General features: G+C 68.3%; 123 protein-coding genes, 1 pseudogene and 3 riboswitches (2 of these 127 only partly in view). Of the genes and pseudogenes, 83 read left to right on the top strand and 41 right to left on the bottom strand.

All coding sequences use genetic code 11. The annotated features are described in order from the left end of the window. A protein-coding gene (locus BHE75_RS25390; RefSeq protein ID WP_139181782.1) for an aspartyl/asparaginyl beta-hydroxylase domain-containing protein crosses the window boundary here: on the top strand, window positions 1-1,053 show its 3' portion. The gene continues 240 nt to the left of window position 1, outside the view; the window shows 1,053 of its 1,293 coding nt (coding positions 241-1,293); its start codon lies beyond the left edge, outside the window; the stop codon is at window positions 1,051-1,053. Between the two features lie 49 nt (window positions 1,054-1,102). Here BHE75_RS25390 and clpB read toward each other — a convergent pair whose 3' ends face one another. Further along, window positions 1,103-3,679, bottom strand: coding sequence for an ATP-dependent chaperone ClpB (clpB, locus tag BHE75_RS19865; RefSeq protein WP_070934993.1), 2,577 nt, complete (start codon window positions 3,677-3,679; stop codon window positions 1,103-1,105). Window positions 3,680-3,878: 199 nt separating this feature from the next. Between clpB and BHE75_RS19860 the strand changes: the two genes are divergently transcribed. From BHE75_RS19860 to BHE75_RS19850, 3 genes are all read left to right on the top strand, one after another. Next, window positions 3,879-4,775: a LysR family transcriptional regulator gene (locus BHE75_RS19860; protein ID WP_070936177.1), complete on the top strand. Its 897-nt coding sequence runs from the start codon at window positions 3,879-3,881 to the stop codon at window positions 4,773-4,775. 141 nt (window positions 4,776-4,916) lie between these two features. Next, the gene (locus tag BHE75_RS19855) at window positions 4,917-5,339 is read left to right on the top strand and encodes a hypothetical protein (protein WP_139181781.1); all 423 of its coding nucleotides are present in this window, start codon (window positions 4,917-4,919) and stop codon (window positions 5,337-5,339) included. Continuing rightward, a complete protein-coding gene (locus tag BHE75_RS19850; protein ID WP_191225228.1) occupies window positions 5,339-5,704 on the top strand; it encodes a hypothetical protein in 366 nt (121 codons plus the stop codon). The genes BHE75_RS19855 and BHE75_RS19850 overlap by 1 nt, the downstream gene beginning before the upstream one ends. A 28-nt stretch (window positions 5,705-5,732) precedes the next feature. Here BHE75_RS19850 and BHE75_RS19845 read toward each other — a convergent pair whose 3' ends face one another. After that, window positions 5,733-6,200, bottom strand: a complete 468-nt coding sequence (locus BHE75_RS19845) for an Lrp/AsnC family transcriptional regulator (RefSeq protein ID WP_015458397.1) — start codon at window positions 6,198-6,200, stop codon at window positions 5,733-5,735. Window positions 6,201-6,310: 110 nt separating this feature from the next. On the opposite strand from BHE75_RS19845, the gene BHE75_RS19840 reads away from it, so the two are divergent. Further along, complete coding sequence (locus BHE75_RS19840) at window positions 6,311-7,105, top strand: tryptophan 2,3-dioxygenase family protein (protein ID WP_254684511.1); 795 nt, start codon at window positions 6,311-6,313, stop codon at window positions 7,103-7,105. After that, a complete protein-coding gene (locus tag BHE75_RS19835) occupies window positions 7,102-8,199 on the top strand; it encodes an aminotransferase class V-fold PLP-dependent enzyme (RefSeq protein WP_070934988.1) in 1,098 nt (365 codons plus the stop codon). The genes BHE75_RS19840 and BHE75_RS19835 overlap by 4 nt, the downstream gene beginning before the upstream one ends. A 35-nt stretch (window positions 8,200-8,234) precedes the next feature. Here BHE75_RS19835 and BHE75_RS19830 read toward each other — a convergent pair whose 3' ends face one another. Both BHE75_RS19830 and BHE75_RS19825 read right to left on the bottom strand, forming a co-directional pair. Then, window positions 8,235-9,173 (bottom strand): isoaspartyl peptidase/L-asparaginase family protein, encoded by a 939-nt coding sequence (locus BHE75_RS19830; RefSeq protein WP_070934986.1) that lies wholly within the window; start codon window positions 9,171-9,173, stop codon window positions 8,235-8,237. Beyond that, the gene (locus BHE75_RS19825; protein ID WP_245896991.1) at window positions 9,170-10,330 is read right to left on the bottom strand and encodes an acyltransferase family protein; all 1,161 of its coding nucleotides are present in this window, start codon (window positions 10,328-10,330) and stop codon (window positions 9,170-9,172) included. Before BHE75_RS19825 ends, BHE75_RS19830 begins: the two co-directional genes overlap by 4 nt. Window positions 10,331-10,432: 102 nt before the next feature. On the opposite strand from BHE75_RS19825, the gene ispG reads away from it, so the two are divergent. The 3 genes from ispG (at window position 10,433) to BHE75_RS19810 (ending at window position 13,071) form a co-directional block, all read left to right on the top strand. Beyond that, window positions 10,433-11,563, top strand: a complete 1,131-nt coding sequence (gene ispG, locus BHE75_RS19820) for a flavodoxin-dependent (E)-4-hydroxy-3-methylbut-2-enyl-diphosphate synthase (RefSeq protein WP_015458392.1) — start codon at window positions 10,433-10,435, stop codon at window positions 11,561-11,563. A gap of 135 nt (window positions 11,564-11,698) precedes the next feature. Beyond that, window positions 11,699-12,595, top strand: coding sequence for a DMT family transporter (locus BHE75_RS19815; RefSeq protein WP_070934982.1), 897 nt, complete (start codon window positions 11,699-11,701; stop codon window positions 12,593-12,595). Beyond that, complete coding sequence (locus BHE75_RS19810) at window positions 12,592-13,071, top strand: GNAT family N-acetyltransferase (RefSeq protein ID WP_070934980.1); 480 nt, start codon at window positions 12,592-12,594, stop codon at window positions 13,069-13,071. The genes BHE75_RS19815 and BHE75_RS19810 overlap by 4 nt, the downstream gene beginning before the upstream one ends. A 14-nt stretch (window positions 13,072-13,085) precedes the next feature. On the opposite strand, the gene BHE75_RS19805 is transcribed toward BHE75_RS19810, so the two are convergent. Continuing rightward, window positions 13,086-13,745 (bottom strand): DUF1345 domain-containing protein, encoded by a 660-nt coding sequence (locus tag BHE75_RS19805; protein ID WP_070934979.1) that lies wholly within the window; start codon window positions 13,743-13,745, stop codon window positions 13,086-13,088. Between the two features lie 46 nt (window positions 13,746-13,791). On the opposite strand from BHE75_RS19805, the gene BHE75_RS19800 reads away from it, so the two are divergent. Together BHE75_RS19800 and BHE75_RS19795 are read left to right on the top strand one after the other, a co-directional pair. After that, window positions 13,792-14,106, top strand: a complete 315-nt coding sequence (locus BHE75_RS19800) for a DMT family transporter (protein ID WP_015458388.1) — start codon at window positions 13,792-13,794, stop codon at window positions 14,104-14,106. A gap of 13 nt (window positions 14,107-14,119) precedes the next feature. After that, window positions 14,120-15,085, top strand: coding sequence for a threonine ammonia-lyase (locus BHE75_RS19795; RefSeq protein WP_015458387.1), 966 nt, complete (start codon window positions 14,120-14,122; stop codon window positions 15,083-15,085). 33 nt (window positions 15,086-15,118) lie between these two features. Here BHE75_RS19795 and BHE75_RS19790 read toward each other — a convergent pair whose 3' ends face one another. Further along, on the bottom strand, window positions 15,119-15,535 hold the full coding sequence (locus BHE75_RS19790) for a GtrA family protein (protein WP_015458386.1): 417 nt from the start codon (window positions 15,533-15,535) through the stop codon (window positions 15,119-15,121). A 50-nt stretch (window positions 15,536-15,585) separates the two neighbouring features. Here BHE75_RS19790 and BHE75_RS19785 point away from each other — a divergent pair, with 50 nt between their 5' ends. Then, window positions 15,586-17,358, top strand: coding sequence for a hypothetical protein (locus BHE75_RS19785; RefSeq protein WP_070934977.1), 1,773 nt, complete (start codon window positions 15,586-15,588; stop codon window positions 17,356-17,358). Between the two features lie 84 nt (window positions 17,359-17,442). Here BHE75_RS19785 and BHE75_RS19780 read toward each other — a convergent pair whose 3' ends face one another. The 7 genes from BHE75_RS19780 to BHE75_RS19750 form a co-directional block, all read right to left on the bottom strand. After that, window positions 17,443-18,066 (bottom strand): MarC family protein, encoded by a 624-nt coding sequence (locus BHE75_RS19780; RefSeq protein ID WP_070934975.1) that lies wholly within the window; start codon window positions 18,064-18,066, stop codon window positions 17,443-17,445. Next, on the bottom strand, window positions 18,063-18,809 hold the full coding sequence (locus BHE75_RS19775; protein WP_070934973.1) for a hypothetical protein: 747 nt from the start codon (window positions 18,807-18,809) through the stop codon (window positions 18,063-18,065). The genes BHE75_RS19780 and BHE75_RS19775 overlap by 4 nt, the downstream gene beginning before the upstream one ends. Then, a complete protein-coding gene (gene folD, locus BHE75_RS19770) occupies window positions 18,806-19,696 on the bottom strand; it encodes a bifunctional methylenetetrahydrofolate dehydrogenase/methenyltetrahydrofolate cyclohydrolase FolD (protein WP_015458382.1) in 891 nt (296 codons plus the stop codon). The genes BHE75_RS19775 and folD overlap by 4 nt, the downstream gene beginning before the upstream one ends. After that, window positions 19,693-19,977, bottom strand: a complete 285-nt coding sequence (locus tag BHE75_RS19765; RefSeq protein WP_015458381.1) for a DUF167 family protein — start codon at window positions 19,975-19,977, stop codon at window positions 19,693-19,695. Before BHE75_RS19765 ends, folD begins: the two co-directional genes overlap by 4 nt. A gap of 31 nt (window positions 19,978-20,008) precedes the next feature. Continuing rightward, window positions 20,009-20,314: a YggT family protein gene (locus BHE75_RS19760; RefSeq protein WP_070934971.1), complete on the bottom strand. Its 306-nt coding sequence runs from the start codon at window positions 20,312-20,314 to the stop codon at window positions 20,009-20,011. A gap of 174 nt (window positions 20,315-20,488) precedes the next feature. Next, window positions 20,489-21,391 (bottom strand): acetylglutamate kinase, encoded by a 903-nt coding sequence (gene argB / locus BHE75_RS19755; RefSeq protein ID WP_015458379.1) that lies wholly within the window; start codon window positions 21,389-21,391, stop codon window positions 20,489-20,491. Between the two features lie 70 nt (window positions 21,392-21,461). Continuing rightward, window positions 21,462-22,103, bottom strand: coding sequence for a queuosine precursor transporter (locus BHE75_RS19750; RefSeq protein WP_015458378.1), 642 nt, complete (start codon window positions 22,101-22,103; stop codon window positions 21,462-21,464). Window positions 22,104-22,516: 413 nt separating this feature from the next. Between BHE75_RS19750 and BHE75_RS19745 the strand changes: the two genes are divergently transcribed. Continuing rightward, window positions 22,517-23,752, top strand: coding sequence for a NupC/NupG family nucleoside CNT transporter (locus tag BHE75_RS19745; RefSeq protein WP_015458377.1), 1,236 nt, complete (start codon window positions 22,517-22,519; stop codon window positions 23,750-23,752). Between the two features lie 67 nt (window positions 23,753-23,819). Here BHE75_RS19745 and BHE75_RS19740 read toward each other — a convergent pair whose 3' ends face one another. Together BHE75_RS19740 and BHE75_RS19735 are read right to left on the bottom strand one after the other, a co-directional pair. Further along, complete coding sequence (locus BHE75_RS19740) at window positions 23,820-25,574, bottom strand: flotillin family protein (RefSeq protein WP_070934969.1); 1,755 nt, start codon at window positions 25,572-25,574, stop codon at window positions 23,820-23,822. Continuing rightward, window positions 25,575-26,189, bottom strand: coding sequence for a YqiJ family protein (locus BHE75_RS19735; RefSeq protein WP_070934967.1), 615 nt, complete (start codon window positions 26,187-26,189; stop codon window positions 25,575-25,577). A gap of 169 nt (window positions 26,190-26,358) precedes the next feature. On the opposite strand from BHE75_RS19735, the gene BHE75_RS19730 reads away from it, so the two are divergent. From BHE75_RS19730 to BHE75_RS19715, 4 genes are read left to right on the top strand one after another with little or no spacing between them, the layout of a single operon-like run. After that, a complete protein-coding gene (locus tag BHE75_RS19730; RefSeq protein WP_070934965.1) occupies window positions 26,359-27,174 on the top strand; it encodes a DUF4349 domain-containing protein in 816 nt (271 codons plus the stop codon). A 52-nt stretch (window positions 27,175-27,226) separates the two neighbouring features. Beyond that, window positions 27,227-27,898, top strand: a complete 672-nt coding sequence (locus tag BHE75_RS19725) for an RluA family pseudouridine synthase (protein WP_070934964.1) — start codon at window positions 27,227-27,229, stop codon at window positions 27,896-27,898. After that, complete coding sequence (arfB, locus tag BHE75_RS19720) at window positions 27,885-28,298, top strand: alternative ribosome rescue aminoacyl-tRNA hydrolase ArfB (protein ID WP_070936175.1); 414 nt, start codon at window positions 27,885-27,887, stop codon at window positions 28,296-28,298. Before BHE75_RS19725 ends, arfB begins: the two co-directional genes overlap by 14 nt. Window positions 28,299-28,309: 11 nt before the next feature. Further along, the gene (locus BHE75_RS19715) at window positions 28,310-28,798 is read left to right on the top strand and encodes a GAF domain-containing protein (protein WP_070936173.1); all 489 of its coding nucleotides are present in this window, start codon (window positions 28,310-28,312) and stop codon (window positions 28,796-28,798) included. A 9-nt stretch (window positions 28,799-28,807) separates the two neighbouring features. Here the strand turns inward: BHE75_RS19715 and BHE75_RS19710 are convergent, their stop codons facing one another. Next, complete coding sequence (locus BHE75_RS19710; RefSeq protein ID WP_015458370.1) at window positions 28,808-29,263, bottom strand: universal stress protein; 456 nt, start codon at window positions 29,261-29,263, stop codon at window positions 28,808-28,810. 147 nt (window positions 29,264-29,410) lie between these two features. On the opposite strand from BHE75_RS19710, the gene BHE75_RS19705 reads away from it, so the two are divergent. The 5 genes from BHE75_RS19705 to BHE75_RS19685 all read left to right on the top strand — a co-directional run bounded on the left by BHE75_RS19705 (window position 29,411) and on the right by BHE75_RS19685 (window position 34,519). Next, window positions 29,411-30,700 carry a pyruvate dehydrogenase complex dihydrolipoamide acetyltransferase gene (locus BHE75_RS19705; RefSeq protein WP_070934962.1) on the top strand — a complete coding sequence of 430 codons (1,290 nt, stop codon included), beginning with the start codon at window positions 29,411-29,413 and terminating at the stop codon, window positions 30,698-30,700. Window positions 30,701-30,753: 53 nt separating this feature from the next. Then, window positions 30,754-31,110, top strand: a complete 357-nt coding sequence (locus tag BHE75_RS19700) for an acyl-CoA thioesterase (RefSeq protein ID WP_413818452.1) — start codon at window positions 30,754-30,756, stop codon at window positions 31,108-31,110. Window positions 31,111-31,167: 57 nt separating this feature from the next. After that, window positions 31,168-32,562, top strand: coding sequence for a dihydrolipoyl dehydrogenase (gene lpdA / locus BHE75_RS19695; RefSeq protein ID WP_070934960.1), 1,395 nt, complete (start codon window positions 31,168-31,170; stop codon window positions 32,560-32,562). A 97-nt stretch (window positions 32,563-32,659) separates the two neighbouring features. Then, a complete protein-coding gene (locus BHE75_RS19690; protein WP_070934958.1) occupies window positions 32,660-33,169 on the top strand; it encodes a phosphatase PAP2 family protein in 510 nt (169 codons plus the stop codon). Between the two features lie 63 nt (window positions 33,170-33,232). Further along, window positions 33,233-34,519, top strand: a complete 1,287-nt coding sequence (locus BHE75_RS19685; RefSeq protein ID WP_070934956.1) for a Xaa-Pro dipeptidase — start codon at window positions 33,233-33,235, stop codon at window positions 34,517-34,519. Window positions 34,520-34,534: 15 nt separating this feature from the next. Here BHE75_RS19685 and BHE75_RS19680 read toward each other — a convergent pair whose 3' ends face one another. Then, entirely contained in the window at window positions 34,535-35,479 is a 945-nt protein-coding gene (locus BHE75_RS19680; RefSeq protein WP_070934955.1) for an FkbM family methyltransferase, read from the bottom strand. 429 nt (window positions 35,480-35,908) lie between these two features. On the opposite strand from BHE75_RS19680, the gene rpsL reads away from it, so the two are divergent. From rpsL to BHE75_RS19540, 28 genes are all read left to right on the top strand, one after another. After that, entirely contained in the window at window positions 35,909-36,280 is a 372-nt protein-coding gene (gene rpsL / locus BHE75_RS19675) for a 30S ribosomal protein S12 (RefSeq protein WP_010127208.1), read from the top strand. A gap of 74 nt (window positions 36,281-36,354) precedes the next feature. Further along, entirely contained in the window at window positions 36,355-36,825 is a 471-nt protein-coding gene (rpsG, locus tag BHE75_RS19670; protein ID WP_015458363.1) for a 30S ribosomal protein S7, read from the top strand. Between the two features lie 114 nt (window positions 36,826-36,939). After that, complete coding sequence (gene fusA / locus BHE75_RS19665) at window positions 36,940-39,012, top strand: elongation factor G (protein ID WP_015458362.1); 2,073 nt, start codon at window positions 36,940-36,942, stop codon at window positions 39,010-39,012. A gap of 77 nt (window positions 39,013-39,089) precedes the next feature. After that, a complete protein-coding gene (gene tuf, locus BHE75_RS19660) occupies window positions 39,090-40,280 on the top strand; it encodes an elongation factor Tu (protein WP_015458361.1) in 1,191 nt (396 codons plus the stop codon). Window positions 40,281-40,400: 120 nt separating this feature from the next. Then, the gene (rpsJ, locus tag BHE75_RS19655; protein WP_011952197.1) at window positions 40,401-40,712 is read left to right on the top strand and encodes a 30S ribosomal protein S10; all 312 of its coding nucleotides are present in this window, start codon (window positions 40,401-40,403) and stop codon (window positions 40,710-40,712) included. A gap of 297 nt (window positions 40,713-41,009) precedes the next feature. Beyond that, a complete protein-coding gene (rplC, locus tag BHE75_RS19650) occupies window positions 41,010-41,762 on the top strand; it encodes a 50S ribosomal protein L3 (protein WP_070934953.1) in 753 nt (250 codons plus the stop codon). A gap of 2 nt (window positions 41,763-41,764) precedes the next feature. Further along, window positions 41,765-42,391, top strand: coding sequence for a 50S ribosomal protein L4 (gene rplD, locus BHE75_RS19645; protein WP_070934951.1), 627 nt, complete (start codon window positions 41,765-41,767; stop codon window positions 42,389-42,391). Beyond that, window positions 42,384-42,698, top strand: a complete 315-nt coding sequence (locus tag BHE75_RS19640; RefSeq protein WP_015458357.1) for a 50S ribosomal protein L23 — start codon at window positions 42,384-42,386, stop codon at window positions 42,696-42,698. The genes rplD and BHE75_RS19640 overlap by 8 nt, the downstream gene beginning before the upstream one ends. A gap of 4 nt (window positions 42,699-42,702) precedes the next feature. Beyond that, entirely contained in the window at window positions 42,703-43,539 is an 837-nt protein-coding gene (gene rplB / locus BHE75_RS19635) for a 50S ribosomal protein L2 (protein WP_015458356.1), read from the top strand. 3 nt (window positions 43,540-43,542) lie between these two features. Then, a complete protein-coding gene (gene rpsS, locus BHE75_RS19630) occupies window positions 43,543-43,818 on the top strand; it encodes a 30S ribosomal protein S19 (protein WP_010127197.1) in 276 nt (91 codons plus the stop codon). Then, window positions 43,818-44,201, top strand: coding sequence for a 50S ribosomal protein L22 (rplV, locus tag BHE75_RS19625; protein ID WP_015458355.1), 384 nt, complete (start codon window positions 43,818-43,820; stop codon window positions 44,199-44,201). The genes rpsS and rplV overlap by 1 nt, the downstream gene beginning before the upstream one ends. A 1-nt stretch (window position 44,202) precedes the next feature. After that, entirely contained in the window at window positions 44,203-44,898 is a 696-nt protein-coding gene (gene rpsC / locus BHE75_RS19620; protein WP_015458354.1) for a 30S ribosomal protein S3, read from the top strand. Between the two features lie 64 nt (window positions 44,899-44,962). Next, window positions 44,963-45,394 carry a 50S ribosomal protein L16 gene (gene rplP / locus BHE75_RS19615; RefSeq protein WP_015458353.1) on the top strand — a complete coding sequence of 144 codons (432 nt, stop codon included), beginning with the start codon at window positions 44,963-44,965 and terminating at the stop codon, window positions 45,392-45,394. A 1-nt stretch (window position 45,395) separates the two neighbouring features. After that, window positions 45,396-45,599, top strand: a complete 204-nt coding sequence (rpmC, locus tag BHE75_RS19610) for a 50S ribosomal protein L29 (protein ID WP_015458352.1) — start codon at window positions 45,396-45,398, stop codon at window positions 45,597-45,599. 13 nt (window positions 45,600-45,612) lie between these two features. After that, a complete protein-coding gene (gene rpsQ / locus BHE75_RS19605) occupies window positions 45,613-45,873 on the top strand; it encodes a 30S ribosomal protein S17 (protein ID WP_015458351.1) in 261 nt (86 codons plus the stop codon). 13 nt (window positions 45,874-45,886) lie between these two features. After that, window positions 45,887-46,258 carry a 50S ribosomal protein L14 gene (gene rplN, locus BHE75_RS19600; RefSeq protein ID WP_015458350.1) on the top strand — a complete coding sequence of 124 codons (372 nt, stop codon included), beginning with the start codon at window positions 45,887-45,889 and terminating at the stop codon, window positions 46,256-46,258. After that, window positions 46,258-46,575, top strand: coding sequence for a 50S ribosomal protein L24 (rplX, locus tag BHE75_RS19595; protein ID WP_015458349.1), 318 nt, complete (start codon window positions 46,258-46,260; stop codon window positions 46,573-46,575). Before rplN ends, rplX begins: the two co-directional genes overlap by 1 nt. Further along, the gene (gene rplE, locus BHE75_RS19590; protein ID WP_015458348.1) at window positions 46,568-47,149 is read left to right on the top strand and encodes a 50S ribosomal protein L5; all 582 of its coding nucleotides are present in this window, start codon (window positions 46,568-46,570) and stop codon (window positions 47,147-47,149) included. Before rplX ends, rplE begins: the two co-directional genes overlap by 8 nt. Window positions 47,150-47,199: 50 nt before the next feature. Further along, entirely contained in the window at window positions 47,200-47,505 is a 306-nt protein-coding gene (gene rpsN / locus BHE75_RS19585) for a 30S ribosomal protein S14 (protein ID WP_015458347.1), read from the top strand. Window positions 47,506-47,515: 10 nt separating this feature from the next. Next, window positions 47,516-47,911: a 30S ribosomal protein S8 gene (gene rpsH, locus BHE75_RS19580; protein WP_015458346.1), complete on the top strand. Its 396-nt coding sequence runs from the start codon at window positions 47,516-47,518 to the stop codon at window positions 47,909-47,911. Then, window positions 47,911-48,444 (top strand): 50S ribosomal protein L6, encoded by a 534-nt coding sequence (gene rplF / locus BHE75_RS19575; protein ID WP_070934949.1) that lies wholly within the window; start codon window positions 47,911-47,913, stop codon window positions 48,442-48,444. Before rpsH ends, rplF begins: the two co-directional genes overlap by 1 nt. Continuing rightward, window positions 48,444-48,797, top strand: coding sequence for a 50S ribosomal protein L18 (rplR, locus tag BHE75_RS19570; RefSeq protein ID WP_015458344.1), 354 nt, complete (start codon window positions 48,444-48,446; stop codon window positions 48,795-48,797). Before rplF ends, rplR begins: the two co-directional genes overlap by 1 nt. Before the next feature lies 1 nt (window position 48,798). Next, window positions 48,799-49,530, top strand: coding sequence for a 30S ribosomal protein S5 (gene rpsE, locus BHE75_RS19565; protein ID WP_015458343.1), 732 nt, complete (start codon window positions 48,799-48,801; stop codon window positions 49,528-49,530). A 6-nt stretch (window positions 49,531-49,536) separates the two neighbouring features. Then, window positions 49,537-49,713 carry a 50S ribosomal protein L30 gene (rpmD, locus tag BHE75_RS19560; protein ID WP_015458342.1) on the top strand — a complete coding sequence of 59 codons (177 nt, stop codon included), beginning with the start codon at window positions 49,537-49,539 and terminating at the stop codon, window positions 49,711-49,713. A gap of 222 nt (window positions 49,714-49,935) precedes the next feature. Beyond that, window positions 49,936-50,466, top strand: a complete 531-nt coding sequence (gene rplO / locus BHE75_RS19555) for a 50S ribosomal protein L15 (RefSeq protein WP_070936171.1) — start codon at window positions 49,936-49,938, stop codon at window positions 50,464-50,466. A 128-nt stretch (window positions 50,467-50,594) separates the two neighbouring features. After that, a complete protein-coding gene (gene secY, locus BHE75_RS19550; protein WP_015458340.1) occupies window positions 50,595-51,962 on the top strand; it encodes a preprotein translocase subunit SecY in 1,368 nt (455 codons plus the stop codon). Between the two features lie 43 nt (window positions 51,963-52,005). Then, complete coding sequence (locus BHE75_RS19545) at window positions 52,006-52,656, top strand: adenylate kinase (protein ID WP_070934947.1); 651 nt, start codon at window positions 52,006-52,008, stop codon at window positions 52,654-52,656. A 76-nt stretch (window positions 52,657-52,732) separates the two neighbouring features. Then, window positions 52,733-53,278 (top strand): SRPBCC family protein, encoded by a 546-nt coding sequence (locus BHE75_RS19540; protein ID WP_070936168.1) that lies wholly within the window; start codon window positions 52,733-52,735, stop codon window positions 53,276-53,278. A 7-nt stretch (window positions 53,279-53,285) separates the two neighbouring features. Here BHE75_RS19540 and BHE75_RS19535 read toward each other — a convergent pair whose 3' ends face one another. Further along, window positions 53,286-53,795 carry a DUF6438 domain-containing protein gene (locus tag BHE75_RS19535; RefSeq protein ID WP_139181780.1) on the bottom strand — a complete coding sequence of 170 codons (510 nt, stop codon included), beginning with the start codon at window positions 53,793-53,795 and terminating at the stop codon, window positions 53,286-53,288. Between the two features lie 132 nt (window positions 53,796-53,927). On the opposite strand from BHE75_RS19535, the gene BHE75_RS19530 reads away from it, so the two are divergent. After that, entirely contained in the window at window positions 53,928-54,488 is a 561-nt protein-coding gene (locus BHE75_RS19530) for a beta/gamma crystallin-related protein (RefSeq protein ID WP_070934943.1), read from the top strand. A 21-nt stretch (window positions 54,489-54,509) separates the two neighbouring features. Here BHE75_RS19530 and BHE75_RS19525 read toward each other — a convergent pair whose 3' ends face one another. Continuing rightward, entirely contained in the window at window positions 54,510-55,040 is a 531-nt protein-coding gene (locus BHE75_RS19525) for a hypothetical protein (protein WP_070934941.1), read from the bottom strand. 132 nt (window positions 55,041-55,172) lie between these two features. Between BHE75_RS19525 and BHE75_RS19520 the strand changes: the two genes are divergently transcribed. Continuing rightward, the gene (locus BHE75_RS19520) at window positions 55,173-56,798 is read left to right on the top strand and encodes an NAD(P)/FAD-dependent oxidoreductase (protein ID WP_070934939.1); all 1,626 of its coding nucleotides are present in this window, start codon (window positions 55,173-55,175) and stop codon (window positions 56,796-56,798) included. A gap of 25 nt (window positions 56,799-56,823) precedes the next feature. On the opposite strand, the gene BHE75_RS19515 is transcribed toward BHE75_RS19520, so the two are convergent. The 4 genes from BHE75_RS19515 to BHE75_RS19500 are packed head-to-tail and all read right to left on the bottom strand — an operon-like array spanning window position 56,824 to window position 60,558. After that, window positions 56,824-58,095 (bottom strand): adenosylmethionine--8-amino-7-oxononanoate transaminase, encoded by a 1,272-nt coding sequence (locus BHE75_RS19515; RefSeq protein ID WP_070934938.1) that lies wholly within the window; start codon window positions 58,093-58,095, stop codon window positions 56,824-56,826. Then, a complete protein-coding gene (bioD, locus tag BHE75_RS19510; protein ID WP_070934936.1) occupies window positions 58,092-58,718 on the bottom strand; it encodes a dethiobiotin synthase in 627 nt (208 codons plus the stop codon). The genes BHE75_RS19515 and bioD overlap by 4 nt, the downstream gene beginning before the upstream one ends. Beyond that, on the bottom strand, window positions 58,715-59,452 hold the full coding sequence (locus BHE75_RS19505; protein WP_070934934.1) for a methyltransferase domain-containing protein: 738 nt from the start codon (window positions 59,450-59,452) through the stop codon (window positions 58,715-58,717). The genes bioD and BHE75_RS19505 overlap by 4 nt, the downstream gene beginning before the upstream one ends. Next, window positions 59,449-60,558 (bottom strand): 8-amino-7-oxononanoate synthase, encoded by a 1,110-nt coding sequence (locus tag BHE75_RS19500; RefSeq protein ID WP_070934932.1) that lies wholly within the window; start codon window positions 60,556-60,558, stop codon window positions 59,449-59,451. Before BHE75_RS19500 ends, BHE75_RS19505 begins: the two co-directional genes overlap by 4 nt. A gap of 237 nt (window positions 60,559-60,795) precedes the next feature. Between BHE75_RS19500 and rpsM the strand changes: the two genes are divergently transcribed. From rpsM to BHE75_RS19460, 8 genes are all read left to right on the top strand, one after another. Continuing rightward, window positions 60,796-61,164 carry a 30S ribosomal protein S13 gene (rpsM, locus tag BHE75_RS19495; protein ID WP_015458329.1) on the top strand — a complete coding sequence of 123 codons (369 nt, stop codon included), beginning with the start codon at window positions 60,796-60,798 and terminating at the stop codon, window positions 61,162-61,164. Window positions 61,165-61,272: 108 nt separating this feature from the next. Beyond that, the gene (gene rpsK, locus BHE75_RS19490) at window positions 61,273-61,662 is read left to right on the top strand and encodes a 30S ribosomal protein S11 (protein WP_010123860.1); all 390 of its coding nucleotides are present in this window, start codon (window positions 61,273-61,275) and stop codon (window positions 61,660-61,662) included. Between the two features lie 88 nt (window positions 61,663-61,750). After that, complete coding sequence (locus tag BHE75_RS19485; protein ID WP_015458328.1) at window positions 61,751-62,815, top strand: DNA-directed RNA polymerase subunit alpha; 1,065 nt, start codon at window positions 61,751-61,753, stop codon at window positions 62,813-62,815. Between the two features lie 194 nt (window positions 62,816-63,009). Next, entirely contained in the window at window positions 63,010-63,432 is a 423-nt protein-coding gene (rplQ, locus tag BHE75_RS19480; protein WP_015458327.1) for a 50S ribosomal protein L17, read from the top strand. Window positions 63,433-63,526: 94 nt separating this feature from the next. Next, window positions 63,527-65,638, top strand: a complete 2,112-nt coding sequence (locus BHE75_RS19475; RefSeq protein WP_070934930.1) for a prolyl oligopeptidase family serine peptidase — start codon at window positions 63,527-63,529, stop codon at window positions 65,636-65,638. A 36-nt stretch (window positions 65,639-65,674) separates the two neighbouring features. After that, the gene (locus BHE75_RS19470) at window positions 65,675-68,428 is read left to right on the top strand and encodes a [protein-PII] uridylyltransferase (protein WP_015458325.1); all 2,754 of its coding nucleotides are present in this window, start codon (window positions 65,675-65,677) and stop codon (window positions 68,426-68,428) included. 137 nt (window positions 68,429-68,565) lie between these two features. Further along, a complete protein-coding gene (locus BHE75_RS19465; RefSeq protein WP_084653553.1) occupies window positions 68,566-70,617 on the top strand; it encodes an elongation factor G in 2,052 nt (683 codons plus the stop codon). Between the two features lie 97 nt (window positions 70,618-70,714). Next, window positions 70,715-71,131 carry a hypothetical protein gene (locus tag BHE75_RS19460; RefSeq protein WP_139181779.1) on the top strand — a complete coding sequence of 139 codons (417 nt, stop codon included), beginning with the start codon at window positions 70,715-70,717 and terminating at the stop codon, window positions 71,129-71,131. Between the two features lie 6 nt (window positions 71,132-71,137). Here the strand turns inward: BHE75_RS19460 and BHE75_RS19455 are convergent, their stop codons facing one another. Next, complete coding sequence (locus BHE75_RS19455; protein WP_015458322.1) at window positions 71,138-71,914, bottom strand: helix-turn-helix domain-containing protein; 777 nt, start codon at window positions 71,912-71,914, stop codon at window positions 71,138-71,140. Between the two features lie 124 nt (window positions 71,915-72,038). Between BHE75_RS19455 and BHE75_RS19450 the strand changes: the two genes are divergently transcribed. The 5 genes from BHE75_RS19450 to BHE75_RS19430 all read left to right on the top strand — a co-directional run bounded on the left by BHE75_RS19450 (window position 72,039) and on the right by BHE75_RS19430 (window position 77,020). Then, the gene (locus BHE75_RS19450) at window positions 72,039-73,781 is read left to right on the top strand and encodes an N-acyl-D-amino-acid deacylase family protein (RefSeq protein WP_015458321.1); all 1,743 of its coding nucleotides are present in this window, start codon (window positions 72,039-72,041) and stop codon (window positions 73,779-73,781) included. A gap of 14 nt (window positions 73,782-73,795) precedes the next feature. Further along, the gene (locus BHE75_RS19445; protein WP_015458320.1) at window positions 73,796-74,671 is read left to right on the top strand and encodes a Coq4 family protein; all 876 of its coding nucleotides are present in this window, start codon (window positions 73,796-73,798) and stop codon (window positions 74,669-74,671) included. A 70-nt stretch (window positions 74,672-74,741) separates the two neighbouring features. Next, complete coding sequence (locus BHE75_RS19440; protein WP_070934926.1) at window positions 74,742-75,002, top strand: hypothetical protein; 261 nt, start codon at window positions 74,742-74,744, stop codon at window positions 75,000-75,002. Window positions 75,003-75,074: 72 nt separating this feature from the next. Next, entirely contained in the window at window positions 75,075-75,701 is a 627-nt protein-coding gene (locus BHE75_RS19435) for a LysE family translocator (RefSeq protein ID WP_070934924.1), read from the top strand. Between the two features lie 53 nt (window positions 75,702-75,754). Then, a complete protein-coding gene (locus BHE75_RS19430; protein ID WP_070934923.1) occupies window positions 75,755-77,020 on the top strand; it encodes an MFS transporter in 1,266 nt (421 codons plus the stop codon). Window positions 77,021-77,066: 46 nt separating this feature from the next. On the opposite strand, the gene BHE75_RS19425 is transcribed toward BHE75_RS19430, so the two are convergent. Next, window positions 77,067-77,939 (bottom strand): aldose 1-epimerase family protein, encoded by an 873-nt coding sequence (locus tag BHE75_RS19425; RefSeq protein ID WP_070934921.1) that lies wholly within the window; start codon window positions 77,937-77,939, stop codon window positions 77,067-77,069. Further along, window positions 77,936-78,391: a MarR family winged helix-turn-helix transcriptional regulator gene (locus tag BHE75_RS19420; protein ID WP_015458315.1), complete on the bottom strand. Its 456-nt coding sequence runs from the start codon at window positions 78,389-78,391 to the stop codon at window positions 77,936-77,938. The genes BHE75_RS19425 and BHE75_RS19420 overlap by 4 nt, the downstream gene beginning before the upstream one ends. A 166-nt stretch (window positions 78,392-78,557) precedes the next feature. Here BHE75_RS19420 and BHE75_RS19415 point away from each other — a divergent pair, with 166 nt between their 5' ends. Next, window positions 78,558-78,980: an organic hydroperoxide resistance protein gene (locus BHE75_RS19415; protein ID WP_015458314.1), complete on the top strand. Its 423-nt coding sequence runs from the start codon at window positions 78,558-78,560 to the stop codon at window positions 78,978-78,980. Between the two features lie 19 nt (window positions 78,981-78,999). On the opposite strand, the gene BHE75_RS19410 is transcribed toward BHE75_RS19415, so the two are convergent. Further along, window positions 79,000-81,321 carry a putative bifunctional diguanylate cyclase/phosphodiesterase gene (locus BHE75_RS19410; RefSeq protein ID WP_254684510.1) on the bottom strand — a complete coding sequence of 774 codons (2,322 nt, stop codon included), beginning with the start codon at window positions 81,319-81,321 and terminating at the stop codon, window positions 79,000-79,002. Window positions 81,322-81,375: 54 nt separating this feature from the next. Here BHE75_RS19410 and BHE75_RS19405 point away from each other — a divergent pair, with 54 nt between their 5' ends. Together BHE75_RS19405 and BHE75_RS24210 are read left to right on the top strand one after the other, a co-directional pair. Continuing rightward, window positions 81,376-82,335, top strand: a complete 960-nt coding sequence (locus BHE75_RS19405) for a Crp/Fnr family transcriptional regulator (protein WP_438830634.1) — start codon at window positions 81,376-81,378, stop codon at window positions 82,333-82,335. Between the two features lie 386 nt (window positions 82,336-82,721). Next, entirely contained in the window at window positions 82,722-83,261 is a 540-nt protein-coding gene (locus tag BHE75_RS24210) for a hypothetical protein (RefSeq protein WP_139181778.1), read from the top strand. 105 nt (window positions 83,262-83,366) lie between these two features. On the opposite strand, the gene BHE75_RS19400 is transcribed toward BHE75_RS24210, so the two are convergent. After that, a complete protein-coding gene (locus BHE75_RS19400; protein WP_070934915.1) occupies window positions 83,367-84,314 on the bottom strand; it encodes a haloalkane dehalogenase in 948 nt (315 codons plus the stop codon). 110 nt (window positions 84,315-84,424) lie between these two features. On the opposite strand from BHE75_RS19400, the gene BHE75_RS19395 reads away from it, so the two are divergent. Continuing rightward, complete coding sequence (locus BHE75_RS19395; RefSeq protein ID WP_015458310.1) at window positions 84,425-84,892, top strand: nuclear transport factor 2 family protein; 468 nt, start codon at window positions 84,425-84,427, stop codon at window positions 84,890-84,892. Window positions 84,893-85,029: 137 nt separating this feature from the next. Here BHE75_RS19395 and BHE75_RS19390 read toward each other — a convergent pair whose 3' ends face one another. Together BHE75_RS19390 and BHE75_RS19385 are read right to left on the bottom strand one after the other, a co-directional pair. Next, on the bottom strand, window positions 85,030-85,332 hold the full coding sequence (locus BHE75_RS19390; protein WP_070934913.1) for a glycine zipper 2TM domain-containing protein: 303 nt from the start codon (window positions 85,330-85,332) through the stop codon (window positions 85,030-85,032). 120 nt (window positions 85,333-85,452) lie between these two features. After that, window positions 85,453-86,643 carry a glycosyltransferase family 4 protein gene (locus BHE75_RS19385; protein ID WP_070934912.1) on the bottom strand — a complete coding sequence of 397 codons (1,191 nt, stop codon included), beginning with the start codon at window positions 86,641-86,643 and terminating at the stop codon, window positions 85,453-85,455. Between the two features lie 327 nt (window positions 86,644-86,970). On the opposite strand from BHE75_RS19385, the gene BHE75_RS25255 reads away from it, so the two are divergent. Both BHE75_RS25255 and BHE75_RS19380 read left to right on the top strand, forming a co-directional pair. Further along, a complete protein-coding gene (locus BHE75_RS25255; RefSeq protein WP_269078704.1) occupies window positions 86,971-87,105 on the top strand; it encodes a hypothetical protein in 135 nt (44 codons plus the stop codon). Window positions 87,106-87,137: 32 nt separating this feature from the next. Beyond that, window positions 87,138-87,332 (top strand): PspC domain-containing protein, encoded by a 195-nt coding sequence (locus tag BHE75_RS19380; protein WP_015458307.1) that lies wholly within the window; start codon window positions 87,138-87,140, stop codon window positions 87,330-87,332. Between the two features lie 32 nt (window positions 87,333-87,364). On the opposite strand, the gene BHE75_RS19375 is transcribed toward BHE75_RS19380, so the two are convergent. The 4 genes from BHE75_RS19375 to crtY are packed head-to-tail and all read right to left on the bottom strand — an operon-like array spanning window position 87,365 to window position 91,149. Further along, window positions 87,365-87,859 (bottom strand): hypothetical protein, encoded by a 495-nt coding sequence (locus tag BHE75_RS19375; RefSeq protein ID WP_070934911.1) that lies wholly within the window; start codon window positions 87,857-87,859, stop codon window positions 87,365-87,367. Further along, on the bottom strand, window positions 87,856-88,437 hold the full coding sequence (locus BHE75_RS19370) for a TIGR00730 family Rossman fold protein (RefSeq protein WP_015458305.1): 582 nt from the start codon (window positions 88,435-88,437) through the stop codon (window positions 87,856-87,858). Before BHE75_RS19370 ends, BHE75_RS19375 begins: the two co-directional genes overlap by 4 nt. A gap of 52 nt (window positions 88,438-88,489) precedes the next feature. Beyond that, window positions 88,490-89,968 (bottom strand): phytoene desaturase, encoded by a 1,479-nt coding sequence (locus BHE75_RS19365; RefSeq protein WP_070934909.1) that lies wholly within the window; start codon window positions 89,966-89,968, stop codon window positions 88,490-88,492. After that, window positions 89,965-91,149, bottom strand: coding sequence for a lycopene beta-cyclase CrtY (crtY, locus tag BHE75_RS19360; RefSeq protein ID WP_070934907.1), 1,185 nt, complete (start codon window positions 91,147-91,149; stop codon window positions 89,965-89,967). Before crtY ends, BHE75_RS19365 begins: the two co-directional genes overlap by 4 nt. Before the next feature lie 267 nt (window positions 91,150-91,416). Beyond that, window positions 91,417-91,507, top strand: a riboswitch (TPP riboswitch). 71 nt (window positions 91,508-91,578) lie between these two features. Between crtY and thiC the strand changes: the two genes are divergently transcribed. From thiC to BHE75_RS19345, 3 genes are all read left to right on the top strand, one after another. Continuing rightward, the gene (gene thiC, locus BHE75_RS19355; RefSeq protein ID WP_070934905.1) at window positions 91,579-93,444 is read left to right on the top strand and encodes a phosphomethylpyrimidine synthase ThiC; all 1,866 of its coding nucleotides are present in this window, start codon (window positions 91,579-91,581) and stop codon (window positions 93,442-93,444) included. Window positions 93,445-93,692: 248 nt separating this feature from the next. Then, on the top strand, window positions 93,693-94,418 hold the full coding sequence (locus BHE75_RS19350) for a hypothetical protein (protein WP_139181777.1): 726 nt from the start codon (window positions 93,693-93,695) through the stop codon (window positions 94,416-94,418). Window positions 94,419-94,421: 3 nt separating this feature from the next. After that, window positions 94,422-95,204, top strand: coding sequence for a metallophosphoesterase family protein (locus BHE75_RS19345; protein WP_070934901.1), 783 nt, complete (start codon window positions 94,422-94,424; stop codon window positions 95,202-95,204). A gap of 45 nt (window positions 95,205-95,249) precedes the next feature. Here the strand turns inward: BHE75_RS19345 and BHE75_RS19340 are convergent, their stop codons facing one another. Next, the gene (locus tag BHE75_RS19340) at window positions 95,250-95,795 is read right to left on the bottom strand and encodes a PEPxxWA-CTERM sorting domain-containing protein (RefSeq protein ID WP_015458282.1); all 546 of its coding nucleotides are present in this window, start codon (window positions 95,793-95,795) and stop codon (window positions 95,250-95,252) included. Between the two features lie 251 nt (window positions 95,796-96,046). Between BHE75_RS19340 and BHE75_RS19335 the strand changes: the two genes are divergently transcribed. Together BHE75_RS19335 and BHE75_RS19330 are read left to right on the top strand one after the other, a co-directional pair. After that, window positions 96,047-96,409, top strand: coding sequence for a hypothetical protein (locus BHE75_RS19335; RefSeq protein ID WP_015458281.1), 363 nt, complete (start codon window positions 96,047-96,049; stop codon window positions 96,407-96,409). Between the two features lie 115 nt (window positions 96,410-96,524). After that, complete coding sequence (locus tag BHE75_RS19330; RefSeq protein WP_070934899.1) at window positions 96,525-97,100, top strand: 2'-5' RNA ligase family protein; 576 nt, start codon at window positions 96,525-96,527, stop codon at window positions 97,098-97,100. 3 nt (window positions 97,101-97,103) lie between these two features. Here BHE75_RS19330 and BHE75_RS19325 read toward each other — a convergent pair whose 3' ends face one another. Then, a complete protein-coding gene (locus tag BHE75_RS19325; RefSeq protein WP_070934897.1) occupies window positions 97,104-97,529 on the bottom strand; it encodes a VOC family protein in 426 nt (141 codons plus the stop codon). Window positions 97,530-97,555: 26 nt separating this feature from the next. Next, window positions 97,556-97,864: an alkylphosphonate utilization protein gene (locus tag BHE75_RS19320; protein ID WP_070934895.1), complete on the bottom strand. Its 309-nt coding sequence runs from the start codon at window positions 97,862-97,864 to the stop codon at window positions 97,556-97,558. Window positions 97,865-98,048: 184 nt separating this feature from the next. Here BHE75_RS19320 and BHE75_RS19315 point away from each other — a divergent pair, with 184 nt between their 5' ends. Both BHE75_RS19315 and bluB read left to right on the top strand, forming a co-directional pair. Next, complete coding sequence (locus BHE75_RS19315) at window positions 98,049-98,402, top strand: DUF1428 domain-containing protein (RefSeq protein WP_070934893.1); 354 nt, start codon at window positions 98,049-98,051, stop codon at window positions 98,400-98,402. A gap of 45 nt (window positions 98,403-98,447) precedes the next feature. Continuing rightward, window positions 98,448-98,653, top strand: a riboswitch (cobalamin riboswitch). Between the two features lie 96 nt (window positions 98,654-98,749). Then, complete coding sequence (gene bluB / locus BHE75_RS19310; protein WP_084653370.1) at window positions 98,750-99,415, top strand: 5,6-dimethylbenzimidazole synthase; 666 nt, start codon at window positions 98,750-98,752, stop codon at window positions 99,413-99,415. A 10-nt stretch (window positions 99,416-99,425) separates the two neighbouring features. Here bluB and BHE75_RS23565 read toward each other — a convergent pair. Beyond that, window positions 99,426-100,247 (bottom strand): annotated as a pseudogene (locus tag BHE75_RS23565) (ABC transporter substrate-binding protein); the annotation flags it as partial. 80 nt (window positions 100,248-100,327) lie between these two features. Between BHE75_RS23565 and BHE75_RS19300 the strand changes: the two are divergent. From BHE75_RS19300 to BHE75_RS19285, 4 genes are all read left to right on the top strand, one after another. After that, a complete protein-coding gene (locus tag BHE75_RS19300) occupies window positions 100,328-101,314 on the top strand; it encodes a FecCD family ABC transporter permease (protein WP_015458274.1) in 987 nt (328 codons plus the stop codon). Further along, window positions 101,308-102,084, top strand: coding sequence for an ABC transporter ATP-binding protein (locus BHE75_RS19295; RefSeq protein ID WP_070934888.1), 777 nt, complete (start codon window positions 101,308-101,310; stop codon window positions 102,082-102,084). Before BHE75_RS19300 ends, BHE75_RS19295 begins: the two co-directional genes overlap by 7 nt. A gap of 21 nt (window positions 102,085-102,105) precedes the next feature. After that, window positions 102,106-102,297: riboswitch (cobalamin riboswitch) on the top strand. 134 nt (window positions 102,298-102,431) lie between these two features. After that, complete coding sequence (locus BHE75_RS19290) at window positions 102,432-104,390, top strand: TonB-dependent receptor plug domain-containing protein (RefSeq protein ID WP_070934886.1); 1,959 nt, start codon at window positions 102,432-102,434, stop codon at window positions 104,388-104,390. 14 nt (window positions 104,391-104,404) lie between these two features. Then, window positions 104,405-104,812 (top strand): DUF1636 domain-containing protein, encoded by a 408-nt coding sequence (locus tag BHE75_RS19285; protein ID WP_070934884.1) that lies wholly within the window; start codon window positions 104,405-104,407, stop codon window positions 104,810-104,812. A gap of 70 nt (window positions 104,813-104,882) precedes the next feature. On the opposite strand, the gene BHE75_RS19280 is transcribed toward BHE75_RS19285, so the two are convergent. Further along, window positions 104,883-105,452: a TMEM165/GDT1 family protein gene (locus BHE75_RS19280; protein WP_015458270.1), complete on the bottom strand. Its 570-nt coding sequence runs from the start codon at window positions 105,450-105,452 to the stop codon at window positions 104,883-104,885. 288 nt (window positions 105,453-105,740) lie between these two features. Here BHE75_RS19280 and BHE75_RS19275 point away from each other — a divergent pair, with 288 nt between their 5' ends. Next, window positions 105,741-106,400, top strand: a complete 660-nt coding sequence (locus tag BHE75_RS19275; RefSeq protein WP_070936164.1) for a hypothetical protein — start codon at window positions 105,741-105,743, stop codon at window positions 106,398-106,400. A 24-nt stretch (window positions 106,401-106,424) separates the two neighbouring features. On the opposite strand, the gene BHE75_RS19270 is transcribed toward BHE75_RS19275, so the two are convergent. Further along, the gene (locus tag BHE75_RS19270) at window positions 106,425-107,579 is read right to left on the bottom strand and encodes a PQQ-dependent sugar dehydrogenase (protein WP_070936162.1); all 1,155 of its coding nucleotides are present in this window, start codon (window positions 107,577-107,579) and stop codon (window positions 106,425-106,427) included. 92 nt (window positions 107,580-107,671) lie between these two features. Next, window positions 107,672-107,879, bottom strand: the end of a protein-coding gene (locus BHE75_RS19265; protein ID WP_070936160.1) for an SAM-dependent methyltransferase. It continues 1,025 nt past the right edge of the window; 208 of the gene's 1,233 nt are visible here — the last part of the coding sequence; its start codon lies beyond the right edge, outside the window; it ends in the stop codon at window positions 107,672-107,674.

Genomic DNA, 107,879 nt, shown 5'->3' with positions numbered 1-107,879 from the left:
AATCTGGCGCGGGCCCAGCGCGAGCAGGGTGATGCCGCGGGCGAACGCCAGAGCCTGGATCGTGTGTTCGCCATCGATCAGCGCCATTTCATGGGTCGGCTGCGAAGCGCGGAATTGCACGAGCGCCTTGGCGAGACGGCGCATGCGGTCGAGGCGTGGCAGGCGGTGCTCAGCCTCAGTGCCGGCCTCGATCCCGTGCCGCCGGCGCTCGTCGATGTGCTGGCGCATGCGCGCGCTTTCGTTGCGGAGCAGACGCAGGCCTTCGCCGAGGAGGTCGAGCAGGGCATGGCCGATGCGCGGGCGGATGTCCCGCCAGCGGCGCTGCGGCGCTTCGATGCCTGCCTCGACAACGCCTTCGGCCGCCGCCGGATCTACCGGAATGAATGCTCCGGCGTGCATTATCCCTTCCTGCCGGCCTACGAATTCTTCGACCGGGATCATTTCCCCTGGCTTGCCGAGCTGGAGGCCAATACCGAAACCATCCGAACCGAATTCGAGGCGCTGCTCGCCCGGTCGCAGCCGATGCGGCCCTATGTCGCGATGGACCGGGGCACGCCGGAGAATAAGTGGACCCCGCTCGACAACTCGCTCGACTGGAGCGCTTATTTCCTTTGGGAATATGGCGTTGCCAATGCGGAGGCGCATGCCCTGTGTCCCCGCACGGTGAAGGTGCTGGAGGCCATTCCCCGGGCCGAGATACCCGGCCGCGCGCCCACCGTCTTCTTCTCCATCCTGCGGCCCCATACCCGGATTCCGGCGCATACCGGCGTCACCAACACCCGCACGATCATTCATCTGCCGCTGATCGTGCCCGAAGGGTGCGGTTTCCGGGTCGGCGGGGAAACGCGGAGCTGGCGGGTCGGCGAGGCTTTTGCGTTCGACGATACGATCGAGCATGAGGCCTGGAACGACAGCGATCAGCTGCGCGCCGTGCTGATCTTCGACGTATGGAATCCATTCATCAGCCCGGCCGAGCGGGATTTGCTCTGCCGCTATTTCGCGCTCGCCGATGCCAGCAGCCGCAATCCGGCCCGCGAACGGGGCGGGATGTGATCGCGACATGAAAAGAGGCGGGTCCGTGTGAACCCGCCTCCCATGCCGCTCAGCCCGTCTTCAGCACCAGGGCGCCATCGCCCTCGTCGATGGTGACGAGCGATCCGTCGCGGATTTCGCCTTTCAGGATCGCGTCGGCCAGCGGGTCCTGCAGATATTTCTGCACCGCCCGCTTCAGCGGCCGGGCGCCATAGACCGGATCGTAGCCGACCCGGCCCAGCCAGGCGCGCGCCGCATCGGTGAGCGAGAGCGCGATCTTGCGGTCCTTCAGCAGCTTCTGGACGCGCGCGACCTGGATGTCGACGATCGGGCCCATATGCTCCTGGCCCAGCCGGTGGAACAGGATGATCTCGTCCAGCCGGTTCAGGAATTCCGGGCGGAAGTGCGCGCGCACCACGTCCATCACCTGCGGTTCCACCGATTCCACGTCCGCGCCATCGGGCAGGCTGGACAGGAACTGGCTGCCCAGGTTGGAGGTGAGGATGATGAGCGTGTTCGAGAAGTCGACCGTGCGGCCCTGGCCGTCGGTCAGCCGCCCGTCGTCGAGCACCTGGAGCAGCACGTTGAACACGTCGTTGTGCGCCTTCTCCACCTCGTCGAACAGCACCACCTGATAGGGGCGCCGGCGCACGGCCTCGGTCAGCACGCCGCCTTCCTCATAGCCGACATAGCCGGGAGGGGCGCCGATCAGGCGGGCGACCGAATGCTTCTCCATGAACTCGCTCATGTCGATGCGGACCATCGCCGAATCGTCGTCGAACAGGAAACCGGCCAGCGCCTTGGTCAGCTCCGTCTTGCCCACGCCCGTCGGGCCGAGGAACAGGAAGGAGCCGAGCGGCCGGTTCGGGTCCTGTAGCCCCGCGCGGCTGCGGCGCACGGCGCGGGCGACGGCGGAAACCGCGTCCTGCTGCCCGATCACGCGCCGGCCCAGCTCCTCCTCCATATGGAGCAGCTTCTCGCGCTCGCCCTCCAGCATCTTGTCGACCGGAATGCCCGTCCAGCGGCTGACGACCGAGGCGATGTCCTCGCTCGTCACCTCCTCGCGCAGCATCGCGCTCTCGGAAGCGGCCTGCGCCTCGCCTAGCTGCTTTTCGAGCTGGGGGATCACGCCGTAGCTGAGCTCGCCGGCTCGTGCGAGGTTGCCGCTGCGCTGCGCCTGGTCCAGCTCGATGCGCGCGGCATCGAGCTGTTCCTTGATCTTGGCCTCGGCGTGGATCTTCTCCTTCTCGGCCTGCCAGCGCGTCGTCAGCTCCGCGGATTGCTGCTCGAGCTGGGCGAGATCGTATTCGAGCGCGCCCAGGCGGTCCTTGGAGGCCTGGTCGGTCTCCTTCTTCAGCGCCTCGCGCTCGATCTTGAGCTGGATGATCCGGCGGTCGAGATTCTCGATCTCCTCGGGCTTCGACTCCACCTCCATGCGCAGGCGGCTGGCCGCCTCGTCCATCAGGTCGATCGCCTTGTCGGGCAGGAAGCGATCGGTGATGTAGCGGTTGGAGAGGGTGGCGGCCGATACCAGCGCGCCGTCGGTGATCCGCACGCCGTGGTGCAGCTCATATTTCTCCTTGAGGCCGCGCAGGATGGAGATGGTGTCCTCCACCGTCGGCTCGCCGACGAAGACGGGCTGGAACCGCCGCTGGAGCGCGGGGTCCTTCTCCACATATTTGCGATATTCGTCGAGCGTGGTGGCGCCGATGCAGTGCAGCTCGCCCCGCGCCAGGGCCGGCTTCAGCAGGTTGGAGGCATCCATCGCGCCCTCGGACTTGCCGGCGCCGATCAGCGTGTGCATCTCGTCGATGAACAGGATGATGTCGCCCTCGGCCTGCTTCACCTCGTCGAGCACGCCCTTGAGGCGCTCCTCGAACTCGCCGCGATATTTGGCGCCCGCGATCAGCGATCCCATGTCGAGCGCCATCAGCGTGCGGTCTTTCAGCGTATCGGGCACGTCGCCATTGGCGATGCGCAGCGCCAGCCCCTCTGCGATGGCGGTCTTGCCCACGCCGGGCTCGCCGATCAGCACCGGATTGTTCTTGGTGCGGCGAGCGAGGATCTGGATGGTGCGGCGGATCTCCTCATCGCGGCCGATGACCGGATCGAGCTTGCCGTCGCGCGCCGCCTCGGTGAGGTCGCGCGCGAACTTCTTGAGCGCGTCGTAACGGTCCTCGGCGCCGGCGGTGTCGGCGGTGCGGCCCTTGCGGAGCTGGTTGATCGCCTGGTTCAGGCTGTCGGCGTGCACGCCGGCCGCCGCCAGCGCCTTGCCGGCAGCGGTGCTGGAAAGGGCGAGGGCGAGCAGCAGGCGCTCGACGGTGACGAAGCTGTCGCCCGCCTTGGTCGCGATCTGCTCCGCCTGGTCGAGCACGCGGACGGCATCGTTGGTCAGGCCCGGCGTGGCCTGGGCGCCGCTGCCCGATACGGCGGGAATCCGGGCGAGCGCGGCATCGGTTTCGCGCATCGCGGTTTCGGGCTGGCCGCCGGCGGCGCGGATCAGCCCCGCGGCCATGCCTTGCTCATCCTCCAGCAGGGCCTTCAATATATGTTCGGGGGTGATCTGCTGGTGGTTGAGGCGGATCGCCACGGTCTGCGCCGATTGCAGGAAGCCTTTGGCGCGATCGGTGAATTTTTCGAGGTTCATGGTCCCTCCCTTTCGCCGGGCGATATGGTGTGGCTATTTTGCAACACAAGGGGTGCCGCCGCCGAAACGGATATGCCATTGCGGGGCCGCGCGGTTCAACCGGCGGCGGGGCCGAACGATCCCGCCGCGACGCTTTTTGGGGTGCGGCCGGGACAAGGCCGATTCCGCCGGCGGCGGAATTGGGATAGCCTGCCGCGCGATGCTCGATCAGCTCACCCTGGATCAGCTCCGCATCTTCGTGGCGATCGCCGATGCCGGCAGCTTCTCGGCCGCATCGCGCAAGCTGATGCGCGCGCAATCGGCGATCAGCCAGAGCGTGCGATCGCTGGAGGACGCGCTGGGCGTGGCCCTGTTCGACCGCGCCACCCGCATCCCGCAGATGACGGAAGCCGGCCGGTCGATCCTGATCGACGCGCGGCGGATCATCAATCTTGCCGATGCGCTCCGGGTCAGGACGCGGCGGATGGCGGAGGGGCTGGAGCCCGAGCTGGGGCTGGCGATCGATCCCCTGTTCCCGCCGGCGATCGCGATGGACTGCCTTGCCGCGTTCGAACGGCAGTTCCCGACCATCCCGATGACCGTGCTGACCGAAAGCATCGGCGGGCCGGAACGCCATCTGCGCAGCGGGGCGGTGCAGATGGCGATCTATGCGCTGGAGACCACGGGCGCGACCGATCTGCACGCCGATTTCCTGATGGATGTGGAGATGGTGCCGGTCGTCTCCGCCCGGCATCCGCTGGCGGCGCTACCCGAGCCGGTGGGGCGGGAGGATCTGGAGCAGTTCACCCAGATCGTGCTGACCAGCGGCAGCGGGCAGAGCGGCTGGACCCGCGGCGTGATCAGCCCGAGAATCTGGCGGGTGGCCGACCTGCGCACGCGGCTGGCCTTCCTGATCGCGGGCTTCGGCTGGAGCCACATGCCCGCGCACTTCGTGGCCGCGCCGCTGGCCGAAGGCACGCTGAAGCGGCTGCACCTCCATGGCATCCCCGATTTCTCGCTGCGCGTCTATCTGGTCCAGCAGTTCAGCCGCCCTCCCGGCATAGCCGCGCGCTGGCTGATCGAGCGGCTGAAGCAGGGGATTGCCGAACAGGCCTGATCCATCTGGTTTGCAGATGGGTAGTGTCACAATTACCTCAGTTTGAATGATCGTTTCGCCGACCTATATGGGCCGGTGAAATGCCCCGAGGCGGTGCGCGACGAAGGTCGCCGCGAACGCCCGGCGGCCTGGAGCCTTTCGATGAACGTCACATCCCTGTCGGACCATGCGGGCCGCGCCGTCGCGAGCCCGGCAGAGGGCGCATCCGTGCGCGGCCGGCTTTCCCAGACCCATTTGCGGGCGATCGCCATCGGCGTGCGCGATGCACGGATGCCCGGCGCGCGCCTCCTCCACCGGCTGGCGGCGATGCCGCGCCTCGCCCGGCTGGTGACGGCGGGGCTGGGCCTGCGCTCTCCCCACGCGCTCGCCAATGCCGATCTCGAACGGCTGCGCCGCGCCGCCTTCCTGTTCACTTTGGGCTATGCCGTGGCGGAAGTGCTGGCGGTGCTGAACGGCGGCGATCTTTCCGAAACGCAGATCGCCCAGGTGATCGCGGGCCTCGCCGGCCGGCCGGCTCTTGCGGTGACGCAGCCGGATATCGTCCTCATGATGGAAGCGGCATGATGGCCATGCCCGCCCTCCGTTCGCGGCGGACCGGAACCGCCATCCCCCATCCCGCGCCCGGCCGTCGCACGCGCCCGTCGATCGCCGACCGCCGCGTGCGCAGCGCCTGGGCGCGATCGACCGCCTTGCCGCCCATGGCGCCGGCCCGCACGGCCGTGCTGGCGCGCCCGGCGGCGGCATCCCGCCCGCGCTTCATGCCGGCGCCGGGCACCGTCGCCCTGCTGCTGATCGCCGCCTTGTTCGCGGCTGTCGCCGGCTGGGTGCATGCGGTGACGACCGACATCCTGATATCGCTGCTGATGGGCGTGCTCAGCACCTTGCCCGGCATGCTGGTGCTGCGCCCGCTCATCGAAAATCGGGGCTGACCGGCCGTCCTCCCCCTTTTTGGGGCGGCTAGAGCGTCGGCGTCTCAACGGCGCAGGCCGTGATCGATCCGGCGGCCTTGATCTCCCGCGTGGCGATGGTGGTGGTGAAGCGCTCCACCCCCGGCAGCCGCCAGAGCTGGCCGCGCAGGAAATCGTCGAGCGCGGCGAGATCGCGGGCCAGCACGTGCAGCAGATAATCCGTTTCGCCGACCGTGGCATGGCAGGCGAGGATCATGGGATGGCGGATCACCGCCGCCTCGAACGCGTCATGCCGGTCGAAGGCGACGATGACGCGCACGAAGGCGCTGGTGGCGAGGCCGAGCGCCGCCGGATCGATCGCCGCCCGATAGCCCCGGATCGCGCCGGCCTGCTCCAGCGCCTGCACCCGCTTCCAGCAGGGCGTCTTGGTAAGGCCGGTGCGTTCGGCGAGATCGGCGAAGGAAAGCCGGGCATCGGCTTCCAGCAGGGCGAGCAGTTGATGGTCGATGCGATCCATATGATCTCCGGTGATGCCGGATCGTAGCACGAATGGCCTGTATATCGGCAATCGGAAGGACGACTGCCGAGAATCCCGCTGCCCGACCCATCCTTCCCGAACAATGTTCCGTGGCCCCGCTGCTAGTCTGGCGGTTCGACAGGAACCCAGAGGATGCGATGGACCGGCAGGCTTTCTATGCGATGATGAGCGCTCCCCCCGCGCTCGATTACGAGCTCTATCTCGATACCGGCTCGCTGCTCGGCTGCCAGAAGGGGTTTGACGAATTCGTCAACCGCGACGAGCTTCAGTTCCAGATCGTCCACCAGGTCGAGGAGCTGTGGATGAAGCTGATCGCCTACACGTTGCTCGACGTCGACGATTATCTGCAGGCGCGCGACACCCATCGGGTGCTGACCCTGATGGGCCGCTGCCACCGCCTGCTCCGGTTGATGACGGCGCAGCTCGACCTGCTCGAAACCATGTCGCCCAAGGAATATCAGCAGATCCGCCTGCAGCTCGGCAATGGCAGCGGGCAGGAATCGCCGGGTTTCCGCACGCTTCTGAAAATGCCGCCGCATCTGTGGACCAGTTTCGTCAGCCATTATCTCACGCCCGAGGGGCGGACGGTGCGGTCGATCTACGACCAGGATTATGCCCATGACGCGGCCTATGCGGTGGCCGAGGCGCTGATCGAGTTCGACGAATTGTTCGGCAAGTTCCGCTGGCACCACCTTTTCCTGATCCACCGTTCGATCGGCATGGGATCGGCATCGCTGAAGGGGCGTTCCGTCGATCTGTTGCAGGCGGGGGCGAAGCATCGCTTCTTCCCCGAGCTTTGGGACGTGCGCGTGGCGATGACCGATGCCTGGGGTGGCGATTATGGCCGGGTGCGCGACAGCCTTTCCGCGGGCGCCGCCGCATGACGCCCTGGCGCGCCCTGTTCGACGTGCCGGAAGGCGGGCCTTACCTGCTCGCCCATTCGGCCGGCGCGCTGCCCCACGCCGCGCGATCGCGGATCGAGACGGCGGTGCTTCAGCCCTGGGCTAAGCAGGGCGCGGGCGCGTGGGACGACTGGCTGGGCGCGATCGACGAGTTCCGCATGGGGCTGGCGGGGCTGCTGGGCGGCGTGCCGGCCGAATATTGCCCGCAGGCCAATGTTTCGGGCGCGCTGTTCCGCCTGCTTTCCGCCATGCCGCGCGAGCCGGGGCGGGACATATTGCTGGCGTCGGAGCAGAGCTTCCCCTCGATCGGCTATGCGATGGCGGCGCTCGCCCCCTTGGGCTACCGGCTGGAGCTGCTGACCGGCGATCCCGCCGATGCGGCCAGCTGGGCGGCGGCGATCCATCCCGGCGTGGCGGCGGTCGTGCCGATGCATGTCCATTCCAATAGCGGCGCGGTGGCGCCCGTGGCGGAGATCGCCGCGCTGGCACGGGGCACCGGTGCGGCCTCCATCGTCGATGTCGCGCAATCGGCCGGCGTGGTGCCGATCGACATGCCGAGTTGGGGCGTCGACGCGGCGGTCGGTTCCTGCCTCAAATGGCTGTGCGGCGGGCCGGGCGCGGGCTGGCTGTGGGCGGATGCCGCCTTCACCGCACGGGCGCAGCCGCTGGAGGTGGGCTGGTTCAGCCATGCCGATCCCTTCACCTTCGACATACGCGATTTCCGTTATGCCACCGATGCCCGCCGCTTCTGGGGCGGCACGCCTTCGATCGCGCCCTTCGCGCTGGCGGCGGGCGGCATCGCCACCGTCGCCGGCATCGGCGTGCCGCAGATCTTCGCCCACAACCGCCGGCTCACCGCGCGGGTGGCGAACCGGGCGGGCGACCGCTGGTTCCCGGCCGATCGGCGGGGCTTCGGCGGCACGCTCTGCATCAGGGCCGATGGTGCGGCGGAGGCGGCGCTGGCGGCCGCCGGCTGCCGGTTCGACCGGCGCGGCGCGGTGCTGCGCCTGTCCTTCCATGCCTATAATGACGATGCCGAAGCGGACCTGGTGGGCGAGGTGCTGGCGGGGCTGTAGGGCGCCGCCCGGCCTGAAAGGCAGCGCAATCCGGCTTACTCGTCCCCGTAGATGGCGATTTCCGGCGGTGCGTCGTGGGTCGCCATGGCGCGATACATGCCCGGCGTGTTGAACGCCCAGCCGCCCGACCCGTCGGCGGAAACCACGATCACGCCGCCCTTGCCGCCCATCTCGGTCAACTCCGCGATCATACCGTCGGCTGCATCCTCGATCGTCTCGCCGGCCAGGCGCACGCGCGCGGTGATCTCGTGCGCCACGCCCAGGCGGATGAAATATTCGCCCGCCCCGGTGCAGGAAACCGCGCAGGCGCGATCGTCGGCATAGGTGCCGGCGCCGATCAGCGGGGAATCGCCCACCCGGCCCCATTTCTTGCCGGTCAGCCCGCCCGTCGAGGTGGCGGCGGCGACATGGCCGCGGGTGTCGAGCGCGACCGCGCCGACCGTGCCATATTTCATCGCCGAATCGAACGGCGCGTCGGGATCGGCGAGAATCTCGTCCAGCTGGCGGCGGCGCTCGGCCGTCTCGAACCATTCGGGCGGGGCGGATTCGATGTCCTGCGCGCGGGCGAAGCCGTCCGCGCCGGCGCCGGCCAGGAACACATGGCTGCTGCGCTCCATCACCGCGCGGGCCAGCGTGATCGGGTTGCGGGTGGCGCGCACGCCGGCCACCGCGCCGGCCGCCAGCGTCGCGCCGTCCATGATCGCGGCGTCGCATTCGATCCGGCCCTCGGCCGTGAACACCGATCCGCGGCCGGCGTTGAAATGGGGATCATCCTCCAGCACGCGGATCGCCGCCTCCACCGCATCGAGCGCGGGGCCGCCGGCGGCAAGGATCGCCGTGGCGGCGTCGATCGCGGCCTTCAGCCCGGCGCGGCCGCCGGCATCGTCCGCATCCGAAAGCACGCCGCGCCGCATCGATCCCGATCCGCCGTGGATGACGATGGTCCAGCGGGGCGTATCGGCGGCGGCGGTCATGTCGTGCTCCTGGCGGGTGGTGCCGGGCGCTCTACACCGGCGGGCCGCGCCTGGCGACGGGAAAGGCCGATCAGCGGCCGCAGCCAGCCGATCCGGCGGCCGGCCTCGTAAAAGGCCCAGCAGCCCGCCGCCGTGCCGAGGATCAGGATCAGGAATTCCACGCCCGCGCCCAGATTATGGCGGATCAGCCACCAGCCGATCGTCACGATCAGCGTCTGGTGGACGAGGTAGACGGGGAATACCGCCTCCGTCAGCGTCGCGCGCCAGCGATGGTCGCGGTTCCACCAGCGTTCGGCCCCGCCCAACAGCAGCAGGATCGCGCCCCAGCCCATCAGCGATGCCGGGCCGAGCTCCGCCTGATGCATCGGCTTCAGCCAGTCCATCCCCGGATTGCCCGCCATCCGCCAGAGCAGCAGGGCATAGCCCACGATCATCATCGCTAGCGCCGGGCGCCACTGGCGCAGGATATCCGGCCACATGCCTTCGGCGCGGGCCAGGCCGAACCCGAACAGGAAGGCGGGCAGGTAGATGAGGTGGCCGGGCAGGTCGGTGGCGACATGGTTGGTGGGGCTCGCCCCCGGCATCAGCAGGAAGCGGACGATTAGCAGCCAGGCGACCGGCACCACCACCAGCCGCCAGCCCGAAAGCGCGCGTTCGAACCAGCGCTGCGCCTTGCGCTGCGCGCCTTCGGGCAGCAGCGCGGCCGCGATCGCGACGACGAGGCAATAGACCCAGATATAGGCCACGAACCACAGGTGGAACAGGCCGAGCGTGTGATAGTCGCGCGGGCCGAAGCCGAAATAATCATGCAGCCAGAAATGGCCGAGGCCCTGCGCATAGCCCAGCTTCTGCCGCAGCTCGATCCAGGGCTGGGGCACCACGACGAAGCAGACGCCGAAGATCAGCGGCAGCAGCAGCCGGGCGCTGCGCGATCGCACGAAGGCGCGGATCGAAGGCGCGCGCGCCAGCACGGCGCGGGTGGCGTAACCGGATACGATGAACAGCAGCATCATCCGCCACGGGTTCATCGCCACCAGCACATAGACGATCCATTCCACCGGCTCCTCGCCGTTCACATGCCAGTCCCAGGGGGACAGCATCAGGCCGATATGGTAGACGATGAGGAGGACGAAGGCGGCGATGCGAAGCCAGTCCAAGCCATAATGCCGCCGGGGCGGCGGCGAAATCTTGCCAAAGGTTATGATCCTGCTCCCGGTCGTGTCTTTGAGTCGTCAACGCCAGAGGCTATAGACGGGTTCATGTCCATTCGCCCATGGCGCGATATCGCGCGCCGAAAATCCCGCCAGATCATGGTCGGCAAGGTGCCGGTGGGGGGCGATGCCCCCGTCACGGTCCAGACGATGACCAACACGCCGACCAGCGATGCCGGGGCGACGATCGATCAGATCCGCCGCTGCGAGGAAGCCGGCGCGGACATCATCCGCGTATCCTGCCCCGATGTCGAATCGACGACGGCCTTCCGCCAGATCGTGCGCGCGGCCCGCGTGCCGATCGTCGCCGACATCCATTTCCACTATAAGCGCGCGCTGGAGGCGGCGGATGCGGGGGCGGCGTGCCTGCGCATCAATCCCGGCAATATCGGATCGTCCGAGCGCGTGGCCGAGGTGGTGCGCGCCGCCAAGGCCAATGGCTGCGCGATCCGCATCGGCGTGAACGCCGGCAGCCTGGAGAAGGACCTCCTCGAAAAATATGGGGAGCCTTGCCCGGAAGCGCTGGTGGAAAGCGCGCTCGATCATATCAAGCTGCTGCAGGATCACGATTTCCACGAATATAAGGTGGCGGTCAAGGCGTCGGACGTGTTCCTCGCCGTCGCGGCCTATATGCAGCTTGCCGAAGCGGTGGATTGCCCGCTGCATCTGGGCATCACCGAAGCCGGCGGGCTGATCGGCGGCACGGTGAAATCGGCGATCGGCATCGGCAACCTGCTCTGGGCCGGCATCGGCGACACGATCCGCGTCTCGCTTTCGGCCGAGCCGGAAGAGGAAGTGCGCGTCGGCTACGAGATATTGAAGTCGCTGGGCATCCGCACGCGCGGCGTGCGCGTCGTATCCTGCCCGTCCTGCGCGCGGCAGGGCTTCGACGTGATCCGCACCGTGGAGAAGCTGGAGGAGCGGCTGAAGCATATCGCCACGCCGATGTCGCTTTCGGTGCTGGGCTGCGTGGTCAACGGCCCCGGCGAGGCGCGGGAAACCGATATCGGCATCACCGGCGGCGGCAACGGCCGGCACATGGTCTACCTTTCCGGCGTCACCGACCATCATGTCGAGGATGCCGACATGATCGAGCATATCGTGCGGCTGGTGGAGGCCAAGGCGGCCGAGATCGAGGCCGCCAATGCAGCGGCGGAGGCCAGCGAGGCGGCGGAATAGCATCCGCCGGCTTCGAGAGCGGCAGTCCCTGGATCAGATGCGGATGGCGTGTAGCGTCGATCCGCCCCGGCGTGGGGCGTGGCTTTCGTTGGGTGGTGAGCAGGGGAGGCGTTCATTCTTGGTGACCGGACCGGCATGAGCCGCCACACGCCGCCCGCCATCGCCTTCGCGGTGGCGATGGCCGGGATCGCCGTATTTTCCTGCATGGATGCGCTGATGAAGGGGCTCACCCTGGAAATCGGCACCTACAACACGTTGCTGTGGCGCTCCTTCGCGGGCGCCGCCATCGCCGCGATGCCCCATTTCCGCCGCCGGCCGGGTTGGCCCGCGGCCTCGGTGCTGGCCATCCATGTGCGACGGGGCGCGGTGGCGACGGTGATGGCGGTCACCTTCTTCTGGGGGCTGGCGCGGGTGCCGATGGCGCAGGCGGTGGCGCTCACCTTCATCGCGCCGCTGATTGCCTTGTTCCTGGCCGCATGGCTGCTGAAGGAGCGGATCGACCGCAGCGCCATCCTCGCCTCGCTGATCGCGCTGGCGGGCGTCGCCACCATCCTCGCCGGCCAGGCGCGGGCGGAGCTGGGGGAAGGGGCGCTGCTGGGCGCGATCTCCATTCTCTTTTCCGCCGTCTGCTATGCCTACAACATCATCCTGATGCGGCGGCAGGCGCTGGTGGCGGACGGGCGCGAGGTCGCCTTCTACCAGAATATCATGGTCGGCCTGTTCCTGGCGCTGGCGGCCCCATGGCTGGCGGTGGTGCCCGATGCGGTCCACCTGCCGGCGCTGGCGGGGGCGGCGCTGCTCGCCACCATATCGCTGTTCCTGCTCACCTGGGCTTATGGCCGGGCGGAGGCGAGCTATCTCGCGCCCGTGGAATATACCGCCTTCATCTGGGCGAGCATCCTCGGCTATCTCGTCTTCGGCGAGCATGTCGGCGCCTTCACCGTCGCCGGCGCGATGCTGATCGCGGGCGGCTGCCTGCTGGCCGCCCGCCGCAAGCCCGTGCCGATGGGCAATCTGGAAGGAGCCCAATGACCGTTACCGTCCGCCCTGCCGCACCCGCCGACGTCGGCGAGATTCTCCGCATGATCCGCGCGCTCGCCGCTTATGAGCGCCAGCCCGATGCCGTGCGGGCGACGGAGGATATGCTGGCCGACCGGCTGTTCGGCCCCGACCCGCAGGTCTTCGCGCTGATCGCGGAGCTGGCCGGCCGGCCGGTGGGGCTGGCGCTCTGGTTCCTCAATTTCTCGACCTGGACGGGCCGGCACGGCCTCTATCTGGAGGATCTGTTCGTCGATCCCGAGGCGCGCCGCGCCGGCATCGCCCGCGCCCTGTTCCGCGGGCTGGCGGAGGAGGCCCGCAAGCGCGATTGCGCGCGGATCGACTGGGCGGTGCTCGACTGGAACGAGGATGCCAAGCGCTTCTACCGCAGCATCGGCGGCTACCATTCCACCGGCTGGGAGCCGTGGCGGCTGGACGGCCCCGCTTTGGCCGCGATGCAGGAGGAATAGGGAGGGCTTGCCCCTTATCCCCCCAGCACGTTGATGGTGAAGGCCAGCACGCCGATGTTGAACACGAAGGCGGCGATGCTGTGCAGCAGCACGGTGCGCCGGATATCATGGTCGAAGATGTCGACGTCCGATGTCTGGAACGTCATTCCCAAAGTGAAGGAAAAATAGGCGAAATCCCAGTAGTCCGGCTCGCGCACATGGGGGAAGCCCAGGCCGCCGCTGTCGCCGCCCTCCGGCCCCTCGCTGTAGAAGAGATGGGCATAGTGCAGGGTATAGACCATGTTGCTGAACAGCCAGGCGATCACCAGCGTGGCGACGATCAGCATCGCGGCGCCGGCCGATTGCTGCCCCAGCCGCAATTCGGCACCGATGGCGACGAGGATCACCAGCATCACCACGCCGGTGATGACGAGCAGCCCGACGCGGTTTGCGTCATTGGCCTTGGCGGCGGCGCGCATCTCGCTCGCCTCATTGTCGAACAGCGATATGCAGGAGACGAGGAACACGATCGCGGCGGCATCGAAGCCCAGCAGGATCGCGAGCCGCCAGTCCCGGCTGGCGCCCCAGAAGATCGCGGAGGCGACGACCGCGATCACGCCGCCGGCGATGAAGCGCGGCGGCGCGATGCGATTGCCGATGCCCCCGGATTTGCCCTCGCGTCCGCGCTTTGCCATGGCGGGGAAGACTATCGCAGGTCGCGATGTGGGAGGAGTAAAATCGATGGCGTGGCTGTGGCTTGTGCTGGGTGGTTGTTTCGAGGTCGGCTTCACCACCTGCCTCCGCTTCGTCGACGGATTCCGCAACGTGCCGTGGACGTTCGGATTCCTGGTATCGGTCGGCCTGTCGATGGCGCTGCTGGAGATCGCCTCGCGTTCCATCCCGATGGGCACGGCCTATGCCGTGTGGGGCGGGATCGGCGCGCTCGGCACCGTGATCGTCGGCATCCTCTGGTTCGGCGAGCCGATCAACGCGGTGCGGCTGGCGCTGATCGTCGGCCTGGTCGGCTGCATCGCCGGCCTGAAGCTGGCCCATTGACGGAGCGCCTGCCATGACCGCCGATCTGCCGATCAGCTTTGCCGACGTCGCCGAGGCCGCGATCCGCATCGAAGGCCATGTCCACCATACGCCGGTGCTGCGGTCGCGCCGGCTGGACGATATCCTCGGCGCGCGGCTGGCCTTCAAGTGCGAGAATTTCCAGCGGATCGGCGCGTTCAAGGCACGCGGCGCGCATAATGCCGTGCTGGCGCTGGATGCGGCGGCGGCCGCGCGCGGCGTCGTCACCCATTCGTCGGGCAACCATGCCGCGGCGCTCAGCCTCGCGGCGGCGACGCGCGGCGTGCCGGCCTATATCGTGATGCCGGAAAATGCGCCGCGCGCGAAGGTCGATTCGGTGCTGCGTCTGGGCGGGCAGGTGGAATTCTGCGCGCCCACCATCGCCGCGCGCGAAGCGGCGGCGGCCGCGATCGTGGCGGCGCGCGGGGCCACCCTCGTCCATCCCTATGACGATCCGATGGTGATCGCGGGGCAGGGGACGGCGGCGATGGAATTGCTGGATGCGGCCGGCCCGCTGGATGCGATCCTGGCGCCGGTGGGCGGCGGAGGGCTGATGTCCGGCACGGCGGTCGCCGCGCGCACCCTGCAGCCGTCGATCCGCATCATCGCCACCGAACCCGCGCAGGCGGACGATGCCTGGCGATCGTGGAAGGCGGGCGAGCGCGTCGCCGGCGATCCGCCCGATACGATCGCCGACGGCCTGCGCACCACGCTGGGCGCCAACGGCTTCCTCATCCTTTCGGCCCTACTCGACGATTTCGTGACGGTGAGCGAGGCCGCGATCGTCGAGGCGATGCGGCTGGTGTGGGAGGTGCTGAAGATCGTGATCGAGCCGAGTTCCGCCGTGCCGGTGGCGGCGCTCATCGAAGGGAAGGTGGATGTGAAGGGCGCCGAGGTGGGGGTGATCCTCACCGGCGGCAATGTCGATCTCGATCGCCTGCCCTGGCAGAAGGGGCTGTAGCGCCGCTATTCCGGGGGCAAGGCCGGAACGATCTCAGGCAAACACCCAGCGGCGGTTGAGCCAGAACACCAGCAGCGGCGTGGCCGTCACCATGAACGGCATGGGCCACCAGGTCGGCCCGCCCAGCCGTTCCACGAACAGCCACACCCAGAAGCTGTTGAGCGCGAGGCCGACCAGCGACACCGCGATGAAGCGGCCGCCCGTGCGGGCGAGGTTGCCGCGCCGGCCGTGGCCGCGGAAGCTCCAATGGCTGTGGATGACATAGCCGACCACCACCGCGGCCGAGAAGCCGAGCAGGTTCGATACCATCGGCGCGACGCCGGCCAGCTCCGCCAGCGACCAGTAAAGGCCGAGATGGACGAAGGAAGCGAGCCCGCCCGTCAGCGCGTAACGGAAGAATTGCGCCAGCAATGCGCGATACTGGGCCCAGGGGCCGATGGTGCCGTTCATGTCTGTCCGCTTGCCCTTTGCCCCCGAGCCACTAATGGCGGAAAACACTTATGGGAAGTGTGCAAGACGATCCGTTCGCGCGCCGTTGGCTGCGCTGGGTGCTGCTCTTCTGGGCGATCGCCGCCATAGCGATGATCGCGTCCAAATGGGGGGCGATCCGCTGGTTCGCGCTGCTCGACACCGACGACAATCTCCGGCTGGCGGAAGTGCGCGCCTGGCTGGACGGGCAGGCCTGGTTCGACTTGCGCCAGTATAAGCTCGATCCGCCGGGCGGCGCCAACATCCACTGGTCGCGCCTCGTCGACCTGCCGATCGCGGGCCTGATCCTGGGCCTGCGCCCCTTTATCGGCGGCATCATGGCGGAAAAATGGGCGGCGGCGATCGCGCCCCTGTTCGCGCTCGGCGCATCGATGGCGGCGATGGCGCTGGCCGTGCGGCGGCTGGTGGCGCCCGCCGCCTTCGCGCTGGGGCTGCTGATCCTCGTCTTCGGCGGGCAGGCGATGGCGATGTGGACGCCGCTGCGCATCGATCATCACGGCTGGCAGCTCGCCTTCCTTGCCCTTGCCGTCGCCGGGATGGCCGATCCGCGCCAGGCGCGGGGCGGGGCCACGATCGGCATCGCCACCGCGCTGTCGCTGGTGATCGGGCTGGAGATGTTCCCCTATCTGGTCCTGATCGCCGGCATCACCGGCCTGCGCTGGGTGGTGGACGGGGGCGAGGCGGAACGGCTGCGCGCCTATGGCGTGTCGCTGGCGGCCGGCTGCGCCATCGGTTTCCTGGTCTTCGCCTCGAACGACAATCGCGGGGCGGTGTGCGACGCGCTGTCGCCGGTATGGCTTTCGGCGGCGTTGGGCGGCGGCGCGCTCCTCGTCGGTCTTTCCCTGCTGCCGGTGCGCGGCTGGCCCGCCCGGCTGGCGCTGGCGGTGCTGGCGGCGGCCGTGATCGGCGGCTGTTTCGCGCTGGCCTGGCCGCATTGCCTGTCACGCCCCGAAGGCGTCTCGCCGGAACTCGACAGGCTGTGGCTCAGCAAGGTGCGCGAGGCGCGGCCGATCTACACCCATGGCTGGCGGGTGGCGCTGCCCACGGCGGCGCTGCCGGTGATCGGCCTGATCGGCAGCCTTTTCGCGATCTGGCGCGCGCGCCGCACGCCGATGCTGATGCCGTGGATCGGCGCCGGCCTGCTGGCCACCACCGCCGCCGCAATGCTGCTGTGGCAGCTCCGCGCCGGGGCTGCCGCCCAGTTGCTCGCGGTGCCGGGGGCGGCGGCGCTCGGCTGGACGGGATTGAACTGGGCGCGCCGGCAGGCCCGGCCGCTAACCCGCATCGGCGTGCCGGCGCTGCTGGTATTGGTGGTGACGGGCATGTTCGGCCGGCTTGCGGTGGACATGATCCCGGCGGAGGCGCCGAACGCCTATCGCAAGGCGATCAACACCGCCAACCGCCGTTGCCCGACCCTGCCGGCGCTACGGCCGATCGCGCATATGCCGGCGGCGACGATCCTCACCTTCGTCGATTTCGGCCCCCGCCTGATCGCGATGACGCATCACAAGGCGATCGCCGGCCCCTATCATCGCAACCAGCAGGCGATCTTGGACGTGCAGCACGCCTTCCGCGGATCGGCGGAACAGGCGCGCGGCATCATCGCCCGGCACGGGGTGACGATGGTGCTGATCTGCCCCGGCATGTCCGAATCGACCGTCTATGCGAGCGAGGCCCCCCACGGCTTCTACACCCGCCTGCGCGACGACAAGGCGCCGGACTGGCTGCAGCCCGTGGCCCTCCCCAAGGGATCCCCCTTCCGCCTCTGGCGCGTGCGGGGGTAGGGGCCGCGGCCCGGTGGGAGAATGGGGCGGCGGCTCCACGATTCGTGGGCGGTCGTGAAGCGATAGTCTGCGGTCGTGCCCGGCTCACCCCAGCCCGAACGATCCGTGGATGCCGTTGATAACGAATTGCGCGGCCAGTGCCGCCAGGATCACGCCGAGCAGGCGGGAGACCACGGCTTCCACATTCTGGCCGACCAGCCGCATCAGCGGCCCGGCGGCGAGCAGGGCCGCCAGCGTCAGCAGCAGGATCGCGCCCATCGCCGCCAGCACCACCGCGCCTTCCACCCAGCCGTGGCTCTTGCCGATGGCCAGCATGGCGCTGGCGATCGATCCGGGGCCGGCGATCATCGGGATGGCCATGGGGAAGATCGAAACGTCCTCCACATGCTCCTGCAATATCTTCTCGGCCCGGTCCTCGCGGCGCTGGGTGCGCTTTTCGAACACCATCTCCATCGCGATCACGAACAGCATGATGCCGCCGGCGATGCGGAAGGCATCCAGGCTCACGCCCAGCGCCCGCAGGAAATCCTCGCCGAACAAGGCGAAGACGAGGAGGATGCACGCCGCCACGATCACCGCGCGCACCGCCATCGCCCGGCGATGCGCGGCCGTCGCGCCGGCCGTGAGGCTGGCGAAGATCGGCGCGCAGCCGGGCGGATCGATCACCACGAAGAAGGTGACGAAGGCGGAGATGAACAGCTCGATCATTCGATCCCTATGGTCTCGTAGAGCACGATCCGCCAGCCATCGGCGCCGCGCCATTGCCAGACGGCAAGGTCATGGGCGCCGGGCTTGCCGCCCTTGAGCGCATGGGCCTGCCAGGCGAGCGTCGCATCGTCCGACCGGCCTTCCGCGATCAGCGCGCCTTGCGGTTGCAGGGCCAGCGTGCGCACGGCCTTTTCCGGCATGCGGCCTTCGCGCTGCTGCACGGCATCGGCGGCGAGCCTGCGGTCGGGGGCGAGGGATGTTTCCTCGGCCAGCCGTTGCGCGCGCGCCGGCTTTTCCGCGCGGCTGCTGCAATCGGGGAACATATGCGCCACCGCCCGTCCGGCGGGCACGAAGGCCGGGGTGGACCGGCCATGGTCGAGCAGCCATTTCCAGCCGCCGTCGGCCTGCCGCCGCCACACGGTGGTGAAGGTGCCGGTGCCGCCCTCGGCCGCGCCGATCCACGGGCCGGTCGATATGGCGAGGCTGCCGTCGCAGGCGGTGATCGCCGTCGCCGGCCACCACATCACCGGGACCGGCGGGTTCTCGCGGCCGGCGAGGAAAGCCTGCGCCTTCACTGGCTCGGGCGCGAACATCAGCCCGTCCCTGGCGGCATAGGCGCGGAATGCGGTCCACTGGCCATCGCGCTGCGCCATGGCGGCGAAGGCGCGCTCGGCCTGTTCGGCGCCGATGGAGGCAGGGGGCGCGGTTGCCGCGGTGAGCAGCAGCAGCGCCGCCTGGATCACAGTCCCTCCGGCGCGGCCAATCCGGCGCGGCGGAAGGCCGCCACCAGGGTGTTGCGCAGCAGCACCGCGATCGTCATCGGGCCGACGCCGCCCGGCACCGGCGTGATCGCGGAGGCGACCTCGGCGGCGCTGGCATAGTCGACGTCGCCGACCAGCCTGGTCTTGCCTTCCTCGGCGGCCGGCACCCGGTTGATGCCGACATCGATCACCACCGCGCCGGGCTTCAGCCAATCGCCCTTCACCATTTCCGGCCGGCCGACGGCGGCCACGACGATATCGGCGCGGCGCACCACGGCGGGCAGATCGCGGGTGCGCGAGTGGGCGATGGTTACGGTGCAGTTGGCGCCCAGCAGCAACTGCGCCATCGGTTTGCCGACGATGTTGGAACGGCCGATCACCACGGCCTCCATGCCGGAAAGGTCCCCCAGCCGATCCTGAAGCAGCATCAGGCAGCCGAGCGGCGTGCAGGGCACGAAGCCCGGCTGGCCCACCGCGAGCCGGCCGGCGTTGGCGACGTGGAAGCCGTCCACGTCCTTGTCCGGATCGATCGCGGCGATCACCCGCTGCTCGTCGATCTGCCTGGGCAGCGGCAGCTGGACGAGGATGCCGTCCACCGTTGCGTCGCGGTTCAGCTGGTCGACCAGCGCCAGCAGATCGGCCTCGGAGGTGTCGGCCGGCAGCTTGTGCTCGAAGCTCGCCATGCCTGCTTCCACCGTCGCCTTGCCCTTGGAGCGGACATAGACGGCGCTCGCCGGGTCCTCGCCCACCAGCACCACGGCGAGGCCGGGCACGCGGCCCGTCGCCCGCTCGAACGCGGGCACCGCCGCCGCCAGCCGCTGGCGCAGGCCCGCCGCATATGCCTTGCCGTCGATCCGTTCCGCGCTCATTCCGCCTGTCCCAATTCTGCCAGTTTCTTCGCCAGGGCCGCGGGATCGCCCGCCAGCCTGAATCTCTTTTCCCGCGATGTCGCGCCATGGACCAGCGCCACATCGCCCCGCGCCAGCCCCAGCCGCTTGGCCAGCAGCGCCCGCACCGCATCGTTCGCGGCGCCGTCGGCGGGTGCCGCCGCCACCTTCACCGCCAGATAGCATCGCCCGGCTGCGTCACGCCACAGCCCCGCCACCTGATCCCGGCCGCCGCGCGGGGTGACGCGCACGGCCAGCTGCACGCCGTCCCCGGCGATGCTCCAGGGCAGCGCCTCAGCCGCCGTAGGCCACCTGATAGGCCATGCCGGCCAGCAGCTTCTGCAGGATGACGAGGCCGAGGATCAGCACCATCGGCGAGAAATCGAGCCCGCCCAGATCGGGCATGAAGCGGCGGATCGGCCGCAGCAGCGGCTCGGTGACGCGGTAGAGCGCCTCCATCAACCGGCGGACGAATTCGTTATAGGTGTTGACCACGTTGAACGCGACCAGCAGCGACAGCACCATCTGGACGATGAAGATCGCGACCAGGATGTTGATGAGAAGATCGATGACGCTCAGCAGCGCCCCTACAAGATACATCAGCAAGTTTCCCTGATCCGCCGTTGGATGTTTCGATTAGCCGGAGAGGCGTTTCCGGGCAATATAAGGGTGGCGACGGGCGGAATGGAGGGGGCCGCATGAGCAGCCGTCCCGGCGGAGTTCGAGGCCGGTTGTCGCGCCGTCACGATCCGGCGGGTGTCGCCGGGATCGAGATCAGCCCGCGCGGACCAGCGTGCCGGCGCCGCGCCGGGTGAAGATTTCCAGCAGCATGGCGTGCGGCACCCGTCCGTCCAGGATCACGGCCGCGTCCACCCCGCCTTCCACGGCGTGCACGCAGGTTTCGAGCTTGGGGATCATGCCGCCGGAAATCGTGCCGTCCTGGCGGAGCGTCGCGATCTGGGTGGGGGTGAGGTCCGGCATCAACTGCTTCTGCTTGTCCAGCACGCCGGGCACGTCGGTCAGCAGGAACAGGCGGGCCGCACCCGTGGCGATGGCGATGGCGCCGGCCATGGTATCGGCGTTGATATTGTAGGTCTCGCCATCCGTGCCCACGCCGATCGGCGCCACCACCGGGATCATGCCGGACTTGGAAATGGTTTCCAGCAGCCGGCAATCCACGTCCGCGGGCTCGCCGACGAAGCCCAGGTCGACGGCGCGCTCGATATTGCTGTCGGGGTCGCGCTGGGTGCGGTGCACCTTCTCGGCGGTGACGAGCCGGCCGTCCTTGCCGGAAATGCCGACGGCGCGGCCGCCCGCGCGGCCGATCCAGGAAACGATTTCCTTGTTGATCGATCCCGAAAGCACCATCTCGGCGACGCGCGCGGTCTGGGCGTCGGTCACGCGCAGGCCGTCGACGAAGCTGGTCTCCACGTTCAGCGTCTTCAGCATCGCGCCGATCTGCGGGCCGCCGCCATGGACGACGATAGGGTTGATCCCCACCGCCTTCATCAGCACGACATCCTCGGCGAAATCGGCCGCCGCCTCGGGATCGCCCATGGCGTGGCCGCCATATTTCACCACGAAGGTCTCGCCGGCATAACGCTGCATATAGGGCAGCGCCTCGACGAGCGTTTCGGCCTTGGACAGCAGGGCGGGATCGATGGCGTGGTCGGTCATGGCGCGCCCATAGCGGGGACGGGGGCTTGCGTCACCTGTTGGTTGCGCCCCGGTGGGCCGGCGGCCTGGCTCAGCCGCGCGCGTCCAGCTTCCGGCCGATGCCGACGGCCAGATAGATCAGCGGCGGCACCAGCACGATCGAAAGCACCACCTTGGCGATCATCTGGCCCAGCATCAGCTCGCCGATCGGGAACACGCCCAGGAAGGCGATCGTCACGAACAGGAAGGTATCCACCACCTGCGATGCGATGCTCGCCAGCCCCGCGCGCAGCCACAGCAGCCGGCCCTCGCCGCGCCGGAGCGCGCTGAAGATGGTGACGTTCAGCAGTTGCGACGTGCCGTAGGCGACGATGCCGCCTGCCATCAGCCGGGGGCTCTGCCCCAGCACCAGGTGGAAGCCGTCGCGCCGGGCCGGGTCCATCTCGTCGGCGGCGGGCAGCGCCAGCACCAGCAGGATCAGCAGGATCGACATCACCAGCGGTGCGAATCCCCACAGCACCATGCGGTTGGCGGTGGCCCGCCCGTGCAGCTCCGCCACCGCGCTGGACAGCACCACGAGCTGGAGGAAGGCGAAGATCCCGGCTTCCACCGCCAGCGGGCCGAGATCGACCTGCTTGTTGCCCAGCACGCCGGCGATGCACGTCATGCCGCCGTAGAGGAGCGCGTAGAGGAAGAGGGAAGGGCGGATGGCGGGCGCGGCCGGGTTCGTCATGGCCCCCGTTAACGGCTTTCCCGCACCCGCGAAAGTGGGATGGCGGTGGATTTCGGTTGCCGGAGAGGCGCCAGGCCCTCTCGCCCGGATCCTCCCGTCACCCCGGACTTGGTCCGGGGTCCACCGTGCGGCAGGCGCCGGGCATGATGATCGCGCGCCAGCGTTGATCGAGAGATGGACCCCGGACCAAGTCCGGGGTGACGGAGCTTTTGGAGCGCGCTCTGTGCCCAATGTTTCAATGGCGATCCCTGCCAGGATTCCGGCGATGTCCGGCACTGCTGGAATGGCTGCGGAGGGGGGCGGCCGCCGGTTTGCGACGAAAGCGGCTGGCCTATTGCGGCGCGGCATGCGATCACCGCATCCCGGCGCGCCTGGCTATGCGGCGCGGGGCATCCGGGGGTTTTCGAAACTTCATGACCAAGTTCCTGATCGGCCTGGCCGGGATCGCGTTGATCCTGGCGATCGCCGTGCTGTTGTCGTCCAATCGCCGGGCCATCCGGCTGCGCGTCGTCGGCGCGGCCTTCGCCCTCCAGGTGGGAATCGCCATCCTGGTCCTCTACGTGCCGGCCGGGCGCTGGGCGCTGGAATGGCTGTCGGCGGGCGTATCCAACCTGCTCGGCTATGCGAACGAGGGCACGTCCTTCCTGTTCGGCGATCTCGCGGCCGACCGGCTCGGCAAGAATTTCGCGCTGCAGGCGCTGCCGGTGATCATCTTCTTCGCGGCGCTCGTCTCGATCCTCTACCATCTCGGCATCATGCCGCTGGTGGTGCGCTGGATCGGCGGCGGGATCGAGAAGGTGACGGGCGTCTCCAAGGTCGAATCGCTGTGCGCGGCCGCCAACATCTTCGTCGGGCAGAGCGAATCGCCGCTGGTGATCCGGCCCTATCTTGCCTCGCTCACGCCCGCCCAGCTCTTCACGGTGATGTCGTCGGGCATGGCGGGCGTGGCGGGCACGATCCTCGCGGCCTATGCATCGATGGGCATCCGCATCGATTATCTGCTGGCGGCGAGCTTCATGGCCGCGCCCGGCGGCATATTGATGGCGAAGATCATCATGCCCGACGCGCCGGATGCGCCGGACGAGGAATGCCAGATCGCCATCGCCGAGGCGACGCATGACGAGGAAAAGCCCGCCAACATCATCCAGGCGGCCGCCCAGGGCGCGCAGACGGGCGTGCGCATCGCGGTTTCGGTGGGGGCGATGGTGCTCGCCTTCGTGGCGCTGGTGGCGCTCGCCAACGGCATTCTCGGCGGGGTCGGCAACCTGTTCGGGCTGGAGGGGCTGAGCTTCCAGAAGCTGCTGGGCTTCGTCTTCGCGCCCATCATGTATCTGCTGAACGTGCCGTGGAACGAGGCGGGGATCGCCGGCGGCCTGTTCGGCCAGAAGGTCGTGCTCAACGAATTCGTGGCCTATATCTCGCTCGGCCAGCAGCTCGACCAGCTTTCGCCGCACACGGTGGCGGTCGTCACCTTCGCGCTGTGCGGCTTCGCCAATTTCAGCTCGATCGCGATCCAGATGGCCGCCACCGGCAGCCTCGCCCCCAACCAGCGGCCGATGATCGCCCGGCTGGGGGTGAAGGCCCTGATCGCCGGATCGCTCGCCAACCTGATGTCGGCGGCGCTGGCGGGCATGCTGATCGGGGCTTGAGGCCTCGCTTCCAAAGAAAAGGCGCGCGGGGATTATCGCCCCCGCGCGCCCTTATTCCTCCAATGCCTCAATCCTTGGCGGGCTCGGCGTCGCGGGGGGCCTTGGCGGCGACCGGGGCGGCGAAGCTCACGCCGTTCCGCGGCGGCGCCACCGCCTTGGTATCGCCGCCGGCCGCGCCCGCCACCAGCGAATCGAGCGTGGCGCCGTCGAAGCCCAGCTCGCGCATCAGGCTGTCGATCACCGGCGCCTGCGCGCGATAGCGCAACGCCGCCGATACCGCCGAGTTGGCGAGGTTGCCGTCGCCCGCCGCGCCTGATCCACCGTCATTGGCGGCCGCGACCCCGCCGCCGCCGAGGCCGTCGACCTGCACGATCCTGATGCTGTCGATCGCCTCCATCGGCTTCGCCGCCTCGCGGATCACCTCCGGCAGCACCTTGAGCAGCGCCATCTTGGTCTGGAGCGAGATCTGGTCGGACGAGAGGAGGTTCGCCGCCTCGTTGATCGCCCGCTGGCCGGCGGCCTCGACCTCGAAGCGCACCCGCGCGGCGTCGGCCTTCAGCTTCTCCGCATCGGCCTCGCCCTGCGCCGCCGCGCGGAGCGCCTCGGCCCGGTCGGCGGCGGCCTGCTTTTCCGCCTCTGCCTGCACGCGGATGGCGATGGCGGCGCGCTCGGCCTCGCGGGCGGCGTCGATCAGCTCGATCCGCTTGACGCGCTCGGCCACCTCGGTCTCGCGGGCCGTGCCCACCTGCTCCTCGGCGGCGACGGCGGCCGCGCGCGCCTTGTCCGCCTCGGCCTTGGCCTGGCTTTCCTCCCGGCTCTTGTTCTGCACGGCGATCTGCTGTTCCTGCCGCGCGATCTCGATCGCCTGCGCCTGGGCGATCTTGGCCTGCTGGACGGCGCGGTCCGCCTCGATCTGGGCGGCGTCGGTCTGCTGCTTGGCGAGGATACGCGCCTGGTCCGCCTCGCGCTGCCGCTCGGCCTGCTGGCGGGCGATCTCGGACGTCTGCTCGGCGCGGCGCATCTCCACCTCGCGCTCCTGCTCCAGCCGCGCGAACTCGCTGTCGCGGCCGATGGTGAGCGACTGGCGGGCGGCCTCCAGATTCTTCGCCTCGATCTGGACGCGGGTATCCTGCTCGATATCGTTGCGGGCTTTCTTGCGCAGCTCGATCTGCTCGGTCAGCTTGGTGAGACCCTCGGCGTCGAAGGCGTTGTTGGCGTTGAAATGCTCGATCGATGTCTGGTCGAGCCCGGTCAGCGAAACCGATTCCAGCTCCAGCCCGTTCATCGCCAGATCGGCCGACGAAACCTGCTGCACCTTCTGCACGAAATCGGACCGCTGCTCGTGCAGCTGGTTCATCGTCATGCCGGCGGCGACGGAGCGCAGCGCATCGACGAACTTGCCCTCCACCAGCTCCTTCAGCGCATCGGGATTCATCGTCCGCATGCCCAGCGTCTGCGCGGCGATGGCGATCGCCTCGCGATCCGGTCGCACGCGGACATAGAATTCGGCCTTCACGTCGATGCGCAGGCGGTCCAGCGTGATCAGCGCGTCGCTGTTCTTGCGCTCCACCGCCAGGCGCACGGTGTTCATGTTGACCGGCATGGTCTCGTGGAACACCGGCAGCACCAGCGCGCCGCCGTTCATCACCACCTTCTCGCCGCCGAAGCCGGTGCGGACGAAGGCGATCTCCTTGGATGCGCGCTTGTAGAGCCGGGCGATGATGAAGCCCAGCGTCAGGATCAGCGCCAGCGCGATGCCGGCATAGATGCCGATGCTGACCAGCGAATTGCCCTGTTCGGTCACGGGTACGATGTTGCTCATCTAGCCTTCCAGTTGCAGCGATGATGGGCGGCCGGTGGCGATGGCGCGGAAGACGTTGCCTTCGCGGCGGACGAGCAGAATCTCCTCGCCCTCGCCGAAAACCTGGCCGTGATTGTCGGGTTCGGCCATCACATAATGGGTCTGGCCATGATGATCGCGGACCCGCGCCTTGGCGGGCGATCCGGGAGAGGCGCGGCCGACGACGATGGTGGCGCCGAGGCCCACCAGTTCGCCGGGGTCGATCGCGGTGGTCTCGTCGCGGGGCAGGATGCGGCCTAGCGCGCGTGCGAGGATGCCGGTGGCGGGCAGCGCCGCCACGCCGGCGGCCGGCGCCGCGATCCAGCCGGGCAGCAGCGCGCCAGTAAGATTTAGCGCCACCTGCTGGCCGATCAGCCCGATCAGGCCGAAGCAGGCGAGCAGCACGCACAGCAGCATCAGCAGCGGAATGCGGCCGATGCCCAGCCAGCCCAGCCAGTCGCCATCGCCGTCCATGTCGATCTCATGGCCGATCATCCCGGCGGAAAGCCCCACGGCCTCCACCGCGCCGATCAGCAGCATGAGGGCGAGCGCGACCGCGAACGNCAGATTTTCCCCAGCCCCCAGAAATTCGAGCAACGACCTGATTCTCCCCCGCCTTCCCAGGACGCTATAGGCTGCCAAAGTTCACGTCGAGCGGAATGCGCCCGTCGCCGAAACTTCTCTGGAATTGATCGGGTTTCAATCTAAGGTCGCGCCGCACCGGGGAAGCATTGGGGGCTATATGGGGCGGTTCTGGTCGTGGGGATTGATTGCGTTTGCCCTGATGCTGGGCGGCTGCAGCAAATCGGTCGAGCCGCCGCCGTCCACCGAGGAACTGGCCGAAGCCCCCGCAAGCCAAGAAAAGGGCGGGGATGCGATCCAGGTCAGCGTGCCGCAGATCGCTTATACTTATCATTATTCCTTCCGGCTGCCCGCCGATGCGATCGTCCGCGCGCAGGATCGCCATCTGGCGATGTGCGATCGGCTGGGGCCGGCGCGCTGCCGCGTGCTGGCGATGGGCCGTGCCTCGGGGGACGATGGCGGCGCCTCCGGTTCGATGACGCTCGCGGTCGAGGCGGGGATCGCCCGCAATTTCGGCACGGCGCTGGGGCAGGCGGTGGCATCCGCCGGTGGCCGCCAGGGCGATGCGAGCATCGAGGCGGAGGATCTTTCCAAGCGCATCGTCGATACGGAGGCGCGGGTGCGCGCCCGGCAAGCGCTTGCCGACCGGCTCATGGCCCTGCTCCAGACGCGCAACGGCCCCGTCGCCGATCTTGTCGCGGCGGAAAAGGCGGTGGCCGAGGTGCAGGAGGAGATCGACGCCGCCCGATCCTGGCTGGCCGAAGCGCGTGGGCGCGTGGCGATGTCGACCATCGAGATCGGCTACGCGCCGGATGATGCCGGCTTCTGGTCGCCGTTGCGGCGGTCCGTGGGCAATGTCGCGGGCTTTTTCGGGGAAAGTCTGGGCCTGCTGGTCACGCTGGTCGCCACCATTCTGCCCTGGGTGTTGGCGGCGGGTGGACTGATCTTCGCGGCGCGCTGGCTGCGCCGGCGCTTCCGTCGGGACGAGGCCCACGACTAAGGCGCGCGCCGCCGAAGTTGCGCCCCGCCCCGCTCCGTGACAGAGCGGGCGGATGCTCTCCGATCATGTCCTTTTCATCGATGCCGAGGCGCTTGTCGTCGATAAGCCCGCCGGCCTGCCGGTAACGCCGGTGCGGGACGGATCGTTGAGCGTGGAGAACCATCTCGATTCGCTGCGCTTCGGTTTCCAGCGCCGGCCGCAGATCGTCCACCGGCTCGATCGCGATACCTCGGGCTGCCTGTTGCTCGCGCGCAACCCCAAGGCGCATAAGCGCTTTTCGGCCGCGTTCGAGGCGGGCAGCGTTACCAAGGTCTATTGGGCCGTCGTCAGCCCGCCGCCGGCCGAGGCGGAAGGGGTGATCGATCTGCCGCTCCTCAAGGTTTCGACCCGGGAGGAAGGCTGGCGGATGGTGGTGGACGATCGCGGCAAGGCATCGCGCACCCATTGGCGCAAGCTGATGGAGGCGGACGGCCGGGCGCTGATCGAGTTCCGGCCCGAAACCGGCCGCACCCACCAGATCCGCGTCCATGCCGCATCGGGGCTCGGCGCGCCGATCGTCGGCGATCCGGTCTATGGCCGGGGCGATGCCGGGCCGATGCTGCTCCACGCCCGCGCGCTCACGGTGCCGCGCGAAGGCAAGCCGCCGGTGACGGCGCTGGCCGATCCGCCGCCCAGCTTCGGGCCGTTCGCGGCCCATGCCGCCGTTCCCGATGCCGCCGCCTGAACCCTGGCCGATCCCGGAGGACGCGCTGGAGGAGAAATTCCTCGCCGCCACCGGGCCGGGCGGCCAGAATGTCAACAAGGTAGCGACGGCGGTGCAGATCCGGCTCGACGTGTTCGCGCTGGGCCTCGCGCCCGATGTCTATCGCCGGCTGAAGGAGCTGGCGGGCAGCCGCTTCACCGCCGATGGCGCGATCGTGCTGGTGGCCCGCACCCACCGCACGCGGGAGGCGAACCGGGCCGAGGCGCGCGAACGGCTGGGGGAATTGCTGGCCAAGGCCCATGTCCGCCCCGTGCGCCGGGTGAAGACCAAGCCCGGCAAGGCGGCCAAGGCGCGCCGGCTTGAAGGAAAGTTGCAGCGATCCGAAATCAAGCGCGGACGCGGCAAGGTCCGTATGGATTGAAGGAATATCCGATGTATCAGTTCGCCATGGCCGATGGGCAGGACAAGCCGGCCCTCTACCGCGATCTTGCCGCCGCGCTGGAGGCGGTGACGGCGGGCGAGCCCGATCCGGTCGCCAACATGGCCAATGCGGCGGCGCTGCTGTGGGAATATCTGCCCGATCTCAACTGGGCCGGCTTCTATCGCGCGCAGGGGCGCGAACTGGTGCTGGGGCCGTTCCAGGGCAAGGCCGCCTGCATCCGCATCCCCTTCGGCAAGGGGGTGTGCGGCACGGCGGCGGAAAGCGGGCGGGCGCAGTGCGTGGCCGATGTCCATGCGTTTCCCGGCCACATCGCCTGCGACGCGGCCTCCGCCTCCGAACTGGTGGTGCCGGTGAAGCGCGACGGCCGGGTGATCGCGGTGATCGATCTGGACAGCCCCACCCCCAACCGCTTCGATGCCGAGGATGTGGCCGGCATCACCGCGCTGGCGGTGATCCTGGCGGGCCGGATCGGCGAATAGGAGGCAGGCTCAGCTCAGCCGGTCCAGCGCCTCGTCGCTCAGCGATCCGGGGATGATCATCACCGGGCAGGGCAGCTTGCCGGCGTCCTGGCCGGCGAAATGGGCGACCAGCGGCCCCGGCGCGCCGGATGCGGCGGCGCCCAGCACCAGGGCGGCGGTTTCCGGCCGTTCCTTCAGCATCGCGCGCACCGCCGCCACCGGATCGCCGTCGCGCACGGTGATGGAAGGGCGCAGACCCGTTTCCTCGATCAGCTCGCCCGCCGCCTGCGCCACCAGCGCATCGGCGCGCAGCCGGGCTTCCTCCATCATCGCCGCCTGCACGCCGCCCCATTGCACGAACTCCGGGGGCGGGATCAGCGCCACGATCTCCACGGCGCCGCCCGTCTTGGCGGCGCGGCGCGCGGCGAAGCGCAGCGCGACGCGCGATTCGTCATTATCGTCGATCACCACCAGATAGGTGCGCATCGCTCGTCTCTCCCTGTTGGGGGCAAGACATGGGTGAAATGAAGCGCGCAGGCAAGCATGACGCGGGGGAAGGGGGCCTTGACCGGCAGGGCCGCTTGTCCGAGAGACGGTCGCCTGTTCCCTGCCCAGATATTCGAGGCCAGCCTTATGCCCATCGAACTCAAAATGCCCGCCCTCTCGCCGACGATGGAGGAGGGGACGTTGGCGAAATGGCTGGTGAAGGAAGGCGATACGGTGAAGTCCGGCGANCTCCTGGCCGAGATCGAGACCGACAAGGCGACGATGGAGTTCGAGGCGGTCGATGAAGGCACGATCGCGAAGATCGTCATCCCCGAGGGCACCGATGGCGTGAAGGTGGGCGAGGTGATCGCGCTGATCGCCGGCGAGGGCGAGGATGCCGCCGCCGCCGCGTCCTCCGCGCCCGCGCCCAAGGCGGAAAAGCCGGCCGAAGCCCCCGCGCCGAAGGCCGAACCCGCAACCGCCAAGGCCGAAGCCCCCAAGGCGGACGCGCCCCGTCCCGCCGCCCAGCCGGCCGCATCGGGCGATCGCGTGAAGGCGAGCCCGCTCGCCCGCCGTATCGCCCAGGCCCAGGGCATCGATCTCGCCGCCGTCACCGGATCGGGGCCGCATGGCCGCATCGTCAAGGCGGACGTGGAAGGCGTTAAGCCGGGCGCCGCCGCTCCGGCCGCTGCCGCCGGTGCGCCTGCTGCCCAGCCCGCGCCCGCGCCTGCCGCCGCTCCGGCCGGCATCCCGGCCGAGACGATCAAGCTTTCCAACATGCGCAAGACGATCGCCAAGCGGCTCACCGAGTCGAAGCAGACGGTGCCGCATTATTATCTGACGATCGACTGCAACCTCGATGCGCTGCTCAAGCTGCGGGGCGAGCTCAACGCCGGGCTGGAGGGCCGGGGCGTCAAGCTTTCGGTCAACGATCTCCTCATCAAGGCGCTCGGCGTGGCGCTGGCCGAGGTGCCGGATGCGAACGTCCAGTTCGCCGGCGACAACCTTGTCAAATTCCAGCGGTCGGACATTTCGATGGCGGTCGCCATCCCCGGCGGCCTCATCACCCCGGTGATCACGGACGTCGTCAACAAGCCGCTGTCGCGCATCGCCACCGAGGCGAAGGACCTTGCCGCCCGCGCCCGCGAAGGCAAGCTCGCGCCCGAGGAATATCAGGGCGGCACCGCCTCCATCTCCAACCTCGGCATGTTCGGCATCAAGCAGTTCGACGCCGTCATCAATCCGCCGCAGGGCATGATCCTCGCGGTCGGCGCGGGCGAGAAGCGGCCCTATGTCGTCAACGACGCGCTGGCCATCGCCACGGTGATGACGGCGACCGGCAGCTTCGATCACCGCGCCATCGACGGCGCCGTCGGCGCCGAGCTGATGGCGGCGTTCAAGCGCCTCGTCGAAAAGCCGCTGGGCATGCTGGCTTGAGCCGGGACGACGATATCCCGCCTTCGGGCGAACCGGCGATCCGCGTGATCGCGATGCCGGCCGATACGAACCCCTATGGGGACATATTCGGCGGCTGGCTGATGAGCATGATGGACTCGGCCGCCGGATCGGTCGCCTCGCGCTACTCGCACGGCCGCGCGGTGACGATCGCGGTGGAGGGGATGACCTTCCACCGTCCCGTCGTCGTCGGCGACGAGGTGTCGGTCTATGCGTCGCTGGTCGGCGTCGGCCGCACCTCGATGAAGATCGAGGTGCAGGCCTGGCGCCGCGCCCGGCACGACGACCGCAGCTATCAGGTGACGCACGCCACCTTCACCTTCGTCGCCATCGGCGAGGACCGGCAGCCCCGCCGCGTCCCCCCGCTGCCGGCGGACGGAGCGGCGAACTAGATAATCGTCGATGCGGGGGCGCTCCTCCCGCATCGCAGTTGGATCGGGAGCATTTCCTTGGCTGACACCTATGATCTCATCGTCCTCGGCTCCGGTCCCGGCGGCTATGTCGCCGCGATCCGGGCCGCGCAGCTCGGCCTCAAGGTCGCGATCGTCGAGCGCGAGCTGCTCGGCGGCATCTGCCTGAACTGGGGCTGCATCCCCACCAAGGCGCTGCTCCGCACCTCGGAAATCTATCACTACATGACCCATGCCGAGGCCTATGGCCTGTCGGTGGAGAAGCCGGGCTTCGACATCGCCAAGGTGGTGAAGCGGTCGCGCGGCGTCGCCGCCCAGCTCAACGCCGGCGTCAAGACGCTGATGAAGAAGAACAAGATCACCGTCGTCGAAGGCACCGGCACGATCACCGGCAAGGGCAGGCTGAGCGTCGAGAAGGACGGCAAGAAGACCGATCTCGCCGCCAAGGACATCCTCATCGCCACCGGCGCCCGCGCCCGCGACCTGCCCTTCGCCAAGGCGGACGGCGAGCGGATCTGGACCTATCGCCACGCGATGACGCCCAAGGAAGTGCCGACGAAGCTGCTCGTCATCGGATCGGGTGCGATCGGCGTGGAATTCGCCAGCTTCTATTCGGACATGGGCGTCGACGTGACGATCGTCGAGATGCTGCCCCGCATCCTGCCGGTGGAGGATGAGGAAGTCTCCGCCTTCATGGAAAAGGCACTGACCAAGCAGGGGATGAAGATCTTCACCGGCGCCGGCGTCGAATTGCTGAAGACGGGCGCCAAGGGCGTCACCGCCCAGATCAAGGGCAAGGACGGCAAGGTCGAGACGACCGAGTTCAGCCATGTCATCGTCGCGGTCGGCATTGTCCCCAATACCGAGAATATCGGGCTGGAGGCGCTGGGGGTGAAGACCACCAAGGGCCATATCGATACCGATCCGATGGGCCGCACCAGCGTGCCCGGCCTCTGGGCGATCGGCGATGTCACCGCGCCGCCATGGCTGGCGCACAAGGCGAGCCACGAAGGCGTGATCGCGGCCGAGGCGATCGCCGGCCAGCATCCGCATGCGATGGACAAGCGCAACATCCCCGGCTGCACCTATTCGCGGCCGCAGGTGGCGTCCGTCGGCCTGACCGAGCAGAAGGCCAAGGAAGCCGGCTATGAGGTGAAGGTCGGCAAGTTCCCCTTCATCGGCAACGGCAAGGCGATCGCGCTGGGCGAGGCGGAAGGCTTCATCAAGACGGTGTTCGATGCCAAGACCGGCGAGCTGCTCGGCGCGCACATGGTGGGCGCGGAAGTGACCGAGCTGATCGAGGGCTATACCGTCGCCAAGCAGCTCGAGACCACCGAGGCGGAACTGATCGAGACGGTCTTCCCGCACCCGACCCTGTCCGAGATGATGCACGAAAGCGTGCTCTCCGCCTACGGCCGCGCGCTGCACTTCTAGGGCAGGGCGTCCTCCCCATGCCCCGCCATCCTGACGAAAGTCAGGATCCATTGACGCTCCGCCCGGAAGGTGCGGAGCGGCGGGGGCGGGGGCAGGGATGACGGCCGGCCTCGATGCCGCCCTGCTCCACGCGCTGGCGGTCGAACCCGGATCGGCCGCCGCCGGACTCGCGCTTTTCTTCACGCGGTTCGGCGATGCCGGNCCGCGTTTTCTTATCGTTCTGCTGCTTGCGGCGCTGATCGGCTGGCGGCGCGGCCTCAGGCGCGCCGGCCTGTTCCTCGCCATCGTCGCGGGCGGGGCGCTGCTCGTCCTGCTGCTCAAGTCGGCGATCGGCCGGCCCCGGCCCGATCTGCTGCCGCATCAGGACATCGTCCGCTCCGCCAGCATGCCGAGCGGCCATGCCGCCAACAACCTGATCGTGTGGCTCGCGGCCGCCCGTCTCTGGTCGCCGGCCCGGGGATGGACGGCGGCGGCCCTTGCGCTCGCGATCGCCACCGGCCTGTCGCGGGTGATGCTCTCTGTCCATTGGCCGAGCGACGTGGCCGCCGGCTGGGCGATCGGCCTCTTGTGGGTCGCCGGCTGCCTCCGCCTCGCCCGCCGGGGGTGAATGCCCGATTGCCGGCGGCGGGAGGCGGGGTTACGACTGGCGACCGAGGACGAAGGGGGTCTTATGAAACAATCGCTTGCGGCGCTTTCCGCGCTGTTGCTCGCCACCGTAGCCGCGCCGGCTTCGGCGGAAACCGTGGTCGTCACGGCCGCACATATGTTCGATGCGAAATCAGGCAAGCTGCTTGACGATCCGGTCGTTGCCATCGTCGACGGCCGCATACAATCCGTCACTACGCGCGGTGATGCTCGGCATGTGTTTCCGGGGGGGACTCGGCGCGTCGATCTCGGCGAGATGACGATCCTGCCGGGCCTGATCGACATGCACGTCCACCTCGATGGCAACCCACATTATGGCGGCTATACCGGCCTCCAGTTCACCGACAGCTTCTGGGCGATCCAGGGCACCGCCAATGCGAAGGCGATGCTGGAAGCGGGCTTCACCACCGTCCGCAACGTCGGATCGGGCAATTATGCCGATGTCGGCATGAAGCAGGCGATCGAGGAAGGGCTGATCCCCGGCCCGCGCATCGTGCCCGCGGCCCACGCGCTGGGCGCGACCGGCGGCCATTGCGACGAGACCTATCTGCCGCCCTCGTTCGAGGCGAAGGGCAAGGCGGTCGGCGATTCGGTGGACGAGCTTCGCCAGCGGGTGCGCGAGCAGCGCAAATATGGCGCGGAAGTCATCAAGGTCTGCGCGACCGGCGGCGTCTTCTCCCGCAATACCGAGCCGGGGCAGCAGCAGCTTACCGAGGCGGAGCTTCGGGGCATTGCCGATGAAGCGCATATGTGGGGCCTGAAGGTCGCCGCCCATGCCCATGGCACCGCCGGCATCAAGGCGGCGATCCGCGCCGGCATCGACACGATCGAGCATGCCAGCCTGATCGACGATGAGGGGATCAGGCTGGCCAGGGAGCGTGGCACCTATCTTTCCATGGATATCTTCAACACCGAATATACCCAGTCGGAAGGCGCGAAGAACGGCGTGCTGGAGGATAATCTCCGCAAGGACCGCGAGATCGCCGAGATCCAGCGCCAGAATTTCCGCAAGGCGCATGATGCCGGCGTGAAGCTGGTGTTCGGCACCGATGCCGGGGTGATGCCGCACGGCACCGCCGCCGGCCAATTCGCGATCATGGTCCGCTACGGCATGACTCCGGCGGAGGCGATCCGTGCCGCCACCCTCACCGCCGCGCAGGCGCTGGGCCGCGAATCGAGCGTCGGCGCGATCGAGCCCGGCTGCTATGGGGACATCATCGCCGTCTCCGGCGATCCGACCGCCAATGTCCGCCTGCTCGAATCCGTGCCCTTCGTGATGAAGGGCGGGGACGTGGTGAAGGACCTGCGCTGAACGGCGGCGGGCGGCTTATCCCGCCGGCTGCCTGATGGCCTCGATCGCGTCGTGCCCGGCCGATCCGGGCACCGTCCACACCAGATCGCCGTCGGTCCACTCCGCCGCCGGATCGACGGGGATCAGCCGCAGGGCCTGCCGCCCGCCGACCCGTTCGACGCCGAGGCGGTGGCCGACATAGCCGTGGCGCGCCAGCTCCTCCATCAGCGCGGCGGGCGAGGCGTCGGCGCGGGCGAGGTGGCTCGCCACCATCTCCATCACGATCACGGGCTTGGCCTGGGCCATCGTCTTGCTCAGCCCGCGCAGCACGCGAAGCTCGAACCCCTCGACGTCGATCTTGATCACCGCCGGTATCTCGCCCGCCAGCATCTCGTCGCCCACGCCGATCGGGCAGGCGATGGTCTCGCCTTCGTTCGCATCGTAGCGCCGCGCGCCGAACGATCCCTCGCCGCTGTTCATGTGCGGCACGAACAGTGGAAGTGTGCCCGGCTCGTCGGCCAGGCCGCAGGCGTGGACGCGCGTGTTCATGATGCGGTTGCGTTCCAGATTGGCCTCGAACACGGCGCGCGGGCCGGGATTGGGCTCGAAGGCGATCACCCGTCCATCCGGCCCGGCCAGCCGGCTCAGCAGCAGCGCTATCATCCCTTCGTTGGCGCCGATGTCCACCACCGTGTCGCCGCGCCGCACCACGCCCATCATCAGAAGCTGGGTCGGCAGGTCGTAGAAGCGGCCCAGGAAGAAGGTCGCCCGGTTGGACCAGCGGCGGATATCCACCCGCATCTCATAGCCGTGCAGCTTGCCGCGCACCCAGCGGGGCGGCTGCCCCGCCCAGAAGCCGTCATGAGCGTAGGTGCCGATCAGTCTGTTGTAGAGCTTGCCCCAGCCGGGCAGTTCCCGGCTCACATAAGGGCGGACGGTGCCGATGATGGCCGCCTGCGCGAATGCGTTGAACCATCCCATCCGTAATGTCCCCTGATCGATCGATTTGCCCGGACATACGGGCGAATCGCGACCCCCCGGTGACGACGATATGGAGCAGGCCGGCCTTTGCAACCGCGCCGCCGGGGCATAATGGACGGCGCGAGCCATTCCGGCGCCGCATCGATGGAATCGGGCGGGACGGCGGGGTATCGCCTGCCCCGGCCGAGGCGGCCGGCGGGCGCAAGGCGGCCCCCGTTGACCCAGGGCGACTCTCTCTCTATAGCGCCGCGCTGTTCGTCCGCCGGATTCCCGGATGGCGGACTAGCTTGAACATTGCTGATGCACGCAATGGTCCGGGCGGGTCGTTAGGCCGCCGGGGCCTTTGCGCGTTCCGGGCATGCCCCGGGGCAATTCGGGCATCGGTAAAGTAACCGCCGGTTTTTCCGGTAACAAAAGGTGAAGGGCTTCATGCCGACGATCAATCAGTTGATCCGCAAGGGACGCGAGCCGCAGAAGGCCAAGTCCAAGGTTCCCGCGATGGAGCAGAACCCGCAGAAGCGCGGCGTCTGCACGCGTGTCTACACGACCACCCCGAAGAAGCCGAACTCGGCTCTCCGCAAGGTCGCGAAGATCCGCCTGACCAACCAGCGCGAAGTCATCAGCTACATCCCCGGCGAAGGCCACAACCTGCAGGAGCACTCGGTGGTGCTGATCCGCGGCGGCCGTGTGCGCGACCTTCCGGGCGTGCGCTATCACGTGCTGCGCGGCGTGCTCGACACGCAGGGCGTGAAGGATCGCAAGCAGAGCCGTTCGAAGTACGGCGCCAAGCGTCCGAAGTAAGCTCTGGCCAAGGCCGGTTGACATGCCCGGCGCGGCCCTCGCGGCCCCGGGCGCCTAGATAAGGAAGTAACGAGATGGCTCGTCGTCGTCGTCCCGAAAAGCGCGAAATCCTGCCCGATCCGAAGTTCGGGGATGTCGTGCTCAGCAAGTTCATGAATTCCGTCATGCTCGACGGCAAGAAGTCGGTCGCCGAAAGCATCGTCTATTCGGCGCTGGATACCGTCGAGGCGCGCGCCAAGAAGGATCCGCTGGGCGTGTTCCACGATGCGCTCAACAACATCCGTCCGGGCATCGAGGTCCGCAGCCGCCGCGTCGGCGGCGCCACCTACCAGGTGCCGGTGGAAGTCCGTCCGGAGCGTTCGCAGGCGCTGGCGATCCGCTGGCTGATCGCCGCCGCCCGCGCGCGCAGCGAGAACACCATGTCGGCGCGTCTCTCGGGCGAGCTGCTCGACGCCGCCAACAACCGCGGCAACGCGGTGAAGAAGCGCGAGGATACGCACCGCATGGCGGAAGCGAACCGCGCCTTCTCGCACTACCGTTGGTAACGACGGGTTTGTAACCGCCGCTGGTAATCGGCGGGACTCGAAAGAGTCACACATACTTCCCATATCGTCGGGGACGGAGCGCACGCTCCGATCCCCGACATCGGAGATTAGATCATGGCCCGCAGCCACCCGCTCGCCAAGTATCGCAATATCGGCATCATGGCGCACATCGACGCCGGCAAGACGACGACGACCGAGCGCATTCTTTATTACACCGGCAAGTCCTACAAGATCGGTGAAGTCCACGAAGGCACCGCCACGATGGACTGGATGGAGCAGGAGCAGGAGCGCGGCATCACGATCACGTCGGCCGCGACGACCTGTTTCTGGGACGACCACCGGATCAACATCATCGACACGCCCGGCCACGTCGATTTCACCATCGAGGTGGAACGTTCGCTGCGTGTGCTCGACGGCGCGGTCGCCTGCTTCGACGGCGTGGCCGGCGTGGAGCCGCAGTCCGAAACCGTGTGGCGCCAGGCGGAGAAGTACAAGGTTCCGCGCATGTGCTTCGTCAACAAGCTTGACCGCACCGGCGCGAGCTTCGAACGCTGCGTGGAGATGATCAAGGATCGTCTCGGCGCCCGTCCGCTCGTCCTCTATCTTCCGATCGGCATCGAAGGCGGCTTCAAGGGCCTGGTCGACCTGGTGAACAACCGCGCGATCGTGTGGCTCGAGGAATCGCTCGGCGCGAAGTTCGAATATCAGGACATCCCCGCCGACCTCGCCGATGCCGCGGCCACCGCGCGCAGCGAGCTGATCGAGACCGCCGTCGAGCAGGACGATGCGGCGATGGAAGCCTATCTCGAGGGCAATGAGCCGGACGCCGCCACGCTGAAGGCGCTGATCCGCAAGGGCACGCTGAACTTCTCGTTCGTGCCGGTGCTGTGCGGCTCGGCCTTCAAGAACAAGGGCGTGCAGCCGCTGCTCGACGCCGTCGTCGATTACCTGCCGAGCCCGCTGGACATCCCGCCGGTCGAAGGCGTCAAGCTGGACGGCGAGACCAAGGATTCGCGTCCGGCCGACGATACGGCGCCGATGTCGGCGCTGGCGTTCAAGATCATGAACGATCCCTTCGTGGGCTCGCTCACCTTCGCGCGCATCTATTCGGGCAAGCTCGAAAAGGGCACCTACCTGAACTCGGTGAAGGACAAGAAGGAAAAGATCGGCCGCATGCTCCTCATGCACGCCAACTCGCGTGAGGACATCGACGAAGCCTATGCGGGCGACATCGTCGCGCTCGCCGGCCTCAAGGAAACCACCACCGGCGACACGCTGTGCGCGCCGACCGCTCCGATCATCCTGGAGCGGATGGAATTCCCCGAGCCGGTGATCGAGCTGTCGGTGGAGCCGAAGACCAAGGCCGACCAGGAGAAGATGGGCGTCGCCCTCAACCGCCTGGCCGCCGAGGACCCCTCGTTCCGCGTTTCGACCGACCACGAATCGGGCCAGACGATCATCAAGGGGATGGGCGAGCTCCACCTCGAGATCCTCGTCGACCGCATGAAGCGCGAGTTCAAGGTCGAGGCCAATGTCGGCGCGCCGCAGGTGGCGTATCGCGAATATCTCGCGAAGCCGGTGGAAGTCACCTACACGCACAAGAAGCAGTCGGGCGGCTCCGGCCAGTTCGGCGAAGTGAAGGTGAAGCTCACCCCCGGCGAGCGCGGCACCGGCTTCGTGTTCATCGATTCGGTCAAGGGCGGCAATATTCCGCGTGAATATATCCCCTCGGTCGAAAAGGGCATGCGCGAGACCGCCGAGACCGGTTCGCTGATCGGCTTCCCGATCATCGACTTCTCGGTCGAGCTGCTGGACGGCAAGTATCACGACGTCGACTCGTCGGCGCTTGCGTTCGAAATCACCGGCCGCGGCGCGATGCGCGAAGCGGCGCAGAAGGCTGGCATCAAGCTGCTCGAACCGATCATGAAGGTCGAGGTGGTGACGCCGGAAGACTATCTGGGCGACGTGATCGGCGACATGAACAGCCGTCGCGGCCAGATCCAGGGCACCGACAGCCGGGGCAACGCCCAGGTCGTCGAGGCGATGGTGCCGCTCGCCAACATGTTCGGCTACGTGAACCAGCTCCGCTCGTTCACGCAGGGGCGCGCGCAGTACACGATGCAGTTCTCGCATTATGACGAAGTCCCGGCGAACGTCGCGGACGAGGTGAAGGCGAAGCTGGCGTAAAGCTGAATTTGTGGTTATGGGCGCGTCCGCATCGGGCGGCGCGCTCGGAAAACGGTTTGAGAAGAAGGTAGGATACAATGGCGAAAGCTAAGTTCGAGCGGACGAAGCCGCACTGCAACATCGGCACCATCGGTCACGTCGACCATGGCAAGACCTCGCTGACGGCTGCGATCACCAAGGTGCTCGCCGAGACCGGCGGCGCGACCTTCGTCGACTACGCCAACATCGACAAGGCGCCGGAAGAGCGCGAGCGCGGCATCACCATCTCGACCGCGCACGTCGAGTATGAGACGGCCGATCGTCACTATGCTCACGTCGACTGCCCGGGCCACGCCGACTATGTGAAGAACATGATCACCGGCGCCGCGCAGATGGACGGCGCGATCCTGGTCGTGTCCGCCACCGACGGCCCGATGCCGCAGACCCGCGAGCACATCCTGCTCGCCCGTCAGGTCGGCGTGCCGCAGCTCGTCGTGTTCCTGAACAAGGTCGACCTGGTCGACGACGCCGAGATTCTCGAGCTCGTCGAGCTGGAAATCCGCGAGCTGCTCTCGAAGTATGACTTCGACGGCGACAACATTCCGATCATCGCCGGCTCGGCGGTCGCCGCCCTCGAAGGCAAGACCCCGGAAATCGGCCATGACGCCGTGCTGAAGCTGATGCAGGCCGTCGACAGCTGGATCCCCCAGCCGGAGCGTCCGCTCGACAAGTCGTTCCTGATGCCGATCGAAGACGTGTTCTCGATCTCGGGCCGTGGCACCGTGGTGACCGGCCGCGTCGAGACCGGCGTCGTCAAGGTGGGCGAGGAAGTCGAGATCGTCGGCATCAAGGACACCCGCAAGACCGTCGTGACCGGCGTCGAAATGTTCCGCAAGCTGCTCGACCAGGGCCAGGCCGGCGACAACATCGGTGCGCTGATCCGCGGCGTCGGCCGTGACGAGGTGGAGCGTGGCCAGGTGCTCGCGAAGCCGGGCACGATCACCCCGCACACCGAGTTCAAGGCCGAGGTCTACGTCCTGTCGAAGGACGAAGGCGGCCGTCACACGCCGTTCTTCGCCAACTACCGTCCGCAGTTCTACTTCCGCACGACCGACGTGACGGGCGAAGTGCAGCTGCCGGAAGGCACCGAGATGGTGATGCCGGGCGACAACGTCTCGATCGGCGTCAAGCTGATCGCCCCGATCGCCATGGACCAGGGCCTGCGCTTCGCCATTCGCGAGGGCGGCCGCACGGTCGGCGCCGGCGTCGTCGGCACGATCGTCAAGTAATTGCTTGCATGAGCCGGCCGGCTCCCCTACGGAGCCGGCCGGTATTTTTTCGCCCCGAAGGATTCGGCCGGCAGATTCGGTCCGGCTCCAGGGGCACGGCTCTTTCGCATCGGTAGAGAAATGGAAACGCAGAACATCCGTATTCGCCTGAAGGCGTTCGACCATCGCGTGCTCGATCAGGCCACCGGCGACATCGCCGACACCGCCCGACGCACCGGCGCGCTCATCCGCGGCCCCATTCCCCTCCCGACGCGCATCGAAAAGTTCACGGTCAACCGTGGACCGCACATCGACAAGAAGTCGCGCGAACAGTTTGAGGTGCGCACCTACAAGCGCCTCCTGGATATCGTTCAGCCCACGCCGCAGACGGTCGACGCTCTTATGAAGCTCGATCTCGCCGCGGGTGTTGATGTCGAGATCAAACTGGCCTAATAGGCCACCTCCCGTCGCGGCCGAATCGGCTGCGGCGCTTCGCGCGATTTTCCGCCACGCGGCGTAAGTCGAAAGGCGATCGGCCCCCGGGCCCTTCGATCGCGCGACGGAAGAGTAGGGATACCGGCCAGCCTTCAAGGCTGGCGACCGAGTCCCCGTCTTTCGCTTTTTACGAAGCGGAAATGATGGCCCTGACGGGGGCAAGGGTTCATTGGGCTGGGCTTCGGCGGTTACGCCGGGGCCTTTTTCGTTGGCACGCTCCCCGCTGACGGGAGCCTCTGTTGGAAGGAACGGATCATGCGCACTGGCGTGATCGCGAAGAAGATGGGGATGACCCGCCTGTTCCAGGAAGACGGCCGGCACGTTCCGGTTACCGTTCTGTCCCTGGAAGGCAATCAGGTCGTCTCGGTCCGCGACAAGGAGCGCGACGGCTATGTGGCCGTGCAGCTCGGCGCGGGCACCGCGAAGGTAAAGAACATCTCGAAGCCCGAGCGCGGGCATTTCGCCAAGGCGGAAGTCGAGCCCAAGGCGCGCCTCGTGGAATTCCGCGTGGCCGATGACGCCGTGCTCGAGGTTGGCGCGGAAATCGCCGCCGACCATTTCGTGCCGGGCCAGTATGTCGACATTGCCGGCCAGACGCAGGGCAAGGGCTTCGCCGGCGCCATGAAGCGCTGGGGCTTCGGCGGTCTGCGCGCCACGCACGGCGTTTCCGTCTCGCACCGTTCGCACGGTTCGACCGGTAACCGCCAGGATCCGGGCAAGGTCTTCAAGAACAAGAAGATGGCCGGTCACATGGGTGATCGCCAGCGCACGCAGCAGAACCTCGAGATCGTCTCCACCGACGTCGAGCGCGGTCTGATCTTCGTCAAGGGCTCGGTGCCCGGATCGAAGGGCGCCTGGCTGATCGTCAAGGATTCGGTCAAGGTCGCGCGTCACGCCGATGCGCCCTATCCGGCCTCCGTGAAGAAGGCTGGCAGCAACGATAGCGCTCCGCAGGCCGAGGCTCCCGCCGAAGTCGCTGCCGAAGCCGCTGAAGGCCAGGAGGGCTGATCATGAAGGTCAAGGTTCAGACCCTCGACGCCAAGGCGTCGGGCGACATCGAACTCGCGGACGAGGTGTTCGGCCTCGAGCCGCGCGCGGACATCCTGCACCGCGTCGTCACCTGGCAGCTCGAAAAGCGCCGCGGCACGGCCCGTCCCACCCGCGAGCGTTCGGACGTTGCCCGCTCGGGCAAGAAGTTCGGTCGCCAGAAGGGCGGCGGCACGGCCCGTCACGGCGATCGCCGCGCCCCCGTCTTCATCGGCGGTGGTAAGGCCCACGGTGCCCGCCTTCGCGACTTCAACCCGTCGCTGAACAAGAAGGTTCGCGCGCTCGGCCTGAAGATGGCGCTCTCGGCCAAGGCCAAGGACGGCAACCTGATCGTCGTCGACGCGCTGGATGTCGCCGAAGGCAAGACCAAGACGCTCGCGGGCCAGCTCGCGAAGCTGGGCTTCGGCACGAAGGCGCTGGTGATCGACGGCGATGTGCTCAACGTCAGCTTCGCGCTGGCTTCGAGCAACATCAAGGGCGTCAACCTGCTGCCGGCGATCGGTGCGAACGTCTACGACATTCTGAAGCATGACACGCTGGTGCTGACCCGCGCCGCCGTCGAGAAGCTGGAGGCGCGCCTCAATGGCTAAGAAGCAGAACGAAGCGGTGGCACTGCGTCATTATGACGTCGTGCTCGCGCCGCACATCACCGAGAAGACCTCGCTGCTCTCCGAGCATAATGCGGTGGTCTTCAAGGTCGCCGGCGACGCCAGCAAGCCCGAGATCAAGGCGGCTGTCGAAGCGCTGTTCAACGTCTCGGTGACGGGCGTGAACACCATCGTCCAGAAGGGCAAGACCAAGAAGTGGAAGGGCGCGCCCTACCGCCGCTCGGACGTGAAGAAGGCGATCGTGACGCTGGCCGAAGGCCAGTCCATCGACGTGACCACGGGGATCTGACGCCATGGCGCTGAAGCATTATAACCCGACCAGCCCGGCGCGGCGCGGCCTGATCCTCGTCGACAAGTCGTCGCTGTGGAAGGGCAAGCCGGTCAAGGCGCTTACCGAAGGCAAGCGCAAGTCTGGCGGCCGCAACAACATGGGCCACGCCACCGCGCGCGGCATCGCTGGCGGCCACAAGCAGAAGTATCGCTTCGTCGATTTCAAGCGCCGGAAGTGGGATCAGCCCGCGACCGTCGAGCGCCTGGAATATGACCCGAACCGCTCGGCCTTCATCGCGCTGGTGAAGTATGAGGACGGCGAGCAGGCCTACATCATCGCGCCGCAGCGTCTGGCTGCCGGCGACGTGATCGTGGCGGGCAAGAAGACCGATACCAAGCCCGGCAACGCGATGGAAATCGGCCAGGCCCCGGTCGGCACGATCGTCCACAATGTCGAGATGAAGCCCGGCAAGGGCGGCCAGATCGCGCGTGCCGCCGGCACCTATGTGCAGATCGTCGGCCGCGACAAGGGCATGGTGATGGTTCGCCTGAACTCGGGCGAGCAGCGCTACATCCGTTCGGACTGCATGTGCACGGTGGGCGCGGTGTCGAACCCCGACAACGCGAACCAGAACCTCGCCAAGGCCGGTCGCAACCGCTGGCTCGGCCATCGTCCGCTCACCCGCGGCGTCGCCAAGAACCCGGTCGACCACCCCCATGGCGGTGGTGAAGGCCGCACCTCGGGCGGCCGTCACCCGGTCACCCCGTGGGGCAAGCCGACCAAGGGCGCCCGCACCCGCAGCAACAAGGCGACGGACAAGTTCATCATCCGTTCGCGTCACGCGAAGAAGAAGAGGTAAGCCATGGCCCGTTCCGTCTGGAAAGGTCCGTTCGTCGACCTGCACCTTCTGCGCAAGGCCGAGGCCGCGCAGGAATCTGGTGCCCGCGCGCCGATCAAGACCTGGTCGCGCCGCTCCACGATCCTGCCGCAGTTCGTCGGCCTGACCTTCAACCTCTACAACGGCCGCAAGTTCGTGCCGGTGTCGGTCAACGAAGACATGGTCGGTCACAAGCTGGGTGAATTCGCGCCGACGCGCTATTTCCCCGGCCACGCCGCCGACAAGAAGGGCAAGCGCTGATGTCGAAGCCTGCATCCCCCCGCAAGGTCGGCGATAAGGAAGCGCTGGCGGTGGCCACCACCGTCCGCGGCTCGCCGCAGAAGCTGAACCTGGTCGCGGCCCTCATCCGCAACAAGAAGGCCGGCGACGCGCTCAACATCCTCGCTTTCTCCAAGAAGGCGATGGCGGTCGACGTCCGCAAGGTGCTTCAGAGCGCGATCGCCAACGCCGAGAACAACCACAATCTCGATGTGGACGCGCTCGTCGTGAAGGAAGCCTCGGTCGGCAAGGGCCTCGTCATGAAGCGCTTCGCCACCCGCGCCCGCGGCCGTTCCACCCGCATCGTCAAGCCGTTCTCGCGCCTGCGCGTGGTCGTCCGCGAGCAGGAAGAGGCTGGAGAATAACATGGGTCAGAAGTCCAACCCGATCGGCATGCGGTTGCAGATCAACCGCACCTGGGACAGCCGCTGGTTCGCCGAAGGCGCCGATTATGGCCGCCTGCTGCTTGAGGATCTGAAGATCCGCAAGTTCATCATGAAGGCGCTGCCGCAGGCGGCGATCTCCAAGGTGGTGATCGAGCGTCCGGCCAAGCTGTGCCGCATTTCGATCTACGCTGCCCGTCCCGGTGTCATCATCGGCAAGAAGGGCGCGGATATCGAGAAGCTCCGCAAGAAGCTGGGCGAGATGACGTCGTCGGACGTGAGCCTGAACATCGTCGAGATCCGCAAGCCGGAAATCGACGCCAAGCTCGTGGCCCAGGGCGTCGCCGACCAGCTCGAACGCCGCGTCGCGTTCCGCCGTGCGATGAAGCGCGCGGTGCAGTCGGCGCTGCGTCTCGGCGCGGAAGGCATCCGCATCACCTGCGCCGGCCGTCTCGGCGGCGCGGAGATCGCGCGGACCGAATGGTATCGCGAAGGTCGCGTGCCGCTGCACACGCTGCGCGCGAACGTCGATTATGCCGAAGCCGAAGCCCACACCGCCTATGGCGTGTGCGGGATCAAGGTGTGGATCTTCAAGGGCGAGATTCTCGGCCATGATCCGCTCGCCCAGGATCGGCTCATGATGGAAGCTCAGACGTCGGGGGTCCGGCCGGCGCGGTAAGGGGTTCGCCCCTTTCCACGTCGCCTGATCGACCGGACAATCGGTGTCAGAAGGCGATTAAGACATGCTGCAACCAAAGCGCACAAAATTCCGCAAGGCCTTCAAGGGCCGCATCCACGGCGATGCCAAGGGTGGCACTCAGCTCAACTTCGGCGCCTTCGGCCTGAAGGCGCTGGAGCCGGACCGGATCACCGCCCGCCAGATCGAGGCGGCCCGCCGTGCCATCACGCGCCACATCAAGCGCCAGGGCCGTCTGTGGATCCGCATCTTCCCGGACGTTCCGGTCTCGTCGAAGCCGGCCGAAGTCCGCATGGGCTCCGGTAAGGGTTCGCCCGAATTCTGGGCCGCCCGCGTCAAGCCCGGCCGCATCCTGTTCGAGCTGGACGGCGTTCCCGGCCCGCTCGCCCGCGTCGCTTTCGAGCGTGCGATGGAGAAGCTGCCGATCAAGACCAAGGTGGTCGCCCGCCTCGGTGAATCGATTTACGAGGCTGCGTGACATGGCCAAGATCAGCGATCTCAAGACGAAGACCGACGACCAGCTCTCCGAGCAGCTGGGCGAGCTGAAGCGCGAGCAGTTCAACCTGCGCTTCCAGGCCGCCACCAGCCAGCTGGAGAAGCCGTCGCGGGTGCGTGAGGTGCGTCGCACCATCGCGCAGATCAAGACCCTCCAGACCGAGCGCGCGCGCTCGGCCGCCAAGTAAGGAGACACCAGTCATGCCGAAGCGCGTGCTGACGGGGACTGTGGTCTCCGACAAGACCGACAAGACGGTGGTGGTGCTGGTGGAGCGTAAGGTGAAGCACCCGCTCTACGGCAAGATCATCCGCCGTTCGAAGAAGTATCACGCCCATGACGAGGGCAACGTGTTCAAGGAAGGCGAGACCGTCCGCATCGAGGAATGCGCGCCGATCTCCAAGCTGAAGACGTGGCGCGTTCTGGGCAAGGTCGGGGCCGAAAGCCCCGCCGTCGCCGGTTAAGGAGGACTGACCCATGATTCAGATGCAGTCCAACCTGGACGTGGCCGATAACTCGGGCGCCAAGCGCGTCCAGTGCATCAAGGTGCTCGGCGGTTCCAAGCGCCGCACCGCCACCGTCGGCGACGTGATCGTCGTGTCGATCAAGGAAGCCGCCCCGCGCGGCAAGGTGAAGAAGGGCGACGTGCACCGCGCCGTCATCGTCCGCACCGCGAAGGACATTCATCGTCCGGACGGTTCGACGATCCGGTTCGACGGCAACGCCGCCGTTCTGATCAACAAGAATAGCGGGGAGCCGATCGGCACCCGCATCTTCGGGCCGGTGGTGCGCGAACTGCGCCAGGCGGGCCACATGAAGATCATTTCGCTCGCGCCCGAGGTGCTGTGATGGCCGCGTTGAAGATCAAGAAGGGTGACAAGGTCATCGTCCTGTCCGGCAAGGACAAGGGCAAGACCGGCGAAGTCACCAAGTCGCTGCCCAAGGAGGGCAAGGTGATCGTGTCCGGCGTGAACGTCGCGACCCGCCACCGCAAGCCGACCCAGGTCAACCCGCAGGGTGGCCTGGAGCGCGTGGAAGCGCCGCTGCATGTCTCGAAGGTCGCGCATGTGACCGCCGACGGCAAGCCGACGCGCGTCCGCTTCGAAATCAAGGACGGCAAGAAGGTCCGCGTGGCCGTGAAGTCCGGGGAGCAGATCAATGGCTGACGCTTACAAGCCCCGCCTCAAGAAGCTGTACGAGGACCGCATCGTCCAGGCGATGACGGAGAAGTTCGGCTACACCAACCCGATGCAGGTGCCCAGGCTCGAGAAGATCGTGCTGAACATGGGCGTCGGCGAGGCGACGCAGGACAAGAAGAAGGTCGAGGTCGCGGCCCAGGAAATGACCGCGATCGCCGGCCAGAAGGCCGTCATCACCAAGGCGAAGAAGTCGATCGCGCAGTTCAAGCTGCGTGAAGGCATGCCGATCGGCGCGAAGGTCACCCTTCGTCGCGAGCGGATGTACGAATTCCTCGACCGGTTCGTGACGATCGCCCTGCCGCGCGTCCGCGACTTCCGCGGCCTTTCCGACAAGTCGTTCGACGGCCGCGGCAATTATGCCACCGGCCTGAAGGAGCAGCTGATCTTCCCGGAAATCAGCTACGACAAGATCGACAAGATCCGTGGCATGGACGTGGTCGTCGCGACGACGGCGAAGACCGACGAGGAAGCGCGCGAGCTGCTTCGCCTGTTCGGCTTCCCGTTCCCGCAGCCCGTCGTCGAAGAAAAGAAGGCGGCCTGATCTCCCTCGGGGAGACTGGCTCGATCCGATAAGGAAAGAGAACTTAAGTCATGGCGAAACTGAGTTCGATCAACAAGAACGAGAAGCGCAAGAAGCTCGTCAAGCAATATGCTGGCAAGTATGCGCGCCTCAAGGCGATCGCGGACGATGAAGGCAAGGACGAGACGGAGCGCCTGATCGCGCGCCTGAAGCTCGCCGAGCTGCCGCGCAACGCGAACCCCACCCGCGTTCGCAACCGTTGCGAGCTGACCGGGCGTCCGCGCGCATACTACCGCAAGTTCCGGCTGTGCCGTGTCCAGCTGCGCGATCTGGCCAACAAGGGCCTGATCCCGGGCGTCACGAAGTCGAGCTGGTAAGGAACTGAAGATGGCTCTGACCGATCCTTTGGGTGATCTGCTCACCCGCATCCGCAACGGCCAGCGCGCGCGCAAGGACAGCGTCCTGTCCCCGGCGTCCAAGCTGCGTGCCCGCGTCCTCGACGTGCTGCAGCGCGAAGGCTATATCCGTGGCTACAGCTCGGAAGATCTCGCCGGCCACGATGGCCTGCGTATCGAGCTGAAATATTTCGAAGGCCAGCCGGCGATCCAGCATGTCGCCCGCGTCTCGAAGCCGGGCCGCCGCGTCTATTCGGGCGCCAAGGAGCTGCCGCGCATCCGCAACGGCCTCGGCATCACCATCGTCTCGACGCCGAAGGGCGTTCTGTCCGACGCGGAAGCGCGCGAGCAGAATGTCGGCGGCGAGATTCTCGCGGAGGTCTTCTGATGAGCCGCACGGGCAAGAAGCCGGTCGCCATTCCCGCGGGCGTGACGGCCACGATCGAGGGCCGCGAGCTTTCGGTGAAGGGGCCCAAGGGCACCCTCACCCTGCCGCTGGCCGATGAGGTGACCTACACCATCGAGGACGGCCAGATCGCGATCCAGCCGGCCAACGACACCAAGCGCGCCCGCTCCTTCTGGGGCATGCAGCGCACCCTGGTGCAGAATCTGGTGACGGGCGTGACCGAGGGTTTCTCGAAGACGCTGCAGATCACCGGCGTCGGCTACCGCGCCAACCTTCAGGGCAAGAACCTGAAGCTGCAGCTCGGCTACAGCCACGACGTCGATTTCGCGGTGCCGGAAGGCATCACGATCGCGACGCCGGACCAGACGACGGTGCAGATCAGCGGCATCGACAAGCAGAAGGTCGGCCAGATCGCCGCCGAGATCCGCCGCTGGCGCAAGCCGGAGCCCTATAAGGGCAAGGGCATCAAATATGCCGGCGAGTTCATCTTCCGCAAGGAAGGGAAGAAGAAGTAATGGCCAAGCTCTCTCTTTTCGCGAAGCGCCGCCAGCGCGTCCGCACCGCGCTGCGAGCTCGTGGCGCCACCCGTCCGCGCCTTTCGGTGCACCGTTCGGGTCGCCACATCTATGCCCAGGTGATCGACGACGCCGCCGGCCGCACGGTCGCCGCCGCCTCGACGCTGGACAAGGATGTCCGCGGCCAGACCGGCGCCACGGCGGAAGCCGCGGCTGCCGTCGGCAAGCGCCTGGCGGAGCGTGCCTCGGCCGCCGGCGTCACCAAGGTCGTGTTCGATCGCGGTGGCTTTCTGTTCCATGGTCGGGTGAAGGCTCTCGCCGACGCCGCCCGCGAAGGCGGACTGGAGTTCTAATATGGCTGACGAAACCGAAATCCAGGCGGGCGCTCCTGCCGATGCGCCCGCCGCTGGCGGCGCGCCGGAAGGCGAGCGCCAGGGCCGTGGTCCGCGTGGCGGCCGTGGCCGTGGCCCGGGCGGTGATCGTGGCGGCCGTGGCCGCGACGGCAACCGTGGCCGTCGCGACGATCGTCGCGGTGGCGCCGAGGAAGGTGGCGAGGAGCTGATCGAAAAGCTCGTCCACATCAACCGCGTTTCCAAGACCGTGAAGGGCGGCAAGCGCTTCGGCTTCGCGGCTCTGGTCGTCGTCGGCGACGGCAAGGGCCGGGTCGGCTTCGGCCATGGCAAGGCGCGCGAAGTGCCGGAAGCCATCTCGAAGGCGACGGCTGCCGCCAAGAAGGCGATGATCCGCGTTCCGCTGCGCGAAGGCCGCACGCTGCACCACGACGGCAACGGCCATTTCGGCGCGGGCCGGGTGACGCTGCGCTCGGCGCCGCAGGGCACGGGCATCATTGCGGGTGGCCCGATGCGCGCCATCTTTGAAAGCCTGGGCGTGGCCGATGTGGTGACCAAGTCGGTCGGCACCTCGAACCCCTACAACATGATCCGTGCGACCTTCGAAGCGCTTTCGGATCAGACCAGCCCGAAGTCGGTGGCCCAGCGCCGCGGCAAGAAGATCGCCGACCTGCTGGGTCGTGGCGGTGCTTCGGCCGAGGTGGCGGAAGCCGAAGCCGCGGCCGTTACGGAGTAATCGGACATGGCGACCATCAAGGTGACGCAGGTCGGCTCGCCGATCCGCCGGACCAAGGACCAGCGCGCGACCCTCGTCGGCCTGGGCCTCAACAAGATGCACCGGACTCGCGAACTGGAGGATACTCCGGAAGTGCGCGGCATGATCCGCAAGGTGCAGCACATGGTGAAGGTCGAGGGCTGATCCCCTCGGCCGTCCCGGCCGATCGCCGGGGCTCACAAGGCGCCGCGATGATGGCTTCGGCCGCATCGCGGCCCTTTGTCGATTTGGTCCATGGGCCGATTTGGGCTTTACGGCCCGGCGGCGAACGGGGTAGGGGCCTCGGCCTCTAGCCAGACAGATAGAGTCCGATTCCCGCGATGCGGGGCGGGCTCAGCGCGACAAAAGCGAAAGCGAGTGCACGATATGAAACTGAACGACATCCGCGACAATCAGGGCGCGCGCAAGGGCCGGGTCCGCGTGGGCCGTGGCATCGGCTCGGGCCTCGGCAAGACCGGCGGCCGCGGCCAGAAGGGCCAGAAGAGCCGCTCGGGCGTCTCGATCAAGGGCTTCGAGGGCGGTCAGATGCCGCTCCACATGCGCCTGCCGAAGCGCGGCTTCAACAACATCTTCGCCAAGGATTATGCCGAGGTGAACCTGGGCCAGCTCCAGGCGCTGGTCGACGGCGGCAAGCTCGCCACCGACGGCGTGATCGATCACGCCGCGCTCAAGGCGGCGGGCGTCGCCCGTGGCGGCAAGGATGGCGTGCGCCTGCTCGGCAAGGGTGAGCTTAAGGCCAAGCTGTCGCTCAAGGTCGCCGGTGCGTCCGCCGGCGCCAAGGCGGCGGTCGAGAAGGCCGGCGGCTCGGTCGAGGTGATCGTGGTGGTTCCGGCGGCCGAAAAGGCTGCCGCTAAGAAGGGCAAGACCCTCGCCGCCAAGAAGGCCGCCAAGGCCTGAATTTCCGGTTGCGCTTTCGGCCCGTTCTTGGTGTTCGGGGCTGACAAGCGCGACAGGGGCATTATATGAGGCGGCGGGGGGCGTAGAGGCACTCCGCCGCCTTCAATTTTTCCGGGGTCGTTAAACGCATGGCATCCGCAGCCGAACAACTGGCCGCCAACGTCAGTCTTTCCCAGTTCGCCAAGGCGACCGATCTCAAGAAGCGGCTGTGGTTCACGCTGGGCGCGCTCATCGTGTTCCGCTTGCTCAGCTTCGTGCCGCTGCCCGGCATCGATCCGGTGGCGCTCCACGCCCAGTTCGAAACGACCAAGGGCGGCGTTCTCGATTTCTTCAACACCTTTTCGGGCGGCAGCCTCTCGCGCATGAGCCTGATCGCGCTCGGCGTGATGCCCTACATCACCGCCTCGATCGTCGTGCAGCTCGCGACCTCGCTGTCGCCGTCGCTCGCCGCGATCAAGAAGGAAGGCGAGAGCGGGCGCAAGAAGCTCAACCAATATACCCGCTACGGCACGGTGCTGCTCACCGCGATCCAGGGCTATTTCATCGCCGTCGGCCTGGAAGCCTGGGGTGCGGACCAGGGCATGTCCGCCGTGATCGATCCGGGCATCCTGTTCCGCGTCACCACCGTCATCTCGCTGATCGGCGGCACGATGTTCCTGATGTGGCTGGGCGAACAGATCACCAGCCGTGGCATCGGTAACGGCGTCTCGCTCATCATCATGGCCGGCATCGTCGCCTCGCTGCCCACGCACCTCGCCCAGCTTTTCGAGGGCGGGCGTTCGGGCTCGCTGTCGCCGGTGCTGATCCTCGGCGTGGTCGCGCTGATCGCGGGCCTGATCCTGTTCATCTGCTTCATGGAGCGCGCGCAGCGCCGGGTGCTGATCCAGTATCCGAAGCGCCAGACCGCGCGCGGCATGATGCAGGGCGATCGCAGCTTCCTGCCGCTCAAGATCAACACCGCCAACGTCATCCCGCCGATCTTCGCGTCGTCGCTGCTGCTGATGCCGCTCACGATCAGCCAGTTCGCCGGGCAGCGCGTGAACGACGATACCTGGTGGGGATCGGTGCTGAGCTGGCTGAACCTCAACCTCGCCCATGGCGCGCCGATCTACATGCTGCTCTATGCGGCGGGGATCATCTTCTTCTGCTTCTTCTACACCGCGGTCGTCTTCAACCCGGAGGAGACGGCGGACAATCTGAAGCGTTACGGCGGCTTCATCCCCGGCATCCGTCCGGGCAAGCACACCGCCGACTATCTGGATTTCGTGCTGACCCGCATCACCGTGATCGGCGCGGCCTATCTGACGCTGATCTGCCTCGTGCCGGAATATCTGGCCTCGCGGGCGGGCATCAGCTTCGCGCTCGGCGGCACCAGCCTGCTGATCGTGGTCAACGTGACGATCGATACCGTCACGCAGATCCAGAGCCACCTGCTCGCCCATCAATATGGCGATCTCATCAAGAAGGCGAAGTTGAAGGGCGGCAACCGCCGCTGACGGCAAAGACCGGCAAACCGGCAATAGGGGGGACTAGCTTCCGATGAACATCATTCTGCTGGGGCCTCCGGGCGCGGGCAAGGGCACCCAGGCGGGCCGGCTGGTCGCCGAACGCGGCATGGTGCAGCTTTCCACCGGCGACATGCTGCGCGCCGCCGTCAAGGCGGGCACGCCGATCGGCCTCCAGGCCAAGGCGGTGATGGAATCGGGCGGCCTCGTCTCGGACGAGATCGTCTCCGGCCTGATCGGCGAGCAGCTCGACGCGCTGTCGCCCGATACCGGCGTGATCTTCGACGGCTATCCCCGCACCGCCGCGCAGGCCGAATCGCTCGACGGCCTGCTCGCCGCGCGCGGCCGCACCCTCAATCATGTGATCGAGCTTGAGGTGGACGAGGACGCGCTGGTCGAACGCATCACCGGCCGCTTCACCTGCGCGCAGTGCGGCGAGGGCTATCACGACAAGTTCAAGCTGCCCAAGGTGCCAGGCACCTGCGACGTCTGCGGCAGCCACGAGTTCAAGCGCCGGCCCGACGACAATGAGGAAACCGTGCGCACCCGCATGGCCGAATATCGCGCCAAGACCGCGCCGATCCTGCCGATCTACGAGGCGCGGGGCCTGGTCTCCCGCGTCGACGGCATGGCGCCGATCGCCGATGTCGAGGCCGCGATCGAACGGATCCTCGGCCCCCGATAGGAAGCGCGGGCACCCGCTTCGGGCCGCCGCCTCGTCATGCTATCATCCCCTCTCCCGATATCCGGGGGAGGGGATGATGCGTTTTACGGCCCCGTTCGGTCTGGCCATGATCGGTGGAGCGGCGCTGGCCGCCGCCGCGCCTGCGGACGCGGAAGTCGTCTCCGCCTCCGCCGGAGCGTTCGAGATATCGCGCAGCATCACCGCCCCCGTCACGCCCGATGCGGCCTATGGCGCGCTCGGCCATGTCGGCCGCTGGTGGAGCAGCGCGCACAGCTATTCGGGCAATGCCGCCAACATGACGCTGAACCTCCATGCCGGCGGCTGCTTCTGCGAGAAGCTGGCCGATGGCGGCTCCATCGAACATATGCGCGTGATCGCCGCCCGCCCCGGCCGCCTGCTCCGCCTGTCGGGCGCGCTCGGCCCCCTGCAGGCCGAAGCCGTCGCGGGAGTGATGAGCTGGACGCTCACCGCCGACCCCGCCGGCGTCCGCATCGTCCAGACCTACAGCGTCAGCGGCCATATTCGCGGCGGAGCGGGCAAGATCGCGCCCGCCGTCGATCAGGTGATGGGCGAGCAGCTCCAGCGCCTCGCCGACTACCTCCGCGCCGCCCGCACGCCCTGAGCGCCGGTCAGCGCTGGCGATCCCCCACCAGCGGGCCGATCGGCAGCATCTCGTTCGAAGAGCGGATCGCCTCGGCCAGCGGCACGTAGCGCAGGTCGGTGCAGCCCAGGCTGAAGGACAGCGTCACCGCCTCGCCCGACTTGTCGACCCAGCGCACCGTCCAGCTCGGCGCGTCGGTGCGGAAGCTCTCGCATTCCTCCGGCCCGATCCGGCGGTCGGCGGCGGGGCGGTAGGGGGCGAGTCTCTTCTCGATCGCGCGGAAGGTGGCGGGCTCCACCAGCAGCGCCTGCTCCCCCACCTTGGCGACGAAGCGCGTGCCGATGAAGCGGCCGCCGCCGTCCGCGAGGATGCGGGTGCTGTAGACCGGGCAGCGGCCGAAGCAGGGGCCGGCGGCGATGACGATCTCGGCCGTGTCGGCGTCGGCATCCGGCTCCGCGCCGGCAGGCTGGAGCGGCGCCATCGCAAGGAGACCGGCGGCACCCATCACCCTGGCTGCTGTCGAAAAGCTGCGCATCATCGAACGCCCCCTACGGATCGCGCGATCAGATAACATGTTATCGCGCTGGTGCCCGTGCAATTTATGGTAACAGCGGCGATATGATCGATTGCCCGGACCGGGCCTGCGCCCGGCGGGACGGAGGAGGATGCCATGCTGCTGTCGATGCTGTTCGCCGCCATGCTCGCCCCTGCCGCCGAGGAGCGCCGCCCCGGCGGCCAGCCGGAGGCGATCGTCTATCGCGATGCCGGCTATAGCGGCCCTGCCGTCGCGGTGGGCCGCGCCAACCCGGACATGGGCCTCGCCTGGCCGGTACGCAGCATCCGCGTCAACAGCGGCACCTGGCAGCTCTGCCCGCAGCGCAATTATGGCGGCCGCTGCATCACGGTTTCGCGCAGCACGTCGAACCTCGGCAACCAGCTCGGGCCGGGAAGCCGCCTCGTCTCGATCCGCCCGATCGGAGCGGAGCCGCCGCGCCCCGTGCCCAACCAGTCGCTGCGCGGCATGGCGGCCGAATTCTTCCCCCGCCCCGCGCGGGACGGGCGCCGCGTCGCCGCCTGCGCCACGGGCAGCGCGACGGCCAATTGCGCCGCCCGCAGCGCCGACGCCTTCTGCCGCGCGCAGGGCTGGAACGGATCGAAGAGCGAGGCGCTGGAATCGGAAGGCCGCGCGGTCTACCTCGCCGACGTGCTCTGCGTCCGTTCGGGCTATTGAGCGAAGCCGCGCGCGGACGCTCTACCGCGCGATCATCCCCAGCTCGAAGGAAAGCTTCAGCAGCCGGGGCTCGGGTGCGGCGGGATCGGCGACGAAGGCCTGCGCCTCGCCGTTCACCGCGCCGCACAGGTTGAAGGGCGCGCCGCCGATGGCGATGGCCTGGCCGGGGCGGCAGCGGCGGACATGGCCGTCGCGGTCGATCTCGATATCCGCCGTGCCCAGCATCCGCCGCCGGTCGAAGCGCCGCTCGCTGCCCGGCAGCGGCCCCAGCGTGCCCACCGCCTCGCCGATCAGCCGCGCGTCGATCGCGATCGCCCGGCGATAATCCTCGCCCAGCACCGCCTTCAGGAAGGCCGGATCGGCGATCGCATCGCATTCCGGCGCGGCATCGGCCACGCTGCGCCCCGCGGTCTCCATGGTGCAGCCCAGCACATGGCCGCGCCCGTCGAGCGCGAGATGGGCGATGATGGCGGTATGTTCGAAGGTGGCGGGCGGATAGGGCGCGGTGGCGGCGGGGACGGGTGCCGCGGCCAGCAGCAGGTAGGGCAGCATCGATGAATCTCCTTGGGCCGCCATCCTAGTGGATCGCATCGGGCAAAGGCATCCGCTTTCGTCCGGTGCCCGATCCGCTGGACCGCAGACCGGGGCATTTCGTTCGCGGCGGAATCGCTGTAGGGCGCGCGGATGCTGCGCATCACCGAACTCAAGCTGCCGCTCGGCCATCCGCCCGAGGCGCTCCTCGCCGCGATCCGCGATCGGCTGGGCATCGCGCCGGAGGAATTGATCGATCACGCCGTCGCCCGCCGCGCCCATGATGCCCGGCGCAAATCGGCGATCCAGATGGTCTATTCGGTCGACGTGACCTTGAAGGACGAGGCGGCGGTGCTCGCCCGCTTCGCCGACGATCGCCACGTCCAGCCCACGCCCGACACCGGATATCGCCCGCCCGTGCAGGCGCCCGCCGGTCGCAGGGGCCTGCGCCCGGTGGTGATCGGGGCGGGGCCGTGCGGCCTGTTCGCCGGCCTGATCCTCGCCCAGATGGGCTTCCGCCCGATCATCCTGGAACGCGGCAAAGTGGTGCGCGAACGCACCAAGGATACTTGGGGCCTGTGGCGGCGCGGCGTGCTCAACCCCGAATCCAACGTCCAGTTCGGCGAAGGCGGTGCCGGCACCTTCTCCGACGGCAAGCTCTACAGCCAGATCAAGGACCCGCGCTTCCTGGGCCGCAAGGTGCTGACCGAATTCGTCAAGGCCGGCGCGCCCGAGGAGATCCTTACCGAGGCGCACCCCCATATCGGCACCTTCCGGCTGGTGACGATGGTGGAAAGCATGCGCCGCACCATCCAGGATCTGGGCGGCGAATATCGCTTCGAACATCGGGTGGAGGATTTCGATATCGCCACCGCGCCCGATGGCGGCCGCCGGCTGCGCGGGCTCCACCTCCACACCGGCGAATATCTGGAGGCCGACCATGTCGTGCTGGCCGTCGGCCACAGCGCGCGCGGCACCTTCCAGACGCTATACGATCGCGGCGTCCATATCGAGGCCAAGCCCTTCTCGATGGGCGTGCGGATCGAACATCCGCAATCCTGGATCGATCGCGCCCGCTTCGGCACCTGCGCCGGCCATCCCGATCTGGGGGCGGCCGCCTACAGCCTGTCGCACCATTGCTCCAACGGCCGCACTGTCTACAGCTTCTGCATGTGCCCCGGCGGGCGCGTGGTGGCGGCGACGTCGGAGGAAGGGCGCGTCGTCACCAACGGGATGAGCCAATATTCCCGCGCGGAATTCAACGCCAATTCGGGTTTCGTCGTCGGCATCGATCCCGAACGCGATTATCCCGGCCACCCGCTCGCCGGCATCGACCTCCAGCGGCATTGGGAATCGCGCGCCTTCGTGGCGGGCGGGTCCAGCTATCAGGCGCCGGGGCAGAAGGTGGGGGATTTCCTCGCCGGCCGCGCCTCCATCGAATTCGGGGAGGTCATGCCGTCCTACAAGCCGGGCGTGCACCTCACCGATCTCGCGCAGTGCCTGCCCGATTTCGTGGTGGATGCCTTCCGCGAGGCGCTGCCCGTCTTCGGCCGCCAGATCGCCAATTACGATCATCCCGATGCGATGATGACGGGCGTGGAAACCCGCACCTCGTCGCCGGTCCGCATCACGCGCGGCAGGGACTTCCAGAGCCTCAACACCGCTGGCCTGTTCCCGGCGGGGGAAGGCGCGGGCTATGCCGGCGGCATCCTTTCGGCGGGCGTGGACGGCATCAAGGTGGCCGAGGCCGTGGCGCAGAGCCTGGTCGCGGCGGGCTGAGGCTGCCGATCCGCCGCGCCCTTCGTTATTCCCGCCCGATCCATTCGGCCGCTTCCTCGATCGCGGTATAGATGCGGTCCAGCTCGCCGGCGGTGATGCAATAAGGCGGCAGGATATAGACGACATTGCCCATCGGCCTGAGCAGCAGCCCCCGGTCGCGGAAGAAGGCGTTGAGGCGCGGGCCGATCGCGGAAAGATAGTCGCTGCCTTCCTCCACGAACTCCATCGCCGCGATCGTGCCGGTCCGGCGCTTCGCCCTGATCCGGCCGCGCCCGTCCAGCGCCGCCAGCCGTTCCGCCTGCATCGCCGCCAGCGCCGCGATCCGATCGGCCACCGGCTCCTCGCGCCAGATGGCGAGGTTGGCGTTGGCCGCCGCGCAGGCCACCGGATTGGCGGTGTAGCTGGACGAATGGAAGAACATCCGCCCGCGATCCGGCGAAAGATGCGCCTCGAATATGGCAGGCGTCGCCAGCGTCGCCGCCAGCGGCAGGGCGCCGCCGGTCAGCCCCTTGGAAAGGCAGAGGATGTCGGGCGCGATGCCGGCCTGCTCGCAGGCGAAGGTCGTGCCGGTGCGGCCCCAGCCGGTCATCACCTCGTCCAGGATGAACAGCACGCCGTGCGCCGCGCAGATCGCCCGCATGGCGGCCAGCACCTGCGGCCCATACATCATCATGCCGCCCGCCCCCAGCACCAGCGGCTCCAGGATGAAGGCGGCGGGCCTGTCCGCGCCCCGGCAGGCGGCCTCCAGCGCATCCAGCGTCGCCTGCTCGCGGCCCTCGGCGGGGAAGGGGATGGTGCCCACGTCGAACAGCAAAGGCTGGTAGGCGCGGTTGTAGACGCCGCGCTCGCCGACGGACATCGCCCCGATGGTGTCGCCATGATAGCCATGTTCCAGCACCAGGATGCGGTGGCGCGGCTCGCCCCGGTTCAGCCAGTAGCCCAGCGCCATCTTCAGCGCGACTTCCACGCTGGTCGATCCGCTGTCGGAAAAGAATACGTGGGCGAGGCCGGCGGGCGCCATGGCGATCAGCCCGCGCGCCAGCGTCTCGGCGGGCTCATGGGTCCAGCCGGCGAAGATCAGCTGGTCCAGCCGGTCGGTCTGGGCGCGGATCGCCGCCTGGATGCGCGGCTCGCAATGGCCGTGGGTGATGACCCACCAGCTTGATATCGCATCGATCCAGGCGCGCCCGTCCGCGCCATATAAGGTCGCGCCCGCCGCCCGGTCGATCAGCGGTATCTCCTCGCCCAGCCCGTGCTGGGTGAAGGCGTGCCAGACGGGGGAGGGCGACGCGCTCATGCCGGCCGGGCCCTGAAATCGGCGATATCGAATCCCTCGGCGAAGGCCGCCGCCAGCATATCGGGCGTCAGCGGATCGAGGTGGGGCAGCCGCCCCAGCCGCCGCACCTGGCCGATCGCGGCGATGGTCGCCTCATTATCCTCGTTGGCCGGGCCGATATAGGCGATGCCGTGGATCGTCACGCCGCGCGCGCGCAGGGCCTCGATCGTGGACAGGCTGTGGTTGATGGTGCCCAGGCCGGTGCGCGCCGCCAGCACCACCGGCAGGCCCCAGCGCGTGAAGATATCGGCATAGAGCGTCGTGCGCGTCACCGGCACCAGCGGCCCGCCCGCGCCCTCGATCACCAGCGGGCCGGGCAGGGCGGGCGGGGCGATCGCCGCCGGGTCGATGGCGATCCCTTCCAGCTCGGCCGCGCGATGCGGGGAAAGCGGGTGGATCAGGCGATGCGCCTCGGGCAGCACCGGCCGGCCGCTCAGCCGCGCCACGATCTCGCTGTCGGTCTCCTCGTCCAGCCCGGCCTGGATCGGCTTCCAGTAGGTCGCGTCCAGCGCCGCGGTGAGGGCTGCCGCCAGCACCGTCTTGCCGATGCCGGTGTCGGTGCCGGTAATCACATATCGGGTCATGCGTTCAGGGTTCCGTAGGCGATATGGTAGGTGGCCCCGGCGCCCTCCGCTTCGAATGCCGCCATGGCCCGGCGCAGGGCGGGCGCCGGCACGGGCGGGCGCGGCACGCGCGGCCGGTGCGCGCCGATCGCCCGCAGCCCGGCCAGGAAGGCGCGGGCATCGGCATGGCGATCGACGAAATATTCGCTCTCCACCGTCGCGCCGAGCGCCGTCAGGGCCTCGGGGGCGGGATAGTCGCCCATGGCCGGGGCCTCGCCCGTCGCGGCGCGGTGCGCGGCATCCCATTCGGCCAGGCTGCCGGCGGCCATGGTGGCGAAGGCCAGCCGCCCGCCGGGGCGCAGCAGCGCCTTCAGCCGGCCGATCGCGCCCGGCAGGTCGGCGAACCACTGGAAGGCGAAGCTCGAACAGATCAGATCGAAATCGCCCTCCACCTCCGGCCGCTCGCCATCGACCAGCGCGAAGCCCACGTCCAGGCGCGGGCCGATCCGTTCCGCGCAGCGATCGAGCATGGCGGGCGCGATATCGGTCAGCAGCCAGTCGCCCAACCCGATCCGCCGGATCAGCGCCTCGGAAAGCAGGCCCGTGCCGCAGCCAATCTCCAGCACGCGCGGCCGGCGCGGCAGGGGCAGGGCGCCGATGCGTTCCGCCAGCCGGCGCGCGGCATGGGCCTGCACCCGCGCCGCCGCGTCATAATCGCGCGCCTGGCCGAAGGCGTGGGCGACATGCGCGTTCACAGCAGGTCCCTCAGCAGGGCGGACAGGCCGGTCACGGCATCGGCGCCGGCATTGAGCGTCAGCGATATCCGTAGCCGCGATGTGCCGATCGGCACCGTCGGCGGCCGGATGCCCCGGACATCGAAGCCCGCCGCCTGCACCGTGCCGGCAACCTCCATGGTCCGCTTGTCGTCGCCGATGATGACGGGGATGATCTGCGATCCCGTCGCCGGCAGCCCGGCCGCCGCCGCATGGCCGATCAGCGCCGCCAGCGCCGTGCGCCGTTCCGGCTCGTGCCGGACGATGCCGATCGCCGCGCGCACTGCCGCCGCCATCAGCGGGGAAGGCGCGGTCGAGAAGATGAAGCCCCGGCCCCGGTTCACCAGATAGTCGGTGATCGCTGCGGGACCGCACAGCAGCGCCCCCTCGCAGCCCAGCGCCTTGCCGCAGGTGCTGAGCGTGATGACGTTGTCGCGCCCCTGCCACGGCGCCGCCAGCCCGCGCCCGTCCGGCCCGAACACGCCGGTCGCATGCGCCTCGTCGATCAGCAGGAAGGCGTCGGTCTCGTCCGCCAGCGCCGCCAGCGCGTCCAGCGGCGCCCGGTCGCCGTCCATGCTGTAGAGGCTCTCCACCGCGATCCACACCCGGCCCTTGCCTCCGCCCGCGCGCCATGAGCCGATGGCATCGGCGAAGGCGTCCGCGTCGTTGTGCGCGGCGCTGGCGCGGTCCGCCTTGCCGGCGCGCATGCCTTCGTGCGCGCTGGCGTGGATCAGCTCGTCATACAGGATCAGGTCGCCGCGCCGGGGCAGCGTGGCGAAGGCGGTCGCGTTGGCGGCGAAGCCGGATGAGAAGAACAGCGCCGATTCGCAGCCGAAGAAGGCGGCGGCCTCCGCCTCCAGCGCCTCATGCTCGGGATGGTTGCCGCGCAGCAGCCGCGATCCGCCGGCGCCCACCGGCACGCCGCGCGCCAACGCCGCCGCCACCGATTCGGCCAGGCACCCCGATCCGGCGAGGCCGAGATAGTCGTTGGAGGCGAAATCCGCGCCCGCGCGCGGGATAAGGCTGCGCCGCCGGCCACGGCGGGCAAGCGCGGCGAGGTCCGCCCGATGCTGGTCCAATATCGCCATCGCGGGCGCCCTAGCGGAAGGCGGCGGCGCTTGCAAAGCAGGCGGGCGCGGTGCATGGGCCGCCTCCGCCCGCCGGGATTGCGTGCTTGACTCCGCCCCGCCCCGGCCCTAAGCGCAGCTCATCCCTAGAGACCGGTTCCGGCGGCGTTTCGGCGTGCGCCGTTTTTTCGTTCTCTACGGGGTGCGTCGAGATGGGACGGGGAAGCCACCCGTCCTGTGGAGCAGGAGAATAGACAAGTGGCACGTATTGCGGGTGTCAACATCCCGACCAACAAGCGCGTCGAAATCGCGCTGACCTACATCCATGGCATTGGCCCGGCCAAGGCCAAGGAAATCACCGCCAAGCTGGGCATCGAGCCCGCGCGCCGCGTTCAGGACCTGTCGGACCAGGAAGTCCTTCAGATCCGCGAGACGATCGACGCCGGCTACACCGTGGAAGGCGATCTTCGCCGCCAGGTGGCGATGAACATCAAGCGCCTGATGGACCTGGCTTGCTATCGCGGCCTGCGTCACCGCAAGGGCCTGCCGGTCCGCGGCCAGCGCACGCACACCAATGCGCGCACCCGCAAGGGCAAGGCCAAGCCGATCGCCGGTAAGAAAAAGTAAGATTAAGAAATCAGTCCGGGCGACTGGTTTCCTTACTTTTCCGCCGGGGGCGAGGCCTCGCAGAGACCGCCCCGGCGCCACGCAAGAGATTAAGGTCAGGATCTATCCATGGCACGTGAACCCCAGCGCCTTCGCCGTCGCGAGCGCAAGAACATCACCGCCGGCGTCGCCCATGTGAACGCCAGCTTCAACAACACCATGATCACCATCACCGACGCGCAGGGCAATGCGATTGCCTGGTCGTCCGCCGGCATGATGGGCTTCAAGGGCAGCCGCAAGTCGACCCCCTATGCCGCCCAGGTCGCGGCCGAGGATGCCGGCAAGAAGGCCGCCGAGCATGGCGTCCGCACCCTCGAGGTCGAGGTCAAGGGCCCCGGTTCGGGCCGTGAATCGGCGCTTCGCGCGCTGCAGGCGGTCGGTTTCCACATCACCTCGATCCGCGATGTGACGCCGATCCCGCACAATGGCGTGCGTCCTTCCAAGCGCCGCCGCGTCTGATTGTGCTTGGCGGGGGCCTTCGGGCCTTCGCCGCTGAGTTTTCCGGCCACGGCGGACGCGCCGTGGTCCAACCCCCAAGGGGAAGTCCATGGCTGTCAACGCAAAGAACTGGCAGGAACTGAAGAAGCCGCAGGGCCTCGAAAAGAAGGCGGGCGGCGACGGCAAGCGCAAGGCGACCTTCGTCGCCGAGCCGCTGGAGCGTGGCTTCGGCCTGACGCTGGGCAACTCGCTGCGCCGCGTGCTCCTCTCCTCGTTGCAGGGCGCGGCCGTCACCTCGATCAAGATCGAGAACGTGCTTCACGAATTCTCGTCGCTGACCGGCGTTCGCGAAGACGTGACGGACATCGTGCTGAACGTGAAGCAGATCGCGCTGCGCATGCAGGGTGAAGGCGCCAAGCGGCTCCAGCTTTCCGTCACCGGCCCGGCCGAGGTGACTGCCGGCGACATCGCCACCACCGGCGATATCGAGGTGATGAACCCCGAACTGGTGATCTGCCACCTCGACGAGGGCGCGTCGCTCAACATGGAGCTGACCGCCGATGTCGGCAAGGGCTACGTTCCCGCCGCCGCCAACCGTCCGGCCGACGCGCCGATCGGCCTGATCCCGGTCGACGCGCTCTACTCGCCGGTCCGCCAGGTCGCCTACAAGGTGGAAAACACCCGCGTCGGCCAGGAGCTTGACTATGACAAGCTCACCCTGACGATCGAGACCGACGGCACCGTCACCCCGGAAGATGCGATCGCTTATGCGGCCCGCATCCTGCAGGACCAGCTCCAGCTCTTCGTCCACTTCGACGACGCGCTCGTCCAGGCCGCTCCGTCGGCCGGCGGCGTCGCCGCGGCGCCCGCCGCCGGTGGCGAGCCGGAGCAGAACGCCAACCAGCTCAACCGCTACCTCCTCAAGAAGGTGGACGAGCTGGAGCTTTCGGTCCGTTCGGCCAACTGCCTCAAGAACGACAACATCATCTACATCGGCGATCTCGTGCAGAAGACCGAGGCGGAGATGCTGCGCACGCCGAACTTCGGCCGCAAGTCGCTCAACGAGATCAAGGAAGTCCTCGCTTCGATGGGGCTGCGCCTGGGCATGGAAATCCCCGGCTGGCCGCCCGAGAATATCGAGGAAATGGCCAAGAAGCTCGAACAGGAATTCTGACGATCGGCGGCATTCCCGCCGATCGTCACCCCGGCGCAGGCCGGGGTCTCGCCGGACGGGAGCGCCGCTCTCCATCGTGGGAGGTCCCAGCCTTCGCTGGGATGACGTCGAAGAAGGGGAATGGGCGGCGCCCTTAACGGCCGCCTGGTCCGGGGTACCTGATACGGCCCCTGAACGAACTGGAAGGAAATACCATGCGTCATCGCGTTGGCGGTCGTAAGCTTCAGCGGACCGCGTCCCACCGTACCGCCCTGTTCCGCAACCAGTCGGCGGCGCTCATCAAGCATGAGCAGATCACCACCACGCTCGCCAAGGCGAAGGAGCTTCGCCCCTATGTCGAGAAGCTGGTGACGCTGGCGAAGAAGGGTGGCCTGGCCAACCGTCGCCTCGCCCATGCCCGCCTGCAGGACGAAACGCAGCTCAAGAAGCTGTTCGAGGTGCTGGCCGAGCGCTACAAGGATCGCAACGGCGGCTATACCCGCATCATCAAGGCCGGCATCCGCGCGTCGGACGCCGCGCCGATCGCGATCATCGAATTCGTCGATCGCGACGTTTCGGCCAAGGGCCAGGATTCGGGCCCGGTCGCCGGTGAGGACGATCTGGACGAAGCGGCCTGATCTTCAGGTTTCTTCGCAAAGTTGCATGAGAGGCCGGAGGCGTTAGTCTCCGGCCTTTCTTTTTGCCCGTTCGCCTTGAAAGTTCCCGCCGCCGATGAAAAATCTTGTCGCAGCCTTCCTGCTTGGCGCCGCCGCTCCCGTGATCGCAGCCCCCATCACCTATCCCGTCACCGAACGCGGACCCGTGGTGGAAAATCATTTCGGCCAGCCCATCGCCGATCCCTATCGCTGGCTGGAAAATGACGTGCGCACCGATCCCAAGGTGGCGGAATGGGTGGCGTCGGAAAACGGCGTCACCAACGCCTATCTTTCGACCCTGCCGGGCCGCGCCGCGATCAAGCAGCGGCTGACCGCGCTCTGGAACTATGAGCGGTTCGAGCTGCCGGAAAAGGCGGGCGCCAATTATTTCTACACCCGCAACGATGGCCTGCAGAACCAGTCCGTCCTCTACGTCCGCGCCGGGCTGGAAGGCACGCCGCGCGCGCTGATCGATCCCAACGGCTGGGCGAAGGACGGGGCCACCGCGCTCGCCGAATGGAAGCCCTCCAAGGACGGGACGAAGCTGGCCTATGCCGTGCAGGACGGCGGCACCGACTGGCGCACCGTCCGCCTGCTCGACGTCGCGACCGCGCAGCCGCTCGCCGATGAGCTCAAATGGGTGAAATTCTCGAACCTCGCCTGGGCGAAGGACGGCAGCGGCCTTTATTATTCCCGCTTCGCCGAGCCGGCGGCCGGCGCCGCCTTCCAGGCGCTCAACGAGAATCAGCAGGTCTATTTCCACCGCCTCGGCACGCCGCAGGCGCAGGACGTGCTGGTCTATGCCACGCCCGACCGGCCGAAGCTGGGCCATAGCGCGCAGGTGACGGAGGACGGCGCCTGGCTGGTCGTTACCTCGGCCGAGGGCACGGACGACCGTTACGAGATCACGCTGATCGACCTGCGTAAGCCCGGCGCCGCGCCCGTCACGCTGGTGAAGGGGCTGGAGAATAACTGGACGCTCGCCGGATCGGCGGGCGACACCTTCTATTTCGTCACCAACAAGGACGCGCCGCTCCAGCGGATCGTGGCGCTCGACGCCGCCGGCGCGGTGCGGGAGATCGTGCCGCAGGACAAGGCGACCATCGACAGCGCCGCCATCGTCGGCGGCAAGCTGGTCGTTACCTATCTGGTGGATGCCCGGACGGAGGTGCGGCTGTTCGGCCTCGACGGCCAGCCCGCCGGCAAGGTGGACCTGCCCGGCATCGGTACGGCGATCGGTTTCGAAGGCGATGCGGGCGACCCGGAAACCTTCTTCGCCTTCACTAGCTTCAACGTGCCCAAGGCGATCTACCGCTATGATGTGGCGACCGGCGCGGTCACGCCCTTCGCGGTGCCCAAGGTGGCGTTCGATCCGGCCGATTATGTGGTGGAACAGCGCTTCTATCGCTCGAAGGACGGCACCCGCGTGCCCCTGTTCGTCGTCTATCGCAAGGGCGCGAACCTCAAGCCCGGCCTGCCGACGCTGCTTTACGCCTATGGCGGGTTCAACATCGCCTCGCGGCCGTCCTTCAGCCCGGCGAACCTCGCCTGGATGGAGATGGGCGGCGTCTATGCGCTGGCCAACATCCGGGGCGGCGGCGAATATGGCAAGGCGTGGCACGATGCCGGGCGGCTGGCCAACAAGCAGAACGTGTTCGACGATTTCATCGCCGCCGGCGAATATCTGATCAACGAAGGCATCACCGGCAGGGGCCGGCTGGCGATCATGGGCCGGTCGAACGGCGGCCTGCTGATCGGCGCCGTCACCAACCAGCGGCCGGACCTGTTCGCCGCGGCGCTTCCGGCCGTGGGCGTGATGGACATGCTGCGCTTCGACCGCTTCACCGCCGGGCGCTATTGGGTGGACGATTATGGCTACCCGGATCGCCAGCCCGATTTCGATGTGCTGCGCCGTTATTCGCCCTATCACAACATCCGCGACGGCGTGCCTTATCCCGCGATCCTGGTGACGACGGCGGATACCGACGATCGCGTGGTGCCCGGCCACAGCTTCAAATATGTGGCCGCGCTGCAGGCCGCGCGGATCGGCGATCGCCCGCACCTGATCCGCATCGAAACCCGCGCCGGCCATGGATCGGGCAAGCCGACGGACAAGCTGATCGCCGAGTTCGCTGATCTCTGGGCCTTCGCCGCGCGGTGGACGGGGCTGGCGGTTCCTGGCCAGTAAGCTTGCTTACCGCCGCAACCTGATTAGGGCAGAGCCATGGCCGTCCGCCTCGAATCCCTGAGCAATCGCCGCGCGATCATCGATCGTCGCGATATCGCCGGCCGGCTCGACGAGATCGAGGGGAAGGATACGGCGGCCCTCCGCCGCGAGGCGACGGCGATCCTGAAGGCGGCGCTGGAACATGGCCGGGCCGAGATCGCCGCCCGGCTGGCGGCCGCCCCGACGCGCGGCACCGATGCGGCGACCGGCTATGCCTTCCTCACCGATCAGATCCTGCGGCTGGTGTTCGATTTCACCACCGGCCGGCTCTACCCGCTCAACAATCCCACGGCGGGCGAGCGGCTGACGCTGATGGCGGTCGGCGGCTATGGCCGGGCGGAGATGGCGCTCCATTCGGATGTGGACATCGCCTTCCTCACCCCCTGGAAGCAGACGGGCTGGGCGGAGCAGGTGATCGAATCCATGCTCTACCTGCTCTGGGATCTCGGCCTGAAGGTGGGGCATAGCAGCCGTTCGCTGGACGATATGGTCCGCATGGCGAAAAGTGACCTCACCATCCGCACCGCGATGCTGGAAGGCCGCTTCGTCTGGGGGGACGAGGCGCTTTACGACGAGGCCTCGGCCCGTTTCGACCGGGAGGTGGTGGCCGGCACCGCGCGCGCCTTCGTCGCCGAGAAGCTGGCCGAGCGCGACGAGCGCCACCGCCGCATGGGCGACAGCCGCTATGTCGTCGAGCCCAATCTGAAGGAGGGGAAGGGCGGCCTGCGCGATCTCCACACCCTTTTCTGGATCGGCAAATATGTGAACCGGGTGCGGTCCGTGCCGGAACTGGTGGATACCGGCCTGCTCACGCCCGATGAGTTGCGCCAGTTCCAGAAGGCGGAGAATTTCCTGTGGGCGGTGCGCTGCCACCTCCACATCCTCACCAACCGGGCGGAGGACCGGCTGACCTTCGATGTCCAGCCCGACATCGCCCGGCGCATGCGCTATGCCGATCGTCCGGGGCGATCGGCGGTCGAACGCTTCATGCAGCATTATTTCCTCACCGCGAAGCGGGTGGGCGATCTGACCGGCGTGTTCCTGGCGCATCTGGATGAGGAGTTCGCCGCGCGCGGCCGCCGCTTCGCGCTGCCGCGCCTGCGCCGGAAGCCGCGCAAGCTGGAAGGCTTCGCCTTCGATCGCGGGCGCCTCACCACGCCGCATGACGATTTTTTCGTGCAGGACCCCGTCCGCCTGCTCCAGATGTTCGCGCTGGCGGACAAATATGAGCTGGAGATCCACCCCGTCGCCATGCGCCAGGCGGGGCGCGACGCGCGGCTGATCGACAATCGCGTCCGCCGCGATCCGCGCGCCAACGCCTATTTCCTCGATGTGCTCACCAGCCGGCGAAACCCGGAAACGGTGCTGCGCTGGATGAACGAGGCGGGCGTGTTCGGCCGCTTCGTGCCCGATTTCGGCCGCGTCGTCGCGCAGATGCAGTTCGACATGTATCACCATTTCACGGTGGACGAGCATACCATCCGCGCCATCGGCCTGCTTTCCGCGATCGAGAAGGGCGAGCTGGACGAGGATCATCCGCTGGCCAGCCTCATCATGCGCCAGCTCGTGTCGCGCCGCGCGCTCTATGTCGCGGTGCTGCTCCACGATATCGCCAAGGGCCGTGGCGGCGACCATAGCGAGCTGGGCGCGGAGGTGGCGCTCAAGCTCTGCCCCCGGCTGGGGCTGACGGCGGCGGAGACCGAGCTGGTCGCCTGGCTGGTGCGCTGGCACCTGCTGATGTCCGCCACCGCCTTCAAGCGCGACCTCGCCGATTTCAAGACGATCCTCGATTTCGTCGAGGCGGTGCAGAGCCCGGAACGCCTGCGCCTGCTGCTGGTGCTGACGGTGGTGGATATCCGCGCCGTCGGGCCGGGCGTGTGGAACAGCTGGAAGCGCCAGCTCCTCTCCGATCTCTACGAGGCGGCGGAGGAGGTGCTGCGCCTCGGCCACAAGCAGCGCGGGCGGAAGGAACGGGTGGAGGCCAAGCAGGCGGCGGTGCGCGACCGGCTCGGCTGGCCGGCCGATCGCTTCGACGCGATGGTGAAGCGCCTGCCCGAAGCCTATTGGGTGGCCGAGGGCGTCGACGTAATCGAACGCAACATGCGGCTGATCCACGATGCCGATGCCGGCGATCGCCCGCTTTCGATCGGGGCGGTGGCCGATCCCGAACGCGGCGCCACCCTCGTCACCATCTATGCCGCCGATCATCCCGGCCTCTTCTATCGCATCGCCGGTGCCATCCACCTGGCCGGCGGCAGCATCATCGATGCGCGCATCCACACCACGCGCGATGGCATGGCGGTGGACAATATCCTGGTGCAGGACCCGTTCGGCCGCCCCTTCGACGAGGAGGATCGCCTGCGCCGGCTGGAGTCGATGATCGACGACGCGCTCGCCAATCGCAGCCGCATCGCCGATCGCCTGGCCGCCAAGCCGCTGCCCCGCGCGCGGGCCGAAGCCTTCCCGATCGAACCCGTGGTGCTGATCGATAACCGCGCGTCCAACCGCTATACCGTGGTGGAAATCAACGCCCGCGATCGCCCCGCGCTGCTCAACGCGCTGGCCCACGCGCTCTTCCAGTCGAAGGTGACGATCCATTCCGCCCACATCGCCACCTATGGCGAGCGCGCGGTCGACGTGTTCTACGTGACCGACCTCACCGGCGACAAGGTGACGGGCGCCACCCGCCTCAAGGCGCTGGAACGCCGCCTGCTGGAGGCGGCGGGCGGCGAGGTTCTCGAACCCGCCTGATCCCTCCGCGCGACGGGGCGTGCGATTATCCCTTCCGGGGGGCTTGCGCTCGCCGGCTTATGGCGCGACCCTCCCTGCCGTCACGATCACGATTGCACCGCTCTGGCCGGTCACGGCGCAGCAGGAGGATGGCAGCGATGGTGGGGATCAGCAAAGGCATAAGGGCCATCGCGCTCGTCGGTCCGGCGGGCGCGGGCAAGACGAGTCTCGCGGAGGCGCTGCTCCGCGCCGCCGGCGCGATCGATCGGCAGGGCGCGGTCGCCGCCGGCAGCAGCGTGGGCGATGCCAGCGCCGAGGCGCGCGCGCGCGGCGGATCGACCGAGCTCAACCTGATGCGCTTCGACTGGCAGGGCGATGGCTTCGTCCTGGTCGATGCGCCGGGCGGCGCGGGCTTTGCCGCCGATGCCGATCTGGCGGTGGCGTCCGCCGATCTCGCTCTGGTGGTGATCGATCCCGATCCGGCGCGCGCGCCGCTTGCCGAACCCACCCTGCGCCGGCTGGAGGCGATGGGCGTGCCGCATGCCCTGTTCGTCAACAAGATCGATCAGGCCCACGGCCGGATCGAGGATCTGCTGATCGCGCTGAAGCCGATGAGCGCCGCGCCCTTCGTCGCCCGCCAGATCCCGATCATGACGGGCGATGTGGTGACCGGCTTCGTCGATCTCGCGCTGGAACGCGCATATCATTACCGGCCGGGCGCCGCGTCCGAACAGGTGCCGATCGACGATGCCCTGCGCGCGCAGGAGGCGGCCGCCCGCCAGACGATGCTGGAGCAGCTTGCCGACCATGACGATGCGCTGCTCGAGCAATTGCTGTCGGACGAGGTGCCCGATCTCGATCTCGTCTTCGGCGATCTCGGGCGGGAAACGCGCGACGGGCTGGTCGTGCCGGTGCTGTTCGGCTCCGCCACCGACGGCCACGGCATCCGCCGCCTGCTCAAGATGCTGCGCCACGATGCGCCGGCCCCGGATCGTGCGGCCGTCCGGCTCGGCGTGGATCGCGCCGCCGCCCTCGTCCTCAAGATATCGCATGGCAGCGCGATCGGCCGGCTGGCGATCGCCCGGCTGTTCGAAGGGCCGCTGGCGGAAGGTGCCGATCTCTTCGCCGCCGATGGCCGGGCCGCGCGGGCGGGCGCGCTCTTCACCCTCCAGGGCGCGGCGACCGCCAAGGTCGGCCGGGCGGAGGCGGGCGATATCGTCGGCATCGCCAAGCTCGACATGGCGCGCGCGGGCGAGCTGATCGGCATCGGCGCGCCGCCGCCCGAATTTCTCCTGCCCGTCGATCCGCCGGTCGCCAATTGCGTGCGGGCGGTGGCGGCGGAAAACCAGAAGGACGAGGTTCGCCTGTCCACCGCGCTCAACCGGCTGGCGGAGGAGGATCCCGGGCTCCATTGGGGGCAGGATGGCGAGTCGCGCGAAACCCTGCTGCGCGGCATCAATGACGAGCATGTCGCGGTGGCGCTCGATCGGCTGAAGCGGCGCTACGGCGTCGCGGTCAGCGTCCGCCAGCCGGGCGTCGCCTATCGCGAATCGATCCGCAAGGCCTGCAGCCAGCGTGGCCGGCACAAGAAGCAGTCGGGCGGCCACGGCCAGTTCGGCGACGTGACCGTGGAAATCCGCCCGCTGGACCGCGGCGAGGGCTTCCGCTTCGAGGATCGCATCACCGGCGGCGCGGTGCCCAGGCAATGGATACCGGCGGTGGAGCAGGGCGCGCGCGATGCGGTTGCGCGCGGGCCGCTCGGCTTCCCGGTGGTGGACGTGGCGGTCACCTTGGTGGACGGCGCCTTCCACAGCGTCGACAGCTCCGAACTGGCCTTCCGCACCGCCGGCCGGCTGGCCGTGGCGGAGGCGCTGGCCGCCGCCGCGCCCTATCTGCTGGAGCCGGTGGCGCACGTCACGATCCACGCCCCCGGCAGCGCCACCTCGCGCATCGGATCGGCGGTGGCCAGCCGGCGCGGGCAGATGCTGGGCATGGCGCCGGAGGACGGCTGGTCGCGCTGGGACGCGATCGAGGTGCTGGTGCCCGAAGCCGAGCTGCACGGGCTGGAGGGCGAGTTGCGGTCGCTCAGCCAGGGCATGGCGCGATATGAGGCGCATTTCGATCATCTGGCCGAGGTATCGGCCCGGCTGGCGGAAGGGATCGTCCAGCGCCGTGCCGAACCCGCGCAGCGTGGCCGCCAGCCAGCCTGACCGCGCGGCGCGCGTTCGGGCTGGCGCCGGAGGGCGGTGCGGGCTATCCCCATGTTCAGCCAGCCTTCATTTCCGGGGGCGCACCTCGGGTGGCATGATGAAATCCTGTTCCCTCCTGCTCCTCGCCGCGATGATCGCGGCCCCCGCCTGGGCGGCGGAGGAAGCCGATGGCCCGGCCGGCGGCCAGGTCATCAGCCTCACGCCTGAACAGAAGGAACAGCTTCTCGGCCGCAATACGGAAGCGGACGCCGATGCCGCGCTGCGCCGCGCCTCGGGCGGCGGCGGCAGCGAAAGCGCCGATGCGTCCCCGGCGCGGGTCTCGGGCGCGGGGGCGGGCGGCCCCCAGATCCATGGCGAGGCGGGCTTCATGATCGGCACCGGCGGCGCGCGCGGTGTGTTCGGCACGGCGGCGGTTCCGCTCGGCGAGAATGCCGGCGCGATCATCTCGTTCGAAAATACCCGTCTGCCGCGCGGGCGCGTGGTCGAGCCCCAATATTGGCCCTACGCGCGGTAATGGCCTTCAGTTCTTCCGCTGCCGCTGGCGGCGGTTGATCTCCACGATCTGCCGCATCGGCCGGGCGACGGCCAGCACGGCATACCATTCCCCCGGCAGCTTGGCGGTGCGGCGGTCCTCGCGCTCCAGCGCCCGCAGCTGCGCGCGCCACGTCTCGATCCATTCGCGCAGGCGGGCGACGCCGGTGGGGGAGAGCTTGATCGTCTCCGCGCCGAAGATGGTTTCCGGCCGGCTGTAATCCAGCGCGAAGAAATGCGGCTTCAGCAGCCGGTCGAAATGGCGGCGCAGCGGCTCGCGCTGCCAGATATGCGCCGGGTCCAGCCGCGCGCGCAGCCGCCCGCTCGGCAGCCGGTCGATCAGCGCCAGCCGTTCCAGCCGGTGGACATGGCGCTCCACCTCCTCGGCCGGCACGGAGAAGGACGCCACCGCCTCCGACGGCGGCCAGCCGTTCAGGATGAGGAAGAAGATGGTCGAAAGGATCGAATCCTTTCCCAGCGCCTCCTCCTGCGCCAGCGTCAGCTGTTCGGCTTCCGCGTCGCCGGGGCGGCGGCCCTCGATCAGCTCGGCCAGGCTCAGCCCCGCGATCGCCGCGATGCGCTCCAGCGTGCGCAAGGTCAGCCCGCGCCCGTGCAGCCAGCGTTTCACGGTGGCGCTGCCCACGCCCAGCGTCTCGGCCAGCCGGGCCTGCGTCCAGCCCGCAGCCCTGAGCGCGCGGCGCAGCGCGGCCAGCATCGCCTCGGTCTCTTTTTCGACGGGATCGTCAGTTGATCCCGAAGGGCTCATTTCATGATCCATAGCCCCTGAATGTAGCTGCGGGGCCGGCAAGGCAAGCTTATTCTCCGCTTGGTCAGGCCGGATCACGGCCGGGGATAAGGCCGCAAAGGCACCCTCGAAAACGGAGAGAAGAATGTCGGATATCCTCATCAAGGGCGGCACCGTCGTCGATGGCACGGGCGCGCCGGCCTATCGCGCGGACGTGCGGATCAACCAGGGCACGATCACGGAGATCGGCCCCGATCTGAAGCCGGATGGCGAGCGCGTCCATTTCGCCGATGGCTGCTACGTCACCCCCGGCTTTATCGAAAGCCACACCCATTTCGACGCGACGATGTGGTGGCAGCCCGATCTCGATCCGCTGCCCGGCTATGGCGCGACCACCGTCATCCTCGGCAATTGCGGCTTCACCGCCGCCCCGCTGCACCCCGAAAAGGCGGCGCAGCTGGAGATGGTGAAGATCTTCTCCTTCTTCGAGGATATTCCCGAAGGCCCCTTCCTCGAACATCTGCCGTGGGACTGGCGGAAATGGTCGGAATATAAGGCGTCGATGGTGGCGAAGGTGAAGGTGCCGGCCAATTATGCCGCCTTCGTCGGCCATATCGCCATCCGGCTCGCGGTGATGGGCCTCGATGCGTGGGAACGCGCGGCGACGGCGGAGGAGATCCGCCGCATGGCCGAGCTGCTGGATGACGCGCTGGCCGCCGGCGCGCTCGGCCTGTCGGACAATCTCCACGATCATGATGGGCAGGACCGGCCGATCCCGACGCTGGTGGCCGACGATGCCGAGTTCGAGGCGCTGTTCGACGTGCTCCAGCGCTATCCGGCCGCGACCTATCAGGTCATAATCGACACCTTCATGCGCAAGACCGGCCCGGCCTCGCTGGAACGGCTGGAACGGCTGACCAAGGGACGCGGCATCCGCATGCAGGTGGCGGGCGCGGTGCCGACGCTGGCCTTCCAGAAGGATATCCTGCCGACCTTGCAGGCCCGCGTCGCCGACATGCGCGCCAAGGGCTATGATCTGTGGCCGGGCATCGCCCATGTCTCGCCCACCAGCACGCTCAGCCTGGTCAAGTCGCTGATCTTCGCCCAGTCGAACGATTATGCCTGGCACGAGGTGGTGCTGGCCGAAACCCACGAGGAAAAGGCCCGCCTGCTCGCCGATCCCGACTGGCGTGCCCGCGCCCGCGAAAGCTGGGATACGAAGGCCTGGCCCCATTCGCCGATGAACAATCCGCAGGACCTGCACCTGATCGATTCGGAAAACGGCACCGGCCCCGTCGGCGTCACGCTCAAGGATTATGCCGACAGCCGCGGGCTGCACCGTTCGGATGCGATGGCCGAATGGATCCTGGCCAACGGCACGCGCTCCACGGTGCACATGTCGCCCTTCCCGAAGGACGAGGCGCTGACGGTCGATCTGATGATCGATCCGCGCACGGTGGGGAACATCTCGGACGCCGGCGCGCACGGGCAGATGCTGTGCGGCGGCGGCGAGAATATCCTGCTCCTCACCAAATATGTCCGCGATGAAAAGCTGATGTCGCTGGAACAGGCGGTCCACGTCATGACCGGCAAGCTCGCCAACTTCTTCGGCCTCGCCGATCGCGGCGAGATCAAGGTCGGCAAGCGCGCGGACATCGCCGTCTTCAACCTCGAGGAAATTCAGCGCCGCGAGATGGAGAAGGCGTTCGACGTGCCGGACGGCAAGGGCGGCACCACCTGGCGCTTCACCCGCAAGGCCGCGCCGATGCGGCTCACGCTGGTGAATGGCGAGCCGACCTTCGACGGCCGCAAATATACCGGGGCCACGCCGGGCACCTTCCTCGCCCCCGCCAACGATGCCCACGCCGCCGCCGTCGCGGCCGAATAAGGGAGGATCCGGCCATGTCGAACGTCAGCCAGGCGGACATCGATTATTATCACAACGGGATGCGCACCTTCACCACCGAAAGCTCGGTGCTGATCAGCTCGTCCAAATATCTCAACCATGCCGGCCTGCGCGCGCTGATCGCGCAGGAGATGCTGCGCCGGAACGGGGCGGACCTGCCCAACACCGCCTTCATCCCGCAGGTCGCCGCGATCCTGCACGAGATGGAGGACATGCCCGGCATCATCCGCCTGTTCGAGGAGGAGAAGCAGCGCCTGCCCGAATTCAAGCGCTGGCTGGATCGGCGCGTCACCTCGGACTTCAAGGCGGACGAGGTGAAGGATTATCCGCCCGGCACGCTGGGCCATGTGATCCACGATTTCCTCGCCAACAGCGGCTACGATATCGATCACTTCTTCCAGGGGATGAAGATCGACAGCGATTACACCTTCTACCTGAAGGAACGCGTCTTCACCCACGATATCGAGCATATGATAACGGGGTTCGAAACGAACTTCTGCGGGGAGGTGGCGCTGCTCGCCGCCAACGCCCGCAGCCTGTTCCGCTATTTCCGGCCGGAGCTGGCAGCCTTCATCAATCGCGTCGGCACCTATCTGAAGGCCAAGACGACGATGAAGATGGGGCTCTATTACCCGCAGGTGATCCCGGAGATGCTGGAGGCCGAGGATATCGGCGCCGCCCAGGGCAAGAACTGGAAGGTGCCGCTGATGATCGTGTGCTGGCGCGACCATCTCGACTGGAAGGTGGAGGACATACGCGAGGAATATGGCATCACTGGCGCGCCGCCCGCCGGCCATTGGGCGTGGACCACCGATGCCAGCCAGGATGCCCGTTCCGATCCGGCGCACGGCGTGGCGATGGCCGCCGAGTGATCCGGGCAAGGCGGCGGGAGGACCAGCCCGTCGCCTTGCGTTTCGCGGCGGGCTGGCGCAACGGCGGGGCATGGACCTCGATGCCCTCCTCGCCAATTATTTCGGCACGGCCGATCTCGCCTCGCTCGATGACGCGGCCTTCGCGGACGGCGTGGACCGGCTGGCGATCGCCTTCGCCACCGAGACGGAGCCCGGCCGCCGCTTCGCGCTGTGGGCGCTGCTCCATGGCATAGGCGAGGCGCCCGATCCCGCCATCGCCTTCGAGGACGATCCGCGGACCCGCGATGCCGCGATCACCTATGCCCGGCTGGCGGATCGCGCGGGGGATTGATCGCGCGCCCGGCTTGCCGGCGCGGCCTCCGCTCCTGTAAACCGCGCCGGTCTCCTCCAACGGAACGGGCCGATGTCGCTTCACACCTGGTGGCTGTTCTTCCTCGCGGTGTTCCTGCTGTGCGGCACGCCCGGCCCCAACATGCTGCATGTGATGACGCGCAGCGTGCATTTCGGCGCGCGGCGCAGCGTCGCGGCGATGGCCGGCTGCCTCGCCGCGCTGGTGCTGATCCTGCTCGCCTCCGCCACCGGGCTCAGCGCGCTGCTGATGGCATCGCCCCGGCTGTTCGATGTGCTGCGCTATGCCGGCGTCGCCTATCTCGTCTATCTCGGCATCAGGGCGTGGCGCAGCGATGCCGCGCCGATCGACGTCGATGGCCGGGCGCTGGTTCCCTCACTCTCGCCGCCGGCCATGTTCCGGGGCGGCTTCGCGATCGGCATCAGCAACCCCAAGGCGCTGATGTTCGCGGCCGCCTTCCTGCCCCAGTTCATCGACAAGGCCCGGCCCGAAATCCCCCAGTTCGCGATCCTGGTCGCCACCTTCGCCGTGACCGAGATGTTCTGGTATGCGGTCTATGGCATCGGCGGCCAGAAGCTCGCCGGCTTCCTCACCCGCCCCGGCCTGAAGCGCGCCTTCAACCGGCTGACCGGCGGCATCTTCATCGGCTTCGGCCTCGCGCTGCTCGGCAGCCGGCCGTGACATATACCCAAGGATAATTCTCGATTGCCCTGGGCACGGCTACCTCCGGCCCCATGATCGCGAGACCCTTCGGCCGCAACTATGCCTGGGTGGTGGTGGCGGTGACGTTCCTGTCGCTGCTGGCCGCCGCGGGCCTGCGTTCCGCCCCCGGCGTGATGATGACGCCGCTGCAGGCGGCCTTCGGCTGGGATCGGGCGACGGTCTCGGCGGCGGCGGCCTTCGGCATCTTCCTATATGGCATGGTCGGCCCGTTCGCGGCCGCGCTGATGCAGACGATCGGCATCCGCCGCACGCTGATCGGCGGCCTCGGCCTGATGGCGGTCTCGACGGGCTTGAGCCTCTTCATGACCGAGCCGTGGCATTATGTGCTGACCTGGGGGCTGCTTTCCGGCCTCGGCAGCGGCGCGGTGGCGCTGGTGCTGGGGGCCACCGTCGCGTCGCGCTGGTTCGATCGCCATCGCGGCCTCGTGATGGGCATATTCAGCGCCAGCACGGCCACCGGATCGCTGCTCTTCCTGCCGGTGCTCGCCTGGCTTTCCGAACAGGGCGGCTGGCGGCCGGTGGCGATGGCGGTGGCGATCGTCTCGGCGGCGCTGATCCCCCTGGTCGCGCTGCTGCTGCCCGAACGGCCGGCCGATGCGGGGCTGCTGCCTTATGGCGCCGATGCGCCCCGACCGCCGGAGCCGCCGGCCCATCCCAGGGAAAGCGTGGCGCTCGCCTTCCGCGTGTTGGGCAAGGCCGCGCGCACGCCGGTCTTCTGGCTGCTGTTCGGCACCTTCTTCGTCTGCGGCCTCACCACCAACGGCCTCGTCGGCACGCACCTGATCGCTTATTGCGGCGATAACGGCATGGGCGCGGTGCAGGCGGCGGGGCTGCTGGCGGTGATGGGCGTGTTCGACCTGTTCGGCACCACCGCCTCGGGCTGGCTCACCGATCGCTATGATCCGCGCAAATTGCTGTTCGTCTATTACGGGCTGCGCGGGCTTTCGCTGGTGGCGCTGCCCTTCACCGGCTTCGATATCGTCGCGCTTTCGGTCTTCGCCGTCTTCTACGGGCTGGACTGGATCGCCACGGTGCCGCCGACGGTGAAGCTCGCCGGCCAGCATTTCGGCGATCGCGATGCGCCGATCGTGTTCGGCTGGGTGGCATCCGGCCACCAGATCGGCGCGGCCGTCGCGGCGCTCGGCGCGGGCCTGCTGCGCGACATGACCGGCAGTTACGGCCCCGCCTTCATGATCGCCGGCGCGATCGGCGTGCTGGCGGCCTTCGGCGCGCTGGCCATCGCCCGCGACGTGAAGGTCCATCCGCGGCTCGCCTGAGGATGCGCCTCGCGCCGCACGCAAAACCTGCCCTTTCCGCGCCTTTTCAAACCTTGATCGTCATCGTGAAGCTGCGCTCGGCACCGGGCGCGATCTCCACCACGCCCGGCCGATCGCGGAAATCGCCCGCGAAGCCCGCCGGGTCGGCATGGCCCTGCCACGGTTCGATGCAGAGGAAGGCCGCGCCCGCCTTGCTCCACAGGCCCAGCGCCGGCATGTCGGGAAAGCCGATCTCCAGCATCCGCGCGCCCGGCACGCCATAGAGCAGCGACCGGCTGGCGAGATCGTCCAGGATCAGCGCGTCCTCCGCGAACAGGGCATCGTCCAGCGCCAGCTCGCGTCCGGCGATGGGCGTGGGGCGGGGCAGGGGATCGATCAGGCCGTCGGCATCCACGCGTCGCACCGGCGCGGCCTCCCCGGCGGCGAAGATCAGCCGGTGCGCCTCGCGCGGGCCGGCGCCCGGCAGCGGCCAGCGCAGCGCCGGATGGAAGCCGAAGCTCGCCGGCAGCGGCCTGTCGCCCATGTTCCGCGCCGTCGCCTTCATCTCCAGCGTGCCGCCGGCGATGGCGAAGGCCATGTCGAGCTGGAAGGCGAAGGGGTAGGCCGCCCGTGTCTCGGCATCGTCCGCCAGCCGGAACAAGGCCCGCGCCGCCGTCGCCTCGACCAGGTCGAAGCGCCGCCGCCGGGCGAAGCCGTGGCGGGGCAGGCGATAGGTCTCGCCGTCGATCCGATAGCTGTCGTTGCGGAGCGTGCCGACGATCGGAAACAGGATGGGGGCGCGGCCGGCCCAGAAAGCGGGGTCGCCGCCCCACAGCAGCTCCCGCCCCTCGGCGTCGGTCAGCGATTGCAGCTCGGCCCCGAGCGGGGCGATCGTCGCCGCGATCCCGTCGCCGGCGATGCGGACATCGCCTTCGCTCACGCGGCTTCCTCCTCGGCGGTATCGGCCAGCGATTCGCGGACGCCCACCAGCGCATCGCGCAGCCGGCCCAGCGCCGTCGCCTCCAGCCCGGTCGCCGCCAGCATGTCGAGCGGGATGCGCCGCGCCTTCTCGCGCAAGTTCCGGCCGCTGTCGGTGAGCGAGACGATCACCTGCCGCTCATCCTCGCGGCTGCGCGCGCGCGCGATCAGGCCCGCGCCCTCCAGCCGCTTCAGCAGCGGGGTCAGCGTGGAGGATTCCAGGCCCAGCCGCTCGCCGATCGCGCCCACCGTCAGCCCGTCATCCTGCCACAGCACCAGCAGCACCAGATATTGCGGGTAGGTGACGCCGATCGCGTCCAGCCGGGGCTTGTAGACGCGGTTCAGCGCGTGGGCGGTGGAATAGACCGCGAAGCAGAATTGCTCGTCGAGGCGGAGATGATCGGCGGCGGGCATGGCGCACTCCTTCGCGGCGAATATATATCGTGCACGATATGATCGCAAGAAAGATATTCTTGTGGCCATCCGAGCTATAAACTATCGCACGATTAGATCGTGCACGATATATATGCCCCATCAGCCCGGTGCGAAGGCCGCGCCGGCACAGCGAAAGGCAAGCCCCATGAAGACGCTCTATTCCACCGAAGCCACCGCCACCGGCGGCCGCACCGGTTCCGCTTCCACCGCCGACGGCGCGCTTTCCGTCACCCTCGTCACGCCCAGGGAGCTGGGCGGGCCGGGCGGCGCCGGCAACAATCCCGAACAGCTTTTCGCCGCCGGCTATTCCGCCTGCTTCCTGGGCGCGATCAAGTTCGTCGCCGCGCAGAAGAAGGTGAAGATCGCTGAAGACAGCAGCGTCACCGCCACCGTCGGCATCGGCCCGCGCGATGACGGCCAGGGCTTCGGCCTCGATGTCGCGCTCAAGGTCTCGCTGCCGGGCGTCGACCGCGAAACCGCGCAGGGGATCGTCGATCAGGCCCACATCGTCTGCCCCTACAGCCACGCCACGCGCAACGGGCTGGACGTGCGGATCAGCCTGATCTGATTGCCGGGGGCGGCGGGGCTTACCCTGCCGCCCGCGCGCCATATTCGAAGCGCTGGCCCACCAGCGCCAGCGTTTCCCCGAACGGCACCGGCCGGCCGAACAGATAGCCCTGGATGCGGTGGCAGCCGAGGTCGCGCATCCGCTCGAAATCGGCCACCGTCTCCACCCCCTCGGCGGTGATGGTCATGCGGAAGCTGTTGGCCAGCGTCACGATCGCGCGGATGATCGACACGGTCTCGCTGCGCCGCGCGGCATCGCGCACGAACGATCCGTCGATCTTCAGCGCGTGGAAGATCGTCTTGTTGAGATAGCCGAGCGAGGAATAGCCCGTCCCGAAATCGTCGAGCGCGATGCCCACCCCGATCGATCGCACCCGGCGCAGCACGTCCAGCGATCCGTCCGTGTCGCTCAGGAACACGCTTTCGGTCACTTCCAGCTCGAGCCGCGACGGTTGCAGCCGCGCGGCCGCCAGCGCGTCGCTCACCGCGTTGGGCAGCGCCGGCAGCACCAGCTGGCGGGGGCTGACGTTCACCGCGACATGGATGTCGCCCGGCCAGGATGCGGCATGCTTGCAGGCCTGGCGCAGCGTCCATTCGCCGATATCGGCGATCAGCCCGCTTTCCTCGGCGATGGGGATGAAGATGGCCGGCGATATCAGCCCGCGTTCCGGGTGGCGCCAGCGCAGCAGCGCCTCGAACCCCACCACCGCCTGCGTCACGGCGGAAACCACCGGCTGGTAATGCACCTCGAACTCGTCGCGCTTCAGGGCCTGGCGCAGGTCATGCTCCAGCCGCACGCGGTCCTCGGCATTCTGCTGCAGGCGGGGCTCGAAATGGACGAAGGTGCCGCGTCCGCGCGATTTCGCCTCGTAGAGCGCGAGGTCCGCCTTCAGCAGCAGGTCGTCCACCTGATCGCCGTCGATCGGCGCGATCGCCGATCCGATCGACATGCCGATGCGGATCTCGGCCGAAGGCAGCATCAGCGGCTGGCTCACCGCGCGGATCAGCTTGTGGCCCAGCTCCTCCACCGCCTGCCGGCTCTGCCCGTCGGTCAGCAGCAGGGCGAATTCGTCGCCGCCCAGCCGGCCGATCCGTCCGCGCGGCCCCACCTCGGCCTGCAGCCGCTGGGCGATCGTGCGCAGCACCTCGTCGCCCAGCGAATGGCCGAAGCTGTCGTTCACCGGCTTGAACCCGTCCAGGTCGAGGAACATCAGCGCGCAGGGCACATTGCTCGCCTTGGCGCGGGCCACGCCGTCGGCGAACAGCTCATGCATGTGCTGGCGGTTGGGCAGGCTGGTCAGCATGTCCATGCGCGCCATATGGGTCAGCCGGTCCTGGCTGCGGCGGATCTCGGTGATGTCGCTGCCCACGCCGCGAAAGCCCTCGAACGCGCCGTCCGGGGCGAAGATCGGCGTGCCGGAAAGCGCCACCGATCGCGCGCCTCCGGGCGTCTCGACATCGATATGCAGGCCCGAAAAGGGCTCGCGCGCCACCAGCGCGCCGCCCAGCCGCGCGTCGCAGCCCAGCACCACCGGCAGCGACTGGCCGATAAGCTGGCCGGTCGAACGCCCCAGCATCGATGATATGCGCGGGCTCACATAGGTCAGCTGGTTGGCGGCATCGATCTGCCACAGCCAGCCCGCGCCCTGTTCCTCATATTCCTTCAGGAGCAGCCCGATCGCCTCGCGCCGGCTGCGTTCCTCGGTCGCCTGGCGCATGAACCGGGTCAGCAGCCGCTCGATCGTCAGGCAGCCGGTCAGCACCACGGCGACATAGCCGGCGATCAGCACCACCGCCACGCCGATCGCGAAGTCGCTGGCATTGTGCAGGCCCCACAGCAGGGCGGTGGCGATCACCACCACCCACACCGCCGCCGCCAGCGGCACCAGCGCCAGCAGGAAGGCGCCGGCCATCATCGTCGCCATCGCGCCGGCCAGCATCATCTGCGTCTGGGGCGGCTGATCGGCAAAGGCGAAGAAGGGCAGGGCGGACCAGAGCAGGGCGTGCATCGCCGCCTCGAACACCGTCCAGTAGGGCGATCGCAGCAGTTCGTCCGAATCATAGCCGGCCGCCCGGCGCCGGGCGCGGACGATCACGAAGTTCGCCGCCACGATCAGCGCGGCCCAGGCCGAAAGCGCCGTCACCGGCACCGATCGCATCAGGCCCCACAGCACCACCAGCGCGCAGGTGACGCTGAGCCCCGCCATCCACGGCGCGGCGCGCCACAGGGCCTCGGTGCGGGGATCGCCCGGCGGGATATCGGCGGCGATGCGGCTGCGCAGGCTCGCCTGCCCGCCGGTGCCGGACGAATCGGCCAGGTCGAGGGGGGGAACTTTCAGCAAGGCGTGGCGCATCGATCACCCGTGGGCAGCATATCGGGCGATCCTAGGGCGAACATGCTTTGCCGTTCGTTAATTCTGTTGCCGATTTTTCGTGATGCTGTGGCGGCGGATTCCTTCATCTTTCGGCGGCCGCGATCATCTTGCGGCTCGATTCCAGGGGTTTGGCTTTCCCTGTCGCGGGGATTGCCCCTATGCTGTGACGGCAATCACAGTCCCCGCCGGGCAGCGGGCGTTAAGGACGATTCGCCTCGCTCGTGTAGCGTATTCGGGCGTGGCACCCGTTTCTTACCCGCCGTTGCCCGGCCGAACAGGAAGGCCGTGCCGACGATGGATGCCCAGGAAGTGCTGGCGATGCTGCCGCCCCATTCGGTGCTGGCGGCCTGCACGCCGGCGGAACTCGCCGATCTCCTCTCCTCCTCCAGCGTCCATGCGATGAAGCCGGGCGACACCATACTACGGCAGGGGGACGAAGGCGATGCGGCGGTGGTGATCCTGGCCGGCATCGCCCGGGTCAGCATGATCGCCCCCAATGGGCAGGAAATCGTGCTTGATTATGCCGAACGCGGCGCCGTGCTGGGGGAAATCGCGCTGCTCGACGGCCAGCCGCGCACCGCATCGGCCACCGCGCGCTATGCCGGCCGCTATCTCCGCATCGGCCGCGCCGCCTTCGAACGGCTGATCGAAGGCCATCCCAAGGTGGCGCTCCGGATGCTGCGCGATATGGCGCGCCGCCTGCGCGATACCGATACGACGATCGAAAGCGATCGCGCCTTCGCCGCCGGCCCGCGCCTTGCCCGCTTCCTCAAGCGGCTGACGGACGGCAAGGCCGACGGCCACAAGCTGGCCGGCGACCTCAGCCAGAGCGAGCTCGGCAATTTCGTCGGCATGAGCCGGGAGAATATCAACCGCCAGCTTGCCNCCTGGGTGGAAGCCGGCGTGATCGAGCTGGCCAATGGCCGCATCCGCATCGTCGACGACGCCTATATCGCCCAGATCGCCGAGGCGGGCGACTGAGGCGGGGCCTGGTCTCGATGTGCGGGGGCGCCGGTGGAGGCGCCGTGGCCCCCAATCCGTCATGCCGAACTCGTTTCAGCATCCACCCATCGGCACAGGCGAAGCCCGATCGGGAAAACCGCCGCTGCAAACTGAAAACGGGCTCGATTCCAGGACCGATCGACATTCAGATGTGGGGCGGAGCGAAAATCGCCATTTGCAGGTCGTCAGGGCTGAAAGCCGATCGGCCCTAGGTGGCGTGGACAAATTCGGATCACGGCCGCTGTTGGGATTTTCGACCCAATTGCTGCCTGTCGGGATGCGCCGACAAAGTGGTCATTCCTCGCGTGGGCGGCAACCACCCAAAACGGCATTGCAGACCCTCATGGAAAAGCTAACCTTTCGCCATGCCTCCCGCCGACATCAAGCAATTCCGCAAACTTGTACGTACCGCTCTCGAAGAGGCCGGCTTCGTTGCAAAACGGCTAGAGCCCAAGATGCCATTAGCGTGGACGCTTCCAGCCTCCGAGATCGTGCCGACATTTCTTCCACACGAAATGCGGAGGCCGTGGGGTTATCATCTGTCGGGGACGCTAGGCATCGAACTCCCGGCACTGACTACTTGGTTGGCGGAGCGGTTTTCTCCGAACGACCGTGGCGTGTTTCGACATTGCTTCGTGTCTTATCACATCGCCAACGACGCGCTTCTCAACGATCTGAGCGTCATTCACAGCGAGGAAGTTCCCGCGTCTATTTGGGTGGACCGCCTGAAGGACAGGTTCTCTGCCCTTCCATCGAGCCTTGATGATCTGTGCGACGTCTATCGTCGCTCACCTGATCACCTGAGTTGGTTTTCGGCGCCAATGAACAAATCCGCCTGGGATTTCCTGTTGAGGTGGCGCGCCAATCCCAAAGCTGATTTGACCATTCCAAAGTCGCTTTTCTAGCCGGTGCGACGAGCACGCTCACGTCGGCTCTCCCCGACTTTCCGGCCATCCGCAGGTTGTTAGGCGATTCCCGAAACCCGACAGTCGATCACTATCGGAAGCTGCTCACGCCGCCTGGCCCGCCCGCTTCCAGGCGATGATCCGTTCCGCCATGGCCGGGCCCTGTTCCTCCTGCAGGAAATGGCCGGCGCCGGCGATGCGGGCATGGGGCTGGCCGGCGGCGCCCGGCACGCGCGCCTGGAACACAGCTTCCCAGGCGATGGTCGACGGATCGGAATCGCTGAACAAGGTCAGGAACGGCCTGTCGAACCGCTCCAGCACCGCCCATGCCGCCCGGTTGGCCGCGATGCCCGGCGCTGAGGTGGCGAGCGGGATGCAGCCGGTGATGGCCAGCGCGCCGGCCTTGTATGCGGCATCGGGGAAGGGTGCGTCATAGGCGGCGAGCACCGCCGGATCGGGCCGGTTCACGCAGACGGCGGCGATCACCTCGCTCACCGCCAGGTCGTCGCTCGTCCGGCAGGTTTCGGCCCAGGCGGTGATGATCGGCCCCGGCCAGCCTGCCACGCCCAGCGGTGGCGGCTCGCAGGTCGGCAGCAGCGTATTGGCGGCCACCGCCGCCTCGAACCGCTCGGGCATCGCCGCCAGCAGGTTGAGGCCGATCGGCCCGCCCCAATCCTGGCAGACCAGCGTGATCCGGCGGAGATCGAGCGCCGTCACCAGATCGGCAAGCCAGCCGACCAGGGCGGCCTGGCTATAGCTTTCCCGCGCGGTCGGCTTGTCCGATCGGCCGAAGCCCACATGATCGGGCGCGATCACCCGATAGCCCGCGGCCACGAGCGGCGGGATCATCCGGCGGTAGAGGAAGCTCCAGCTCGGTTCCCCATGCAGCAGCAGCATAACCGGCGCGTCGCGCGGGCCTTCGTCCAGATAATGCATGCGCAGCGGCCCCAGCCGCGCGTCCGGCGCCATGTGATAATGGGGCGCGAAGGGGAAATCGGGCAGGCCGGCGAAGCGGTCGTCCGGCGTGCGGGCCACGCCCTCGCGGATCAGCAATTTCCGTCTCCTTTTCCGTGTCCCGGCGCGCGTGGCGACAGTGCGGCCGATAGGCGGCGGCCATTGGACCATCTATGGTCCGGCCATCGAAAATGCGAAACGGAAGAGGGATGCCGATGCTCAGCCTGCAGGAGATTTCCGACCGCCTCGAAATACAGGACCTGTTTGCCCGCTATTCCTTCGCGATCGACGATCGCAACTGGGCGGGGCTGGACGACGTGTTCACCGAGGATGCGATCATCGACTATACCGAGGTCGGCGGATCACGCGGGCCGTTCCGCGAGATTCAGGCCTGGCTGGGCGAGGCGATGAAGAAGTTCAAGGGCTTCCAGCACATGGTCGCCACGACAGAGCTGAAGCTGGACGGCGACAAGGCCACCGCGCGGACGATCCTGTTCAACCCGATGATCATGTTCCCGGACGGCACCGAAGTGCCCGGCAACGACAAGGTGTTCTTCGTCGGCCTCTGGTATTGCGACAAGCTGGTCCGCACCGAAAAGGGCTGGCGGATCGCCGAGCGGCGCGAACAGAAGAGCTATTTCCACAACGCACCGGCCGAACTCGCGCCGCCGGCCTGATCGGCAAGACGCGCGCAAGAGCGCATTTTTGCGTGCGATGCCGGCCGCTCCCTCACCCCGCCACCCATAAGATACTGCCGTTGGGTAGCCGGGTGGGAAAGCGGGGGCCGCCGCCATGCGCCGTCAGGCGCATCCCATCAACGGCAGGTGCGCTTGCTATCGACCGCCTTGCCGACCAGCGCGCCGGCGGCCGCGCCCAGCAGCGTGCCGGTGGTGCGATCGCCGTCGGTATCGACCGCGCGGCCCAGCAGCGCGCCGCCTGCGCCGCCCACGATCAGGCCGGTGGTGCCGTTCGACTTGCGGCAATAGGTGCGGCCGTCGCGGCCTCGCCATTCCTTGTAGCGATGATGCTTCCGGGCCTCGGCCTTTTCGGTCGGCAGCGCCATCGCCGCCGGCAGCGCGAGGGAAATGGCGCCCAGCGCCAGCATCAATTTCCGCATGATATCAGTCCCCTTGCAATGTTCGGTTCTGTTGATGCGGTCCTGATGGCGATCTCCACCTGAACGGTAGGCAACCGGCCGATGCCCGTCGACGTCCCGTGCCGCGGGATCGACGAAGCGTTATGCGGCGGTGAACAGGGAGACGAGGCGCGGGGCGATCGCCGCCAGATCGTGCCGGGCCTCCACCCGTGCCCGGCCCTCGGCGCCCATCGCCGCCAGCCTTTCGGGGGAAGCGGCCATCGCATCGGCGAGCGCCGCCACCAGCGCGTCATGGTCGCCGGGCGGCACCAGCCATCCGCATTCCGCGTCGACCAGCTCGGGGATGCCGGCGATCGTGGTGGAAAGCGCCGGCCGGCGGAGCGCGAAGGCCTCCATGATGACGATGGGCAGCCCCTCGGCATAGCTCGGCAGCAGCAGGGCGCGCGCATCGGCGATGGCGGCGCGCACCTCGGCATTGGATTTCCACCCGGCCAGGGCCACCATGTCGCCCACGCCATGGCGGGCGACTTCGGCCTCGATCGCGGCGCGGCTTTCGCCGTCGCCGATCAGGATCACGCGCAGGCCGGGGAAGCGCCCGCGCACGGCGGCGACGGCGGCGGGGATGTGCACCTGCCCCTTTTGCGGGCAGAGCCGGCCGACGCAGACCAGCGTCTCGCCGCGGGGATTGCCGGCGGTGTCGGGGAAATCCTCCAGCTTCAGCCCGCAATGGACGATGTGGATGCGCGGCCACAGATCCGCGCTCACATGTTCGCGCAGCCGCCCCTGGCAGTATCGCGTGATCGCGATCACGGCGGCGGCGTTGGCGATCTTGGCGGCGATGCCCTGTGCCGGCAGGTTCACCAGCTCGTCCGGCCCGTGCACGGTGAAGCTGTAGGCCGGCCCGCCCATCAGCCGCGAAAGCATCGCCACGGCGGCGGCATTGGTGCAGAAATGGCAATGGACATGGGTGATGCCGGCCGCCGCCGTTTGCCGCCGCAGCGCGGCCGCCTGCATCAGATAGGCGACATGGCGGACGAAGCCGCCGCCGGCCCGCCACAGCCCCGCCCAGGCCGGCAATGCACGGGCCACGCGATGCGGCCGGGTGAGCAGCTCGGCCAGCATCGCCAGCACCAGCCCCGCGGCATTGCCGCTCAGCAGATAACGGGTCCTCGCCTGTTCCGCCTGGTCGAGCGGGTCGACCAGCGCCTCCGTCCAGCGCCGCACGGCAAAGCGGGTCACCGGAACCCCGGTCTGCTCGATGGCTGCGATTTCCCGCCGGATGAAGGTGCCGCTCGTCACCGGATAGGTGTTCATCAGATAAGCGAGCTTCATCCGGGCCCTTTCGTCGCTGTGCGGCGGGCCGTCCTCATAACAGCCATGATGCGATGCGGCAAAGGGCCGCGCCCGCCGGCCTGATCGGAACCGGACAGCCGGTGTCCGCTATCGGACGGTTCCGGGCGGTACGCTTCGGGTGATATGCGGAATTCGCCGCCTATAGGTGAAATTCGCCAACATCAGGCGGCGATTTGCCAGTGAAAATGCCCGTGAAAGGGAAAATTCCCTGCATTCCGGCTGGTTCGGGCAGTTGGCACGCTCCCTGCAATGTTCCTGGCATCACCGGGCGGGATCGTCGCCCGGCCACATAAGGGAGTGAAGGCCATGTTCAAGTTCGAGAAATCCAAGGTCCAGCAGGTTCTGGTTTCGCTGGTCGGCGCGCTGATGCTGAGCGCGGCCTGCGTCACCGCCGCTGTCGCCCCCGTCCGCGCCGCGCCGATCGAAGCGCCCCGCTGCTGATCGGCCGCCATATCTTCTCAAGGGAAAAGACGATGACCAGCCGTTACTATCTGAACAAGCGCGAAGGCAAGCTGATGGGCGTCTGCGCCGGCTTCGCCGACTATACCGGGATCGATCCGCTGCTCGTGCGGGTCGGCGCGATCCTGCTCACGGTCTGCCTGTGCGGCCCGGCGATGATCCTGCTTTATCTGCTCACCGGCTGGCTGGCGAGCGACCGGGCGGCCTGAAGGGGCCGCCCCCGCCCGCAAATCCGGGCGGGTCAGTCGCCCTCCACCACGGTCAGCCGTTTTTCGGTGCGCAGCGTGATGCCGGCGACATGATCGGTCACCCTGGCGCGCACCACATAATCCCCCGTCGGATCCTCCGGGTCGATGAAGATGCCGAGCGACGCGTCCGAAAGGGTCAGCGCGCCGCCGGCGGGCGGGGCCTTGCCCACCCATAATTCGGTGTCGCGATGCCGGGCATAGACCTGCCCCTGCGGCCCGATCAGCGTGAAATCGGCGGTCACGTTGCACTGGTTGACCGGATTGGGCGTACAGCCGGTGAAGACGATGAAGCTGTCCACCACCTTCTCCCGGCCGATCCGGTCGATGATCGGCGGCCGCCCCGCATGGTCCGGCCCGTTCCATTCGCGCAGCAGCGCCGCGGCGTCGTCGGTGATGATCTGCTGGACGGCGAATTCGCCCTGCCGCGCGAAATCGGAAATCTCGGGCACGGCCGCGCCGGCCAGCAGCAGATAGGCCGACAATATCACAGGTCGCGCCGCACCATCTGCACCACGCTGGGCGCGATCTTGTGATCGGCGAACTTGTCCAGCAGCTCCTCGATCGTGCCCGCCTCCACCAGGTTGGCGCGGTGCGCCGGCCGCAGCAGCCCGGCCGCGACCACGCCGTCGAGAAAGGCGGTGAGATGGTCGTAGAATCCCGCCACGTTCACCAGCCCGCACGGCTTGGCATGATAGCCGAGCTGCGCCCAGCTCAGCGCCTCGAACAGCTCGTCCATCGTGCCGATGCCGCCGGGAATGGTGACGAAGCCGTCGGCCAGGTCGGTCATCATCGCCTTGCGCTGGTGCATGTTGGCGACGATGTGCAGCTCGGTGCAGCCGGTATGGGCGACCTCCGCGTCGCGCAGCACCTCGGGGATCACGCCGATCACCTCGCCGCCCGCCTCCAGCGCGGCATCGGCCACCAGTCCCATCAGCCCCAGCCGCCCGCCGCCATAGACCAGGCCGATCCCGCGCGCGGCCAGCGTGCGGCCGACATGGCGGGCGACATCGGCGAAAATCGGGTCGTTGCCCAGGCTGGAGGCGCAATAGACGGCAAGGCGTTTCATACAGGTCCCGTCAGGTGGAAAGGATAAGCGGGCGAATGGGCGCGGGGAAGGCTCAGGCCATGTCTGCCAGCATCAGCGCGGCGGTGGCCTTCGCCGATCCCAGCACGCCGGGGATGCCCGCGCCCGGATGGGTGGCGGCCCCGGCGAAATAGAGGTTGGCGATCCGGTCGTCGCGATTGTGCACGCGCAGCCAGCCGCCCTGCAGCAGCGTCGGCTCCAGCCCGTATCCGGTGCCCATATGTGCGTTCAGGTCGGCGGCGAAGTCGGTCGGCATGTAATGGAACATGGTCATCACCCGATCGGCCAGGCCCGGCATCAGCCGCCGCTCGATCTCCGCCAGGATGCGCTGCGCCAGGATCGGCCCGGTCCGGTTCCAGTCGATCGGCAGCTTGCCCAGGTGCGGCACCGGCACCACCGCCTGGAAGACGGAGCAGCCCTCGGGCGCCAGGCTCGGATCGGTCACGGTCGGGTGGTTGAGCAGGATCAGCATGTCCTCGGCCAGCACGCCATGCTCGAAGATGTCCTTCAGCAGCCCTTCGTAACGCGGGCCGAACAGGATCATGTGGTGCGGTATGCCGGGCCAGCTTCCCTTCACCCCGAAATGCAGGATGAAGGCGGACGGCGAATGGCGCTTGGCCTCCAGCGCGCGGGCGGCCTTCTGCCCGCGCACGGTGTGGCCCAGCAGGTCGCGATAGCTGTGCACCGGATCGGCATTGCTGGCGATCGCGCCGAATTCCTGGTGCCAGCCGCTGGCGGTGGCGAGGCCGGTCGCGGCATCCCCCAGCGTCTCGATCCGCACCACCGGATCGCCCAGCCGCAGCGTTCCGCCCAGCCGCTGGAAATGCGCCGCCATCGCCGCCACCAGCCGGTTGGTGCCGCCGCGCGGGAACCACAGGCCGCCATCCTTCTCCAGCTTGTGGATCAGCGCATAGAGCGCGGTGGCGGTGAAGGGGTTGCCGCCCAACATCAGCGTCTGGAAGCTGAAGGCCTGGCGCAGCTTCTCGTCCTTCACATAGCGCGAAACCATGGCGTGCAGCGACCGCCATGCCTGATATCGTGCCATCATCGGTAACGCCTTCGCCATGGCGCCCATGTCTAGAAAAGGCACATGGCCGAATTCCAGATATCCCTTGGCATAGGTTCCGGCGGCATATTGCAGGAATTGCTGGTAGCCGGCGGCATCGGCGGGGGAGATGCGGGCGATCTCGCGCATCAGCTGCGCCTCGTCGGCCGCATGGTCGAAGCTGGTGCCGTCCGGCCAGTTCAGCCGGTAATAGGGGCTCACCGGCAGCAGGCTGACATCGGCGTCCATCACCCGGCCGGAAAGCGCCCACAGTTCGCGCAGGCAATCGGGATCGGTGATGATGGTGGGGCCGGCATCGAAGATGAAGCCGCCTTTCTCCCAGGCATAGGCCCGGCCGCCGGGCTGGTCGCGCCCCTCGATCAGGGTGGTGTCCACGCCGGCCGATTGCAGGCGGATGGCCAGCGCCAGCCCGCCGAAGCCGGCGCCGATCACGGCCGCCGTCCTCATGCCTGCCCTCCGGCGCGCCCGCTATTCCCATCGCGCATCGCCGCCAGCATCTGCCCCAGCGGCAGCCGGCAGCGGACCATCAGGCGCCAGCGATCGGCGCGGGTCGATTGCATGGCGTGGAACCGCTCGATCATCGTCCGCCGTCCTTCGTGGAAGCGGCGGAACCGCGCCGCGCGGCGATCGGCATCGGCGGCCTGCATCAGCATCCGGGCGAACAGGCGATAGGGGCGCCGCGCGTCCCAGCTTTCGTAGGCGAAGTTGCGCATCGCCTCGTGCACGGTGCGCGAGGCCGGATTGCCGAGATGGGCAACGAAGGCGGCGGTGCGCACCGCGTCGGGCAGCGAAAGCCCGGTCGCGGGGTGGAACAGGCCGGCGCGCAGGCCCGCCTTGGCGACGTCCTTGGCGCCCGATTGCCAATAAGCGTCGAAATCGCCGCCCAGGGCCAGCGGCAGGGCGCCCGCCTCGCTTCGCTGCGTCTCGGCGACGGTCCAGCCTTTCGCGGCGGCATATTCGGCGATCCGCGCGCCGCTCGCCTCGCCATCGGCCTCGGGGGTGTCCGCAAGGGCCACGTCCTCGATCCGCACGATGTCCGCGTCCAGCGGCAGGATGCGCAGGTGGCGCGGGCCGGCCGACTGGTCGATCGTGGCGTCCACCCAGATCGGTCGTTCCAGCCCATGGGGTTCGGTGAGGCGCAGCGTTTCCGCCACGCAGGTCCGCCAGGCGGTGTCCAGCCGCTTCAGGTCGCCGGCGCCGCGCGCGTCGATCACCGCCTTGGCCTGCACCCGATCGCCGCCGTCGATCAGCAGCGTCGTCTTGTTCGCCGCCACGATCTTCCTGCCGGTCAGGATGGTGTGGGCGGGCATCGCCCGGCGCACGGCCTCGTCCAGCCGCTCGGAATGGACGGCATATACCGGCGTGCCGAACCGCCGCCTGCGGCCCGGCAGGGCGATGTCGTAGCCCCGCCAGCCATGGCCCACCAGCGGGGCGAGCAGCCAGCGGTGCGCATCCGCCACGTCGTCATGGCGGAAGGCCCAGATGTGGCCTTCGCCGCCGATCGTCTCGCCCTGGTCCACCAGCACCACGCGCAGCTCGGGCCGCCGCATGGCGAGCGCCAGCGCGATCATCCCCCCGGCCAGCCCGCCCCCGGCGATCGCCAGATCACAATGCTTCGTCGATACCATGCGGGGTGGAGCCTTACACCGATGATGCCGGTGCCGCAAAATGCCGGATATGCGCGGGCCCGCCGCCTTGCCGCCCTGCGGGCAAAAAAAAGGGCCGGTCCCGAAGGGCCGACCCGAAAGTCTTTAGGAGAGGATGCCTGAAAGGCCCGTCCTTTTTGCAACTGCGAAGGTGATGTTGCAAGTGCGAAAAGATGGGCCGCGATTGCATAAATCGCAACCGTAATGCGGGGGTGGACCCTGCGGCCACGTGCGCCTAGAACCGGCCCATCCCCGGGGGACCGCGCGCACGCGGTTGAGAGGCGGCTGTCCGGCCGCGACCCGCTGAACCTGATCCGGCTGACACCGGCGTAGGGAGGGAGCGTCCGGCGCGAGCGCGAAGGGCCGCAAACTCTCATCCGTCATGGGTCGCCCCGAACGGAGAGTTGCATCATGGCCGATATCCCCGCGCGTACCGAGATGACGGTCACGACCGGCCCCATCCGCGGCAGCCGCAAGATCCATGTCGGCCCTCTCGGCGTCGCCATGCGCGAGATCGATCTGGAGCCGTCCGCGGGCGAGCCGCCGCTGCGCGTCTACGACTGTTCCGGCCCCTATACCGATCCGCAGGCCCGCATCGACATCATGGCCGGCCTGCCCGAGCTGCGGCGCGACTGGATTCGCGGTCGGGGCGATGTGGAGGAATATGCCGGCCGCGCGGTGAAGCCGGAGGATAACGGCCTTTCCGGCGCCGTCGGCCGGAACGGCGCCGTCCAGCCCTTCCCCAATGTCCGCCAGCGCCCGCTCCGCGCCAAGGCGGGCGCCAATGTCAGCCAGATGCATTATGCGAAACGCGGCATCATCACGCCCGAGATGGAATATGTCGCGGTGCGGGAAAATCTCGGGCGCGAGATGCTGAAGGACAAGCTCGTCCGCGACGGGCAGGATTGGGGCGCCTCGATCCCCGATTACGTCACCCCCGAATTCGTGCGGGACGAAGTGGCGCGCGGCCGCGCCATCATCCCCAGCAACATCAACCACCCGGAAAGCGAGCCGATGGCGATCGGCCGTAATTTCCTGGTCAAGATCAACGCCAATATCGGCAATTCCGCCGTCGCCTCCTCGGTCGCGGAGGAGGTGGAGAAGATGGTCTGGGCGATCCGCTGGGGCGCGGATACCGTCATGGACCTTTCCACCGGCCGCAACATCCACGACACGCGCGAATGGATTCTCCGCAACTCGCCCGTGCCGATCGGCACCGTGCCGATCTATCAGGCGCTGGAGAAGGTCGGCGGCATCGCCGAGGACCTGACGTGGGAAATCTTCCGCGATACGCTGATCGAGCAGGCCGAGCAGGGCGTGGACTATTTCACCATCCATGCCGGCGTCCGCCTGCCTTATATCCCGCTCACCGCCAGGCGCGTCACCGGCATCGTCAGCCGGGGCGGATCGATCATGGCGAAATGGTGCCTCGCCCATCATCGGGAAAGCTTCCTCTACGAGCATTTCGACGAGATCACCGAGATCATGAAGGCCTATGACATCGCTTATTCGCTGGGCGACGGCCTGCGCCCCGGCTCGATCGCCGACGCAAACGACGAAGCCCAGTTCGCCGAGCTCTACACGCTGGGCGAGCTGACGAAGCGCGCCTGGGAGCAGGACGTGCAGGTGATGATCGAAGGCCCCGGCCATGTGCCGATGCACAAGATCAAGGAGAATATGGACAAGCAGCTCGAAGCGTGCGGGGAGGCGCCCTTCTACACGCTCGGGCCGCTCACCACCGATATCGCGCCGGGCTATGATCATATCACCAGCGGCATCGGCGCGGCGATGATCGGCTGGTATGGCACGGCGATGCTTTGCTACGTGACGCCCAAGGAGCATCTGGGCCTGCCGGATCGCGATGACGTGAAGGTCGGCGTCGTCACCTACAAGCTCGCCGCCCACGCGGCGGACCTCGCCAAGGGCCATCCCGCCGCCAAGCTTCGCGACGATGCCCTGTCCCGCGCCCGCTTCGAATTCCGCTGGCGCGACCAGTTCAACCTCAGCCTCGATCCCGACACGGCCGAGCAATATCACGATCAGACGCTGCCGGCCGAAGGCGCCAAGACCGCGCATTTCTGCTCGATGTGCGGCCCCAAATTCTGCTCGATGAAGATCACCCAGGAGGTGCGGGACTTTGCCGCCAAGCAGAACCAGCCGGCGGACAGCTTCCTCGCGGCGGAAGCCGCCGAGGCCGGCATGGCGGAGATGAGCAAGGTGTTCAAGGAAACCGGCGGCGAGCTCTACATGGGCGCCGGCGGCCGCGAGCACGATTGATCCCCGATCCGCTGGGCCGGCCCGCCGTGCCGGCCCAGCGGCGGATTTCGTCCCCCGGATTCCGGTGAAGCGCCGGCCCGCTGCGATGGCCGGCCGGAACCCCTATCGGCCTCCATCGTTGCCCGATCGTCAGGAGCGATGAGGCGCGGGTGGAGACGGATCGGAACAGGGCGGTTTTTCGGGGGCGGGAGTCCGCAGGCCCCGGCGTGCGCCCGGATCGCGACCGCGCGGATCGTGGCCCGTCCCGCGTGTCGAAGGACATGGAGGCGATATTCGGCAAGGCGGCCGATCCCCCGCCGCCATCCCCCAAGGCGGAGCGGCCCCGCGCGCGGCCCATCGTCATCCGCAACCTGTCGTCCGCCGGCCGCGGCGGCACCGGCTGGCGCCTCGTCGCGGCGGCGGTGCTCGCGGCCATGGTCGGCACCTTCATCACGGTGATGCGGGACGACCGGAGCGGCCCGCCGCCCAGGCTGGCGGCCGGCGCGCCGGCCCGGAACCCGCCATCGCCGTCCCGCCCTCCGGCGGCCGTGCCGGCGGATCGCCTCGCTGAAGCCGCGCCGGCGCCTCCCGTGCCGCAGCCCGCGCCCGCCATTCCGGCGGAGCGCAAGGCCGAATCCCAGCCCCGGCCCAAGCCGGAATCCGGGCCGGCCCGGCTGGCGACGGCCGATAAATCCCGCACCGCCCCCACGCGGCTGGCATCGCGCCCGTCCCGCCAGCGCTGCGAGGGGATGAACGAGAATCGCGAGGCGTGGTGCCTCCGTCCCGCCGTGCTGGCGGCGGACCGGGGCCTGCGCGATGCCTATGCCGATGCCATCCGCACCGGCGTGGAACGTTCGACCCTCATCTCCTATCGCAAGCGCTGGGCGCGGCTCCGCAATCGATCGTCGGACGAGCCGCGCTACCTGATCGGCAGCTATCGGGCGCTCGCCGAAGAACTCGCCTCCCTCAGCGATCAGGCCCGCATGGGGCGCTGAACGATGGCCTTGGCCCCTCCGCCTTCTGTCGCGCCGGTCCGGCTGGGCAGCGTCGATGGCGGGCTGGTCTATGCGATCGGCGACGTCCATGGCTGCTACGACCAGCTTTGCGGCTTGCTCGGCCGCGTCATGGAGGACATCGCCGGTCGCGGCGCGGGGCGCCGGCCGATCCTCATCTTCTGCGGTGACTATATCGATCGCGGCCCGCAATCCGCCGAGGTGCTCGACGCGCTCTGCTGGCTGGATCGGCGCGCAGGGTTCGAGCTTCATCTGCTCAAGGGCAATCACGAACAGGCGCTGCTCGATTTCCTGGAAATGCCGGAGGATGGCGAGGGCTGGCTGGAATTTGGCGGGGTGGCGACGCTCGCCTCCTATGGCGTGGCGCCGCCCGCCGCCGATCTCGGCCCGCAGGATTTCCGCCGCGCGCGTGACGAGCTTCTGGATCGGATGCCCGCCGGCCATCTCCGCCTGCTCCAGCGGCTCGAGCTGATCGTCAGCCTCGGCGATTACGCCTTCGTCCATGCCGGCATCCGCCCCGGCGTTGCGCTCGACCGGCAGGACGAGGACGACCTCCTCTGGATCCGCCGCGATTTCCTCGACGCCGCCGGCCCGCATGAAAAGATCATCGTCCACGGCCATAGCTGGGCGGACGCGCGCCCGGATATCGGCCCCCACCGCATCGGAATCGATACCGGCGCCTACCAGACCGGCGTGCTGACGGCCCTGCGGCTGGAGGATGGCGGGATGCAGGCGATCCAGTTCGGGGCGGAAGAGCGCCTGTCCTGACGGGGGCCCGCGCCACCGCAATGGCGGCGCGGGCCAACCGGTATCTCAGGCGAAGGAAACGGAGGTGCGCGGGCGGCGGCGCATCGCCGCGCCCGTCAGGCCGAAGCCCGCGATCATCATGGCCCAGCTGGCGGGTTCGGGAACCGCGGCGGGGATCGCCAGCGTCAGGTTGGCGCCGGTCGAATGCTTCACGGCCACGCCCGCCTCGGAATAAGCGAGATCCCAGGTCTTGAGCGTGAAGGGGTTGAACGTCAGGTAGAAATCCTCGGTCGTGCCCTGCACGCCCTGCCCGAACGGATTGTTGACGTTGCCCCACAGGATGAAGGCGTCCGGGCTGCCCTTGGCGTTGTTCGGCGACAGGAAGGCGGTCGCGGTCGTGTAGACGGTCGATCCGATGGTGAAGGCGATGCTTTCCAGCGAAGCGGTCTGGGTGTCGGCGTCCTGGAGGAGGGTGAAGCTGCCCGTCACCGTCTTCGAATTGTCGTTCAGGAGGCCCTGGAAATTATAGGTCTGCACCACGGCCGCGGCCTGTGCGGCGCCTCCCGAGGCAAGAGCGGTCAGCAGCCCGAGCGTAGATACGATCGTCTTCATGTCTGTCTCCCAATGCGGAACTCATGGCCCCACCACGAATTCCGCCGAGGGTTAGCGGCCGCCCGTGACTCCAGCGTGACGATCCTAACGATTTGTTAACCCTGTTTTTCGGAACGGGCCGGGCACCGGCATCAATGCCGTCCGCGCGGTGGCGTGCGGCGGGGCGGGCGCAACCACTTGGCCCCAGCATCGTTACGCTGGTGGAACCGGGGCCTGGTTCGTCGGCGCCCCGCGACAGAGGAGGGTTCAGGATGGTCAGGCCGATTATCGCCGTTGCCTTGCTTGCCTTGCCGCTGGTGGCCTGCGGCCCGAAACAGGAGGAGAAGGCCACCACCAACATCGTCGTTCCCGAAGGCGACTATGCGGAGCGGCTGCATGGCATGACGGAGAATGAGCGCAACGCCGTATTCTACCGCGCCATCCATGATGCCGGCCGCCCCTGCCAGCAGGTGCGCGAATCCACCGCGATCGCGCCGATCAAGGATGCGCCGAGCTGGGTCGCCACCTGCGAGGATGGCGGCCGCTGGGTCATCATCCTCGGCAAGGCCGGGATCGCCCAGGTCACCAACGCCGCCGAGCTGGAGGCCGCCACCGGCGGGACCGGCACGCCCTGATCCGCGGCGCGACGGGATCGGGCGGATGGACGGATCCGCCCGATCCCGCCGGGCTGGACAATCGCGGTTGAGAACATATCATGAACATCCGTGATGTTCGATTCGGGTGCGTGCCATGTCCGTCGCCAGTCCGGCCGGGTCCGTCGATCCGGTCCGCCACCGCTTCTTCTATGCCCTGCTGCCGCCGGTGGTGCAGGCCTACAGGATCGATCAGGAAGCGCTCCGGCGCGGCGGCGATCATCATCGGGTGCGGATGGAGCATCTGCACATGACGATGGCGATCCTCGACGATCATGCCAGCTATCCCGAATGGCTCGAACAGCCGCTGGCGGCGGTGGGGGAGGCGATCTGGGCGGCGCCGGTCGCGATCGATCTCGATCGCGTGGTCGGCAGCAACCGATCGGTGGCGTTGCGGCCGGGCAAGCGCAACCGGGCGCTTGGCGATCTCCACCGCCAGATCGATGCCGGGCTGCGGCGGGCGGGCGTGATGCCGCGCGAAGGCTATGGCTTCAGCCCGCACCTCACTCTCTTCTACCGCATCGGCGCCCCCTTTACCGAGGCGGTCGAGGGTTATCGCTGGGTGGCGCGCGAGCTGGTGTTGGTCCACAGCCTCGTCGGCCTCACCCGCCATCGCATATTGGGCCGCTGGCCGCTCAGGGCCGATCCGGGGCCGCAGCTCAGCCTGTTCTGATGCTCAGAGCCAGCCCGGCGTATGGGCATATTCCAGCTTGATGCCGTCCGGGTCCTCGAAGAACAGGGCGTAATAATCGCCCGAATATTGGGGATAATGCGCCGGCGGATCGAGCACCTTGATCCCCTGCTCCACCAGCAGGGCGTGGAGCCGGTCCACATCCTCGCGGCTTTCCGCCCGCCAGGCGATATGCTGCACGCCCGGCGCATAGCGGCGATAGCCATGGTCCTTCAGCGCCGGATCGCAGGGGATGAGCCCCAGCGACGCGCCGCGTCCCTCGGCCGGCAGGTCCCATTCCGCGCCGCTGCCGCCGGATACCCGGCGGTAGCCCATATATTCCAGCACCGGGCCATAGACGCGGATCGATGCCTCGATATCGCTCACGCACAGGTCGATATGGTGGAATGCCCCGCGATTGGTTCCGGCCATATCGATCTCCCTGTCGCGGCTATGCCTCAGCGCTTCTTCACGAACTCCGCGCGCAGCACCAGGCCCTTGATGCCGTCGTGGCGGCAATCGATCTCCTGCGGGTCGCCGGTCAGCCGGATCGACTTGATCAGCGTCCCGCGCTTCAGCGTCTGGTTCGCGCCCTTCACCTTCAGGTCCTTGATCAGGGTCACCTGGTCGCCGTCCGCCAGCACATTGCCCACCGCGTCGCGCACCTCGACGCCGCCATCGGCCGCGGCCGGGCGGGCCGCCGCTTCCGCCGGGCTGATCCATTCGCCCGTCGCCTCGTCATAGATATAGTCTTCGTCGCCGCTCATGTCGTTCCACCTTGCCCTTGAAGCGGGAAGCCCTAGCGGCACCGGCCGCTTCCCGCCACCCGCGCAGCATAGCATCCGCCCCGCCCGCCGGGAACCGCCGGCTCCGCCCGGCCGTTGCCTTGCCCATGCCGGAAGATGCGCGCCGCCGTCCTTCGCTGCGGCGGCCGATGGAGAGGATGCCGTGATGCCCTATGTCGATGGATATGTGCTTGCCGTGCCGGTCGAGAAGATCGACGAATATCGCGAGATGGCCGTCCGCGCCGGGGAGGTGTGGAAGGAGCATGGCGCGATCGCCTATGTCGAATGCGTGGCGGACGACGTGCCTTATGGCGAGCTGACCTCCTTCCCCCGCGCCGTGCAGCAGAAGGAGGGCGAGACCACCATATTCTCGTGGATCACCTATCCGTCCCGCGAGGCGCGGGATGCGATCAACGCCAAGGTGATGGCCGATCCCCGGCTGAAGGGCCAGATGGATCAGGCGCCCTTCGATCCCCGGCGGATGATCTTCGGCGGCTTCCGTTCGATCGTGGAGCTGTGAGCCGCGTCGAGATGTGATTGGCGAAAGCCGGCGAACAGGATAAGGCGCAGGGCACACGCGCCGGTGCCCCTTCGGGGGCTTCGAAAGGGAATGCGGTGCGGGCGGGTTTTCCGCCTCATTCCGCGGCTGACCCTGCAACTGTAAGCGGCGAGCCCGTGGGCCATATGCCATTGGGGATATCCTCCCCGAGAAGGCGGCCCGCCCGGCCCTGACCCGCGAGCCAGGAGACCTGCCGGCGTGATGTCGCTCTTGCCCCGGCCCAGGGACTGGCCGTGGCGCGGTGCTCCGTCTGGGCGACGTGGGGCGGCGGGCGATGCCGTCGCGGTCGTTTGGGCGGGAGGGAGCATTTGGACGGGACGGCGGGCGGCGCGGACGGGCCGCATTTCGATGAAGGGTTCCGGCACGGGCTGGGCCAGCTTCTGGCCTGGCGGCGCGACGTGCGCCATTTCCGGCCCGATCCGCTGCCGCCCGGCCTGCTCGATGAGCTGCTGGCGCTCGCGCAGCTTGCGCCCTCGGTCGGCAATGCCCAGCCTTGGCGCTTCGTCACCGTCGATTCGCCCGCGCTGCGCGCGGCCCTGGCGGACCATGCCGATGCGGAAGCGCTGCGGGCGGAGGCGGCGCTTGTTGCCGATGCCGCCCGGCTGGATCTCTATCGCTCGCTCAAGCTCCACGGCCTGCGCGAGGCGCCCGGCGTGCTGGCGGTCTTCTCGGATGACGGGCCGGAGGCGGGGCACGGCCTCGGCATCGCCACCATGCCGGAGGCGCTGGCTTATTCCACGGTGATGGCGATCCACACGCTGTGGCTCGCGGCGCGGACGCGGGGCATCGGCCTCGGCTGGGTATCGATCGTCGATCCGGCGGCGGTCCGCGCCATGCTCGACCTGCCCGATCGCTGGCGGATGATCGCCCTGCTCTGCATCGGCTATCCGCTGGCGGCCTCCGACGTGCCCGAGCTTGAACGGCGGGGCTGGCAGGGCCGGCAGGACTGGCGGGGCAATGTCGTTGCGCGCTGAGCTGCCGTGCGCCGCGGATGCGGCCGACCTGCTCGGCCAGGCTGCGCGCCGCCGTCACATAAGCGGGGCCGCCGCACACCGTCCATGCCTGGGGCAGGGCGATGCGCGCAATGCGGCTGAGCGCCGGATGGTGCAGCATCTCGGTGCCCTGGTCGGCGACGGTGCCGGTCGCGCTTTCGACGATCAGATAATCGGGCGCGGCCGCCACCATCTCCTCCAGCGAAACCCGCGCCAGCGGGCCCTTGCCCAGCTTGCCGGCCAGATTGACCAGCCCCACCCGCGCCATCAGGTCGTCGATCAGCGTGCCCGTGCCGGTCATGTAGCCGCGCCGCTGGTAATAAGCGGCGACCTGGCCGTGCCCGTTCGCGGGGATGGTCGCGAGATCGGCCTCCATCCGCCGGATCAGCGCCTCGCCGCGATTGGGATGTCCCACGGCGGCCGCCACCAGCCGGATCTGGGCCAGGATATCGGCATAGCTTTCGGCCGGCGGCAGGTTGACGGTGATCCGCTCCCCGCCCTTGATCGCGGCCAGCAGCTCGCGCCGGCGATAGGGGCTGGCGAGGATCAGGTCGGGCTTGCGCGAAAGCACGTCTTCGGCATTGCCGCGCGCCACCGGCAGCCGGGCGGCCAGCGCCGCGCCGGCCGACATCGCCGGATCGCGGGCGAAGGCGGAAAGCGCGGCGATCTGCCCCGGATCGGCCAGCGCCATCAGATATTGATCGGCGCAGAGGTTGAGCGAAACGATCCGCTGCGGCGGTCCGCTTGCGGCGCCGGCCGTCATCGGCAGGCAGGCGGCGGACATGGCCGCGAGGCGAAGGACGATCGCTTTCATCGCGCGCCGGCATGGCAAGTTGCCGGCCGGGGCACAAGCGGCGATCCATGGGATGGAGCATCGGATTTGGGGATGTGGGCATGAACCGGCTGCTTCTGCTCGGCGGGCTCGGCCTGCTCGTTCTCGCGGCCGGCCTCGCATCGCTCGCGGTGGGATCGGTCTCGCTCGGCTGGGCGCGGATGGCGGCGGTTCTGGGCGGCGCGGGCGACGATGTCGCACGCACCATCCTGGTCGATCTCCGCCTGCCGCGCGCGTTGCTCGGCTTGGGCGTCGGCGCGATGCTCGGCGTCAGCGGCGCCACGCTGCAGGGCTATCTGCGCAACCCGCTGGCGGAGCCTTCGGTGCTGGGCGTTTCCAGCACCGCGGCGCTGGGCGCTGTGATCGCGCTCTATTTCGGCCTCGCCAACTGGCATCCGCTGCTGCTGCCGCTGCTCGCCATCGCCGGCGCCTTTGCCGGCCTCGGCCTGCTCGGCCTGCTTTCCGGCCGATCGGAAAGCCCGCTGACGCTGATCCTCGCCGGCATCGCCGTCAGCACGCTGGCGGTCGCCGGCACCAGTCTTTCGCTCAACCTTTCGCCCAACCCCTTCGCGGCGATGGAGATCATGACCTGGCTGATGGGATCGCTGGAGGATCGATCGTTCGAGCATGTCTGGATCGCGCTGCCCTGCATCGCCATCGGCTTGCTCCTGCTGCTGTGGGACGGCCGCGCGCTCGACGCGCTGACCTTGGGGGAGGATGGCGCGACCTCGCTCGGCATCGATCTCCGCCGCACCCGGCTGCGCCTGCTGCTGGGCGTGGCGATCGGCGTCGGCGGCGCGGTGGCGATATCGGGGTCGATCGGCTTCGTCGGGCTGATCGTGCCCCATCTCGTCCGCCCGCTCACCGATCGGTCGCCCTCGGCGATCCTGCTGCCGTCGGTGCTGGCGGGGGCGGCGCTGCTCACCCTGGCGGATGTCGCCGTCCGCATCATCCCGACCACGGCGGAACTCAAGCTGGGCGTCGTCACCGCCTTCCTGGGCGTGCCGATCTTCCTTGTCCATCTGATGCGGGAGCGCCGGCTATGGTGACGATCCGGGCGGAACGTCTGGGCGTGGCGCTGGGCCGCCGCGCCGTGCTGGCGGATGTCGATGCCGATCTGGCGCCGGGCAGGCTGATCGGCGTGATCGGCCCCAACGGCGCCGGCAAGTCCACGCTGGTGCGGGCCTTGCTCGGCCTCGTGCCGCTATCCGGCGGCGGCGTGCGGGTGGATGGGCAGCCGGTGGCGCGCCTGTCCCGCGCGGCCCTTGCCCGCCGCATCGCCTATCTGCCGCAGGGGCAGACGCTGCACTGGCCGCTCACCGTGGAACGGCTGGTGGCGCTCGGCCGGCTGCCGCATCTGGCGCCGCTGTCGCGGATCGGCGAGGCGGATGTCGCCGCGATCGACCGGGCGATCGAGCAGGCGGATATCGGGCACCTGCGCGGCCGGGTGGCGACCGAGCTTTCCGGCGGCGAGCGCGCGCGCGTGCTGCTGGCCCGCGCGCTGGCGGTGGAGGCGCCCGCGCTGATCGCGGACGAGCCGCTGGCCGCGCTCGATCCCGGCCATCAGCTCGAGGTGATGGCGCTGCTGCGCCGCCAGGCCGATGCCGGCGCGCTGGTAGTGGCCGTGCTCCACGATCTTTCGCTCGCCGCCGGCCATTGCGATCGGCTGCTGCTGCTGCATCACGGCCGGCTGGTGGCGGATGGCCCGCCCGATCGGGTGCTGACGGCCGATCGGCTGGCCGACGTCTACGGCGTCCGCGCCTGGATCGGCGAGGTAGAAGGGCGCCGGCTGGTGGTGCCGATCAGCCATCATGGTTGACCGGCCCGGCCCGGCCGGACTATCGCCCCCGTCGCGACAGGTTCCCCGGCGACGGGGATGAAAAGGGAACGGGGTGGAATACCCCGGCTGCCCCTGCAACTGTAAGCGGTGAGCCATCGGGCCATATGCCATTGGGACGTCCCGTCCCGAGAAGGCGGCCCGGACCGGCGCTGACCCGCGAGCCAGGAGACCTGCCCGTCGCGGTCGTCCTTCGTCCGGCCAGGGTGCGCCGAGCGGACGGGTTTGCCCCGCGCGACGACATCGTGGCCGCGTTCGCGCGGGGGGCGAGGTCGATCATCCTGTCTCCCCGAACGGCGCGGCATGTCCGCCTTTTGGGGATATGTTCGATGTTGAGATCTGTTCTTCTTACCAGTTTCCTCCTGTCCGCGCCGGCCTTTGCCGAGGTGCAGGTGGCACCCGTGCCCGATGCGGCGACGCCGCCGGATTATGATGGCGGCGCGATCATCGTCACCGCCACCCGCGCGCCCATCGCCATCGATCGGCTGGCCTCCTCCGTCACGGTGCTGGACAAGGCGGCGATCGACCGCGCCCAGGATATCGGCGTCACCGAGCTGCTGTGGCGGACGCCCGGCGTCACCGTTTCGCGCAACGGCGGTTACGGCACCGTCACCTCCGTCCGCATCCGCGGCGCCGAGGCGGAGCAGACGGTGGTGGTGATCGACGGCGTCAAGCTCAACGATCCGTCCTCCACCAGCGGCGGCTATAATTTCGCCAACCTGCTGGTCGGCGATGCCCAGCGGATCGAGGTGCTGCGCGGGCCGCAGTCGATCCTGTGGGGCAGCCAGGCCATTGGCGGCGTCGTCAACGTCGTCACCGCCATGCCGGAAAAGGATCTGGAGGCGAGCTTCGATGTCGAGGCGGGATCGCGCGACACCGTGAACGCCCGCGCCGGCCTTGGCGGCCGCACCGGGCCGCTGGCCTGGCGGATCGGCGGCAACGTCTTCACCACGGACGGCATTTCCGCCATCCGCGCCGATCAGGGCGGAGGCGAGCGGGACGGTTACAGCAACCGCAGCCTCACCGGCCGGGCCGAGCTGGAGATCGCCGACGGCGTCAGCGCCGACGTTCGCGGCTATTATTCGCGCGGGCGGACGGAGATAGACGGCTTTGCCGGGGATACGGCGGAATATGGCATCAACCGCGAATTCGTGGGCTATGCCGGCCTGAACGTCGCGCTGCTGGACGGCCGGTTCCGCAACCGCTTCGCCTTCGGCTATACCGACACGGATCGCGACAATTACGATCCCACCCGCCAGCGCCAGCAGACCTTCGACGCGGCCGGGCGCAACCGTCGCTTCGAATATCAGGGCAGCTTCGCGATCACCGACACGTGGACGGCGCTGTTCGGGGTCGAGAATGAACGCTCGCGCTTCCGCACCGTGTCGCCGGCGGCCTCGCTCGCCATTCCGGTGCCCGATCCGGTGCGCGGCCATGCCGGCATCACCAGCCTCTATGCCCAGCTTACCGGCGAGGTGCTGCCGGGCCTGACCGTCAATGGCGGCGTGCGGCACGACGACCACAAGACCTATGGCGGCAAGACCCAGTTCGCCGGCGGCGGCGCCTGGTCGCTGCCCACCGGCACGGTGCTGCGGGCGAGCTATGCCGAAGGATTCAAGGCGCCGACGCTCTACCAGCTCTACTCGGAATATGGGAACACCACCCTCTCGCCGGAACGCGCCAGGGGCTGGGAGGCCGGCATCGAGCAGCATCTGTTCAGCGACGCGCTGACCCTGGGCGCCACCTGGTTCGATCGGCGGACGAAGGACCAGATCGATTTCTACAGCTGCCCCTTTCCGGCGCCCACCGATCCCGACGAGATCGATCCGCTCTGCCTGACGCCGGCGGGCGACGCGCGCTTCGGCTATTATCTCAACATCGCCCGCACCCGTTCGCGCGGGATCGAGGCAACGGCGTCGCTGAAGCTTTCCGATCGCCTGCTGGTGGACGGCAATTACAGCTGGATCGATGCGGAGAACCGGGACACCGGAAAGTGGCTGTCGCGCCGGCCCCGCAACGCCGCCAACGGATCGATCAGCTACCAATGGCCGTTCGGGCTGACCACGGGCGCTGCCGTCCGCTGGGCGGGCAAGAGCTACGACGATGCCGGCAACAACCGCCGGCTGGACGATTACACGCTGGTGGACCTGCGGGCGGAATATGATCTGGGCGGGGGCGTGCGCCTGTTCGGCCGGATCGAGAACCTGTTCGACGAGGATTATCAGACCGTCTACCGCTACGGCACGCTGGGCCGCAGCGTCTATGGCGGCGTCCGCGCGCGGTTCTGATCGGGAGGGATGAGATGCTGACGCGCGTCGCCGACGGACCCGCCGTGGTCGTCTGCAATAGCTGCCGCCACTCCGTCGCATCCCGCGAGGATGGGGAGGGGGTTCGCGGCGGCGCGCGGCTGGCGGAGGCGCTGCGCGCGGTGCAGGCCACCGATCCGGATACGGCGCATATCGCCATCCAGGAGATGCCGTGCCTGTTCGCCTGCAGCGAGCATTGCACCGTCCATATCCGCGCGCCGGGCCGCACCGGCTATGTCCTCGGCCGGTTCGCGCCGACCGGGGACGCGGCCCGCGCGATCCTCGACTACGCCGTCCGCCACGCCGCGAGCGAGGAGGGAAGGGTGCCCTTCCGGGAATGGCCGGAAGGGGTGAAGGGGCATTTCATCGTCCGGGTGCCCCCGCCCGGTTTCGTCGCCGATTGAACCCTGGTTAGGCACGTCCGGCGCCTGAGCCTTTCCAGGGCGTCTCAGCGCCCTGGAGGCGGGGCCGGCGTTACAGCCAGCCGGCCGTCTGCGCGACGAGCCACAGGCCGATCGCCAGGAACAGGAGCGCCGCGATGGCGTGGACGACGCGCATCGGCACGCGCTTGACCAGTTCGTTGCCCAGGAAGACGGCGGGCACGTTGGCGATCATCATCCCCAGCGTGGTGCCGGCCGTGACCGCGATCACATCGTGGAAGCGAGCGCCCAGCGCGACGGTGGCGATCTGGGTCTTGTCCCCCATCTCGACCAGGAAGAAGGCGATCACCGTGGTCATGAAGGCGCCGAAGCGGGCAGGCTTCGTCTCCACATCGTCCAGCTTGTCGGGGATCAGCGTCCACGCCGCCATGGCGATGAAGGAGAAGGCGACGAGATAGCGGAACCATGTGCCGTCCAGCAGGGCTGCGACATTGGAGCCGATCAGCGCGGCAAGGAAATGGTTGGCCAGCGTCGCCACCAATATGCCGGCCACGATCGGCCAGGGCCGCTTGAACCGGGTGGCGAGCACGATCGCCAGCAGCTGGGTCTTGTCGCCGATCTCGGCAAGCGCGACCAGCGCGGTCGAGGTGAGCAGGGCTTCCATGGACGGTCGATCTCCGGGCCGGGCGGCGATGAATCCAACGACATCGCACCTCCCGCCCGGCCAGGCGAAAGTGCGACGTCATTGGTCTCGCCCGGGCGGTCTCCCGCCCCTGCCGCGCCACGGCCTCTCGACCGAGTATGTTGACGCAGGCAATCCGCCCGTCGGGCGGCTGGCTACTCCCCAGATGACGGCCGCGCATTAGCCCCGATCCGTCGCATTGGCAATGGGGAGGGGGAACCCGGCCCGGTTTCGCGTGTATCGAGCATGAGCTTGAACGAGGAGAATGGAATGCGGGTCGTTATCGCCGCGCCGGTCCTGATGGGCCTGGCGCTTTCCGGCTGTGGGCCGAAGGCTCTTACCTTGCCGGACGACCCGATCGATCGCGCCGCCACCTGCGGCGTGGTGGCGGCGCTCGGCGCGCGGGCGGCCGGCGGCGGCAACGTGGCGGCGGCTCTGCCCTTCGACCGGCAGGCGGGCATCATGCATTACGCCCTGCTGGCGGGCGCCGAGGGCAAGAGCTTCGATCAGTCGCGCGCCGCCGCCGTCGCCGCGCGCATGCCTCAGCTCGAAGCGGGAATCAGTGCTGGCAAGTGGCAGGATCTGGCCCCTGCCTGCGCGGCCGCCTATCCGCAGACGCAGGAGCCCGCCGGCGGCCCGATCGATCTGCCGCAGGATGCGCTGCGGGCGGAGACCGGCTGCTATGCGCTGGGCGCATTCCTCAACAAGACGCTGGGCGGCCCGACCAGCGCCTATAAGGACAGGCTGGCGGAATTCACCCCGATGAACCGCGCGCTGGATGCCAAGATCGGCGCCGGCATCGCCGCGCGCGGCCTCAAGCCCGATGCGGCCGTCGCGCTCAGATCGGAAGCGCTGGCGACGATGGTGAAGCTGGGGCCGCCGGCCGGGGTGATGGCAAGCTGCGTCGCCAGGTTCACGCCCAAGGGGTGATTGGCTCCCCGGCAGGGGGCGGCGCTATCGCCGGGGCGTCAGCCTGAGCAGGCGGCCCTGCGATCCGCGCAGGCCGTCCTCCAGCAGCCAGATCGCGCCGTCGGGGCCCTGCTCCACCTCGCGGATGCGCTGGCCGTCCATGTCCCATTGGTCGGCCTTGGCGGCGCTGGTGCCGTCCAGCGCCACGCGCACCAGCCCCGGCGTGTTCATCGCGCCGATGAAGGCGCTGCCCTTCCATTCGGGGAACATGTCGCCCGAATAGATCATCAGCCCGGCGGGCGAGATGGCCGGCTTCCAATAGACCTTGGGCGCTTCCAGGTCCGGCCGGGTATCGTGATCGGGGATGGGCCGGCCGTCATAATGATCGCCGTTGGATACGATGGGGTAGCCGTAATTGCGGCCGGGCAGGATCAGGTTGAGCTCGTCGCCATGGCGCGGGCCCATTTCCTGTTCCCATAAATTGCCCTGCGCGTCGAAGGCGAGGCCCAGCAGATTGCGGTGGCCGTAGCTCCAGATCGCCGGGTGGAAGCCCCTGGCCGCCAGCGGATTGCCCTTGGCCGGCATGCCGTCGTCGTTCAGGCGGAGCACCTTGCCCAGCGTCGATTTCGGGTCCTGCGCGGGATCGAATTTCTGCCGCTCGCCATTGGTGAAGAACAGATGGCCGTCGGGGGCGAAGGCGATGCGGCCCGAATAATGGCCGTCGCCCTCCACATAGGGGCTGGCGCGGAAGATCACCTGCACGTCGCGCAGGGCCGGGGCGGGGCTTTCGGCAAGGGTGCCGCGTGCCAGCGCCACGCCCTTGCCGCCTTCGCCCTTCTCCGAAAAGCTGAAATAGACGAGCCGGTTCTCGGCGAATTTCGGGTGCAGCACCACATCCATCAGCGCGCCCTGGCCTTCGCTGTCCACCGCCGGAATGCCCGCCAGCGGGGTCGCGGCCTTGCCGTCCGCCGAAACCAGCAGCATCCGCCCGGCCTTTTCCGTCACCAGCATCCGGCCGTCGGGCAGGAACGTCATCGCCCAGGGCGAATCGAAATCGGCGACGACGGTGACGACGAAGGGCTTGTCGGCGGCCGCGCCCGCGGCCGTGGCCGGCGCGGCGGCATTGCCTTCCTCGCCCGCGCCGCCGCAGGCGGCCAGCAGGGCGATGGCCGGCAGGATGAAGGATGTGGGACGATGCATGGCCTGGCTCCGGGTCGGATCGGGATCGTTGCGCAACGTCCTGACAAAAGCGGATGTTTCCCGGAAGGGGCGTCCTTCCGGGAAATATTTTGTCATGCCTTCGCGCGCAGCTCGCGCTCGGCCTCGGCGATATAGTCCCGCGTATAGGGCAGGGCATCGCGGCGGCGGATATATTGGAGCTGGTAGTTGCACATGCCGCCATGGCGGAAGGCCGCGGCCGCGCCGGCAAGGTAGAACAGCCACATGCGATAGAAGCGGGCGTCGTAAAGCGCCTCGATCTCCGCCCGCGCGGCGACGGTG

The sequence above is a fragment of the Edaphosphingomonas haloaromaticamans genome (assembly GCF_001853345.1).
Taxonomy (GTDB): Bacteria; Pseudomonadota; Alphaproteobacteria; order Sphingomonadales; family Sphingomonadaceae; genus Sphingomonas_E; species Sphingomonas_E fennica.
The sequence above is the reverse complement of the archived record's forward strand: the minus strand, read 5'-3'. Positions and strand labels throughout refer to the sequence as shown.

Excerpts from the sequence above, each read along its gene's own strand:
- BHE75_RS19640 (WP_015458357.1), top strand. The coding sequence starts at position 42,384 with ATGGCTAAGAAGCAGAACGAAGCGGTGGCACTGCGTCATTATGACGTC.
- clpB (WP_070934993.1), bottom strand. The coding sequence starts at position 3,679 with ATGAACCTCGAAAAATTCACCGATCGCGCCAAAGGCTTCCTGCAATCG.
- BHE75_RS19500 (WP_070934932.1), bottom strand. The coding sequence starts at position 60,558 with ATGGCGATATTGGACCAGCATCGGGCGGACCTCGCCGCGCTTGCCCGC.
- BHE75_RS19470 (WP_015458325.1), top strand. The coding sequence starts at position 65,675 with ATGGCCGTCCGCCTCGAATCCCTGAGCAATCGCCGCGCGATCATCGAT.
- BHE75_RS19340 (WP_015458282.1), bottom strand. The coding sequence starts at position 95,795 with ATGAAGACGATCGTATCTACGCTCGGGCTGCTGACCGCTCTTGCCTCG.
- fusA (WP_015458362.1), top strand. The coding sequence starts at position 36,940 with ATGGCCCGCAGCCACCCGCTCGCCAAGTATCGCAATATCGGCATCATG.
- BHE75_RS19795 (WP_015458387.1), top strand. The coding sequence starts at position 14,120 with ATGACCGCCGATCTGCCGATCAGCTTTGCCGACGTCGCCGAGGCCGCG.
- BHE75_RS19515 (WP_070934938.1), bottom strand. The coding sequence starts at position 58,095 with ATGAGCGCGTCGCCCTCCCCCGTCTGGCACGCCTTCACCCAGCACGGG.
- rpsG (WP_015458363.1), top strand. The coding sequence starts at position 36,355 with ATGGCTCGTCGTCGTCGTCCCGAAAAGCGCGAAATCCTGCCCGATCCG.
- BHE75_RS19385 (WP_070934912.1), bottom strand. The coding sequence starts at position 86,643 with ATGAAGCTCGCTTATCTGATGAACACCTATCCGGTGACGAGCGGCACC.
- rplR (WP_015458344.1), top strand. The coding sequence starts at position 48,444 with ATGGCCAAGCTCTCTCTTTTCGCGAAGCGCCGCCAGCGCGTCCGCACC.
- BHE75_RS19475 (WP_070934930.1), top strand. The coding sequence starts at position 63,527 with ATGAAAAATCTTGTCGCAGCCTTCCTGCTTGGCGCCGCCGCTCCCGTG.
- BHE75_RS19365 (WP_070934909.1), bottom strand. The coding sequence starts at position 89,968 with ATGAGGACGGCGGCCGTGATCGGCGCCGGCTTCGGCGGGCTGGCGCTG.
- BHE75_RS19750 (WP_015458378.1), bottom strand. The coding sequence starts at position 22,103 with ATGACGAACCCGGCCGCGCCCGCCATCCGCCCTTCCCTCTTCCTCTAC.
- BHE75_RS19760 (WP_070934971.1), bottom strand. The coding sequence starts at position 20,314 with ATGTATCTTGTAGGGGCGCTGCTGAGCGTCATCGATCTTCTCATCAAC.
- arfB (WP_070936175.1), top strand. The coding sequence starts at position 27,885 with ATGCCGCCGCCTGAACCCTGGCCGATCCCGGAGGACGCGCTGGAGGAG.
- BHE75_RS19460 (WP_139181779.1), top strand. The coding sequence starts at position 70,715 with ATGAAATCCTGTTCCCTCCTGCTCCTCGCCGCGATGATCGCGGCCCCC.
- BHE75_RS25255 (WP_269078704.1), top strand. The coding sequence starts at position 86,971 with ATGTTCAAGTTCGAGAAATCCAAGGTCCAGCAGGTTCTGGTTTCGCTG.
- rpsL (WP_010127208.1), top strand. The coding sequence starts at position 35,909 with ATGCCGACGATCAATCAGTTGATCCGCAAGGGACGCGAGCCGCAGAAG.
- rplQ (WP_015458327.1), top strand. The coding sequence starts at position 63,010 with ATGCGTCATCGCGTTGGCGGTCGTAAGCTTCAGCGGACCGCGTCCCAC.
- BHE75_RS19290 (WP_070934886.1), top strand. The coding sequence starts at position 102,432 with ATGTTGAGATCTGTTCTTCTTACCAGTTTCCTCCTGTCCGCGCCGGCC.
- BHE75_RS19390 (WP_070934913.1), bottom strand. The coding sequence starts at position 85,332 with ATGCGGAAATTGATGCTGGCGCTGGGCGCCATTTCCCTCGCGCTGCCG.
- BHE75_RS19710 (WP_015458370.1), bottom strand. The coding sequence starts at position 29,263 with ATGCGCACCTATCTGGTGGTGATCGACGATAATGACGAATCGCGCGTC.
- BHE75_RS19525 (WP_070934941.1), bottom strand. The coding sequence starts at position 55,040 with ATGCTGCCCTACCTGCTGCTGGCCGCGGCACCCGTCCCCGCCGCCACC.
- BHE75_RS19860 (WP_070936177.1), top strand. The coding sequence starts at position 3,879 with ATGCTCGATCAGCTCACCCTGGATCAGCTCCGCATCTTCGTGGCGATC.
- BHE75_RS19785 (WP_070934977.1), top strand. The coding sequence starts at position 15,586 with ATGGGAAGTGTGCAAGACGATCCGTTCGCGCGCCGTTGGCTGCGCTGG.
- secY (WP_015458340.1), top strand. The coding sequence starts at position 50,595 with ATGGCATCCGCAGCCGAACAACTGGCCGCCAACGTCAGTCTTTCCCAG.
- rplF (WP_070934949.1), top strand. The coding sequence starts at position 47,911 with ATGAGCCGCACGGGCAAGAAGCCGGTCGCCATTCCCGCGGGCGTGACG.
- rpsN (WP_015458347.1), top strand. The coding sequence starts at position 47,200 with ATGGCGAAACTGAGTTCGATCAACAAGAACGAGAAGCGCAAGAAGCTC.
- BHE75_RS19345 (WP_070934901.1), top strand. The coding sequence starts at position 94,422 with ATGGCCTTGGCCCCTCCGCCTTCTGTCGCGCCGGTCCGGCTGGGCAGC.
- rplP (WP_015458353.1), top strand. The coding sequence starts at position 44,963 with ATGCTGCAACCAAAGCGCACAAAATTCCGCAAGGCCTTCAAGGGCCGC.
- BHE75_RS19485 (WP_015458328.1), top strand. The coding sequence starts at position 61,751 with ATGGCTGTCAACGCAAAGAACTGGCAGGAACTGAAGAAGCCGCAGGGC.
- BHE75_RS19320 (WP_070934895.1), bottom strand. The coding sequence starts at position 97,864 with ATGAGCGGCGACGAAGACTATATCTATGACGAGGCGACGGGCGAATGG.
- argB (WP_015458379.1), bottom strand. The coding sequence starts at position 21,391 with ATGACCGACCACGCCATCGATCCCGCCCTGCTGTCCAAGGCCGAAACG.
- BHE75_RS19830 (WP_070934986.1), bottom strand. The coding sequence starts at position 9,173 with ATGACCGCCGCCGCCGATACGCCCCGCTGGACCATCGTCATCCACGGC.
- rplC (WP_070934953.1), top strand. The coding sequence starts at position 41,010 with ATGCGCACTGGCGTGATCGCGAAGAAGATGGGGATGACCCGCCTGTTC.
- bioD (WP_070934936.1), bottom strand. The coding sequence starts at position 58,718 with ATGACCCGATATGTGATTACCGGCACCGACACCGGCATCGGCAAGACG.
- BHE75_RS19445 (WP_015458320.1), top strand. The coding sequence starts at position 73,796 with ATGTCGAACGTCAGCCAGGCGGACATCGATTATTATCACAACGGGATG.
- BHE75_RS19810 (WP_070934980.1), top strand. The coding sequence starts at position 12,592 with ATGACCGTTACCGTCCGCCCTGCCGCACCCGCCGACGTCGGCGAGATT.
- BHE75_RS19285 (WP_070934884.1), top strand. The coding sequence starts at position 104,405 with ATGCTGACGCGCGTCGCCGACGGACCCGCCGTGGTCGTCTGCAATAGC.
- BHE75_RS19295 (WP_070934888.1), top strand. The coding sequence starts at position 101,308 with ATGGTGACGATCCGGGCGGAACGTCTGGGCGTGGCGCTGGGCCGCCGC.
- BHE75_RS19315 (WP_070934893.1), top strand. The coding sequence starts at position 98,049 with ATGCCCTATGTCGATGGATATGTGCTTGCCGTGCCGGTCGAGAAGATC.
- rpsJ (WP_011952197.1), top strand. The coding sequence starts at position 40,401 with ATGGAAACGCAGAACATCCGTATTCGCCTGAAGGCGTTCGACCATCGC.
- rpsQ (WP_015458351.1), top strand. The coding sequence starts at position 45,613 with ATGCCGAAGCGCGTGCTGACGGGGACTGTGGTCTCCGACAAGACCGAC.
- BHE75_RS19415 (WP_015458314.1), top strand. The coding sequence starts at position 78,558 with ATGAAGACGCTCTATTCCACCGAAGCCACCGCCACCGGCGGCCGCACC.
- BHE75_RS19455 (WP_015458322.1), bottom strand. The coding sequence starts at position 71,914 with ATGAGCCCTTCGGGATCAACTGACGATCCCGTCGAAAAAGAGACCGAG.
- rpmC (WP_015458352.1), top strand. The coding sequence starts at position 45,396 with ATGGCCAAGATCAGCGATCTCAAGACGAAGACCGACGACCAGCTCTCC.
- BHE75_RS19545 (WP_070934947.1), top strand. The coding sequence starts at position 52,006 with ATGAACATCATTCTGCTGGGGCCTCCGGGCGCGGGCAAGGGCACCCAG.
- BHE75_RS19745 (WP_015458377.1), top strand. The coding sequence starts at position 22,517 with ATGACCAAGTTCCTGATCGGCCTGGCCGGGATCGCGTTGATCCTGGCG.
- rplV (WP_015458355.1), top strand. The coding sequence starts at position 43,818 with ATGTCGAAGCCTGCATCCCCCCGCAAGGTCGGCGATAAGGAAGCGCTG.
- BHE75_RS19845 (WP_015458397.1), bottom strand. The coding sequence starts at position 6,200 with ATGGATCGCATCGACCATCAACTGCTCGCCCTGCTGGAAGCCGATGCC.
- rplD (WP_070934951.1), top strand. The coding sequence starts at position 41,765 with ATGAAGGTCAAGGTTCAGACCCTCGACGCCAAGGCGTCGGGCGACATC.
- rpsC (WP_015458354.1), top strand. The coding sequence starts at position 44,203 with ATGGGTCAGAAGTCCAACCCGATCGGCATGCGGTTGCAGATCAACCGC.
- BHE75_RS19330 (WP_070934899.1), top strand. The coding sequence starts at position 96,525 with ATGTCCGTCGCCAGTCCGGCCGGGTCCGTCGATCCGGTCCGCCACCGC.
- rplN (WP_015458350.1), top strand. The coding sequence starts at position 45,887 with ATGATTCAGATGCAGTCCAACCTGGACGTGGCCGATAACTCGGGCGCC.
- BHE75_RS19855 (WP_139181781.1), top strand. The coding sequence starts at position 4,917 with ATGAACGTCACATCCCTGTCGGACCATGCGGGCCGCGCCGTCGCGAGC.
- BHE75_RS19335 (WP_015458281.1), top strand. The coding sequence starts at position 96,047 with ATGGTCAGGCCGATTATCGCCGTTGCCTTGCTTGCCTTGCCGCTGGTG.
- rplE (WP_015458348.1), top strand. The coding sequence starts at position 46,568 with ATGGCTGACGCTTACAAGCCCCGCCTCAAGAAGCTGTACGAGGACCGC.
- BHE75_RS19420 (WP_015458315.1), bottom strand. The coding sequence starts at position 78,391 with ATGCCCGCCGCCGATCATCTCCGCCTCGACGAGCAATTCTGCTTCGCG.
- crtY (WP_070934907.1), bottom strand. The coding sequence starts at position 91,149 with ATGGTATCGACGAAGCATTGTGATCTGGCGATCGCCGGGGGCGGGCTG.
- BHE75_RS19700 (WP_413818452.1), top strand. The coding sequence starts at position 30,754 with ATGCCGGCCGATACGAACCCCTATGGGGACATATTCGGCGGCTGGCTG.
- BHE75_RS19440 (WP_070934926.1), top strand. The coding sequence starts at position 74,742 with ATGGACCTCGATGCCCTCCTCGCCAATTATTTCGGCACGGCCGATCTC.
- BHE75_RS19280 (WP_015458270.1), bottom strand. The coding sequence starts at position 105,452 with ATGGAAGCCCTGCTCACCTCGACCGCGCTGGTCGCGCTTGCCGAGATC.
- BHE75_RS19805 (WP_070934979.1), bottom strand. The coding sequence starts at position 13,745 with ATGGCAAAGCGCGGACGCGAGGGCAAATCCGGGGGCATCGGCAATCGC.
- BHE75_RS19380 (WP_015458307.1), top strand. The coding sequence starts at position 87,138 with ATGACCAGCCGTTACTATCTGAACAAGCGCGAAGGCAAGCTGATGGGC.
- BHE75_RS19395 (WP_015458310.1), top strand. The coding sequence starts at position 84,425 with ATGCCGATGCTCAGCCTGCAGGAGATTTCCGACCGCCTCGAAATACAG.
- BHE75_RS19465 (WP_084653553.1), top strand. The coding sequence starts at position 68,566 with ATGGTGGGGATCAGCAAAGGCATAAGGGCCATCGCGCTCGTCGGTCCG.
- BHE75_RS19790 (WP_015458386.1), bottom strand. The coding sequence starts at position 15,535 with ATGAACGGCACCATCGGCCCCTGGGCCCAGTATCGCGCATTGCTGGCG.
- BHE75_RS19815 (WP_070934982.1), top strand. The coding sequence starts at position 11,699 with ATGAGCCGCCACACGCCGCCCGCCATCGCCTTCGCGGTGGCGATGGCC.
- BHE75_RS19835 (WP_070934988.1), top strand. The coding sequence starts at position 7,102 with ATGACGCCCTGGCGCGCCCTGTTCGACGTGCCGGAAGGCGGGCCTTAC.
- BHE75_RS24210 (WP_139181778.1), top strand. The coding sequence starts at position 82,722 with ATGCCTCCCGCCGACATCAAGCAATTCCGCAAACTTGTACGTACCGCT.
- BHE75_RS19740 (WP_070934969.1), bottom strand. The coding sequence starts at position 25,574 with ATGAGCAACATCGTACCCGTGACCGAACAGGGCAATTCGCTGGTCAGC.
- tuf (WP_015458361.1), top strand. The coding sequence starts at position 39,090 with ATGGCGAAAGCTAAGTTCGAGCGGACGAAGCCGCACTGCAACATCGGC.
- BHE75_RS19275 (WP_070936164.1), top strand. The coding sequence starts at position 105,741 with ATGCGGGTCGTTATCGCCGCGCCGGTCCTGATGGGCCTGGCGCTTTCC.
- BHE75_RS19435 (WP_070934924.1), top strand. The coding sequence starts at position 75,075 with ATGTCGCTTCACACCTGGTGGCTGTTCTTCCTCGCGGTGTTCCTGCTG.
- BHE75_RS19430 (WP_070934923.1), top strand. The coding sequence starts at position 75,755 with ATGATCGCGAGACCCTTCGGCCGCAACTATGCCTGGGTGGTGGTGGCG.
- BHE75_RS19685 (WP_070934956.1), top strand. The coding sequence starts at position 33,233 with ATGAAACAATCGCTTGCGGCGCTTTCCGCGCTGTTGCTCGCCACCGTA.
- BHE75_RS19715 (WP_070936173.1), top strand. The coding sequence starts at position 28,310 with ATGTATCAGTTCGCCATGGCCGATGGGCAGGACAAGCCGGCCCTCTAC.
- ispG (WP_015458392.1), top strand. The coding sequence starts at position 10,433 with ATGTCCATTCGCCCATGGCGCGATATCGCGCGCCGAAAATCCCGCCAG.
- BHE75_RS19850 (WP_191225228.1), top strand. The coding sequence starts at position 5,339 with ATGGCCATGCCCGCCCTCCGTTCGCGGCGGACCGGAACCGCCATCCCC.
- BHE75_RS19680 (WP_070934955.1), bottom strand. The coding sequence starts at position 35,479 with ATGGGATGGTTCAACGCATTCGCGCAGGCGGCCATCATCGGCACCGTC.
- BHE75_RS19450 (WP_015458321.1), top strand. The coding sequence starts at position 72,039 with ATGTCGGATATCCTCATCAAGGGCGGCACCGTCGTCGATGGCACGGGC.
- rpsS (WP_010127197.1), top strand. The coding sequence starts at position 43,543 with ATGGCCCGTTCCGTCTGGAAAGGTCCGTTCGTCGACCTGCACCTTCTG.
- BHE75_RS19270 (WP_070936162.1), bottom strand. The coding sequence starts at position 107,579 with ATGCATCGTCCCACATCCTTCATCCTGCCGGCCATCGCCCTGCTGGCC.
- BHE75_RS19800 (WP_015458388.1), top strand. The coding sequence starts at position 13,792 with ATGGCGTGGCTGTGGCTTGTGCTGGGTGGTTGTTTCGAGGTCGGCTTC.
- BHE75_RS19370 (WP_015458305.1), bottom strand. The coding sequence starts at position 88,437 with ATGAAACGCCTTGCCGTCTATTGCGCCTCCAGCCTGGGCAACGACCCG.
- BHE75_RS19520 (WP_070934939.1), top strand. The coding sequence starts at position 55,173 with ATGCTGCGCATCACCGAACTCAAGCTGCCGCTCGGCCATCCGCCCGAG.
- rpsK (WP_010123860.1), top strand. The coding sequence starts at position 61,273 with ATGGCACGTGAACCCCAGCGCCTTCGCCGTCGCGAGCGCAAGAACATC.
- BHE75_RS19725 (WP_070934964.1), top strand. The coding sequence starts at position 27,227 with ATGCTCTCCGATCATGTCCTTTTCATCGATGCCGAGGCGCTTGTCGTC.
- BHE75_RS19300 (WP_015458274.1), top strand. The coding sequence starts at position 100,328 with ATGAACCGGCTGCTTCTGCTCGGCGGGCTCGGCCTGCTCGTTCTCGCG.
- BHE75_RS19325 (WP_070934897.1), bottom strand. The coding sequence starts at position 97,529 with ATGGCCGGAACCAATCGCGGGGCATTCCACCATATCGACCTGTGCGTG.
- rplO (WP_070936171.1), top strand. The coding sequence starts at position 49,936 with ATGAAACTGAACGACATCCGCGACAATCAGGGCGCGCGCAAGGGCCGG.
- BHE75_RS19530 (WP_070934943.1), top strand. The coding sequence starts at position 53,928 with ATGCTGCTGTCGATGCTGTTCGCCGCCATGCTCGCCCCTGCCGCCGAG.
- BHE75_RS19780 (WP_070934975.1), bottom strand. The coding sequence starts at position 18,066 with ATGATCGAGCTGTTCATCTCCGCCTTCGTCACCTTCTTCGTGGTGATC.
- rplB (WP_015458356.1), top strand. The coding sequence starts at position 42,703 with ATGGCGCTGAAGCATTATAACCCGACCAGCCCGGCGCGGCGCGGCCTG.
- folD (WP_015458382.1), bottom strand. The coding sequence starts at position 19,696 with ATGAGCGCGGAACGGATCGACGGCAAGGCATATGCGGCGGGCCTGCGC.
- rpsH (WP_015458346.1), top strand. The coding sequence starts at position 47,516 with ATGGCTCTGACCGATCCTTTGGGTGATCTGCTCACCCGCATCCGCAAC.
- BHE75_RS19535 (WP_139181780.1), bottom strand. The coding sequence starts at position 53,795 with ATGATGCGCAGCTTTTCGACAGCAGCCAGGGTGATGGGTGCCGCCGGT.
- BHE75_RS19540 (WP_070936168.1), top strand. The coding sequence starts at position 52,733 with ATGCGTTTTACGGCCCCGTTCGGTCTGGCCATGATCGGTGGAGCGGCG.
- rpsE (WP_015458343.1), top strand. The coding sequence starts at position 48,799 with ATGGCTGACGAAACCGAAATCCAGGCGGGCGCTCCTGCCGATGCGCCC.
- rpmD (WP_015458342.1), top strand. The coding sequence starts at position 49,537 with ATGGCGACCATCAAGGTGACGCAGGTCGGCTCGCCGATCCGCCGGACC.
- thiC (WP_070934905.1), top strand. The coding sequence starts at position 91,579 with ATGGCCGATATCCCCGCGCGTACCGAGATGACGGTCACGACCGGCCCC.
- rplX (WP_015458349.1), top strand. The coding sequence starts at position 46,258 with ATGGCCGCGTTGAAGATCAAGAAGGGTGACAAGGTCATCGTCCTGTCC.